Raw genomic sequence first — 97,565 nt, forward strand, 5'->3', positions numbered from 1 at the left:
GCGGACTTCGTCGCCCGGGAGGCTGCCGAGGCGATCGCGCGCCGAGGACGGTTTTCCATCGCCCTGTCCGGGGGAAACACGCCCAAGCCGATCTATGCGCGCCTCGCGGCGGCGCCGGGCCTCGACTGGGGCCGCATCCTCGTCGCCTTCGGCGACGAGCGCTGCGTTCCGCCCGACGACCCGCGCTCGAACTACGGCATGGCGCGCGCCGCGCTCCTCGACCATGTCCCGATCCCGCCGGAGAACGTGCTCAGGATGCGCGGAGAGGACCCGCCGCGGGCGGCGGCCGCCGCCTATGCCGAGGAACTGGCCAGGGCCCTCGGCCCGGACGGCCGGCTCGACCTTGCGCTCCTCGGTCTCGGCGACAACGGCCACACCGCCTCGCTCTTTCCCGGCCTCGCGGCGCTCGAGGAGACCGAGCGCACCGTCGTCGCCGCCTATGTCGAGGTGGTCGGCATGTGGCGGCTGACGCTGACGCCGCCGGCGATCAACGCCGCGCGGCGGGTCGCCTTCATCGTCGCCGGCGCGGACAAGGCCGAGGTGCTGGCGCGCGTGCTGCAGGGGCCTCGCGATCCCGAGGTCCTGCCGGCGCAGGCGATCCGGCCGGTCGATTCGCGCGCGCTGTGGCTTCTCGACGCGGCGGCGGCGGCGAAGCTGACGGCGGCGTAGGCGGCGCGCGCAGCCGGCGCGCCGCGCTCACGGTCCGGCCTCCCAGAATCGTTCGATCTGTTCCAGCGACCGGCCCCGCGTCTCCGGCACCCGGAAATAGACCCAGACGAAGCCGAGTGCGCAGAACAGCGCGAACAGCCAGAAGGTCAGCGCGTCGCCGATGCGCGTGACGAGCGTGAGAAAGAACTCGCTGACCAGGAAGGCGGCGCCCCAGTTGACCGCGGTCGCGACCGCCACCGCGCGTCCGCGCACGACGCCGGGATAGATCTCGTTGATCACCGTCCAGGTGACCGGGCCGAGCGAGAAGGCGAACGAGATGATGAACACGACCAGCGCCGCCAGCGTCACGAGCCCCGTGGCCCCGCGCTCGCCCGGACCCATGGCGCGCAATTGCAGGAAGGCGAAGCCGACCGCCGTGAGGCTGACGCCCATGCCGACGAGGCCGGCGAGCAGCAACGGCCGGCGGCCGATCCGGTCGATGAAGGCGATGGCGATGAAGGTCGCCAGAACGTTGACGGCGCCGATCGCCCAGGTGGTGGCGTCGGTCTGCGCGGCCGGCGTGGTGAAGCCGGCCTCGGCGAAAATGCGGTCGGAATAATAGATGATCGCGTTGATGCCGGTGATCTGTTGCAGGATCGCGAGGCCGAGGCCGACCTGGAGCGGCTTGCGCCAACGGCGGGCGAACACGTCGCCCCAGGACGCCGTCTGATCCTCCGTCCGGAGCGCGGCTTCCATCGCCTTCAGCCGCGCCTCGACGTCGACGCCCGGCCTGAGTTTCGTCAGGGTGCGGCGCGCGTCGTCGACCCGCCCCGTCTTGAGCAGCCAGCGCGGCGATTCGGCGGCCGGAAGGACCGCGAGCAGCAGCATGACGCCGGGCGCCGCCGACAACCCCAGCATCCATCGCCATCCCTGCGCGCCGGCGAGCGCCTCGTCGACGAAATAGGCGAGGAAGATGCCGACGGTGATGGCGAGCTGGTAGGAGGAGATGAACCGGCCGCGCTGCTCGGCCGGCGCGAGTTCGGCCGCGTAGAGCGGCGCGGCGACCGCCGCCACGCCGACGCCGAACCCGACCAGCAATCGTCCGGCGAGGAGAACGGGAACGTTCGGCGCAAAGGCCTCGACCGCAGCGCCGGCGACGAACAGGACCGCAGCGGCGATCAGCGCCGACTTCCGGCCGAAATGGTCGGCGGTCCAGCCGCCCGCGAGCGAGCCGAACAACGCCCCGAGCGTCACCCAGCTGGTCACGATCTCGAGCGCGAGCGAGCGAAGGGTGAACTCCTTCTGGATGCCGAGCAGGGCGCCCGAGATCACGCCCTGATCGTAGCCGAACAGGCCGCCGGCGAGAATGACGACCAGGATGACGCTGATCGTCCAGATCAGCGGCAGCCGGCCGGCGACGGGATCGCCCGGCTCGCCGATCGCGCCGGAGCTCGAGGCGAGGGGTGGCCGCCTGTCCGCCATTCCTGTTCCTCCCGGCTAGCCCGCGTCCGCCGATCCGAACACGGCGCTGTCTGCGCTCGGGCTCCGCCCGCCGCCGCTCTTACCTTTACGCCCGGTCTCGGCGGCGATCCAGCCGCCGGCGCGGGGCTGCGGCTCCTGGCGCCGGAGCGGAAGTCCGTCAGCAAACCGACTGGATCGTCCGCGGTCAGACCGGGTCGCGTACGTCGCGCGGCAGCGGGAAGGCCATCGACTCGCTCGTCGTCGTGATCGTCTCGAGGGTCACCTCGTAGCGCTCCTTGAGCGCCTCGACGATGCGCTCGACGAGCGTCTCGGGCGCAGAAGCGCCCGCGGTGACGGCGACCGAGCGGACGTTGGCGAGCGCCGCCCAGTCGACGGCGCGCTCGTCGGCGACGAGCTGGGCCACGCAGCCTTCCCGCTCGGCGACCTCGCGCAGTCGCTGCGAATTGGACGAATTGGCGGCGCCGACCACGATCGCCGCCTCGACGAGACGGGCCGCAGCCTTCACCGCCTCCTGACGATTGGTGGTCGCGTAGCAGATGTCCTCGTTGGGAGGGACGTGGATGTCGGGAAAGCGCGCCCTCAGCGCCGCCACGATCTCGCGCGTGTCGTCGACCGAGAGCGTCGTCTGGGTCACGTAGGCGATCGGCTGGCCGTCCTCGCGCTGGAGGCGCTCGACCTCCTCGATCGAGCTCACCAGCGTCACCGCGCCCTGCGGCAGCTGACCCATCGTGCCGACCACTTCGGGGTGGCCGGCGTGGCCGATCAGAACGATCCGGCGCCCGCGCTTGAAATGCGCCAGCGCCTCGCGATGGACTTTGGTCACCAGCGGGCAGGTGGCGTCGATGGTGCGCAAGTTGCGCCGCCCGGCTTCCTCCGGCACCGACCTCGCCACCCCGTGGGCGGAGAACACGACCGGATGCGGGCCGGGCGGGGCCTCGGCGAGCTCGTTGATGAAGACGACGCCCTTGGCCTTCAGCGAATCGACGACGAACTTGTTGTGGACGATCTCGTGCCGAACGTACACTGGTGTGCCGTAAATTCTAAGCGCGCGCTCGACGGTCTCGATCGCCCGCACCACGCCGGCGCAGAAGCCGCGCGGGGCGCAAAGGACGACACGGAGGGGCGGTTTGCTGGTCGCGGGCTCGGACATGTCCGACCCATGAAAGGGAGACGCCGGCCTGTCAAGCCGGTGCGACAACGTCGCCCAGTGGGCGCCGGGCTCGGCGGCTGTCACCGCCCCGCCGCGGCGACCGGACGCAACGCCAGCCGTTCAGCGCCCCGCGGCCGGTTCGCAGGAGGTCCATGAGCAGGCGGCCCGGGAGTCCCCGCCGGCGTTGTGCGCCGCCGCCAGCGCCGCGCCGCTCGGCGCCGGGTCGAAGAGGCTGACGAGGTAGAGCGACAGCGACGCCGCGATCGCCGCGACGACGGCTCGGGCCAAGGGCGCCAGGCTGCGGTCGTCGGCCAGATAGACGCGGTAAAATTCCGCGTGCTCCTCGATCCAGCTCATGGCGGGCGCTCCAGGCAGGGCCTAGTGCGCCATCGCCATTCCGCCGCCGAGCTTGACGCTGCGCAGCGACAGCGCGAGCGGGACCAGGGCCAGCGAAACGATCATCAGCACCCAGAAGACGTCGATGTAGGCGAGATAGGCGGCCTGGGTCTCGACCTGTCCGGCGATCCAGGCGAAAGCCTGCTCATGAGCGTGGCCCGGCGCGCTGCCCTGCGCGACGAAGGCGTCGGTCGCGCGCCGCATCGCCTCCTGGAGTTGCGGGCTCGACGGCGCGACGTGCTCGACGAGCCGGCTCTGGTGCATCTGGCTCCGGTGCGCGAGGATGTTGGCGGCGAACGACACGCCGATCGAGCCGCCGGTGTTGCGCGACGCGTTGATCAGGGCGGAGGCCATGTCGGTCCTCGCCGCGGGAATCCCGTCGTAGGACGCGGTCATGATCGGCAGGAAGATCAGCGGCAGCCCGGCGCCGAGCAGGTTGCGGGAATTGGCGAAGAACCAGAAGCCCGCGTCGGCGTAGGTCGAGGTCAGCCGCAGCATCGACAGCGCGGTGAGCAGCGCCCCGGCCACGATGAGATATTTCGGCTGGATGCGGTTCGACAGGGCGCCGACGACCACCATCATCGCCATGGTCACGACGCCGCCCGGCGACAAGACGAGGCCGGCCCAGGTCGCCGTGTAGCCATAAAGCTGCTGAACCATCTGCGGCATGAACTGGGTGGTCGCGTACATGACCGCTCCGGTCGCCCCCATCACGAGGAAACACGCGCCGAAGTGCCGGCTCGCCACCATGCGGACATCGATCATCGGGTCGCGGCGGGTCATCTCCCATGGGATCATCAGCGCGAAGGCGGTCGCGCAGATCGCGACCACGGTGATGATGAAGGTCGAGCCGAACCAGTCGTCTTCGAGGCCGCGGTCGAGCGCGATCTCGAGCGAGCCGAGAAAGGTCGCGACCAGGACGAAGCCGACGCCGTCGAACCGGCTTTCCCGGCGTGCGCGCTTGCGCTCGGCGACCGCGCCCGCGGGCTCGCGCAGCACGGCCGCGATCAGGGCCATCGTGACGAGCCCGACCGGGCCGTTGATCTGAAAGCACCACCGCCAGGAGATGGTGTCGGCGAGCCAGCCGCCGAGCGTCGGCCCGACGATCGGGGCGACGACCACGGCCACGCCGAACAGTGCGAACGCCTGCCCGCGCTTCTCGGGCGGGAAGGAGTCGGCCAGGATCGACTGCGACACCGGCACCATGCCGCCGCCGGCGAGGCCCTGCATCAGCCGGAACACGAGCAGCGACTGCAGGCTCCAGGCCTCGGCGCACAGCGCCGAACTGATCGTGAACAGCGCCAGGCACGCGAGGAAGAAGGTTCTGCGGCCGAGCGCGCGGGCGAGATAGGGGCTCGCGGTCAGGCTGACGGCGTTGGCGACGAGGTAGGTCGTCACCACCCAGGTCGCCTCGTCCGCGCCCACCCCCATGTCGCCGGCGATATAGGGCAGCACGACGTTGGCGACCGTCGTGTCGAGAACCTCCATGAACACCGCGAGCGACACCAGGATGGCGATCAGCCACGGGTTGACGTGGCCGGCGCCCGCCCGGCCGTCGTCGACGACCGCCGCCGCGGCGCTCAACGCAGGCCCCCGAACCGGACCGCCGCGGCTGTCAGGCGTTCGATCAGCGACGGCGCCGGGTCGGTCCGCACGGTCGGCGTGACCGACATGCCGAGGCCGAGCGTCAGGTCGGCGGGCAGATCGTCGACCGTCACCTTGACCGGAACGCGCTGCACGATCTTGACGTAGTTGCCGGTGGCGTTCTCCGCCGGCAGCAGCGAAAAGGCCGTGCCGGAGCCGGGCTGGACGCTGTCGACATGGCCGTGCAGGGACCTGCCCGGGTAGGCGTCGATCGCGATCTCGACCGGCTGCCCGGGGCGCATGGCGGCGAGCTGCGTCTCCTTGAAATTCGCCGCGACCCAGATCCCGTCGGGCACGATCATCGCCAGCGCCGCGCCCGGCTGGGCGAGCTGCCCGACCGCCGCGCTCAAGGCGACGACGCGCCCGGGCTGCGCCGCCGTGACGGTGGTGTAGGAGAGGTTCAGCCGGGCCTGGTCGAGCTGGGCCCGTCCTTGCGCGAGGCTCGCCTCGGCCGTGGCGCGCTGGGCGTTCAGCGTGTCGACCTGGCGCTGCGCGAGTTTCAGCGTCGCCTCGGCCGCCTCGACGCCGGCCTGCTGCTGGCCGAACTGCGACGACGACTGCTGCGCGTTCATGACCGCGCCGGATCCGGATTTCGCGAGTTGCTGGTATCGGTCCGCCTGCTGCCCGGCGAACACCAGGGCGGCCTGCGCCTGAGCGACCTGCGCCTGAGCCGCGTCGATCTGCGCCCGCTGCGCCGAAAGCTGCGCGTCGACGGTCCTGACGCCGGCTTCCGCCGCCGCGACCTGCGCCTCGGCGAGGGCGACCGCGTTGCGATAGTCGCGCTCGTCGAGGCGGGCGATCGGGTCGCCGGCCATCACGTGCTGGTTGTCGGAGACCGGGACCTCGACGACGTAGCCCGCGACCTTGGGCGCGATCGCGAACTGCCGGGCGGCGAAGAAGGCGTCGTCGGTCGACTGGAACCGTCCGGAATGGTCGAGATAGAGGACGCCGGCTGACCCGGCGAACGCCGCCGCGAACAGCCCGCCGACAACCAGCGTCCACCTCCGCCCGCGCCGGCCGGTCGCGGCGGCGGGGGGCTCCTGCGGCGCAGCCGGAACGGCGAGAGGCTCGGTTCGACGCCCGGGCCGGTCGTCGCCCGGCGACTCTTCGCGCCGCGGCGCCTCGAGCGCGGCGTCCGCCGCCGGACCGTCCAGGGCCCGTCCGGTCGCGCCCCCGGCCGCGGGGGCTTCCGTCCGCTGCGCCGGCCGGAGGGTATTGAGCGCCATCCCGACGCTCCGGTCGCGGTCGCCATCGTTCCTCATCGCCGTCGTCCCTCGCGAAAGGCTTCCGCTCGTGAAGCTAGAATGAAACGAAACCGTTTCGTTTCGCTTTACTTGGGCCAGCGAAGGCGCTATGTCAAGGGCATTGGGACGCTGCGGAGGCGCCCTTGGCGGGGTGGAGAGGGTTGCGGCGGTGGCTCATGAGCGAGGCGGGGTCCGGTCCGGCCGGCCGCGCCGCGAACTGGCCGGCGAGGTCGAGGAGCGGATTCTGGAGGCGGCCGCGAAAGTGTTTCTCGGCCGCGGCTACGACGGCGCGAGCATCGACGAGATCGCCGTGGAGGCGCGCGCCGGGAAGCCGACCATCTATGCCCGCTATCCCGGCAAGGAGGCGCTGTTCGGCGCGGTCGTGGCGCAGAAGATCCGCCAGAATGCGAGCTTCGACTCGGCGGCGGCGGGCGGGTCTTCCTCCGAGGATCGCCTGAAGTCCCTGGCGACCGCGCTGCTGGAGCGCGCGCTCGGGTCCGAGGCGATCGCGCTCGTGCGGGTGGCCGTCGCGGAGTCGCGCCGCTTCCCCGACCTCGCGAGCGGCGTCGGACGGATGGCGCTCGAGCGCGGCCACGAAACGATCGCCAAACTGCTCGGCGATTTCGCGCGCTCGGACGAAATGGCCGCCCTCGAGGCGTTCGCGCCGGATCATCTGGCCGCAACGGCGCGCCGGTTCACCGAAATGGTCGTTCTGCCGATTGTCATGCGCGCCCTGTTCGGCGAGAACCCGGAGCGGTTGCGCGCCGAGGTCGACCCGCACATCGCGGAAACGGTGGCGTTCTTCCTCGCCGCCTGCCGCGCGAGCGGGCGCGCCGCGGGCGCGCCGTCCGTCGTTCCCGCCGGTTCGTGAGCGGAAGGCGAAGCCGCCGTCGGGCGGGCAGGGACACGAGCAACCGAGGCGTTGATCGGCCAATGAAGCGGTCGTGATCGCCGACTGGCATTTAGGGCAGATGCGCCGCGGGCGCCCTGGGGCCTGCCTTGCGCCTCGTCAGCATCGGGGCGAACCCTCGGCGATCGTCACCGGGACGCCGGGTCGCCATTCCGCCCGGCGGCGTGGGCCTGTTCCCGGTCGAGCGGGCCGAGCGGCGGCGCCAGCGAAAGCCGCTCGCTCCGATGTTCACGCCATCCAGCGTCAACGTTCCGGCGCCGCATTTCCACCCCGCGGCAGGAGCACCAGATCGGCCGCCTCCTCGGCGTCTCTGAGGAGCGTCTTGCGCGGCGCGCCCATCTGCGCACGCATGGTCAGACCGCGGGCGAGGTCGGTGACCTGGCTCGCGCGCACGGCGACGGGAAAGTCAGACGGGATTTCTCCCGCGCTGATCCCGTCGCAGAAACGGCGTTCCACGAGCGCTACGCCGGCGGCTACGGCGTCCGTCAGGAACTGCCTCACCTCAGCGTCGTCTACGAGGGGGGCGACGCACACCATGAGACATCCTGGGGCGGATCCTTCCTCGGTCGCAGCTTCTACGGCGTGCCTCAGGAAGCTGGCCAGCGAGTCGCGAAGAGTCGGCGGCGAGAAGAGCGCCTTCGCAGCGCGAGCGCCCTTTGCCTCTGCATACGCCTTGAGGACGCGCACGAATATCGTCCGCTTGTCCCCGAAGACGGAATACAGGCTTGGCCGTCCCACACCCATGCCTGCGACGAGATCGTCGATCGTCACGCCGTCGTAGCCTTTCGCCCGGAACACCCGGGTCGCCTTTCCCAGCGCATCCCTCTCGTCGAAGCTCCGTGGGCGTCCACGGGGCCTCTCAGATTTTTGAAACATTTGGTTGCAAACTCCTTGACCGGCAGCCTCAAGCTAATTTATAACCGAACAGTTGGAAAATGGCAAGACGGCCCTACCTCGCGGGGCTCGTTGGGCCTTGCCCTTCCGCACGGAGTTGACGCCCATGGAACATTCGATCGCACTCGTCACTGGCGCAACCTCCGGGCTCGGTTATGCGGCAGCGCGCTCTCTTGCCGAAGTGGGCTGGCGCGAGATCATCGTCACCGGACGCAGCCTGGCGCGGGCCAAGGAAGCGGCCGCTCGACTCGCAGCGGAAACCAAAAGACAAATCTTCACGCCGCTGGAGCTGGAGTTGGACACGCCAGCGAGCGTCCAGTCCGCGGCCGCCGAGCTCGTCAAGCGCGGTCAGCCGATCGATTTCCTGCTGCTCAATGCAGGGCTGGTTCCATTCAAGAAGCGCGTACTCACGGCTTCTGGCGTCGAGGCGTCTCAGGCCCCCCTGATCGGCCATCATCAACTGACTGTCGGGTTGCTCCACGCCAACCTGCTGAGCCCCAACGCGCGGATTGTTATCGCCGGCGCGGAACCTGCCCGCGGCGGCGTACCCATGTTCAAGTACACCGACCTGCCAGCCTTCGCGGCCAAATACTGCCAGGGCGACCGAACCGCGGCTGTTGAAGCGCTGATTCGCAACGGGCCGCACGTGAAGTACGCGCCCAACAATGCGTATGCCGACGCGAAGCTCGTCGTCGCTTGGTGGGTCGCGGCGCTGGCCCGCCGGCTGCCCTCCGGCATGGCCGCGTACGCCGTCTCGCCCGGTGGGGCGACCGACACCAAGGTGGTGCGAAGCGCAGGCCCGGTGCTGAAGTATCTGTTTATCCCAATCGTGAACCTCATTCCCGGCATGAATCAGACGCCGGAGACCGCGGCCCGTCGGTACCTCCAGGCGTCGGAGTTCGGAACCGACGTCTCAGGGCAATTCTTCGCCTCGGCGCAAGGGAAGGTCTCAGGCCCCATTGAGGCGCAGCGCCACCCACACCTCCACGATCGCGCCAACCAGGAAGCCGCGTGGCAGGCCGTCGTCAAGGTCTCCGGCGTCGACGTGTCCAGCCCGGCATCGACTTTGAGCGCGGCGTCCTGAAGGAGCGCCGGTCGCGGCGCCGGCCGCCTCGATTTCGGCTGCGGGCTAAATCATTGAGTTTGGAATTCATGGTCTTGATCAACATCTTCATCCAAGTCGGCGCGGTGACGCCGCAGGGACCAACGGCCCTGACTCCGCGAGTCGCGACGGCCAACAAGGCGAGGGCCAGACCATGCCTGTGATCAATCTCATCGCCGTCGGGCTTCCGATCGCACTCGGCGTCGTGATGATCGGGACTGGCGCGGTCAACTTCGCCGGTCCTTCCTTGGCGCGTGAGAACTTCGCGCTCTGGGGTTATCCCGCCGGCTTTCACCGGGTGGCGGGCAGCCTCGGAGTCGTGGTCGGTTTACTGGCAATGATCCCGGCGACGGCCCGGGTTGGAGCGATTGGGAGCCCCATTTTCATGCTGGCCGCAGTCGCGACCCTGATTCGCAGTCGCGACTGGGGGCGCCTACCCGTCGCTGCGGTCCTGACGGCGGCATGCATCGCGGCGATAGCGATCCATGGGTAGTCGGACCTCATGGGAAAAACTGGAACCCAGGTCGCGCCAGAACCCCGCTGCTCCGCCCAGGAGGCGATGACCGCCCTCTCCGCTCCGAAGCGATGGGCTCGTCCACCGCGCCCAGCGGCATTGTGAAATAATTAGTATAAAAATCCCGTGGCCGCCGGCGTCATAATGTAACCAAATAGTTCAAAAAAGTCGGCGGCGCGAGCGGCACGGAGCTCGCGACGGCGAAGATGCTCCTCGACGGCGGCGCGCGGGTCCTGGTGACGGGTCGCTCGCAGGCCGGCCTGGAATCGGCGCCGAAGGAGCTTGGGACGGGCGCCATCGTGGTTTCGAGCGACGCGGTAACTCAACCCCGTCATTGCGAGGAGCGAAGCGACGAAGCAACCCATGCCGCCGCTTGCCTCCTGCGGAAAAAATCGCTCCGTCTTCTGGTCGCAACGAAGGGCGGCGGGACGATCAGAGGGCGCAACAGCGGCCCAGCGGCCCTGGATCGCTTCCCCCGGGCTCTTCGACCCGGGGGTCGCTCGCGATGACGGCGCCGTTCGCTGCCGGCTTGGGAGTTACGCGACGCGCGGTCGTTGACGGACATCGCTGAAAGGCGCCGAAACGGCGAGGAGAGCGTTGCGCCGCCGTCTCGCTAGACACAGGGTGTCCTCGACTGTCACGCGGATTGGACAGTCATTGAGGCGGAACGCCGTCGGACGGGCAGGGACCCCGAGAAAAGCGGTCGGAAGGTCGTCTTGCCAGAGGCCGGGAATCCTCTACTGTCACGAATATTGGACAGAAATTTCGGATTGTCGGTAATTCATCGCCATGGCGGAATCGTTTGACGAGTTGGTTCGATCCGTCGCCCGTTCGGCGCGGGCGGAGGCGATGTTCGACGCAGACATGCGCTATCTCGCGGCGAGCCCGAGATGGCGCTCGGATCACCGGCTGTCGGAACCCCTGATCGGCCGGAGCTTCTACGACGTCTCGCCCGACGTCGGCGACGGCTGGAGGGCGGTCCATCGCCGCTGTCTGGCGGGCGCCGTCGAGCGCTGCGAGGGCGAACGCGTCCGAGGACCCGATGGCGGTCTGCGGCGGGTGGCGTGGGAGGTTCGCCCCTGGCGACGGGGCGCGGGCGCGATCGGCGGGATCGTCATCGCCAGCGAGGACGTCGAGGCGCGGGCGAGGCCGGCCGAGCCGCGGGAGGCCGGCCTCGACGCGGACGCGCGAAGGGCGGTCGGGGCGCGGATCGCCAGCGTCCGCTTTCGTCTCGACCGGACCGAGCGGGACTTCGCCAGACTGCTCGGCGTTTCCCGGGCGGCGGTGAGCGCGTGGGAGAGCGGCAGGGGCGTCGGTCTGGACGACCTGCGCCGGATCGCCGAGCGAACCGACACGTCGTTCGAGTGGCTGGCGGAGGGCCTGTCGCGGCGGCCGGGCGCGGCGCGACCGGAAGCGGACGCTGCGGCGCCCGGCGCGACCGGGCAGGCGGACGCGAACGGCGACGGACGAATCGGGCCGCAGCGGCTCATCATCGGCGGGGATCTGCCGAAGGCGATTACATCGGCGTGGAAAGTGCGTCGCGAAGGCGCCCTCGACGCGGCCGTGGGCGTCCCGCAAGCCGATCAGGATCGCCCCTCGGCCCTGTTCCTCGGTCTTCCGGGCGCCACGATCGTATCGGGGGCGAGAGCGCCGGGTTACGGCGTGGAAAAGAGCCCCGATCGCAGCGCCCGGGCGGAGTTGATGTTGAACCTCGCGCTCGACGGCCGGTGCCGGGTCGAGCAGTGCGGGAGGGAATTCGAGGGCGGCGACGACAGCGCGGTGTTCACGTCGAGCTTCGATGGGGGGCGCTATTGTTACCGGGAAGGCGGGCGATATCTCTCCCTCGCTGTTCCGGCGACGCCGTTGCTGGCGCGCGTTCCGGACGCCGAGCAGCGTCTGATGCGGCCGATCGCGGCGTGCAGTGCGCCGCTGCGGCTTCTGTCGAGCTACGTTTCCGGCGTGATGAAACGGGAAGGCGGACTCGATCGCCAGACCGCCGGTTCGGTCGCGGACCATATCGCCGACCTCTGCGCGCTCATGCTCGGCGCGCGGGGAGACGAGCGGGCGTTGGCGGAAGCGCGCGGCTTGCGGGCGGCGCAGCGGTCGGCGATCCAGGAGGCGATCGACGACGGGGCGGCGTCGTGCGGCTTCTCGGCGCAGACGGTCGCCGGGCGGCTCGGCGTGACCCCGCGCTACGTGCACTTCCTCCTCGAGGAGGCCGGGGCGGGGTTCGGCAGCCTCGTCACCGCGCGCCGGCTCGCCCTTGTTCGGGCGCGGCTCGCCGACCCGCAATTCGCGGGCCTGTCGGTCCCCGAGATCGCGGTCGCCTGCGGATTCGGCGATTTGCAGAAGTTCCAGCTGCAGTTCGTCGCGCGATTCGGCGAGCAACCCGGGGCTTTTCGCGCGCGACGGACGGCGTGAGGCGGCCGCGTCTTGCGGTCGGTGCGGCGTCAGTCCGGGAGACGCTCTTGCGCCGAAGGTCTCGGAGCAGGGGCCCTGGAGTCGATGGCGGTCGCCCGCGACGACGGAGCGACGCCGCCGACCCGGTTGCGCCGCCGAAGCGGCGACCTCGTCGCAAACCTTGCGGAAGTCCATGAAAACCTTCGTTCTATCGTTTGGGAAGGGCTGCGAACGGACGTTGAGCCGTTGACAGCGAGCAGGTCGCGCAGCCGAAATTGCGGTCGCCGCGCCAGGCGCCCCTAGCCCCGGCGCGCCCGACCCGATATGGCTTCCGGCCCTCCAGCGCCGGGACCGCGCCCCCTGACCCTTACCATCGCCCGCGACAAGGCCCGGCCGGTGTTCACCGAAGGGTCGCTGATGCGCCACGTCGCGGTGATGACCGCGACCGGGGCGATCGGGCTCATGGCGATCTTCGCCGTCGATCTTCTGTCGCTGTTCTGGGTGTCCCGCCTCGGCGACCAGGCCTTCAAGGCGGCGGTCGGCTACGCCGGGCTCGCGGGCTTCTTCGCCATGTCGGTCAACATCGGCCTGACCATCGCCGCGTCCGCCACCGTCTCGCGGGCGATCGGGGCCGGCGACCGGGCGCGCGGCCGCCGCCTCGCCGCCTCGTCGCTGGTGGTCACCGCGCTGGTCGCCGCCCTGGTCTCGGCGACGATGCTCGCGTACCGCGACTGGGCCCTGATCCACGTCGTGCACGCGCGCGGCGAGCCGCTCGCGGTGGCGTCGAAATTCCTCGCCATCACCCTTCCCGCCAACGTGCCGATGGCGCTCGGCATGACGCTGGGCGGGCTTCTGCGCGCGGTCGGCGACGCGCGCCGGGCGATGTACGTCACGCTGTCCGGGGCGATCGTCACCGCCATCCTCGATCCGGCGCTGATCTTCGGGCTCGACCTCGGCGTCTACGGCGCCGCCTGGGCGACCGTCGCCTCGCGGCTGAGCTTCCTCGTCGTGGGCTTCCACGGCGCGGTCGTGGTGCACGACGTCGTCGCCCGGCCGAGCCTGCGCGCCGCTCGGCGCGACTTCGGCCCGATCATGGCGATCGGCTTCCCCGCCATCATGGCCAATCTCGCCACCCCCGTCGGCTCCGCCTACACGGTGCGGGTGTTTTCCGAGTTCGGCGCGGCGGCGGTCGCGGCGGCGGCGATCATCGACCGGGTGACGCCGGTCGCCTTCGGCGTCATCTTCGCGCTCACCGGCTCGGTCGGGCCGATCATCGGCCAGAACTACGGCGCGAGGCTGATGGGCCGGGTGCAGCGGACGCTCAGCGATGCGTTCGTGCTGTCGGTCGGCTACGTGTTCCTCGCCTGGGCCGTGCTGGCGCTGGCCGCGCCGCTGATCGTCGCCGCCTTCGACGCCAAGGGCGAGAGCGCCGATTACGTGACCTTCTACTGCCGCTGGGGCGTCTCCGCCTGGGTGTTCCTGGCCTGTCTCTTCGTCGCCAACACGGCGTTCAACAACCTCGGCTTTCCGCTCATGACGATGGGGTTCAACTGGGCGAGGGCGACGCTCGGCACGATTCCGTTCGTGACGCTCGGCGTCCGATATGGTGGAGTGAAGGGGGGGCTGGTCGGCGTCGCGCTCGGCTGCGCGCTGTTCGGCGCCCTCGCGGTGGCGACGGCCTACTGGACGACGGCGCGGCTCGCGGCGCGCCTCGGCGACGGAGGAACGAGACGATGACGCTCAACGACATTCTGCGGCGCGCGCAGGGCGGCCAGGCCGTCGTGAACCTGGCGGGTCGGCACGGCCTGACGCCCGAGCAGGCCGAGGCGGCGACCTCGGCCATGCTCCCGGCCTTCGCCGTGGCGTTCGACCGCCTCAGGAGCCGTCCCGAGGCGTTCGGCGCGCTGCTCACCGAGGTGGCCGGCGGCGGCCACGAAGCGTCGTTCGCTCGAGGCCTCGGCGACGCGCCTGCGGACAGCGCGGCTGCGCGGGTGTTCGGGCCGCCCGAGGACGTGGCCAAGGTGGTCGACCAGGTCGCCGCGGCCTCGGGCGTGGCGCCGGCGACGATCGCCGCGATGCTGCCCGAGGTCGCCTCGATCCTGCTCGGCGGGCTCTCCCAGGCGATGGCGGACCAGGGACTTTCGGGCGCGCTCGGCGATCTCGCCGCCGCGGCCTCCGCGCCCGGCGGCCTCGCCGCGGCGCTCGGCCACGCCGACGACTCGGGCGGCCTGTTGAAGACGCTCGGCTCGATCTTCGGCGGCTCGCACCGGCCCGCCAGTCCCGAGCAGGCTGCGCTCGTGGCGAGCGTCGCGGCGCTCGGGGCCATGTTCGTGGCCGGCGTCCAGGCCTCGCAGGCCAGCCAAGCGAGCCTCGCCGCGATCGCCCAGACCCTCAACCCGCCGCCGTCGATCTGAGGGCGCCTCGGAACGGGAATCGCGCCTCAATTGCATTATGGCCCCCGCACGACTATCTAGCGGCGGCACGCCGGCGCGCCGGTCGAAGGGGCGAATTCCTGCATGGCTCGCGATGTCGTCGATGGAGAAATAGTCGAATCGCGCGACGCGCTCGCGGCCTGGTTCGAAGCCGGGTGCAAGCGCGACGCGACGCTCAGGGTCGGCACCGAGCACGAGAAGATCCTGTTCTACCGGGCCGGTCACGCGCCCGTGCCCTACGCCGGCGAGCGGGGGGTGGCGGCGCTGCTCGAGGGCATGAACGCCCGTCTCGGCTGGGAGCGGATCGAGGACGGCGGCCACCTCATCGGCCTGTTCGACCAGGCGGCGGCGGCGGCGATTTCGCTCGAGCCAGGCGGGCAGTTCGAACTGTCGGGAGCGCCAATGGAGACGGCGCACGAGACGGCCGCGGAGCTTGCGCGCCACGTCGAGGTCTGGCGTTCGGTCGCCGATCCGCTCGGGCTCTCGGCGCTGTCGCTCGGCATGAGTCCGAAATGGACGATCGCAGAGACGCCGGTGATGCCGAAGAGCCGTTACGGCATCATGCAGCGCTACATGCCCAAGGTCGGGACGCGCGGCCTCGACATGATGTTCCGCACCGCGACCGTCCAGACCAATTTCGACTTCCGCGACGAGAAGGACATGGTGATCAAGCTGAGAGTCGCGCTCGCGCTCCAGCCGGCGATCACCGCGCTGTTCGCCAATTCGCCGTTCACCGACGGCCGGCTCAACGGCTTCCTCTCGGCGCGGTCCGAGATCTGGCGCGACACCGACCCGGACCGCACCGGCACGATGCCGTTCGCCTTCGAGCCCGGCATGGGCTTCGAGCGCTATGTCGACTACGCCCTCGACGTGCCGCTCTATTTCCTCAAGCGCGGCTCGACCTACCATGACGTCGCCGGCGCGAGCTTCCGCGATCTCCTGAACGGCAGGCTCGCCGCCGCGCCCGGCGAGCGGGCGACGATCGCCGACTGGGCGAACCACTTGTCGACGATCTTTCCGGAAGTGCGGCTCAAGCGCTATCTCGAGATGCGCGGCGCCGACGTCGGACCGCCGGCCCGTGTGGTCGCGATGACAGCGCTGACCAGCGGGCTCTTCTACGATTCCGGCGCGCTCGCCGCCGCGGCCGCGCTCGTCGAGGGCTGGACGGCCGAGGACCGGCAGACGCTTCGCGACGAGGTTCCGCGGCTCGGCTTCGCCGCGACGATCCGCGGACGGCGGCTGCGCGACGTCGCGGTCGACATGGTGGCGATCGCGCGCGGCGGCCTGGCGGCGCGGGCGAACCGGAACGCCGAGGGCGAGGATGAGCGCGTGTGGCTGCAGCCGCTCGAGGCCATCGCCGACAGCGGGCGGTCGGCAGCGGAAGCCTGGATCGACCGCTTCAACGGGCCCTGGGGCGGCTCGGTCGAGCCGGCCTTCGAGGAAGCGCTGTTCGAATAGACGCCCTGGCCGGCGTCAGCGGGCGGCGTTTTCGCCGCTGGTCTTGAGAAAGCCGATGCCGCGGTTCAGAGCGTCGGAGGCGGCGCGGCCGATGTCGCCGACGCCCGCCAGCAGCGGCGGCTGAATGTAACGGACAGGCTTCTGCACGCTGCGTTCGGGGAACTCGGAGCCCGCCTTGATGTAGCCTCGGATTCGGGCGCAACTCTGTCCGGGCGCCCCGCATTCCGCAGCGCCGACGCCGGCGTCCGGATCCGGGGCGAGGCCGCCGGCCTGCGCCGGGTTGGCGGCCAGAAGCCCCAGAAGCGCAGCGATCGAAGCGATTGCGCCTATCGACGACGGTTCGACCCTCTGCCGCATTCCGACTCGCTTCCCGTTCACGGCCGTCGAGATGAGCCGACATCGTGGCGGCAAAATGGCGCCACCGCAAAACCCCTCTCGCCATAACCGCGCGCGGACTTCGCCGGCGGCGCTCCCGGAGCCGCGCTCGGCGACTGGCCGGGCGCGCGTTCAGCGGAACGGCGGCGAGTAGAGCAGCCCGCCCTGGGTCCAGAGCCGGTTCAGGCCGCGGTCGAAGCCGATTTTGGTCGACTTGCCGAGGTTGCGTTCGAAGATCTCGCCGTAGTTTCCGACCTTTTTTACGATGTTGTAGGCGAATTTCGGGTCGAGGCCGATCGCCTCGCCCAAGCTCGGATCGACGCCGAGGAAGCGCCGGATCGCCGGGTCGTCGCTGGTCAGGAAGCTGTCGACGTTCTGGCTGTCCATGCCCCATTCCTCCGCCTGGATCGTGGCGTAGACGGTCCAGGTGACGATCTGCAGCCACTGGTCGTCGCCCCAGCGGATGGCGGGGGCGAGCGGCTCCTTCGACAGCCGCTCGGGCAGGACCACCCAGTCGTCCGGGTTGGGCAGCGCCGCGCGGCGGAGGCCGAGGTCGGAGCCGTCCTGAGTCAGCGCGTCGACGCGGCCGGAGACCAGCGCCTGAGTGAAGGTGTTGGTGTCCTCGATCACCACGGGCTTGTAGGTCTTGCCCGCCTTCTTGAAGAAGTCGGCGATGTTGGCTTCGCTCGTCGTGCCGCTCTGCACGCCGATCGTCGCGCCGTCGAGGTCGGCGGCCTTGGTCACCCCGAGCGACTTCTTCACCAGGATGGCCTGCCCGTCGTAGAACACGACCGGGCCGAAATTGAAATTCAGCTTGAACGCGCGAAGAATCGTCTCGGTCACGCCGGAGAGCAGGATGTCGAACTGTCCCGCCTGAAGGGCGGGCAGGCGTTGCTGCGGCGAGGCGTTGGTGAACTCGATCTTGTCGGGATCGTTGAACAGGGTGACGGCGAGGGCGCGGCCGAAATCGACGAAGAACCCCCGCCACCTGCCGCTGGCGTCGGGGGCGAAGAAGCCTTGCTGGCTGCCGACGCCGGCGCGAATGACGCCGCGCTGCCGGATCTGGTCGACCGTCGGCCCGGCCTCGGCCGGGGCCGCGGCGCCGAAGCCGACGCCGAGCGCGAGAATCGCCAGCGCGACGCCGGCGGCCCGGCCGATGGAAGTTCTCGTCGCCATAATTGTCCTCTCGTCCGGTCGGGCGTCGCGGCGCCTCCGCCAACGACCCTAGACCGAGCCCGACGGGCAGGAAAGCCTGCCACACATCCCGTTCGGCCGAGGAAACCCCGCGAGCCTGCGACGGCGCCTCGACCGCCGCGCTCGGCTCGCGCCGCGCGCGCGGGCCGGAGACGTCTGGACTTCCCCGCCATTCCCGCCCAATCTTCGGCGCAAGGATCCACACGAAAAGCCCAAGGCCCATGATTCCCAACGCGGCAAAACCGTTCGACTTCGACCTCGGCGAGACCGCCGACATGATTCGCGACAGCGCGCGGGATTTCTCCGACAACGAGATCGTGCCGCGCGCCGCCGCGATCGACCGCGACAACCTGTTCCCGCGCGACCTGTGGCCGAAGATGGGGGCGCTCGGCCTGCACGGCGTCACGGCGCCGGAGGAATACGGCGGCCTCGGCCTCGGCTACCTGCATCACTGCGTGGCGATGGAGGAAGTGTCGCGCGCATCGGGGTCGGTCGGCCTCTCCTACGGCGCCCATTCGAACCTGTGCGTCAACCAGATCGTGCGCAACGGCACGCCCGCGCAGAAGACCCGCTACCTGCCGAAGCTCATCTCCGGCGAGCATGTCGGGGCGCTGGCGATGTCCGAGCCCAACGCCGGCTCGGACGTGGTGTCGATGACCGCAAGGGCCGAGAAGAATGGCGACCGCTGGGTTATAAACGGTACTAAAATGTGGATTACCAACGGCCCTGTCGCCGAGACGCTGGTCGTCTACGCCAAGACCGATCCGGCCGCCGGACCGCGCGGCATCACCGCCTTCCTGGTCGAGCGCGGGTTCGCCGGCTTCTCCAGCGGCCAGAAGCTCGACAAGCTCGGCATGCGCGGCTCGGACACCTCGGAACTGGTGTTCACCGACTGCGAGGTCCCGGAGGAGAATGTGCTGGGCGAGGTCGGCAAGGGCGTGCGGGTGCTGATGAGCGGGCTCGACTACGAGCGCGTCGTGCTGTCGGCCGGTCCGCTCGGGCTGATGGCCGCAGCCCTCGACGTGGTTCTCCCCTATATCCACGAGCGAAAGCAGTTCGGCCAGCCGATCGGCTCGTTCCAGCTCGTCCAGGGCAAGCTCGCCGACATGCACGTCGCCCTGATGGCCTCGCGCGCCTATGTCTACGCCGTGGCGAAGGCGTGCGACCGCGGCCAGACCACGCGCGAGGACGCCGCCGGCGCGATTCTCTACGCGGCCGAGCGCGCCACGGCGGTCGCCCTCGACGCGATTCAGATTCTCGGCGGCAACGGCTACACCAACGACTATCCCGTGGCCCGCCTGTTGCGCGACGCAAAACTCTACGAGATCGGCGCCGGCACGAGCGAGATCCGCCGCATGCTGATCGGACGCGAGCTGTTCGAGAAGACGGCGTAAGACGGGGCCTGCGCCCCCGCTCGCCTTCGCCTGCTAAAAGGTTCGCCACACGGCCAGCGCCGCGCCGCGCTCGGTGTTGGTCTTCACCGCGAGCGACGTCCAGAAATAGCCGACCTGCAGCGACCATCGGTCCCAGAGCGGCATGACCAGGCTCGCCTGCAAGACGTTCTGCCGCCACGCCGGAAACGACCGGTCGGTCGCGGCCGTCGAGACCACGAGAAAGTCCTGCAGCATCAGGATGAAGCCCGGCGCGGGCTTGAGGCCGATCGTCACGTCGGTATGCCATTCGTCGGGCGGCCCGGCGCTGCGGAAGCGGAAGCCGGACTCGAGATTGAAGAATCCCGGCGCGGGGCCGAGCGAAAAGCCGTAACCGGCGAGCATCCGCGGCTCCACGGCCCCGCCGGTGTTCCCCGCCTGCGCCGGCGAAGCCGGATTGTACGCGCCCGGCAGGAACAGGGTGGCCTGTCCCGAAAACACCCAGTCGCCGAGCGAGGCGAACTTGGCGCGCAGGCCGAGTTCCGAATAGTCGGGCCCCACGTAGAGGCTCGATTGCGGGCGGCTCAGCGCATAGCGCTCGATGGCCATCTGGCCGAAGACCGTCCATGTGTCGTTGAGCCCGTATTCGGCGTAGGTCTGAAGGTCGGCCCGGTTCTGCTTGACGGCCGGATTGCCGCCCCAGGGGGCGCCGTCTCCGGTCCAGCCCCAGAGCGCGTCGATCATCAGCCCCTGGCCCTGCGGCTGGGTCCAGGCGCCCGCCAGCGCCGGGGAGCAGGCGAACACGCTCGGCGCCAGGGCGCAGATCATCCGTCCGAAGCGTCCCGCCCGCCGGGCGAAACTGTCCACGAGGCGCCTCTGCCGCCGAGGCCGTCATGCGTGAGAAGCGGAGCATCCGCCTGCGGCCGCAATCGACGCCGGCCGCATACACCATGAAAGCGCGGCGGTTTACGCTGCGTCAAGCAAAAAGATGACGCCGTCAACGAAACCGGCGCCGTCGGGCGCCGAGATGACCGCGCAACGGCCGGGCGCGGACTTCGGAACGGGCGGAGGGACGGCCGTCGCGGCGGCCGTGCGGTCAGACCCGATGCGGGTCGGCGGCCGCGAGCGTGCCGAGACGCAGATCGCCGACCGGGGCGAGACGGGTCGGATCGAACACGGCGCCGCCGTGGCTGGCCAGCGCCGAGGCCAGATCCGAGGCGACCGATCCGGCTCCGCTTCCTCGCGGCGCAATCGAGATCGAGGCCGCCTCGTCGACCGGAGCGATCGCCGCGAGCGTTTTCGCCAGCCCGACGGCGCCCGGTGTGGAGGCGGGCGGCGGATTGTTGACGACCAGGGTCTTGGCCGCCGACGTGTAGGAGACGCCGCCGATCGTGTCGGTCGCGGTGATCGTCAGGGTCGCGGAGGGCGTTCCGCCGCCCCGATAGTGCGACGTCAGCGTGAGTCCGCTGTCGACTTCGGCCGCGGTCAGGGTGAGGGAACTCCCGCTGAACCGGGCGCCGTCGAGGCTGTCGGTGATGGTCTCGTAGCGGGGAAGTCCGGCGATGGTCACCGTCGTCGCGGTCGCCGAAGCGGGCGCCGTCACGTGGACGCCGAGCGCGACCTTGCCGCCGCCGCCGGAGACCGTCAGCGGGGATTTGGCGATCGAGAGCGTCGGCGCGGCCGGCGTCGTGGCGGACTGGAGGGTGAAGGTGACCGCGTTGGAGGTTCCCTTGCCCGCGCTGTTGGCGTCGGTCGCGGTCAGGACGTTGGCGCCCGCATTGGCGAGCGTGACGGCGGCCGACCAGGCGCCGTTGGCGGCGACCGTGGCCGAGCCGATCGACTTGGTCCCGTCGAGGATGGTCACCGTCGATCCGGCGTCGGCGACGTCGACCGTGCCTGCGATGGTCTGCGCCGCCGACGTCGTGGTGACGCCCTTGGTGACGATGGCGACCGTCGGAACCGTTCCCGCCGGCGGCGAGGAGGAGAAGCCCTGGGTGTCGATGCCGTCGAAGGCCTGGTCGGGATTGGCGATATAGTAGCCGAAGCCGGCGGCCTTGTCCTTGGCCACGACGTCGGCGACCTGGGCGGCGCCCGAGACGAACTCGATGTCGATCACCGGCTTGCCGGCCGCCGTCACGTTCTTGAGGTATCCCGCCACCTCGCTGGTGCCGTCCGCCGGCTGCGCCGTCGTCGGGCTCTGGTAGTACAGGGATTCTTCGATCGCGCCGCTGATCGTGTTGACCAGCGTGCTGTTGGCGAGCATGTCGTATGCGCCCGAGGAATTGATCCAGATCTGAAAATTCGGATCCTTGGAATGCGCGTAATTCGCCACCTCCTGGATCAGGGTGATCATTGCGCCTTCCGCGGACGCCAGAGTTCCCCCCGGCGCGTTCTGGATCGACCAGGCCGTTTCGGCCTGGTTGACGACGTCGAAGAAAGCCCCCTGATAGCCGCCGTCGATCATGGTCTGGACGTAGGTTTCGGCGACACTCAGCCACGCCGGGGTCCAGTAGGCCGCCTGATAGACCCCGGACGTCACCTGCGGCCCGAGCGCGGAACTCGGCAGGCTAGAAAAATACGGCCGGTAGCTCTCCGCCATCCCGATGCTGAAATAGCCGAGCAGCGATCCGCCGCCCGATTCCATCTGCGCGACCTGGGCGTTGGTGAAGAGACCGCCGTTGGCGCCGCCGTAAATATCGATGAGCTTCACGCCGACAGGCGCGGAGGCGACCTGAGCCGGGTCGATGTCGTTATAAACCACAACTCCGTTGACTGGCGTAGACATTCACTCTGTTCCTCTTCGACGTGCGCGCTGTGCGCCTGTGTGAGGGCGTCCGGGGGGCGCGGTGGACACGCGTCGAGAAGTCCGGAATTGCGCCCGGCGCGGTCTCTTGAACCGCCTCCGGCTGAAGTCAGGAACGCGGAGGCGTGCGTTCTGCTTTCACCTCGCAAATATTATTTCAGATTAAATCAATTGAAACGATTGTTTACCGCGTCATCTCGTCACAGGGAACACGTGTGTAGTCCGGATTTGCAGTGAATTGGGAATGTTATGGAAGGATTGCCGACGTTAGACTGAATTCAAGCCTTGCTTGAATTCAATTTTGAACGAATCTAATGGCTTGTGATGTGAACAAACCTGTCATCCGGAGCGTTGGTTTTCGCAGCCGGGAGCGCGAGCCCGGACCTCCGCCGCGCCTTGGGAATGACGGGCGGTCGTCAAAACCCGAGGTGGGGCGATGACGCTTCCCGCCGTCCTCGCGAGGAGCCCGAAGGGCGACGCGGCGATCCAGGGGCCGCCTGCGCCGACGTTGCAGCGCGGCGACGCCCGGCATACGGCAGGCCATGGCCGCGCGCCCCTGGATCGCCACGTCCCCCCGGATCCAAGTCCAGGGGTCGTTCCTCGCGATGACGAGCCACGTCGCTTCGCTCCTCGCGAGGACCGCGGCTCGGGTGTTACTGAGGAATGTGAGGATGTCTCCGAAGCCGCCGGGAAAGCAGCAAAAACGAACTTGGCCGCAGGCTCGACGCCGCCGATGATTCCATCAGCGATCTGGCGGAACGTCTTATCAAGAAGGCCGGCAATCGATCCCCTCGGCGGGCCAACGCGGCGGCCACGCCTTCATGGACCCGAGGCCCCTGCGCGCGGTCGCGCCGATCTCCAACGAGAACACGAGCATTCCGGCGGGCGGGCGCGATGGTTTCAGCGCCCTCTCCCCGAGATCGACCAACGCGGCCTCGATCCGGCCTCGGAGGCGCGCGTGCGTCCAGCCCCAGATCAAATTCCGCCGGCTCGCAGAGGCCCTCGAGCCGGGCGGCGATATTGACCCCCTGGCGGAGACCGGCGTCGCCGTCAACCGTGGGCGGCGGACGGGGAAACGTCGCCGCCCGCCGGCGCGCTACGCCGCCTTCTTCGCGGCGGCGTTGCCGTAGAACGTCTCGCCCTTTTCCGCCATCTCGACCAGCCGTTCCGGCGGGGCGAAGCGGGGGCCGTAGACCGCGGCGAGCGCGCGGGCGCGCTCGACGAAGGCCTTTGGCCCCATGCCGTCGATGAACGACAGCGTGCCGCCGGTGAAGGGCGCGTAGCCGAAGCCGAGGATCGAGCCGACGTCGGCCTCGCGCGGGTCGGTGACGACGCCTTCGAACAGGCAGCGGGCGGCCTCGAGCGCGGGCGGGAACAGGAAGCGGTCCTTGAGGTCCTGGACGCTGATCGTATCGGGATCGAGCGTCTTGCCGGCGATCGCCGCAAGCCCCGGCCACAGGCTCTTCTGTTGCCCCTGGGCGGGATAGTCGTAAAAACCCTTGCCGTTCTTGCGCCCGAACCTCTGCTCCTTCACCACCATCGTCTCGATCAGCCGCTTCTGCGAAGCGTCGATCGCGCCGGCGCCGAGGTCGGCTTCGGTCGCCGAAAGAATCTTCCAGGCGAGATCGACGCCGGTCTCGTCGGTCAGCGCCAGCGGCCCGACCGGCAGGCCGGCCATCTTGGCGACGTTCTCGATCATCGCCGGCGGCACGCCCTCCATCAGCATCAAATGGGCTTCGAGCATGTAGTTGATGACGCAGCGGTTGACGTAGAAGCCGCGGCAGTCGTTGACCACGATCGGCGTCTTCTTGATCGCGCGGACGAAGTCCATCGCGACGCCGAGCGCCTTGTCGCCGGTTTTCTCGCCCATGATGATCTCGACCAGCATCATCTTCTCGACCGGCGAGAAGAAATGCACGCCGATGAACTGGTCGGGCCGGAGCGACGTCTCGGCGAGCGAGGTGATCGGCAGGGTCGAGGTGTTGCTGGCGAACACGACGTCGGGGCCGAGCACCGCCTGCGCCTTCTTCGTCGCCTCGGCCTTGACGCCGCGCTCCTCGAACACCGCCTCGACCACGAAGTCGCAGCCTTTCAGCGCCTCGTAGTCGGGGGTCGCGTGGATGCGGGCGAGCAGGGCCTCCTTGTCGGCCGCCTTGGCGCGCCCCTTGGCGATCTGGCCGCTGATCACCTTGTCGGAATAGGCCTTGCCCTTGTCGGCCGCGGCCTGGTCGCGGTCGATCAGCACCACCTCGAGCCCGGCGTTGGCGGAGACGTAGGCGATGCCCGCGCCCATCAGGCCCGCGCCGAGGATGCCGATCTTCTTGAGATGGCTCGCCGGCGTGTTGGCCGGACGGCGCACGCCCTTGTTGAGTTCGCCCATCGACAGGAACAGCGAGCGAATCATCGCCGCCGCCTCTTTCGACAGGAGAATATTGGTGAAATATTTGCTTTCCACCGCGAGCGCGAGGTCCATCGGCAGTTGCAGGCCCTCGAACACGCTCGACAGGATCGCCTTGGCGGCCGGGTAGTTGTCGTAGGTCTCGCGGCGGTAGATCGCGTTGGCCGGAGGCCAGGTCATCATGCCTACGGGCGAGAACACCTTTCCGGACGGCGGCTTGAACTTCGGATCGTCCCACGGCGCCTTGGCGTTGGGATTGGCCTTGACCCAATCCTTCGCGCGCTGGACGATCTCGCCGGCCGGCGCGACCTCGTGGATAAGCCCCATTTTCTTCGCCGCGGCCGGCTTGATCTGGTCGCCCTTGAACAGCATCTGCAGCGCGTCCGGCGTCGGCAGGAGCCGCGCCACGCGCTGCGTGCCGCCGCCGCCTGGAAACAGGCCGACCTTGATCTCCGGCAGGCCGACCCGGGTCTTCTCGCTGTCGGAGGCGATGCGATGGTGGCAGGCGAGCGCCAGTTCGAAGCCGCCGCCCATGCAGACCCCGTCAATCGCCATCGCGACCGGCTTGCCGCAGGTCTCGAGCCGCCGGTAGACGAGGTTCAATTGCTTGGTCACCTCGACCAGGGCGCGCATCGCCGCTTCCTTGCCCTCGGTCTTTGCGCGGCGGGCGTATTCGGCGCCAGCGGTCTGGAGGAAGGCGAGGTCGGCGCCGCCGACCCCCTTGGCGAGGGCGATGACGGCGCCCTTGACCGCGGCGTCGCTGGAAATCCTGTCGACGATCTGGCCGATCTCGGCCATGACGTCGGGATTGATGACGTTCATCGAGCGGCCGGGCATGTCCCAGGTGACGAGCGCAATGCCGTCGGCGTCGGTCTCGAAACGAAAATTCTCGAGTTTCATGGGGTCAGTCTCCGTCTCGCGCTCAGACGCGTTCGATGATGGTGGCGGTGCCCATGCCGCCGCCGATGCACAGGGTGACGAGGGCGGTGCTCCGTCCGGTGCGCTCGAGCTCGTCGAGCGCCGTGCCGAGGATCATCGCGCCGGTCGCGCCGAGCGGATGGCCGAGCGCGATGGCGCCGCCGTTGACGTTGACCTTGTTTGGGTCGACGTCGAAGGCCTGGATGAAGCGCAGCACCACCGCCGCGAACGCCTCGTTCACCTCGAACAGGTCGATGTCGTTGATCGACATGCCGGAGCGCGCCAGCACCTTCTTCGTCACGTCGACCGGGCCGGTCAGCATCATCGCCGGCTCCGAGCCGATGTTGGCGAAGGCGCGAATTCTGGCCCGCGGCTTCAGGCCTGCGCGCTCGCCCGCCTCGCGCGAGCCGAGCAGCACCGCCGCCGCGCCGTCGACGATGCCGGACGAATTGCCGGCGTGGTGGACGTGGATGATCCGCTCGACCTCCGGATGCGCCTGAATGGCGACGGCGTTGAAGCCGCCCTGCTCGCCGGGAATGACGAACGAGGGCTTGAGCGAAGCCAGCGACTGCATGTCGGTCTGCGGGCGCATGTGCTCGTCGTGGTCGAGCAGCGGCAGGCCGTTGACGTCCTTGACCGGAGCGATCGAGCCCTTGAACCGGCCGGCGATCCAGGCCGCCGCCGCGCGCTTCTGCGACTGGACGGCGTAGGCGTCGACGTCGTCGCGCGAGAAGCCGTATTTCGTCGCGATCAGGTCGGCGGAGACGCCCTGCGGCATGAAATAGGCCGGGATGGCGATCGACGGATCGGCCGGCCAGGCGCCGCCGGAGGCGCCGAGGCCGACGCGGCTCATCGATTCGACGCCGCCGCCGATGGTCAGGTCGTGCTGGCCGCTCATCACCTGGGCCGCGGCGAAATTCACCGAATCGAGCCCCGAGGCGCAGAAGCGGTTGATCTGCACCCCCGGCACGGTGTCGCCGAAGCCCGCGGCCAGCGCGCCCATGCGGGCGATGTCGCCGCCGGCCTCGCCCACCGGATCGACGCAGCCCATGACGACGTCGTCGACCTGGGTCGGTTCGAGCTGGTTGCGGTCCTTGATCGCCTTGAGGGCGGTCGCGGCCAGCCGCAGGGTCGAGGCGGTGTGAAGCGCCCCGTCCGGCTTGCCGCGGCCGCGCGGCGTGCGCACGTGATCGAAAATGAAGGCGTCCGTCATCCTGTTTCTCCCTGCGGCGCTTTCGGCCGCTCTTGAATGGTTAGGTTTCGTGATCGGGATGCTGTCGCGACCCGACGCAGGCGTCGGGTCCGAAAAGGCCGGCGATGTCGCGGGCGGGCAGGGCGGCGACGGCGTCGACCCAGGCGAGTTTCGACTCGACGCCGTACTGCATCCGCGGCGGCACGTCCGAAGGCTGGTCGAGGCTGCCGAGCGTGATCGAGATGCGGTCGCGCCCGACGACGCGGTAGGTGAGCGGCGTGCCGCAGTCGGCGCAGAAGCCGCGCTCGGCGACCGCGGAACTGGCGAAGGCCTTCGGCGTCCCGCGCGTCCAGACGAGGTCGCCGGCGGCGACGCCGGCGAAAGCCATGAACGGGCCTCCGCCGGCCTTCTGGCACATGCGGCAGTGGCAGACGTTCTCGCCCGTTGGCTTCGCCGTCAGGCGGTAGCGCACCGCGCCGCACTGGCAGCCGCCGGTCGGGCCGGCCTGCGCCTCTCCGCTCATGCCTCCTCCTCGTCCGTCCGTGTTCGCCTTAAAAAGCGTCCTCGGGCAAAGCCATCACGGTCGCGGCGCCGGCCGAGAGGCGCGCCAGATGCGCCCCGGTTTCCGGCAACATACGCTCGCAGAAGAACCTGGCGAGCGTCAATTTCGCGTCCAGCGCCGGGCTGCTCTCGCCCTTCGCCTGGCGCGCCAGCACCGCCTTGACCACCCGCGCCCACATATAGCCGAGCGCGGTCAGGCCGAAGAGATGCATGGTGTCGGTCGAGGCGGCGCCGGCGTTGTTGGGATCGGCGGCGCCGTTCTTCATCAGCCACATCGCCGCCTGCTGAAGATGGCCGAGCGCCGTCTGGACGGGGGCGAGATAGGGGGCGAGGGCGGCGTCGTCCTTGTTGGCGGCGAGGAACTGGCCGATCTCGGCGAAAAACGCCATCACGGCGCGGCCGCCGTCCTTGGGCATCTTGCGGCCGACCAGATCGAGCGCCTGCACGCCGTTGGCGCCCTCGTAGATCATGGCGATGCGGGCGTCGCGGACGAACTGCTCCATGCCGGCCTGGGCGATGTAGCCGTGGCCGCCGAACACCTGTTGCGCCTTGACGGCGTTGGCGAAGCCCATGTCGGTGAACACGCCCTTGATGACCGGGGTCAACAGGCTCAGCCGGTCGTCGGCGGCCTGGCGGACCTTCGGGTCGGGCGCGGTCAGCGCCTCCTCCTGGGTCAGCGCCACCGAGACGAGCAGGGCGCGCGCCGCCTCGTTGAACGCCCGGATCTCGAGCAGCATGCGGCGCACGTCGGGGTGGACCAGCAGCAGGTCGGCGGGCTTGCCCGGCTCCTCCGGCCCTTTCAGGGAGCGCCCCTGACGGCGCTCCTTCGCGTAAGCGGCGGCGTTCTGATAGGCGACCTCGGAAATCGCGAGGCCCTGGATGGCGACGCCGAGGCGGGCGCCGTTCATCATCACGAACATCGCCGGCAGGCCGCGATGTTCCTCGCCGATCAGCCATCCCCTGGCGCCGTCGTAGTTGAGCACGGCGGTCGCATTGCCGTGGATCCCCATCTTGTGCTCGAGCGAGCCGCACACGACGCCGTTGCGCTCGCCCGGCGCGCCGTTGGCGTCAGGCAGGAACTTCGGCACGACGAACAGCGAGATGCCCTTGACGCCCGCCGGCGCGCCTTCGATCCGGGCGAGGACGAGATGGACGATGTTGTCGGCGAGGTCGTGCTCGCCGGCGGAAATGAAGATCTTCTGTCCGGTGATGGCGTAGGAGCCGTCGGGCTGCGGAACCGCCTTGGTCTTGATCAGCCCGAGGTCCGTGCCGCAATGCGGCTCGGTCAGATTCATCGTGCCGGTCCACTCGCCGGTGGTCATCTTCGGCAGATAGAGGTCCTTCAAGGCGTCGCTGGCGTGCGCCGCCATCGCCGCGACCGCCCCGTTGGTGAGGCCGGGGTACATGGCGAAGGCGAGGTTGGCCGACATCTCGTACTCGCTGAACAGCGCGGCGAGAAAATGCGGCATGCCGTGGCCGCCGTACTTCGGATCGCCGGAGAGACCGACCCAGCCGCCCGCGACCAGCGCCTTGTAGGCCTCCTTGAACCCTTTGGGCGTGGTGACGCTGCCGTCCGCGTGGCGCACGCAGCCTTCGACGTCGCCGACCCGGTTCAGGGGCTGCACGACCTCCTCGACGAATTTCGCGCCCTCGACCAGGACGTGTTCGACCACGTCGATCGGCGCTTCCGCGAAGCCGGGCGCGTTGGCGTAGCGGGCGTAGTCGAAGACGTCGTTCAGAAGGAAAACGGTGTCGCTCACCGGCGCTTTGTAAGTCGGCATAAGCTCCTCGGGACATGTCGTGACCGGGCGGTCGATGCGCCGCCGCTCGACCGTTCATATATGAACTATTTCGGCGAAAAGCAAGCCGTTTCCGCAACCCGACGTCCACGCCGGCCGGGCAGCGGTCAGTTATCGTTGAAAACGTTACGAATCAGACGCGAGGTCAGCGCCGTTCCTGCTCGCGCCGCATCGAGGCGGCCGGGCCGGAATAGGCCTCCTGGCGATCGACGCTCCAGTAGCGCAGCTCGTCCAGCGGGATCGGCTCTCCCGTCACCGCACAGCGCACGTAGGCGCCCGGGCGGAGGATGCGGAAATCGCCGTCCAGATATTCGATCCTGGCCTCGCCCGCCTCGGCGGGCCGTCGCTCGAACTTGTTCATGGTCGCAGGTCTTTCGATCGGACGGGCTTATGACACGGCTCGACCGGCCAGGGAAAGCGCAAAAGGGTCTCGATACCCCGCCGGCGCGCTGGACAGGGCGGCGCGGCTCTGATAATGGGCTCGCCACTGGACGGACCTCCGCAAGGGCAGGCCTCCTGCGAGCTTTTTTCGCCAATTCACAGGGTGTTCGGGGCTCAGCCTCAAAATACAGGATAGGCCGTGCAAGTACTCGTCCGCGACAACAACGTCGATCAGGCCCTCAAAGCGCTCAAGAAAAAAATGCAGCGCGAGGGGATCTTCCGGGAGATGAAGCTTCGCGGCCATTACGAGAAGCCGTCCGAGAAACGGGCGCGCGAAAAGGCGGAAGCGGTGCGCCGGGCGCGCAAGCTCGCACGCAAGAAGCTTCAGCGCGAAGGCCTGCTGCCGGTCAAGGCGAAGCCGGCCCCGGGCGCCGCCCGGCCGGCGAATTGATGGCCGATTCGCCGCGGCGGTCGCGCCGAGGATTGCACGAGGGTTCGACCCCGCCCGGACGCGGCGGGGTTTTTGTTTTTTTCAGCTTTGCGATGCAAGAGAAACATCCGCGTCGGCGTTCGGGACGCGGCGGAGTGGCATGATGACAATGGGTCTCGGAACCGCCGCCAGGGCGGCTTTGATCGCAGCGACCGCGCTCGCGCTCGCCGCCTGCAGCGAGTCCATGGGCGGCGTGAACGCGTCCAGCAAGGTGGCGGAAGTCGAGGCCGGGCCGAAAGCGCAGGAGTCCAACGCCGGCAACATCGACTCGCTGACCGAGGTCATCCAGCGCAATCCGCGCGACCCCGTAGCCTACAACACCCGCGGCGTGGTCTACGCCAAGCTCGGCCGCTATTCGAACGCGGTCGACGATTTCTCCCACGCCATCGAGCTCGACCCGCATTTCTCCGGGGCCTACACCAACCGCGCGCTCGCCTATCGCCAGCAGAAGCAGGACGATCTGGCGATGCAGGACTTCAGCCAGGCGATCGCCGCCAATCCCAACGCCGCCGCGGCCTATCTCGGGCGCGGCAACCTCGAGCGGGCGCACGACAATTACGACGCCGCGCTCGCCGACCTCAATCAGGCGATCCGGCTGAACCCGGAAGGCGCGCAGGCCTATCACGCGCGCGGCCTGATCTATCAGCGCCAGGGCAATCAGGCGCTGGCGATCACCGATTTCAACAACGCCATCGACCGCGACCCGTTCGCCGGCGCGCCCTACATGGCGCGCGGACAGAGCTTCCTCTCGACCGGGCAGTGGCAGAAGGCGGTGGACGACTTCGACGCCGCGCTCAACGTCGACGACCACAATTCCGACGCCTGGGCCGGCCTCGGGACGGCCTACGAGAAGCTCGGCAACCGGGCCAAGGCCGCGGAAGCCTACCGCAGCGCCGCCTCGCTCAATCCGGGGAACGCCGAAGCCAGGGCCGGGCTCGCGCGCGTCGGCGCGGGGTGACGAAGCCGGCCGGTCGCCTCGCGGCGCTTCCGATCGGTTCGGACGGTTCGTCGCAGACCCGGCCGCGCGCGATTTCGAGCAGGCAAAAGACGCCGTGACTGCGCACGCCGAGGCTTGAAGGAACGAGCGCCCGGGGCGGCCAGCCCTGCGGGTCCGTGTGCGGACGCCCGCATTCCGCCGGACACCGCGCCTTGGCGGTAAGCGACGCGGGCAACGTCATGCGTGACCTGATTGGGCCGGAGATACTCGCTCCGCTGCGTACCGAACAAATGGCCATATTCAAAGCGCCGCCGCCGCGGCGACCAAGGTGACCTTGGCGTCAGGAATCTGCGCTTCCAGCTCCTTTTCCAGGGATCGGTTGATCGCGTCGATCTCGCCGATGCGCCGGTCCGCGGAAAAGCCGACCCCGATCTCGATATACTTGATCACACCGGAGCGCCGGGTGCGCACGTGATGGATCGCGTCGATACGGTCGAAGTAGGAGAGGAGCACGCGGTTGACCAGCGCGAGCTGCGAGGGATCGAGCATTCGGTCCATGAGGTCGGGCAAGGCGCCGGCAATCAGCTGGTAGGCTGTCCAGAGCATCATCTGGACCACGACCGCCGAACCCACGAGGTCCGCGACCCGCCCGCTGATCTGGCCGGCGAAGATCGCCGAGACAAGGATGGCGAGCGTCGCCGAAGCTGAAGACACCACCTTCAGCAATCTCGTCCTGACCTGCCCGTCGATGAGGATGGAGGCGCCGAAGCGGCGGGCGCGCAGATAGGTCGTCAACATCCAGGCGTTCTGTGTCGTGTTGACCGCGCCGGTGGCGGCGGCGACCGCGAACCCGAGGGGGTTGGCCTGCGCCGGCTGCAGCATCGAGAGGACGCCGAGGGCGAAAATCCAGATGCTGGAGAGCACGAGCGCCATGCCGATCAGACAATTGAGGAAGCTTTCGATCTTGCCGGATCCGTACTGGTAGCTGGGCAGCCGCCCGCGGTGGATACGTCGCATCACGAAATAGGCAAACAGTTCCAGCAGGGTGAGAAGGCAAGCGCGCATTGCGTCCGCCAGCAGCGTCAGAGACCCCGACCAGATCGCGATGACCAGGATCGGCGTCGAGAGCAGCACGTCCGTCCCGACCCCGAGCGACATTGCGCGCTCGCGACCCCGATAGGCTTCCAACATCGGCGAGGCCGTGAACCAGCGGCGAGGGTTGCTAATCCGAAAGCCGGCGCCCATGGGAGTTTGCCAATCAGGATTTCGGGTCCGGACCCCCGGCTGACGTCGAGCCCGCGCCGGCGCAGAGGATGTGAAACACGGTTTGAGCGGTCAACAGGATCGCTTAGAAGTTCAGCGGAGCGAAAAAGCAGTAGGCGGCCGATTGAGAGCCGTCGAGAAATTGGCGATAGAAGATCCAGTATTCGCCGTCCTGACTCGGCTGCGCAAATTTGACGTCGAGCGGCGCGTGATAGCCTTCGACGACATATTCGCCGCGCACGTTGAACGTGACCTGTTCTGGCCGGAGGTGATGTGCCTCCGCGACCCCGCAGCACGCCGACTTTATCCAGCCCGGGACGTCCTTGCCGTTCGCCCATTGATCATGGGCGACGGCCGGAGCGGCGCTCAACAGGAAAGCTGTGGCGATGCATAGACGCATGCGGCGACCTCCACTTGGAATGGACCTTCTCGCTAAACGCGTACTTTCCGAGCCAGTTTTGGGCGAAACAATCTCATCAGAACGTTGTCTCGTGTCAGCAGCATCAAGTCCGCCACGCTCCAGATCAGGTAGCAAACGAGCATCACCAAGGAGATGAACGCAAAGGAGCGTTCATCGCGCGCCCTCGAGGACAAAATATCGGCAGAGGTCGCGATCAGGGCGGGAGCACGACTGATCAATACGATGATGCGGCATAGCGCGCTGGCGTCAATCTTGCGCCCCGTTGACGAGCGTTTGCCCCTGGGGCTGAATGCGCTGCCGAACTTGCCAGCGGCGTGCAGCAGTCCCGAAGTGGCGGCGAGGACGGGATTGCCGAGCAGATACAAGCCGGCGCCAAGCGCGATCGCGCCGAAAGCCGAGAAAAGATCTCCGATCTGCGTCAATTTCGTATCGGGAGGGTAGCCGTTCGACCACGCCCGATGGTAAGCTTCCCCACTCCCAAAGAAGATTGCTGTCGCTATTGTGAGGGCGACAGCGGCCGGACTTCCCGCCACATATCGCATTCCGATCGACAGGACGTTCTCGACATTGTCCGTGGATTCCCACCAGCCAAGATAGGTCACCAACAACCCGGACCCGAAGCCGAGCGCGTCGCCCAGGTTATACAGTCCGCCAGGCCCACTCAATCGGCCGAGGATCGCCGCCCGCCACCGACTTCGGCGCCGCGCCACCGGCGCGCCCACCGGCTCCGGTTTGCTCATCGGGGTTCCCTCCGGAGATCCGGCCTAACGCCGCTTGAGATATCGAGCGGCTGCTTCTGCCGCCGAGTCGGACATTTGCCGCACTTGACGGGTGTATCGTGCGCTCCCGCAACCAGGACGTGCTATGTCGGTTCGCGAAATAGACGGACAAATTGCGCAACTATCAGGCCGCACTCCGCGGGCGGCGGAGAAGTTCACGGCCGCGTTCAGCGTCAGCCGGGCCTGCGGAAAGGATTGCGCCGCAGGTCGTTTGACGGAGATACTCCGAACATTCTCTTGTAGAGTCCGGCGAAACGGCCTGGATTGGTGAAGCCGTATTGATAGGCGATGTCGGTGACCGTGCGTCCACATTCGCCGAAAACTAAAATTCTTTGCACGGCCTCAAGCCTGGCTTTCCGAATCGCCGCCGCCGGCGTCATGTCGCGGAACTGGCGGAACCCGAGTTGCAAGCTGCGCACGCTGCAGCCGGCCGCATCCGCGACTTCGTGCAGCGCGATGGGTTGTCCGGCGCGAGCCTGAATGTATTCCTCTGCACGGCGAATAATCCGGGGCACGGGACATTGGCCGGGTCGGGCCAACTGCATCGAGTAGTTGTTCGGCTGGGATCTGAGCAATGTGTAAAGCAAAAGGTCCGTGAACGACCGGCAAGCCATGTCGTTGGCTGCGAAAGAATTCGGCGATGCAAGTTCTTCGGCCAAGAGCCAGATCAGACGCCGAATGCCCTGACCCGGGCCGGATTCCCAATCGATAAACGGATCGAAGACGATGTCGTCCTTCCCTGGTTCGCCCAACAGCGCGGCCAGCCGCTCCTTGAGGCTCGGCGCCGGAATCCAGATCGCCATCCGCACGTGATCGTCCGTGGCGGAGAGACGCGTCCCGGGCAGCCCTCGGTAGATCAGACCGGTTGTCCTGTCGGAGTCGCCGTCTCGTCTGGCGCCGGGGGCGACGTAGGCCAGGGCCCCCTGGCTCACGGACGTCAGGCAGTAATCCGGAAGCCCGGGATCGCCGATCGACATCGCGGTCGAATACCGGTCCTTGACGTAGGCGACGTCGAGAACGCCGAGACCGCTGGCGCCGCGCGTTGAAAGAACCTGCTCCTGCTCCCTGCCGTTCGGGACTCGGCCTGTCAGCCGGTAGGTCAGGCGTCTGAATTGAGGCTTCATGAAGTAGGGTTGAAGCTGTGGCCAATAGACGCCGCTTTCCAGCTCCGAGAGGTTACGAAAGTGGGTAAGTCTGATTCTTTCTGGCTGGTTTTCGCTGGATTGCGGGAAGACGACATCTGCCACCATGCACGGGTCCCTTCGATCTCTACAAGGCGACTTAGACGGCCGCCGATCGGGAATATGCACGCCCCGCTGATTAATAGCACGTTGATCGCTGGAAAGCTGTGATTGAGAATCACACAACTCGCACGCTTCCTCGGCCAGGTCGTAGCAGCAGGTGTCGCTATGACCTTCGTAGGCGGCCATGAGCACGCGTCTACGCCTCCCCGTGAGGCCGCTTCCTCACCAGAACGAGGCGCCCATTCCCCGATGGATGCCGCCCGCAAAACGTCGAGTCCGGCCGTTGGATCGTTCGGGGCATCCGCGCGCATCGGGCGGACTGCGCCGGCTCGGGCCTCGGTCCGGACGTCGGCATTCCGGCCCGTTCCCGCCGACCGCCTCGCGCGACAAATCCCTGCCCGCCGCCCGGGCATGTTCTACATTTGTTCCGTCAAGCCAACCGCGAGGTCGCCTTGTCCGCTCCCTTCCGTCACCCGTCGAGCCCGGAGTCCGCCCGCGCCCGGCGGCAGGCCCGGCGGGTCGGCGCGGCAACGGCGCTCGGCCGGTTTTTTTGCGCTGGGCGCCGCCCGCAAGTCCTTGAAAAGTCCAACTTCGCACGGGGAATACCGAGGAAATCCAAATGTCCTGAGTCCGCCTTTCCGCCGTCTGGGGCGGAAGCCCGCGGCGCCGCGGCGGAAGGCGGCGGCCAATCCCAATCCGCGCGATTGGGCGCTGATCAGCGGAAAGATCGCAGGTCCGAACCGGCGCTTCGAGACCCACCGCCTTCCACGCCAGCACGACGAGGCGGCGAGGGAGACGATGACCGGATCGGGCGCGACGCTCGCCCGGAAAACTTCGCGCAAGGCCTGGAAACATGGAATCCGCGCCCGGGACCGAGACGACCCTGGAGGCTCCGGGCCCCTGTCTCGGAACCGTCGTCGAGCGCCGCAGCCGGCGCCCTTGCCTAGTCGTCCATCGGCGGTTCGGTCTTGAGGAACTCTTCGAGCCAGTGGATGTCGTACTGGCCGTTCTGGACGTCCGGGTTGCGGACCAGGGCGCGAAACAGCGGCAGCGTGGTGTTGATGCCGTCGACGATGAATTCGTCGAGGGCGCGCCTGAGCCGCATCAGCGCCTCGGTCCGGGTGCGGCCGTGGACGATCAGCTTGCCGACCAGGGAGTCGTAGTAGGGCGGGATCACGTAGCCCTGATAGGCGGACGAATCGACCCGCACTCCGAGCCCTCCCGGCGGATGGAAGTAGGTGATCCGCCCCGGCGAGGGCAGGAAGGTCCGGGCGTGCTCCGCATTGACGCGGCACTCGATCGCGGCGCCGAGCACGCGCACCTCGTCCTGGGTGATCGACAGCGGCGAGCCGGCCGCGATCTTGATCTGCTCGTTGACGATGTCGATGCCGGTGATCATCTCGGTGACCGGATGCTCGACCTGCACCCGGGTGTTCATCTCGATGAAGTAGAACTGGCCGCTCTCGTAGAGGAACTCGATCGTGCCGGCGCCGACATAGCCGAGCTCCGCGACGGCGCGCGCGCAGATCCCGCCGATCTCGTCGCGCTGCTCGGCGTTCAGCGCCGGCGAGGGGCCTTCTTCCCAGACCTTCTGGTGGCGGCGCTGCAGCGAGCAGTCGCGCTCGCCGAGATGGACGGCGCCGCCCTTGCCGTCGCCGAGCACCTGGATCTCGATGTGGCGCGGCTTGGCGAGATATTTTTCCAGGTAGACTTGATCGTTGCCGAAGGCCGTCTTGGCTTCGATGCGGGCGTTCTCGAGGGCGTTGGCCAGTTCGTCCGAATTGTTGGCGACCTTCATGCCGCGGCCGCCGCCGCCCGCCGCCGCCTTGACGATCACCGGATAGCCGATCTCGTCGGCGATCCTGAGCGCCTCGGCCGGGTCGTCGATGGCGCCTTCGGAGCCGGGGACGCAAGGAATGCCGAGCCGCGCCGCGGTGCGCTTGGCCTCGATCTTGTCGCCCATCAGGCGGATGTGGTCCGCCTTGGGGCCGATGAACGCGATCTCGTGTTCTTCCAGGATGTCGGCGAAGCGGGCGTTTTCGGACAGGAAGCCGTAGCCGGGGTGAACCGCGTCCGCGCCGGTGATCTCGCAGGCGGCGACGATGGCGGGGATGTTGAGATAGCTGTCCTTGGCCGGAGGCGGCCCGATGCAGACGCTCTCGTCGGCGAGCTTGACGTGCATCGCCTCCTTGTCGGCGGTCGAGTAGACGGCGACCGTCGAGATGCCGAGCTCCTTGGCGGCGCGCATCACGCGAAGCGCGATCTCGCCCCGGTTGGCGATGAGAATCTTGTCGAACATCGAACCCTATCCGATCACTCGATGACGACCAGCGGCTGGCCGTATTCGACCGGGGAGCCGTCCGATACGAGGATGCTGACGATCTTGCCGCCGCGGTGGGCGACGATGTCGTTGAATGTCTTCATCGCCTCGACGAGCAGAAGCTTGTCGCCGGCCTTCACGATCTCGCCCACCTCGACGAAGGGCTTCGCCTCGGGGCTCGGCCGCAGGTAGGCGGTGCCGACCATCGGCGATTTGACGGCGGCGTCGCCATGGTCGGCTTCGGCCGGTTCGGCGGCGCCTGCCGTCTGGGAAGGGAAGGTGAAGGACGCGGCCGCGACCGGGGCGGCGGCGGCCGGAACCGCGACCGCCGGCACGACCGGGACGCGCTCGCGCGCAAGGCGAACCCGAACCTCGCCGAGGTCGATCTCGACCTCGCTCAGATCGTATTTCGAAGCGATTTTCGCCAGTTGGTCGATTGTTGAGATATCCACAAGGCTCTGCTCAGGCTCGTCGGATCGCGTGCCGGACGGCTTCTTCATGATTGCGCTGCTCGTTGGGGAAAGTGCGACATCGTCGAGGTTCGCCGTCCCTATATCGCGCCGTTTCCGGCAAAGGAAGAGCGGCGGCGACGCTCACGCGCGCCGCGCCCAGATCGCGACGTCGTGGAACGCCACCCCGCCGAACGGCGCCACGCTGTCGTCGCCGACGAGGGCGTTGATCCCCCAGCCGTCGAGGAAGGCCGACGGCGGCCAGATCCCCTCGCTGACCATCACGCCGGGGCTGGCGCCGGCGAACAGCCGCGCGTGCAGGCGGGTGCGGCCGCGGTCGTTGCCGATCTCGATCAGGTCGCCGTCGCCGACCCCCAGTCCGGCCGCATCCTCCGGATTGACGAGCAGTTCCGGCCGCCGCTCGCGCAGGCGCGAGGTCGCGGTCTCGGTGAAGGAGGAATTGAGGAAATTGCGCGCCGGCGAGGTCGCGAGCTTGAACGGGCGGCGGTCGTCGGGCGCTTCGTTGACCGCCCAGTGGTCCGGCAGGCGCGGCATGTCGCGCCACGCGCCGCGCAGGCCGTCGTTGGCGAGCGGCGTGCGCGTCCAGTCCGGCTTGAACCGGAATTTCCCGTCCGGAAAGCCGAAGCCGTTGAGGAAATGCGCGTCTTCGAACGGCGGCTGGCAGTCGAGCCAGCGCTCCGTTTCCAGCCGCGCGAGATCGCCGTAGCCGGATTGGCGCAGCGTCCAGTCGATGATCTCGCGCGGGCTCATGGCGAAGGCGGGATGCCTGGCGCCGAGGCGGTCGGCGAGCGCGCACACGACCTCGTGGTTCGAACGGCAGCCGGGCGGGGGCTCGATCGCCTTCGGCGCGAATTGCAGATGCTGATTGCCCCCGGCGGTGTAGAGGTCGTCGTGCTCCAGAAACATCGTCGCCGGCAGCACCACGTCGGCGTAGCGCGCGGTGTCGGTCATGAACTGCTCGTGGACGCACACGAACAGGTCGTCGCGGGAAAAACCCCGCCGGACCTTGCCCTGATTCGGCGCGACGGCGAGCGGATTGGTGTTCTGGATCAGCATCGCTTCGACCGGGGGCCCGTGCTTGAGCGCCTCCGGTTCGCCGGTGAGGACGGCGCCGACGAGCGACTGGTCGAGGCGGCGCACGCGCGAATCGCGCACGTCGAGCCCTTCGATCATCGTCTTCTTCAGCGTGAAGATTCCGCTGTTGCTGTGGAACGCGCCGCCGCCCTCGTGCGCCCAGGCGCCGGTGACCGCGGGGATGCACAACGCCGCGTGCATGTTGGCCGCGCCGTTGCGCTGGCGCGAAAACCCGTAGCCGAGGCGGAAGAAAGTGCGCTTCGTGCGGCCGACCAGCGCCGCGAAGGCCTCGATCTCGGCGACGTCGAGGCCGGTGATCGCCGCCGCCCAGGCGGGGTCGCGGGTCGAAAGATGCGCCTCGAGTTCGCCGGGCGCGTCGGTGAAGCGGGCGAGGTAGTCGCGGTCGGCGTAACCGTCGCGAAAGCAGACGTGCATGACGGCGCAGGCGAGCGCGCCGTCCGTCCCGGGCCGGACTTTCAGCGCGAGGTCGGCCTGGCGCATGGTCTCGGTCTCGTAGACGTCGACGGCGACGATCTTCGCGCCGCGTTCCTTGCGGGCGCGGACGGCGTGGGTCATGACGTTGACCTGCGTCGCCACCGCGTTCGTGCCCCAGATCACGACGCAGTCCGACTTCGCCATCTCGCGCGGATCGGCGCCGGCCAGTTTGCCGGCGCCCGCCACCCAGCCGGGCCAGGCGACGCCGACGCAGATCGTGCCGTAGAAGCGCGAGTAGCGCTTGGCGTGGGTCAGGCGCTCGATCCCGTCGCGCATCACGAGACCCATGGTGCCGGCGTAGAAGTATGGCCAGACGCTTTCCGGCCCGCGCCGCCGCTCCGTGGCGAGAAACGCCTCCGCCACGCGGTCGAGCGCCTCGTCCCAGCCGATCGCAGCGAACTGCCCCGAGCCCTTCGGCCCGACCCGCAGCAGCGGCTGCGTCAGGCGGTCGGGATGGTGGATGCGCTCGGCGTAGCGGGCGACCTTTGCGCAGATCACGCCGGACGTGTAGGTCTGCTCCGGCGCGCCGCGAATCCGCCCGATCCGCGCGCCTCCCACGACCTCGACATCGAGCGCGCACACCGATGGGCAGTCGTGCGGGCAGACAGAAGGTTTCTGGACGATTTCCGTCGACCTGTTCACGCGCGCCTCGCGATGCGCCCGCCGCGCCGTTTGCGCCGCGGCTCCACCGCATTCACTGGATTGCAACCGGAAGTCGAGTTAGGTTGCATCGTGGCGGGACTGATTCGACGAGAAATGCGGGTTCTCCTCGCTGGGACGGCGCTGGCGGCGGCGCTTCCGTTTCCCGCCGGGGCGGACAGGGCGGCGGGCGCAGAAATTCATTATGCGCCGGAAGAGAATCTGGAGCTAGTGGACGCCCGGGTGATCGGCGCCGCGGCGCTCACGATCGACATGGCCGCCTATGTCCTGTCCGACCCGCGGGTGATCGAGGCGCTGATCGACGCCGCGGAACGCGACGTCGCCGTGCGCCTCTACTTCGACAAATCGCAATTCTCGCAGCACGGGCTCAGGGTCGACGCCCCGATCGAGGCGCTGCTCGCCCATCCCAACGTCGCTGCGAAGGTGAAGGGGCAGGGGGTGCTGATGCATCTCAAGGCCTATGCCGTGGACGGCAAGCTCCTGCGCACCGGCTCCGACAATTTTTCGAAGCCCGGCCTTTCCGAGCAGGACAACGATCTGGTGCTGATCTCCGACCCGGCGACGGTCAGCGCCTTCGAGCGGGATTTCGAAGAGATCTGGTCGCGCGCGCAAAACATCGACGCGCTCGACACGCCGGAACAGGGCCGCGCGCCGTAGCGGGGCTGCCACAAGGCCGGTTCGCCCCGGCCTGCGCTCAGCCGCCCGCGCCGGTCGGCTGGATCAGGTCCCATTTGCCGCCCCAGGGGTCGGAAAAGACGGCCACCGTCCCGTAAGGCTCGCGGCGCGGAGTTTCCAGAAAGCGGACGCCGCGCGCGCTCCAGGCGCGATGGTCCCGGTCGAAGTCGTCGGTGTGAACGAAGATGCCGACGCGTCCCCCCGTCTGGTCGCCCACGCGCGCCCGCTGCCGGTCGTCGCCCGGAACGGCGAGCAGGATGGCGGCGCCCGCGCCGCCGGGCGGCGCGACCACCACCCAGCGCTTGTCGCCGCCGAGCGGCGTGTCCTCGACCACCGCGAAGCCGAGCGCGTCGCGAAAGAACGCGAGGCCTTCCGCATAGCTCGGGACGAGGACGGTGACGGCGGCGATGGTCTGGGGCATGGGGTCCAGCGTGGAGGGCGGCCAGAGCATCCCGGCGCGGCGAGCGGATGTCCAGCCCCGAACGTCGCATGGCGCCCACGCTTCCGAACGGACAGAGCAAACTGTCACCGAAATAGCCGGTCGGCCGACGCCAACTAAGGCCCCTCCTCCGAGGAGCCTGCTTCCCGCAACACCTCCGCCGCCATCGCCCGCGTCACCCGCCGTCCCCGCGCCAGCGCCTCGTGGTCGAGCGCCGCGACAATGCGGCGCGCCGCCGCCAGCGAGCGTTCGATGCGCAGCGCGATGAAGGCGACGACGCGCGGCTCGACCGTGAGCTGGCGGTCGCTGAACAGCTTGAACAGGACCGCTTCGGTCAGGTCGAAGTCCGGCGCCCCGAGCCCGACCAGCGGGGCGAGGCGCAGGCGCGACAGGAGGTCGGGCGTGCGCAGCGCCCAGGCGGAGGGCTCCGTGCGGGCGGTGAGCAACGCAAAACTCTGATTCTGCAGGACGGCGTTGAGGATGTGGAACAGGCGGTCCTCGCGCGCGCCGATCCGGTCCGCGTCCTCGATCAGGATCGCCGCGGCGTCGGCGCAGGCGGCGACGTCGGCATCCGCGAGCGTCTCGCCGTGGACGACGGTCGCGCCGGCCCTTTCCGCCCATAGGTGCCCGAGATGGCTCTTCCCCGATCCCTCGGGGCCGAGCAGCAAGAGCATGCGGCTCGCCCAGTCCGGCCAGCGCGCGACGGCCGCGAGCGCCTCGCGGTTCGCCGGGGCGGCGAGAAAATCCTCGGCCGCGAAGCTCGGCCGATGCGGCCAGTCGAGCGTGAGCTGGCGGGGCAGGCCGGTCATGTCCGCTCTTCGGCCGCGCGGCCGAGGTAGAATGGGCTCGCGCGGTAGAGGCCGATCAGGTGCCGGACGATCACCCCGATCACCGCCGCCGCCGGGACGGCGACGACGAGGCCGACGAAGCCGAACAATTGCCCGAACGCCAGCAGCGCGAACATCAGCCAGACCGGGTGGAGGCCGACCGAGCCGCCGACGAGATTCGGCGAGATCACGTTGCCTTCGAGAAACTGGCCGCTGACCATGACGGCGAGCGCCAAGAAGAACAGTTTCAGGCTCGGCCAGCCCTGAACCAGAGACACCGCGATCGACAGGACGAGCGCGACCAGCGAACCGACATAGGGGATGAAACTCAGGAACCCGGCGATCACCCCGATCAGGAAGCCGAAGTCGAGGCCGATCAGCGTCAGGCCGATACCGTACCACAGGGCGTCGAACAGGCAGACCAGCGACTGGCCGCGAATGAAGCCGGCGAGCGCATGGTCGATCTCGCGCGCGATCTTGCGCAGGTGATCGCGATGGTCGAGCGGCAGCCAGCCGTCGATCGCGGCGAGCATCCGCTCCCAGTCGATCAAAATGTAGAACGCGACGACCGGCGTGATGACCAGGAGCGAGAAGAAGCCGAACACCGCGGCGCCGCCGGACACCAGCCCCTGCAACGCGTTGATGAGCCAGGTCGCGCCCTGGGAGACGAAATCGCCGAGCGACTTCTGGATCTGGTCGGGCGAAAACTGCGCCCGCAGGCCGAGCGTGTCGATCCAGCCGCCGAGATATTTCTTGGAGAGCGTCGCGCCTTCTTCGAGCGCCAGCGCCTGAAGCTTCACGGCGTAGCCGGGAAATTTCTGCACGAACGCGATCAGTTCGTTGATAAGGATCGGCGCGACGACGATCAGGGCGAGGGCGAACGCGGTCGCGAACGCCACGAGGATGATCAGCGCCGCGCCGAGCCGGTTGAGGCCCAGTCTCTCGAGCCGGCCGACCAGCGGATCGAGGAGATAGCCGAGCGCGATCCCGGCGGCGAAGGGCGTGACCGTCGAGCCCAGGAGATGCAGGGCGAAACCGAACGCGCCGAGCACGAGGGCCCAGAAGACGACCTGCCGCTCGACGCTCATGGCGCGCGCCTCGCGCGGTAAGACATCCGATCGGCTGAACCAGGTCCCACTTGCTCGCCCCCCGCGTCGGATCCGGCGATCGGCGCCCGCGCGCGTCCCGCCCAACCGGGCGGATCTGCCGGCGTCGGCGCTTCGATAGCCGCGCTCGGCGTGAGCGCGGCCGCGCAGTCAGCGACCGCGCCGACAACGACGCCCGCAAATCCGGCCCGGCCACCATCCTACCACGGAAGGCGGATGTCGACCCGGGCCTCGTCGTTGCGGAATCGCGGAGCGCAGGCGCGGGGTCGCCGGGCGCTCGATCACGCTCGAAGCAAAAAAAAGCGCCGCCCGACAGGGCGGCGCCGGATTGAACCCACTCGGGGCGGGGGGTTAGGCTGCGACGGCGATGGCCTTGCGCGACGCGCGCCGGCCCGCGAGCGTCAGGCCGCCGAAGCCCGCCAGCATCATGGCCCAGGTCGAGAATTCGGGCGCCGGGGCGGAGACGTCCACCGTGATTTCGTCCGACGCCCAGCTCGACACATAGGTCCCGGGGGTGAGGCCGAGGTCGGCCAGCGTTTCCCCGCTCCAGGTGGCGCTTCCCGACAAGCTGCCGCCAGAAGCGAAGGAAGACGGCACGTAGATTTCGCCCGCCGCGATGCCGAAGCCATCGCCGGAGCCGGCATTGGCGAGGTGAGATCCGCCATTGCCGAAACTGGCCAAGACGGTTGCGCCGCTATAGCCGCGTTCGCTCGTCGCGGTGGTCGGGCCGACCGTCAGGACGGAGAGGAGAGACGAGGAATAGACCGCGGCTTTCCCTTGCGTGGTTGCGCCTTTTGTCAGTCCCGCGAGGTCGAGCGTGCCGCTGCCCGTGGCCACGACGTTGGAACCGGACTGGGTGACGACGATCGTCACCGCGGCGTGCGCGGAAACGGCCAGCGCTGCGCTCGCAGCCAGGACAAAGGCGCAATATCTCAATCGTTTGGCAAGCATCGAGCAGACTCCCCTGCGCCCCCCCAAGGGGATCGCAGCGAGATCTTGGCAGGTGTTGATATCGTCTGCGTGAAGGCCGCCGGCCGCGATGACATCGCCTGCCGGGCCGCCGGGGCTCGCGCCTGCCGCGTCCTACGGGGTCCGGCCGCCGGGCGATGGAGACGCGCCGCCCGAAGGACCTCCCGCTTCGCCGTCGCCAGTTCCGCGCGATCCCTCGACGCACAAAAAAACGCCGCCCGGCGGGGCGGCGCTGGATCGACCCGCTCGGGGCGGGCGGGGCTTCAGGGCGGCCTGCGCCGGCTCGCCCGCAGAAGGGCGACCAGCAGGAGCGCAGCGACGGGCCAGTGGAACCAGATGTGGCCGAGGCCGCTGAACACGTTGGTCAGAAACAGGAAGAGCGCGACGGCGATCAGCACGGCGCTGGCGCGCGGCAGCGACCTCCACCAGTCCAATGCCGAAGCGAGCCCGTCCTGAACCTGTCGTCCGGGATCACGAGGCGCTGCGAGTTCCACCCTCACGTCGGGCCCCGCCGCGCGTGGCGGGGCGCCCGCGCCGCGCTGAAGAATGCGATAGCCCGTCACCGGGTTGGACACGTTTTTCAGATGCTGCTGGCCGAGGCAGTCGAAGCCGATGGCCAGCTTGTTGTGCACCTGATCGTAGACCGGGCCGGAGATCAGGATTCCCCCCGGTTCCGCCCGTTCCTGCAACCGCGCCGCGATATTGACGCCGTCGCCATAGACGTCGTCGCCCTCCACCATCACGTCGCCCAAGTGAATTCCGATGCGAAACCGCATCCGCTGCGGCTCGGGCAGGCCGCCGTTGAAGGCGAAGAGTTCCTGCTGCGTCTCGACCGCGCATTGCACGGCCTCCACGACGCTGGGAAATTCGGCGATGACGGCGTCGCCCCAGGTGTTGACGATGCGCCCGTCGTGGCGCTCGACCAGCGTCGCCATGGCGGCGCGGCAGCGGCGCAACGTCTCCAGCGTGCCCGTTTCGTCGGCCTCCATGAGGCGGGCATATCCTTCGACATCTGCGCAAAACAGCGTCGTGAGCCGCCTTCGGACCTTCGTCGTCATGACGGCGTCTTAACACGAGAGCGCGCGGACAAACAGCCGCCTCTTACCGCGTCATGTGGTCCAGCCACTGGGCGATGTAGACCCCGCCCGAGGCCACGACCGTGGCTGCGACCAGCCATTCGAGGACGCTCTGCAACGGGAAAGGGTCGAGGCCGTAGGCGCGCGCGCCGAGCGCGAAGCCCGCGAGCGAGATCTGGGCGGCAGTGTTGAGCTTCGAGACCCAGACCGGCCGGATCTCGACCGGCTTGTCGAGCAGCCAGGACACGATCACCGCGACCACGATCATGACGTCGCGCGAGACCACCGCGATCGCCACCCATGCCGGCAGGGCGCCGTAGATTGCGAGCGAGACGTAGATCGAGATCAGCAGCGCCTTGTCGGCGAGCGGGTCGAGGTAGGCGCCGAGCTCCGTACGCAGGCCGAAACGACGGGCGATGAACCCGTCCACCCCATCGGAAACGCCGGCCAGCAGAAAGATCAGGAAAGCTGCGAGGTAGCGATCCGACACGATCATCTGGACGGCGATCGGCGTCATCACCATCCGGGCGAGGGTAATCAGATTGGGAACATTTCTGATTAATTGCGTGAATTGCATGAAATCCCTGCCGACTTGTCCGCGTCGGGGTCCGTCGAGGCGACGCGCTCTCTCCGGCAGGAGCGGGCTCCTTTCGCGAAGACGCTCGAGTCGACAGGCCGGAAACGCTAACATGACAATACGAGCATTTGTAGCCGGGCTCGGCCCGGCCGCCGCCTCCGCAGCCGCGCTCGGCGACCGCGTCTACAGGGCAGGGCGCCAGCGACCGGGCGTACGGAGCGCGGCGCCCGGCCAGCGGCCGCGCAGACGCCTTGCGCGCGGGCGCCCGACGGACTACGCCCTCGCGAACCCCGTGGCCCCGAGGAGCCGAAAAGTGTCCGACAGCCGGAGACCACTGACCTATGCGGAATCCGGCGTCGACATCGACGCCGGCAATCGCCTGGTGGACAGGATCAAGCCGCTCGCCCGGGCGACCCGCCGGCCGGGGGCGGACGCCGAACTCGGCGGTTTCGGCGGCCTGTTCGACCTGAAGGCGGCCGGGTTCACGGATCCCATTCTCGTCGCCGCCAACGACGGCGTCGGCACCAAGGTGAAGATCGCGATCGAGAGCGGGATCCACCACACGATCGGGATCGACCTCGTGGCGATGTGCGTCAACGACATCGTCGTCCAGGGCGCGGAGCCGCTGCTGTTCCTCGACTATTTCGCCGCCGGAAAACTCGACGAGCGGGTCGCGGCCGCGGTCGTCGAGGGGATTGCGGCCGCTTGCGCGGAATCGGGTTGCGCGCTGATCGGCGGCGAGACCGCCGAGATGCCGGGCCTCTACGCCGACGGCGACTTCGACCTCGCGGGCTTTGCGGTCGGCGCGGCCGAGCGGGGAACGCTGCTGCCCAGCCCCGGCCTGAAGGCCGGCGACGCCGTATTCGGGCTGCCGTCGAGCGGCGTGCATTCCAACGGCTTTTCCCTCGTGCGCAAGATCGTCGCGGCGTCGGGCCTGCGCTGGGAGGCGCCCGCGCCGTTCGAGCCGGGGCGGTCGCTGGCCGAAGCGTTCTTGACTCCGACCCGCCTCTACGTCCGGCCGCTGCTCGAGGTACTGAAGGCGACGACCGGCGTGCTGGCGCTCGCGCACATCACCGGCGGCGGCTGGCCGGACAATCTGCCGCGCGTGCTCCCCGACGGGCTCTCCGTCGCGCTCGACCTCGCCGCCTTCGCGCCGCAGCCGGTGTTCTCCTGGCTCGCTTCGGTCGGGGGCGTGTCGGAAGCGGAGATGCTGCGCACGTTCAACTGCGGCTTCGGCATGGCGGCGTTCGTCGCGGCGGATCGGGAAGAGGAGGCGCGCGAGGCGCTCGCCCGCGCCGGATTGCAGCCGGCGCTGATCGGCCGGCTGGAAGCGTCCGGCGGCGCGCGCGTCGAGACGCGGGGACGGCTGTCGCTATGACACGGGTGAAGACCGGCGTCCTGATCTCCGGGCGCGGCTCCAACATGAGCGCGCTGATCGAGGCCGCGCGTCACGAGGCGTTCCCGGCCGAGGTCGCGCTCGTGCTGTCGGACAAGCCCGCGGCGGCCGGGCTCGCGGCCGCGCGCGCAGCGGGGATCGACGCCGCCGGGCTCGACGCCAGGGGGTTCGCGGGCAAGCCGGCGTTCGAGGCGGCGATGACCGCCGCGCTCGCCGCAGCCGAGGTGGAGCTCGTCTGCCTCGCGGGCTTCATGCGGATCTTGAGCCCGGCCTTCGTCACGCGCTGGCGCGGGCGGATTCTCAACATCCACCCCTCGCTGCTGCCCGATCTCAGAGGCCTCGACACCCACGAGCGGGCGCTCATGGAGGGGCGCGCGGAGCACGGCTGCACGGTGCATTTCGTCACCGCGGACCTCGACGCCGGCCCGATCGTGGCGCAGGCGCGCGTGCCGGTCCTGCCCGGCGACGACGCCGCCCGGCTCGCCGCCCGGGTGCTGGCCGAGGAGCACCGGATCTATCCGCAGGCGCTGGCGGCCGTCGCCGAGGCGGTGCGCGCCGCCCGGCCGTGACGTCGACGCTTGGCGCAGCGCTCGATTTGTTTCACAATCGCCGCCGTTCGAACTTTGGAGAATTCGGTGGCGCAAGGCGTGGCGACGACGTCGCTCGAACTGGACGCGGCGGAAACGCTGGCGGAGCGGGATAGCCCGTCGCCCCTCCTGGCGTCGCCGGAGCGCTTCATCAATCGCGAGCTGTCGTGGCTCGAGTTCAACCGCCGCGTACTGGAAGAAGCGGCGAACCGCAACCATCCGCTGCTCGAGCGTCTGAGGTTCCTGTCGATCTCGGCCAACAACCTCGACGAGTTCTTCATGGTCCGCGTGGCGGGCCTCGTCGGCCAGGTGCTGTCCGACGTCGTCGAGATCTCGCAGGACGGCCTGACGCCGGCCGAGCAGCTCGAGCGGATCGGCGAGCGCGTCGCGACGCTCGTCGCCTCGCAGCAGGAGCGGTGGGGCGCGCTGCGCAAGGAACTCGTCGGCGCGGGCATCGTCCTTCTCGACGTCGCCGACCTCACCCGGCGGGAGCGCGACTGGCTGCAGGAATATTTTCTCAACCTCGTCTTCCCGATCCTGACGCCGCTCGCCATCGATCCGGCCCATCCGTTCCCGTTCATCCCCAATCTCGGCTTCACCCTGGCGCTGGAGCTGCTCAATCCGCAGGACGGGCGGACCATGAGCGCGCTCGTGCGCATCCCCTCGAGCGTCGAGCGTTTCGTGCGCCTGCCCGACGGCGCGCTCAACGCGACCGCCCGCTTCGTTTCGCTCGACCGCTTGATCGTCGCCTTCATCGGGCTCCTGTTTCCCGGATACGAAGTGCTCGGGGAGGGCGCGTTCCGCGTCATCCGCGACAGCGACATCGAGATCGAGGAAGAGGCCGAGGACCTGGTCCGGTTCTACGAGCGCGCGCTCAAGCGCCGGCGGCGCGGCTCGGTGATCCGGCTCGAGATCGAGGCCAGCATGCCGGAGTCGCTGCGCGCCTTCGTCACCGGCGACGTCGACGTCGTGCCCTCGGGCATCGTGCTGATCGAGGGCATGCTCGCGCTCAACGAACTGTCGCAGCTCGTCGCGATCGACCGGCCGGAGCTGAAGTTCCCGCCCTACGCGCCGCGCTTTCCCGAACGGGTGAAGGAGCACGGCGGCGACTGCTTCGCAGCCATCCGGCAGAAGGACCTCGTCGTCCACCACCCTTATGAATCGTTCGACGTCGTGGTCCAGTTCCTCAATCAGGCGGCGCACGATCCCAATGTGGTGGCGATCAAGCAGACGCTCTATCGCACCTCGGCCGACAGTCCGATCGTCCGGGCGCTGGTGGAGGCGGCGGAGGCGGGCAAGTCGGTGACGGCGCTGGTCGAGCTCAAGGCGCGCTTCGACGAGGAAGCCAACATCCGCTGGGCGCGCGACCTCGAGCGCGCCGGCGCGCAGGTGGTGTACGGCTTCATCGAGCTCAAGACCCACGCCAAGCTGTCGATGGTGGTGCGGCGCGAGGGCGGCGCGCTGGTCAATTACTGCCACCTCGGCACCGGCAATTATCACCCCGTGACCGCGAAGATCTATACCGACATCTCGCTGTTCACGGCGGAGCCGGCGATCGGCCGCGACGTCGCGCGCATCTTCAACTTCATCACCGGCTACGCCGAGCCGGACGGGCTCGAGCAGATGGCGATCTCGCCGATCTCGCTGAAGACCACCCTCCTGCTCTGCATAGCCGACGAAGCCGACCACGCGGCGAAGGGCAAGCCCGCGCGCATCTGGATGAAGTGCAACGCGCTGGTCGATCCCGAGATCATCGACGCGCTCTACGCGGCGAGCCGGGCGGGGGTTCAGATCGACATCGTGGCGCGCGGCATCTGCTGCCTGAGGCCGGGCGTGGCGGGCCTGTCGGAGAACATCCGGGTCAAGTCGATCGTCGGCCGCTTCCTCGAACATGCCCGCATCTACGCCTTCGGCGCCGGCCATGGTCTGCCCCATCCGAAAGCGCGGGTGTTCATCTCCTCGGCCGATCTCATGCAGCGCAATCTCGATCGTCGGGTCGAGGCCCTGGTTCCGCTGCTCAATCCGACCGTGCACGAGCAGGTTCTCGGGCAGATCATGGACGCGAACCTTCGCGACACCGAGCAGAGTTTCCGCATCCTGCCGGACGGATCGAGCGTCCGCGTCGTGGCGGGCGAAGGCGAGGAGCCGTTCAACGCCCACAGGTTCTTCCAGACCAATCCGAGCCTGTCGGGGCGCGGGCAGGCGCTCGCCGACCCGTTCCCGGTGGCGCCGCGGGTTCGTCTCTGATAGACGACCGCGGCGCTCGAGGGGGCGGTTGACGCCAGGGTTTCCAATGCCGGACAGTGTAGGGCAGGACCGATCGCCCGGCCCGCCCGTCGCCATCATTGACATCGGCTCGAACTCCGTCCGGCTGGTGGCCTACGAAGCACATGCGCGCGCGCCGACGCCGACCTTCAACGAGAAGGCCTTGTGCGGCCTCGGCAAGGGCGTCGCCACCACCGGGCTGCTTCCGGAGGACGCCGTCGCCAAGGCGCTCGCCGCCCTGCAACGCTTCCGCGTGCTGTGCGACACGATGGGGATCAGCGACGTGCGCGGCATCGCCACGGCGGCGGTGCGCGACGCGGCGAACGGGCCGCAGTTCCTCGCGCTCGCCGAGCAGGCGATCGGCTGCCGGATCGAACTCCTGGCCGGTTCGCAGGAGGCGCATTTGTCCGCCCTCGGGGTCGTCAGCTCGATCCACCGCGCCGACGGCCTGGTCGGCGACCTCGGCGGCGGCTCGCTCGAACTGATCGACGTCAGGAGCGGTCGCGTCGGCGCCGGCCTGACCCTGCCGCTCGGCGGACTGTCGCTGATGGACCTCAGCGAACGGTCGCCGAAGAAGGCGGCTCGAATCGTGCGCGAGCAGCTCGCGGGCGTGAAAATGCTTCAGGGCCTGGCCGGGCGCACGTTCTATGCGGTGGGCGGAACGTGGCGGGCGCTGGCGCGCCTGCACATGCGCCAGCGCCAGTATCCGATGAACGTGATGCACAATTACGTCGTCCCGACCGCCGACGCGGTCGAATTCGCCCGTCTGGTCGAGCGAATCGAAGTCGACGCGCTGATGGAGATCGAGTCGGTCTCGGCGGCGCGGCGGCCGCTGCTCGCCTATGGCGCGGCGGTGCTGGAGGAGATCATCCGGGCGGCCCCGCCGAAGGAGATCGTCGTCTCGGCGCTCGGCGTCCGCGAGGGCCTGCTCTATTCCCAGTTGCCGCCGGAGACGCAGGCGGAGGATCCGCTGATCGTTTCGGCGCGCGAGCTCAACCGCTTCCGCTCGCGTGCGCCCGCGCACGCCGAGGAGCTGTTCGACTGGACGTCCCGCCTGATCGCCTCGTCGCATCTGGAAGAGACCGACGAGGACCGCCGCCTGCGCCACGCCGTGTGCCTCCTGTCCGATATTTCCTGGCGGGCGCACCCGGATTATCGCGGGACCCAGGCCTACGACCTCGTCGTCAACTCGGCCTTCATCGGCGTCGATCATCCGGCGCGGGCGTTTCTCGCGCTCGCCGCCGCCTATCGCCACCTCTCGAACGAGGATTTCGTCACGCCGCAGTCGCGCTCGCTGGTGAGCGCCCGCCAGCTCGACCGGGCGCGCATCCTCGGCGCGGCGATGCGGGTCGCCTACAACATTTCCGCCGCCATGCCCGGCGTGCTGCCGCGCGCGCCGATGGTGTGCGAAAAAGGGCGCGTGGTGCTGACGCTTCCGGCCGAACTCGCCCCGCTCAGCGGCGACCGGCTGCAGTCGCGCATTCGACAGTTCGCCCGGCTGATCGGCGGCGACCCGGAAATCCGCGCGTCGCTAATGTGACAGCATATTCACTATGTAGAATACGGGCGGACGTCCAGTTGTCGGAATGACCAAAGGCGCAATTGCAAAACCCGCTCGATACGACCATATTCCGGGGGAACTTGTCCCAGGCGCCATCCGGGGCATGAGTCTTGCGTGACCCCCACCGGCGGTCCTTGAAACCGCCAAGGCGAGGAGAAGTCGGTTATGGCGGCTGTCCAGGAGACGGTCGATCGGGTACGCGCGATCGACGTCGACGCTTACAAATACGGATTCGTCAGCGCGATCGAGTCCGACGTTGCGCCCAAGGGGCTCAACGAGGGCATCGTGCGGTTCATTTCGGCGAAAAAGGAAGAGCCCGAGTGGCTGCTGGCCTGGCGGCTCGACGCCTATCGGCGCTGGCTGACGATGGAAGAGCCGAAGTGGGCGCGCGTCGACTATCCGCCGATCGACTTCCAGGACCTCCACTATTTCGCCGCCCCCAAGAACGCCGCCGGGCCGAGGTCGCTCGACGACGTCGACCCCGAACTGCTGCGGGTCTACGAGAAGCTCGGCATTCCGCTGGTCGAGCAGGAAATCCTGGCCGGCGTCGAAAAGCCGCGGGTCGCGGTCGACGCGGTGTTCGATTCGGTCTCGGTCGCGACGACCTTCAAGGCGGAGCTCGCCAAGGCCGGCGTCATCTTCTGCTCGTTCTCCGAGGCGGTCCACAATCACCCCGAGCTGGTGAAGCGCTATCTCGGCACCGTGGTGCCGAGCACGGACAATTACTACGCCACGCTCAATTCGGCGGTGTTCTCCGACGGATCGTTCGTCTACGTGCCCGAGGGCGTTCGCTGCCCGATGGAGCTGTCGACTTACTTCCGCATCAACGAGAAGAACACCGGCCAGTTCGAACGGACGCTGATCATCGCCGAGAAGGGCGCCTACGTCAGCTATCTGGAGGGCTGCACGGCCCCCAAACGCGACGAGAACCAGCTGCACGCCGCGGTCGTTGAACTGGTCGCGCTCGACGACGCCGAGATCAAGTACTCGACGGTGCAGAACTGGTATCCCGGCGACGCCGAGGGGCGCGGCGGCATCTACAACTTCGTCACCAAGCGCGGCGACTGCCGCGGCGCGCGCTCGAAGATCTCGTGGACCCAGGTCGAGACCGGTTCGGCGATCACCTGGAAATATCCGTCGTGCATCCTGCGCGGCGAGTCCTCGCGCGGCGAGTTCTACTCGATCGCGATTTCCAACGGCCGCCAGCAGGTCGACAGCGGCACCAAGATGATTCACCTCGGCCGCAACACGACGAGCCGGATCATCTCCAAGGGCGTGTCGGCGGGACGGTCGCAGAACACCTATCGCGGCCAGGTGTCGGCGCATCGGCTCGCGACGGGAGCGCGCAACTTCACCAATTGCGACTCGCTGCTGATCGGTTCCGAATGCGGCGCGCACACGGTCCCCTACATCGAGGCGAAGAACGCCTCGGCGGTGATCGAGCACGAGGCGACGACTTCGAAGGTTTCGGAAGAGCAGCTCTTCTACTGTCAGCAGAGAGGGCTGTCGGCCGAGGAGGCGACCGCGCTGATCGTCAACGGCTTCGTCCGCGACGTTCTGCAGCAACTGCCGATGGAATTCGCGGTCGAGGCGCAGAAGCTGATTGCGATCAGCCTCGAGGGCAGCGTCGGGTGACGTTCGCCGCCCTTTCGCCGACCGCCAACGCAAATCAGGACGCTCCTTCGATGCTGGAAGTCAAAGACCTTCACGTTTCCATTCACGGCAAGACGATTCTCGACGGCCTGAGCCTCGCGGTGAAGCCGGGCGAGGTCGCGGCGATCATGGGGCCGAACGGCTCCGGAAAGTCGACGCTCTCCTACGTCATCGCCGGCAAACCGGGCTACGAGGTGACCTCGGGCGAGGTGTTGCTGGACGGCGAGAATCTGCTCGACCTGCCGGCCGACGAGCGCGCCCGCAAGGGCGTCTTCCTCGCCTTCCAGTATCCGATCGAGATCCCGGGCGTCGCGACGATGACGTTCCTGAAGGCGTCGCTGAACGCCCAGCGCCGCGGCCGCGGCGAGGCCGACCTGACCACCCCCGAGTTCATGCGCCGGGTGCGCGAAGCCTCGCAGCGCCTGAAGGTCGATCAGGAGATGCTGCGCCGACCGCTCAACGTCGGCTTCTCCGGCGGCGAGAAGAAGCGCATCGAGATCCTGCAGATGACGCTCCTGAACCCGCGCTTCGCCGTGCTCGACGAAACCGACTCCGGCCTCGACATCGACGCCTTGCGGATCGTCTCGGAGGGCGTCAACGCCTTGCGCGATCCGACCCGCGGCTTCCTCGTCATCACCCACTATCAGCGCCTTCTCGACCACATCAAGCCGGACGTCGTTCACGTCATGGCCAAGGGACGCATCGTCGCGAGCGGCGGCCCGGAGCTGGCGCTCGAACTCGAAAAGAACGGCTACCGCGATTACGCGGTCGAGGCGGCGTGATGGCCGCCCCCGCCCCCTCCCGCTCGACGGCGGAAGCCACCCTCGCCAGGCAGTTCGCGGCGCTGAAGGCGCTGGCGGCGACGCCGGGCCGCGCGGCGGCCTTCGCGCGCTTCGCCGCCTCGGGGCTGCCGACGCGCCGCATCGAGGCGTGGCATTACACCGACTTGCGCGCCGCGATGACCGACGCCGCGCCGCTCGCGCCGGCGCCCGACGGCGCGGCGATCGAGGCGGCGCGCGCGCTGCTCGCGGCCCATGACAAGATCGGCGTCGCCCGGCTGGTCACGGTGAATGGCCGGTTCGCGCCCGAACTCGGCGACGCCCCGCCGGACGGCGCCGCGGTCGCCGGCCGCGAGGCGCGCGCGACGGAGGCGAGGGACGCGATGGCGTCGCTGGTCGAGGCGATGTCGCCCGACAGCCTCACCGTCGAGATCGCGGCCGGGGCGGAGATCGCCGGGCCGATCGAGATCGTGCATCTGGCGGTCGGCGAGGGCGCCTTTTCGCTCTATTCGTGGACCGAGATCGCGCTCGGCGCCGGCGCGCGGGCGACCGTGGTCGAGACCTTCCTCGGCGCGACGCCCGCGGTGCAGCGGCACGCGGCGACGACGGTCAGGCTCGCCAGGGGCGGGTGGCTGAAGCACGTCGCGGCGATCGGCGACGAGGCGGAGCTTCATCTCGAGAGCCAGCTCATCGACCTCGAGGCCGAGGCGGAGCTGAACGCCTTCGGCTTCGTGTCGGGCGGCGCGCTGAACCGTCGGCAGATCTTCGCCAGACTCGCCGGCGCCGACGCGAAGATCGCGCTCGGCGGGCTGGCGCTGATCGAGGGAACCCGCCGGGCCGACACGACCCTCGAGGTCGTTCACGTCGCGCCGCGCGGCTTCAGCCGGGAGTTCTACCGCGCCATCGTCGCCGACGAGGCGGTCGGCGTGTTCCAGGGCAAGATCATGGTCGCCCCCGGCGCGCAGAAGACCGACGGCGCGATGAAGTCGCAAGCCGTGCTGCTGTCGCCGCAGGCTCAGATGAACGCCAAGCCCGAGCTCGAGATTTTCGCCGACGACGTGATCTGCGGCCACGGGGCGACCGTAGCCTCGATCGACCCCGAGATGATCTTCTATCTGCAGTCGCGGGGCATTCCGAAGGAGGAAGCCGAAGCGATGCTGCTCGACGCCTTCGGCGCCGAGGCGATCGCCAAGGTCGACGACGACGCGCTCGCGGAAGGGCTGCGGGCGCGGCTCGCCGCGTGGCTCGCGGGCCGGAATCTCAGGACGGAGGCGAACGCGTGAACGACATGGTCCGCCCCGCCGAGCCCTACGACGTCGCCAAGGTCCGCGAGGATTTTCCGATTCTCCGGGAGCGCCCCTACGGCAAGCCGCTCGTCTATCTCGACAACGCCGCCTCGGCGCAGAAGCCGAAGGCTGTGCTCGACCGGCTGACCCACGCCTACGAGCACGAATACGCCAACGTCCACCGCGGGCTTCACTTTCTCGCCAACGCCGCGACCGAGGCCTACGAGGCGGCGCGCGAAACGGTGCGGCGGTTCCTCAACGCCGAGTCGATCGACGAGATCGTCTTCACCCGCTCGGCGACGGAAGCGATCAATTGCGCGGCGGCGAGCTTCGGCCTGCAGCACATCGGCGCCGGCGACGAGATCGTGCTCAGCGTCATGGAGCATCACTCGAACATCGTGCCGTGGCACTTCCACCGCGAGCGCAAGGGCGCGGTCCTGAAATGGATCGAGATCGGCGACGACGGATCGTTTTCGCTCGACGCTTTCGAGCGGGCGCTCAGCCCGCGGACCAGGATCGTCGCCATCACGCAGATGTCGAACGTCCTCGGCACCGCGCCGCCGATCAAGGACATCATCAGGATCGCGCACGAGCGCGGCGTCAAGGTGCTGGTCGACGGCTCGCAGGGCGCGGTCCATCTCGACGTCGACGTCCGCGACCTCGACGCCGACTTCTACGTCGTGACCGGCCACAAGCTGTATGGGCCGACCGGCATCGGCGTGCTCTACGGCAAGCGCGCGCTGCTCGAATCGCTGCCGCCGTTCATGGGCGGCGGGGAGATGATCGAGGAGGTGACGCGCGACATGGTCACCTACAACCAGCCGCCGCATCGGTTCGAGGCCGGCACGCCGCCGATCGTTCAGGCGATCGGGCTCGGCGCCGCGCTCGACTACATGGAGGGGATCGGCCGCGCGCGCATTCGCGCGCACGAGGAGGCCCTGAGCGCGTATGCGCACGAGCGGCTGTCCAGGATCAATTCGCTGAACGTCATCGGGACGGCGCCCGGCAAGGGACCGATCCTGTCGTTCACCATGGAGGGGGCGCACGCGCACGACATCGCCACCCTGATCGACCGCTCGGGGGTGGCGGTGAGGGCCGGCACCCATTGCGCGATGCCGCTGATGCAGCGGTTCGGCGTGACCTCGACTTGCCGCGCGTCCTTCGCCCTCTACAATACCTTTGAAGAAGTCGACGCGCTGGCGGACGCGCTGGAGCGGGCGCAGAAGCTGTTCATGTAGGGAGAGAAGCGGCATGACCGATTCGACAACCGTCACCGCTGAGCAGCCGGCCTCCCTGAAGGCGCCGTCGCAGATGTCGGCTGACGAACTGCAGGCGTTGACGCAAGCCATCGTGGCCGCGCTGAAGTCGGTTTACGACCCGGAGATCCCGGCGGACATCTACGAACTTGGCCTGATCTACAATGTCGATATCGACGACGGCCGGTTCGTCACCATCGACATGACGCTGACGGCGCCCGGCTGTCCGGTGGCCGGCGAGATGCCGGGCTGGGTGGAGAACGCCGTCGGGGTCGTGCCGGGCGTGGCCGGGGTGCGGGTCAACATGGTGTTCGATCCGCCGTGGGATCAGAGTCGCATGTCCGACGAGGCGCGCGTCGCCCTGGACATGTGGTGAGCCGGCCCCAAGCGTTGGCCGTCACGAGCGATGGCGGACATTGTAACGTTCTTGTAATGTAAATTTATGGCAAATAAAAAGGACGCGCCCCGGGCCTGGCGGGACTCGGGCGCCGGGTCGGCATGGCTGTTGCGGGCCGGATCGGGCGACAGGGAACCGCGACTGACGGCCCGCCGCTCCGCTGCTCGCCAACGCACGCTCGACGGGGGGCGCAGGTCATGACGGACGCCCGGACAGGCAGCGACGATCCCGCGGTGCAGTTCATCGCGGTCCACAAGTGGTACGGCGCGTTCCACGCCCTGCGCGACATCAACCTGACCGTGCGGCGCGGCGAGCGCATCGTCGTGTGCGGCCCCTCGGGGTCGGGGAAGTCGACGCTGATCCGCTGCGTCAACCGGCTCGAGGAGCATCAGCGCGGGTCCATTGTCGTCGACGGGGTCGAACTGACGCCGGACGTCAAGCGCATCGACGAGGTGCGGCGCGAGGTCGGCATGGTGTTCCAGACCTTCAACCTGTTCCCGCACCTCACGGTTCTCGACAATTGCACGCTGGCGCCGATCTGGGTTCGCCGCATGGCCAGGCGCGACGCAGAGGACCTCGCGATGCAACTGCTGGCGCGGGTAAAAATCCCCGAGCAGGCGACAAAATATCCGGGCCAGCTGTCGGGCGGCCAGCAGCAGCGGGTCGCGATCGCCCGCGCGCTCTGCATGACGCCGAAAATCATGCTGTTCGACGAACCGACCTCCGCCCTCGATCCCGAGATGGTCAAGGAAGTGCTCGACACGATGACGGCGCTCGCCCAGGACGGCATGACCATGATCGTCGTCACCCACGAGATGGGCTTCGCGCGGCAGGTCGCCGACCGGGTCGTGTTCATGGACGAGGGCGAGATCGTCGAGATCGATGCGCCCGAGCCGTTCTTCGACCATCCGCAGCACGAGCGGGCGCGACTGTTCCTCCGTCAGGTTTTGCGCTGAGCCCGGACGCATGCGAAACAGGGGCTTCAGGGCGCGCCTGTCACGGGGGCGCGTTTTCGATTCGGGGCCGGCTCCGCCATGACGTCACGAACCATCGGGCAGCCGATCGCGGCCGGCCTCGTCACCGCCTTTGTCGGCTTCGCCTCGTCCTTCGCCGTCGTGCTCAAGGGGCTGTCCGCGGTCGGGGCCACCGATTCGCAGGCGGCGTCCGGCTTGATGGCGCTTTCGATCGCGATGGGAATCGCCGGAATCGTGTTGAGCGTGGGCTTGCGGATGCCGGTGTCGGTGGCGTGGTCGACGCCCGGCGCTGCGCTCCTCGCGGCGACCGGGGCGACGCCCGGCGGTTTCCCGGCCGCCGTCGGCGCCTTCCTCGTCGTCGGGGCGCTGCTGGTGGTCGCGGGGCTGTTCCGGCCGTTCGCCCGGCTCGTGGCCGCGATTCCCGGTTCGCTCGCCAACGCCATGCTCGCCGGCGTCCTGTTCGGCCTGTGTCTCAAGCCGATCGGCGCGCTGATCGCAGCGCCCGTCGGCGCGTCGCTCATTGTCCTTGCGTGGCTCGTCGTCTCGCGGTGGAAGCGGATCTACGCGACGCCGGTCGCGGCGCTGGTCGCAGCGCTGGTGATCGCCGGAAGCGGTCGGGTCGCGGGGCTGGATCTGATGGTCGTCAGCCCCCGCCCGGAACTGGTCTGGCCGACGTTCTCCCTCGGCGCCCTCGTCGGAATCGCGGCGCCTCTGTTCATCGTCACGATGGCCTCGCAGAACATACCGGGACTGGCGGTGATGGGCGCCTATGGCTATCGCCCCGATCCAGGCCGGCTCGTGTGGACGACGGGCGCGTTCAGTCTGGCGTCGGCCCCGTTCGGAGGCCATGCCGTGAATCTGAGCTCGATCGTGGCGGCGCTGTGCGCTTCGCCCGACGCGTCGCCGGATCCGGCGAAGCGCTGGATCGCCGCGGTGACGGCGGGAGCGACCTATATCGTGTTCGGACTGCTCGCCGGTCTGGTGACGGCTTTCGCCGCAGGCGCGCCGATCCTGGTCGAGGCGGTCGCCGGCCTCGCGCTGCTCGGGCCGTTCGGCTCGGCGCTCCACAATGCGCTCGCCGACAGTCAGGAGCGCGAGGCGGCGCTGGTGACGTTTCTGGTCACGTCGTCCGGCGTCACCATCTTCAACGTCGGCGGCGCCTTCTGGGGATTGGTCGCGGGGGGCGCCGTGCTCGTCCTGACGCGCGCGGGCGCCTCGCTCAGCCCCCGTCAGGCGCCGTAGAGCCAGTCGTAGCGCGCGCTCAGGCGCCGGCCGCCGAGGAGGCGCATCGTCGCGTCCCGCGCCGCCGCCATCGCGCCGTTCAGGTGATAGATGCGACCCTGCCGCAGCGCTTCGCGCTGCACGCGGGTGGCGCGCGCCACGCGGGCGCTGGAATAGGCGGCGAGGGCGTCCGGGATCGTCGCGGCGCCCGCGAGCGCGCTGCCCAGGGCGCCGGCGTCCTCGATCGCCTGCGCCGCGCCCTGCGCCAGGAACGGGACCATCGGATGGGCGGCGTCGCCGACCAGCGCCACGCGTCCGGCGAGCGCGAAGGCGCCGAGCGCGGGCCGGCCGAAGAGCGGCCAGGCGCGCCAGCTCCTGGCGGCGTCGAGCAGCCTCCGCGTCGAGGCCGACCATCCGGCGAAGGCGCGCTCCAGCGCCGGGCGGTCGGCCACGCCGTCCCAGGGGTGTTCGGGCTCGCCGTCGCGCCACGTATCTTCGATCACCGCCACGACGTTGACGATCGATCCGTTGCGCAGAGGGTAGTGCACCAGATGCGCGTTGGGGCCGAGCCGCAGGATGACTTGCGGCTCGGTCCAGCGAGAGTCGACGAGATGGGCGGGAATGGTCGCCCTGAAGGCGACGCGCCCCGTGAAGGCGGGGGCGTCGGAGGGACCGGCGCCGAATTTGCGCCGCACGCGCGACCGCAACCCGTCGGCGCCGATCACGAGATCGGCGGCGTCTTCGATGGTCGTGAGCGGTTGCGTCAGTTCGACGTGGACGCGGCCTTCGCCGGGCGCGACGCTCGCGACCGCCGAGCCCAGCCTCAGCTCCACCCTGTCGTCCCGCTCGGCGAGCTGCGCCAGCGCCTGCTGCAGGTCGGCGCGGTGCAGCGCCAGATAGGGGGCGCCCCAGCGGCGCTCGGCGTCGGCGAGCGGAAGCCGCATCAGGACGGCGTCGTCCGATCCGCGCAACGCGTAGACCGCGTCCGGGATCATGGCCGATTCGCGCACCGCCTCCAGCGCGCCGAGTCTGGCGAGGATGCGCGTCGCATTCGGGGTGAGCTGCAGCCCCGCGCCGAATTCCTCGAGCGCCACCGCCTGCTCGTAGATCGTGACGTCGAAGCGGGTTCGCGACAGCGCCAGCGCGGTCGAAAGACCGCCGACGCCGGCGCCGGCGATGATCGCACGCCTGGACACGGGGACCTACGCGGCGGCCTCGAGCTCGCATTCCGGCGGAGCGCAGACGCCGGGGAGGGCGGCGTCATAGACGTATCGCGTCGAACAGTAGGAACAGATCGCCTCGTTGTCCGAGCCCATGTCGATGAAGATGTGCGGATGATCGAAGGGAGGCTTCGCGCCGGTGCACATGAATTCCTTGACCCGGAGCCGGATGGTGGAAACTCCGAGGTCGTTGTGGAAATGAGGAATGGAATGTCCGGCCATGGTTCAGGATCCCTCTTGGGCGCATCGGCCTTTAAGCACGTCCGCACCCGGGCCGCCAGCCGACGATGGTCATACCGGAACGACGTCGACCTCGACCTTGAGCTCGTGACTTCCGGAGGAGAGGACCATGCTCTCGATCGGTGACGCGTCGGTGTAGTCGCGCCCCCGCGCCACCTCCACGTGGTCGTTCTGAATGGCGAGGGCGTTGGTCGGATCGAAGTCCAGCCAGCCGAGCGAGGCGCCGCACCACACCGACGCCCAGGCGTGCGACGCGTCGGCGCCGGCCAGCCTCGGCTTGCCCGGCGGGGGCGTGGTGCGAATGTAGCCGCTGACGTAGAGCGCCGGAAGACCGAGGCCGCGCAGGGCCGCGATCATGATGTTGGCGAAGTCCTGGCACACTCCGTGGCGATGCTCGAAGGCGACGTGGGCCGGCGTCGACACTTCCGTGGCTTCGGGGTCGTACACGAAGTCGGCGCGGATCCGGCTCGTCAGCTCCATCGCGGCTTCGTAGACGGGACGTCCTGCGGTGAAGCTCTCGCGTGCGTAAGCCGTCGCCTTGTCGAACAGGGAGAGCGCGCGCGACGGAAACAGGCCGAGCGCGGGGGAGTCGAAGGCGAGCGAGGGGAAGGTGAGCGCTTCGGCCGCGATCTCCTCCCACGGAGGCGATAGACCCAGCACCGGCGGGCGGTCGATCCGCACCCGCGACGACGCTTCGATAGCCAGTTCGCGGTGCGGTTTCTCGATCCGCAGGCTGAGCACGGCGTTGCCGAACGGATCGATGCGTTCCTCGGGAGGCAGGCAGGGCGGGTCGGTCCGGAGCGTGAACCGCTCGAGGACCTGTCCGTCGCGCGACACCGGCTTGAGCCGGAGCACCCCGGTCGTCAGTTCGACGGTCGCGCGGTAGCTGTAACGGGTGACGTGGGTGATGGTGTAGTTCACGCGAGACCCGTGATCTTTTCGGCGCGGCCCTGACCGGCCCCGTGCAGGAAATATCGCGCGGCGATCGCGTTCGCCAGCAGCAGCAACCGCTGCTCGATCGCGAGAATCCGAGCGTCGTCCAACATCTCGGCGCGTTCGGTGTCGAGGTCTGCGCGAAGCGCCGTCGTCAGCCTCCGCGGCTCCTCGAGGATTCCGTCGCGCCGGAGCACGGGAAGCGTCGCGATTCCTTCGTCGATCCGGTTGACCTGAAAGACCACCGAGCGCGGATTGAACGGGTCGAGGAGCGCCATGTCGCGCACCGGCGCGAGGGCGACGCCGACGAGATAGCGGGAGCTGTAGGTGATCTGCGAATCGATCAAGTCGAGCATGACGCCGAGCGTCTGATCGGTCGCGTCGGCGCCGGCGAACTGGCGAAGCAGCCGGCAGGTGTTCGCGCCGCGCTCGACGCATCGCCCCATGACGTAGAAGACCCATCCCGCGCCACGGTTGAAATTCTCGTCGAACAGCCCCGAGAGCGCGGCGATCACCGTCAGGCCTTCTTCCGTCAGGTCGACGACTTCGCCCGCCGACAGCCGACGACCCGGGGACGGATTGATCACCGTTTCCAGCCGGCCGATGAGCTCCCAGGTCTTGTTGGTCAACCGTTCGCGAATGACGGACGCTGCGGCGCGGGCCGAGCGCGCCAGCGACAGCGCCGAACCATAGTGAACGGAATCGCGCAGGCCCTGTGCGCTGGCTTCGGCGGCGCCGTCCTTGAGCGCGGCCGCGTCGACCGCCCCCCAGCCGACCAGAACGCCCATCAGCCGGTCGAGGGCCTGACGCCCGACCCGCACGGGCGCGTCGGGATCGACCGAGCGGGCGGCCAGACACCTCACCACCCGCAGCGTCGCTTCCGTTCGCTCGAGGTAGCGGCCGAACCAGAACAGATTGTCCGCCGCCCGGCTGGGCAGATTGCCCAACAGCCGGGTGATCCGGACGCTGTCGGCGCTCGGGAGCAGGCTCGACGCCTCGACCGGGTTCTCGGCGAGCACCCAGACGTCGGCGGATTCGACGCCCTGGCCCATCGAGACGGCGCGGGCGTCGAGCTGGTCGGAGATGCGGCAGAAGCCGCCGGGCATCACCCGCCAGCCGTCCGGGGTCGCAGCGCAGTACACCCGCAGCACGAACGGACGAGGCTCGATGCCGTCCTCGACCCACCGCGGGGTGGTCGACAGGCGCACGACCTCCTGTCCGACGTAGTCCATGCCGCGGGCGGCGATCGCATCGCGCAACCGCGCCCGCTCCCGCGGCGACAATTCCTCGCCGATGACGCTCGAACGCCCCTTCATCCCGGGCAAGGCGTTGCCGAACGCCGGCGCGATCGAAATGGAATCGAACTCGTCGAGCACCCGCTCGCGTTCCTGAGGCTGGCCGCACCACCAGGTGGCGGTGTTCGGCATCATGAGGTCCTCTCCGAGCAGACCTCGGGCGAGCGCGGGCAGGAAGGCGAGCATTGCGCGCGATTCGATAAACCCTGTTCCCGGCATGTTTTCGACCGAGACCCCGCCCTGCCGGATCGCCTCGAGCATCCCGGGGACGCCGATGCGCGACGAGGCGTTCAGTTCCAGCGGGTCGCACCAGTCGGCGTCGACGTGCCGCCAGATCACGTCGCACCGCTTGAGGCCGGCGATCGTTCGGACGAACACCCGCCCCTCGCGCATGACGAGGTCGTCGCCCTCGACCAGCAGGAAACCGAGATAGCGGGCGAGGTAAGCCTGCTCCGAGTAGGTCAGGCTCATCGGCCCGGGGCTGAGGATCGCGATCCGAGGCTCGGAGCGTTGGCCGCCCGATTTGAGACCGGCGCCCAGCGACCGGAAGAACGGCGCGAGCCGCTGAACATTCAGTTGCGAATAAAGGTCGGAAAACACCTGGGAGACGACCAGGCGGTTCTCGAGCGCGTAGCCGCAGCCGGACGGCGCCTGGGTCCGGTCGCCCAGCGCCCACCAATCTCCGTCGGGTCCGCGTCCGATGTCGACCGCGTAGAGTCGCAGCCCCCGGCCGCCCGGAGGCGTCACGCCGTGCATCGAAGGGAGGTAGTCCACCGAGCCCGTGACCGCCGCCGCCGGAAGGGCGCCGCTGGCGATCAGGCTGCCGCCGCCGTAAACGTCGGCGAGCACGCGTTCCAGCAATTCGGCGCGCTGAGCGACCCCTTGCGCGATCCGCCGCCACTCGGCCTCGGTAATCAGCAGAGGAAGCCGGCCCATCGGCCAGACCCGCTCGTCCTTCTCGCCGACGACGCGGTAGGACAAGCCGCGATTGCGGATCCGTCGGTCCGCCGCGGCGAAGCGTTGCCGCAGTTCGCTCTGATCGAACGCCGCGAAAGCCGCCAGCATCCGGCGCCAGTGTGGACGACTGCGGCCGTCGGCGTCGACGAATTCGTCGGGAATGCCGGGAAGCGGCGCGTAAGCCTTGGTCCAGGCTTCGAGCCGCATCAGGGCGCGATCGTCGGAGACGACTGCGGTGTTCGATCGTCCTGGCACGCGAGCCCCGTCATCCTCAGCGAGTGAGCGGCGCCGCATCCCCGTAGCCGCTCGAAGCGGGACTATGCCCCCCAAAGCGATCCGACGCCAGCGCAGGGCGCCGCCCGGAGCGCCGGCGGACGTGGGGCGGCTTGGCGAAGCTGCCCGTCGCGCCTATGTTGAAGTCGAACCAACCCAGGAACCAGCGCCTTGATCACGTTCATTCAGCGATTGGGTCTCGCCGCGGCCGTCATGCTCGCTTGCTCGGCGGTCAAGGCGGATTCCCTCGACCCGGACCTGATTTTTCGCAAGTCGACGACCTTCAATGTCCTGACCCCGAACGACAAGCTCGCGGTCTATGGGGTCGACGACCCCATCGTGGAGGGAGTCGCGTGCCACTATACGGCGCCGGAAAAGGGCGGCGTGTCCGGTGCGCTCGGATTGGCGGAGCAGACCTCGGACATCTCGCTGGCGTGCCGGCAGTACGGTCCGATCAAGTTCAAGGAAAAATTCTCGCAGGGCGACGTCGTCTTCAGCGAGCGCCGGTCGATCTTTTTCAAGAAAATGCAGATCGTGCGAGGCTGCGATGCGAAGCGGAACATCCTGGTCTACATGACCTATAGCGACAAGCTCGTCGAAGGGTCGCCGAAAAACTCCACCTCGTCGGTCCCCGTCGCGCCGTGGGGGAATTCCGGGGACGTGCCGAGATGCTCGGATTACCTGCGCTGACCGTCACTCGCCGCAGGTGATGAAATAGGGGCGGTCTCCGGCGCCGTCGACGCCTGCAGACCGGCCGAAGCTCACCGCTTCGCCTCGGCCCTTGGCCTGGCACCAGGCCTCGGCGACATCGCGCCCGCACTCGCCGCCTTCCGCGAGACAGTCTTCGACGCCGTATCCTTGCGCCGCCGCGATGACGAACGTGCTGGTTTCCCGCGCCATCGAGTCGACCGAGACGGCGACGAGGAGGGCGATCGCCAGCGGGACGGCGAACGCAGAACGAAGGAGCGCCAAAATCGCCATAACCTATCCTTGGGGAAGTCCAGCGAGGCGCAAGTTTGGGGCGCATGGCTAAACGCGGGGTTAACGACCGTCGCCGGACTGCGCGATCCGACGGCCAGCCGTTCTCGGCGCGCGGCGTTGGCGGCTGAAAATCAGGCCGCCGGAGGCGGCGTTCCCCTGAAGCGTTGCGCCAGTCCGCCCGTCACGCTGCCGGTCGTCGGCAACGTGGGAATGAGACAGGCCTGCAACGAGTGATAGATGTCGTTTTTCCCAAAGAACGGGTTGGCGTTCGGGCGAAGCGACTCGTCAAGCTGGGCCCGCCAGCCGCCGTTCTCGCGATCGATGAAGCGAGTCGCCACGAAACTCCAGACCCGCCGATACCAGTCCTCGTAGAGCGGCTCGGCGAATATGGCGTTGAGGAACGAGGCCGCGCCGATCGCTTCGCAGCACGGCCACCAATACCGATCGCGGATACGGGGGCGACCGTCCCACTCGAGGGTGTAATAAAACCCGCCCGCCGGGTCCCAGCCGTCTTCCGTCGCTCTTTGAAAGAGCGACCGGGAAGCGCCGGGCAGCCAGTCGAGCTTTCGCCCCCCGAGTTCCCAAAGCTGGAGCAGAAGCCGCGACCATTCCAAGGAATGGCCCGGCGTCGTGCCATAGGGCCGGAACATCGGGCTGCCCGAATAGTCCCTGTCGATCGTCCAGTCCGACTTGAAATGCTCCGGCAGGCGCCAATCGTTTTCGCCCGCGTTGATCCGGACGATGCGGTCGGCCACCCGCTCGGCCATGCGAAGGTAGGTCGAATCGTTAGTGGCCTCGAAGGCGGCCATGAGCGCCTCGGTCAGATGCATGTTGGAGTTCTGGCCGCGGTAATCGTCGAAGGAACGCCAGTCGCGCGTGAACTCCTCCGCGACCGCGCCGAACCGCTCTTCCCAGAATCGGTCGCTGATGACGGTGGAAATGTCGGTGAGCAGGCGTTCGGCGTCCGGGTGGCCGGCGACTTTCGCGCTCGAGGCGGCGAGCAGGACGAACGCGTGGCCGTACGCCTGTTTGATGCTGTCCGTCGGGCCCTCGTATCCCACCCCCCAGAAATATCCGCCGCGCTCCGCGTCGCGATGGCCGTTCCAAAGGAAGTCCATGCCGTGGTCGACGATCGCGTCCGCGCCAGGGCGGCCCATCAGATGGGCGATCGAGAAGGCGTGGACGATCCGGGTGGTGGCGAACAAGTATCGCGCCGGCGGCGCGCCCGCTCCCCAGCCCGGAGGCGTCGGCCGGCCGAGATCGTCGAGGTCGTAGAACCCCCCGAGCGGATTGACGAGATTGCGCTCGTAGAAGGCGAACAGCGCCTCGACCTGCTGATCGAGCCAGCGCTGATGGCTCGGCAGGGCGACCCACCGGGCGTCCGCAGTCACGGCGAAGGTTTTCATGTCGGATCGGCTCTATCGGGGAAACGAATCCAACCGACAATGCTATGCAAGGGCGAGTCTGCGCAAGACGGTCTCGCGCCGACGACTTGATCGGGAGCCGCGACCCGGTCAATGGGTGCGACCGCGGTGTCCGCTCACGCCGCCAACCAGTGGAAGGCCCGGATGAACGTTTTGATTCTCGGCTCGGGCGGTCGCGAGCACGCGCTGGCGCGCGCCTGCGCCCGGTCTCCCGCGATCGGCAAGCTCATGGTGGCGCCGGGAAACCCGGGATGCGCTCAGGTGGCCGAGACTCATCCCGTCGATCTCGGCGACCATGGCCAGATCCTCGCGCTCTGCCGGCGGCACGCGATCGATCTCGTTGTCGTCGGGCCGGAGGCGCCCCTGGTGGCCGGCCTCGCCGACGATCTCGCGAGGCAAGGCGTCGCCTGTTTCGGGCCGTCCGCGGCGGCGGCGAGGCTCGAGGGATCCAAGGGATTCGCGAAGGATTTCTGCCGGGAGTTCGGCGTCCCGACGGCCGACTATCGCCGCTTCCGCAGCGGCGTCGAGGCGAAGGCCTATCTTCGCGAGCGCGGCGCGCCGATCGTGGTGAAGGCCGATGGTCTGGCGGCTGGAAAGGGCGTGGTCGTCGCTGAAACCGTCGAGGAAGCGGAGAAGGCGGTCGACGCGCTGCTGCCGGCCGGATCCACGCCCGGCGCCGAGGTGGTGATCGAGGAGGTTCTCGAGGGTGAAGAGGTGTCGTTCTTCGCCCTCTGCGACGGGTCCGTCGCCGCGCCGTTCGCCAGCGCGCAGGATCACAAGCGCGTCGGCGAGGGGGACACCGGGCCGAACACCGGCGGAATGGGCGCCTATTCGCCGGCCTCGATCATGACGCCCGAGATGACCGAGCGGGTCATGCGGGAGATCGTGACGCCGACGGTCGAGGGCATGGCGCGACGGGGAACCCCGTTTCGCGGCGTGCTGTTCGTGGGGCTCATGATCGGAAGGGACGGGCCGAAGGTCATTGAATTCAATGTCCGGTTCGGCGATCCGGAAACCGAGGCCATTCTCGAGCGGCTGTCCGACGACTTGCCGCCGTGGCTCGCCGCCTGCGCCGCGGGGACGCTGCCGCAGGGTTCGCCGGCCTTTCGTCCCGAGGCGGCCTTGACGGTGGTCATGGCGGCACGAGGCTATCCGGGGGAGCCCATGAAGGGGTCGAGAATCCTTGGGCTCGACGAGGCCGGGCGGGTTCCCGGCGTCGTCGTCCTGCACGCCGGAACCCGACAGGCCGGCGAGGCCATCGTCGCGGACGGGGGCCGGGTGCTGGCCGTGACCGCGATCGGGCGCACGGTCGGGGAGGCGCAGGAGCGCGCCTATCGAGCCATTCAGCGCATCGAATGGCCGGAAGGATTCTGTCGCAAGGACATCGGCTGGCGCGCAGTGGCGCGGGAGACGGAGCTCGGGTCTTGACGCCGGGGGCCGATCTCGCCAGGCGCGGCGGGCGCCCATCGATAGCGGTTGCGCTCGGCAGCGGCGGCGCCCGGGGGATCGCTCATGTCGCCGTCCTCGAAACGCTCGACGAACTCGGGATTCGCCCGACCGCCATCGCCGGAACCTCGATGGGCGCGGTGATCGGCGCCGCCTACGCCGCCGGCATCGAGGCGCGCGCCATCCGCTCCCACGTGCTGAAGGTTCTGCGAAACCGCTCCAATGTGATGGGGAAATTGCTGAGGGCCAGGGTCGGACGCTTCGCCGATCTCGTGCTGCGCGGTCGAGGCAATCCGGTGTTGCTGGATCCGGAGATTTTTCTCGAGCTGTTCTGGCCGGCCGGCGTCCCCAATTCGTTCGAGGAGCTCGCGATCCAGACGATCGTGGTCGCGACCAACTATTCGCTCCGCAACGAAGCCGTGTTTCAGTCCGGATCGCTCACCGCCGCCGTCGCCGGCTCGATGGCCATTCCCGGGCTGTTCCGCCCGGTCGATTGCGATGGCGATCTCCTGATCGACGGCGGCGCTGTGAATCCGCTGCCCTACGACCACCTGTTCGATCTCGCCGATATCGTGATTGCGGTCGACGTCACCTTCGGCGGCCGGTCGCGCCGGCGCCGCGCGCCCACGCCCCTCGAATCGATGTTCGGCGCGGCGCAAATCATGCAAGGGGCCATCACCGCGCAGAAGGTCAAGCGGCGACCGCCCGACATCCTGATCCGACCGCGGGTCGAGCAATTCGGTCTTCTCGATTTTTTCCGCGCGAGCCACATCCTGCGCGCTGCGGAAGCCAGCAAGGACGAGATGCGCGAGGCGATCAGTTCGCGTCTGGCGGCGACGGCGCGGGCATGAACGCGGCGCCGACGGGAATGGATTCCCTGCGCATCAGGATTTCGCCCGAGACCGCCGTGCGGCCGGCGCGTTGTCCTTCGACGATTCGCAGCGCGCCCGTCCCGCACGCGACCGTCATCGCCCGGTCGAGAATCGTTCCCGGCGCGCCGGTCGCGTCGGTGGTTTCCGCGCGCAGGATCTTCACGCGCTCGGGCGAGCCCCGGAAGACGAGACTCGCGTAGGCGCCGGGGGCAGGCGAGAGGCCGTGGATATGGTTCCGGATCGACTCGGCGTCGCCGCGCCAGTCGATCTCGCACTCGCGCTTGTCGATCTTGTGCGCATAGCAGGCTCCGGCGCCCGGCTGGTCCCGGAATTCGAGCCGTCCCTCCTCCAGCGCGGTCAGGCCGCGCACGGCGAGCTCGGCTGCGAGTTGCGCGAGACGCGCCGTCAGATCGCCCGCGGTGTCCTCGGGCCGAATCGGGACGACCTCGCGCATCGCGACCGGGCCGGTGTCCAGTCCCGCCTCCATCCGCATCAGGTCGACGCCGGTCTCCCGGTCGCCCGCCATGATGGCGCGCTGGATCGGAGCGGCGCCGCGCCAGCGCGGCAGAAGCGAGCCGTGCAGATTGAGACAGCCGAATCGCGGCGCGGCGAGAATCTCGGGCGGCAACAGCAGGCCGTAGGCGATCACGAGGCCGATGTCCGCCGCATGGCTTCGGAACGTCTCGCGGGCTTCGGCCGACCGCAGGGTCGGCGGCGTGTGGACAGGAATGCCGAAGGATTCCGCTGCTTCGTGCACCGGCGTTTTGCGGATCTCGAGGCCGCGACGGCCGCCCGGCTTCGGGGCGCGCGTATAGACCGCGACCACGTCGCGCCCGGCGTCGACGACCCGGCGCAGGGTCGGAACGGAAAATTCCGGCGCTCCCATGAAGACAACCCGCATGCCGGCCGGATAGCATCCTTCGGAAAAGCCGTCAAAGCCGCTGGCGGCGCCGATCCTTCCGGGTCATAAGGCGCTCTGCTGGAGTTTGCGGGCGAGGTCGAGCCGGCGACGAGGGGCGCGCGAAGTGAGCGATCGACTGACCGGACGTCTGGGCGTCAGGGTTTACTACGAAGACACAGATTTTTCCGGCAGGGTCTACCACGCGTCCTATCTCCGCTTTCTCGAGCGCGGACGGACCGAGTGGCTGCGCGGCTTCGGCTTCGGACACCGCGAGATCGCCGGCGCGACGGGGGTCGTGTTCGCGGTCCGGCGCCTGCAGATCGAGTACCTGGCGCCCGCGCTCATGGACGACCTGCTCGACGTCGAGACGCGCGTCTCGGACGTTCGCGGCGCCTCGCTCGCGTTTCGTCAGCGGATCGTGCGCGACAGCCGCGAGCTCGTGACGGCCGCGGTTCTGGTCGCGGCCATTCGCGACGACCGGCCGGCGCGAATTCCCGATTCCTTGCGGCGCGCAATCGTTCAGGGCGCGGCGTGACGTCGACCGGGCTTCACGCCCGCCGGGGATCGAAGGCGCGATCGAAACGCGAAACCAGCGAATCGAGGCGCTCGCCCAGCCGAAGCTCCAGATCATGGATATCGGAGCGATTGGGCAGGGCGCCGATCGTTTCGCGAAGGCGATAGTGTTCCTCGTGGAGCGCCGCCAGGCGCTCGGCCAGGCGAAGCACGGCCGACTCGGCGTTCGACTGGGCCGCGTCGAGATCGCGCCGATGTTGCCGGACGGCGATCTCCATCGTGTGCAGGCGCATCGTGAGCCGCCACACGAAGGCGGCGGCGCTGGCCCCGATCGAGGCGAGGCCCGCGACGGCCCACTCGAGAAATCCCCATGGCGCGTTGTCAGGCGGCGTCATCTGCGACCTCCAGATTCTCTCGGAGCGGCTGCTCGCGTGTCGAGCGCGCCGCCGAGCTGACGGATATTTGCGCGGGCGCTCCCGCCCGTCGCGGCGGAGCCGCGGGCGACGTCACGACCGGAATCGTTTCGAGGCGAGGGCGCGGCCTCGACGGTGAGGGCGCCGGCGCTCTCCTATCGCAGCCAGCGGCCGCGGGTTTCGTCCGACGCGCGAGTCTGCGCGTCCGCGATCGGATTCCGGTCGGGACGGATGCGACCGGCCGCGACGCCCTCGGCGATCAGAGCGACGACGGCGGGGGCGTACGCGGCGAACACAGCCGCGCCGGGCAGGGCGGAGAGGCCCGCGGCGAGGGCTGCGTCGGCGATCGTCTCGACATCGCCGGCCGAGGCGCGGTCCTCGACGACGTCGAGCACGGCCCGGCCCACGCCGAGCGCCGCCTCGCCGAAGGCGCGCCAGTCGTGCGCGCCGGGCGGACGGACGTCCGGCGCGGCCGGCGTCGCCGGACGAGCGGATCCGGCGCGGGCCAGCAGCGCGCGCAGAACCGCTCCGAGGGCCGGGGCGATCGTCACCGTCCCGCCGCCGCCGTTGCGAGGCCGGCGCAGGTGTCGTCCGTCGCCGTGTTCACGGTGGCCGCGGTCGCAGCGGCGCCGCCCCTGGCGACGTCTTTCGCGACCTTCGTTCCGGCCTCTGCCAGCGCGCAGGCGGTCGAGAGCCTTTGCGGCAGGGTGCTGCAGCCGGCGAGCGGGAGGGCGGCGAGCCCGAGAAGGGTCGCGCCGCCGATGACGGCCAGACGGCTCATTTCGTCGCTCCCACGCCCTTCAGACCGCCGGCGATGATGGCGGCGAGGCCGCCCGCGACCTGCAGCACGGTGGCCGCGGTGTTCGGGTCGGCGAGGAAGGCTTGCAACGCGGGCTTGCCGAACACGCCGGCCAGCACGGCCGAGAAGCCGAGGACGCCGGCGACGGTGCCGGATGTGAGGTACTGGTTCATGGAAGGTCCTCCAGGACGCCGCCCCGCCGTTCGCGTTCGAGCAAAGCCGCGCCCGGCGGGGCGACCGCCTCCGGGCGAAGACCCGGGGCCGCGCGGCGAATGGCTGGGGTCACGCGTCGTGCGGGCGGGTGGTCGGCGAGAGTCCGACCTGCGCCTCGAGCGCCGCGATTGCGCGCGCCTGCTCGTCGATGCGGCGACGCTGCGCGCGGAGCGCGCCGACGGTCGCCTCGGCGAAGGCGACGAGCGCGTTCAGGGCGGCCTGCGTCGCGGTGTCGAGGCGGCGGCTGTGCGAGGCGGCGCGCGCGACTCGGGCCGCCTCCTCGAGCGCGCCGTTGGGGTCGGGCGGAGCCGGAGGCTGCCGGGCGAGGCCGCTCATGGCGCGAATCCCCCGGCCTCGAGCGCATCGCGGAAACGACGGGCGTAGAGCGCGACGCGCGCCGCGCAATCGAGGCCGTTGACGATCCGGCGGGCGTTCACCCAGTCCGCCCAATGCGGATTGTGCAGCGGGAAATAATTGTCCAGCTTCAGGCCCGTGAACCAGCCCTCCGTCATGCCGCGCACCATGACGGCGGCGGCGATCTCGGGTTTCAGCGCGTTGTCGGGCTCGGCGACGAGATCGAAGCCCGGCATCTCCGCGTCGGCCCGCGCGTAATTGCGCCGCCAGGTGAGCTGCACGTAGCCGCGGCCGTAGTAGACCTGGCCCTGCGGCCCGGCCGGGACGCCGTAGGGCCGGCCCCGGCCGTGGCCGTATTCGGCGATCGGCTCCATGGAGAAGTCGGTTTCGTGGCAGGCGGTCGCGAGCGCGTAGGCGACCCAGCGTGGGTCGAAGCGTTCCCAGGCGGCCAGAAGCGCATTCGTCCCGTCGACCTGGGCCTGGGTCATCGAGCCGGCGAAAAGCTGATTGCGGACGAGGCGGAAGAATTCCACAGGATTGGCGAGCGTCGGCATGGCCGCTCTCCTTTCAACGATTTGGGGGGTGGACGCGCGCGTCGAGGCGCGCCGGCGGGTCGTCCGCCGGGCGGTTCGCGATGATCGGGGCGATTGGGAGGAAAGCGGACGGCAGGCAGCCGCGAGCGCGCTCGGCGGCGGGCCGCCGACTGTCGCTATGTCAGCGTGTTGACGTCCTCTTCCCGCGCGCGCAGGTAGCGGTCGAACGCGCGCTCGAGGTCAGGCTTCGAGCCGCTGAACTCGATCACGCGCTGCGTGTTGCGCTTGAGGTCGGTCGCCGGGTCGAAGCCGTGCTCGAGGAACATGGCCCAGCGACTCTGGTAGCCGCGGTCGCCTTTGCGGCCGTGAAAGGGGTGCTCGATCGTGCCGTGCACGAAGCCGAGCTTGCCGTTGATTTCGGCGGCGGCGCGCGCCCCCCACGCGCAGACGGCGTTGCGGTAGCCCGTGGCGACGCCGGAGGGCAGGGAAGCCTCGCACCGCCCGACGAGCCCGAGCGCCATGTGATGGTCGCCCGAGCCCATGCCGCCGTCCTCGAACAGGCCGCCGATATGGTCGAGCGTGCGCCGCGTCCAGGCCCAGGCGTAGCCGGGATGGGGATAGGCGTAAGGTCCGCCGCTGAACGACCAGAATGTGTCCGCCATCGGCACGACCGGTCCGCCGGCGTGCCAGACGGAGGCAAAGCTCCTGTGCGTCTGAATATGCTCGTCGTGCGGCCCGAGATCGTAGGCGGCGTCCCACGGCTGCACGACCGGATAGAGGTCGAGCGCGGCCAGCGTCTCGGTCGCCCAGCCCTTTCGCCGGAAGGTCACGTCGGCGTCGAGGGTCGCGATCTTCTGCGCGCGCGGCGGCAGCGCGGCGACCGCGAGGTTGAGCAGGTTTTCCTTGCTCCACGCCATCGTCGTCGCGCGCAGGGGGATGTGGCTCACCCGGTCGGAGGCGAGGTCGGCCAGATCATGAGCCCGGCTCCCATAGGCGCATTCGGCGAGGGTGACGTGGACGTTCGGCTCGGCGAGCCAGGCGGCGATCGCCGCCCGCGCCAGCGCAATGCGGCTTTGCCAACGCAGAGGATTGCTGACGCAGGCGACGACGTGCAGGATTTCGGTCACGGTTGGACTTCCTCATCTGCGAAATGGATCGACATGCTGTCGTTCAACGGCGCCGACCGGGCGGGCGCCGAGACGGGCGGCGGCGGACGCGATGGCGAGCGCGGCCTCGGGCGTCTCGTCCCGGGTCTCGGTTCATCGCCGCCGCGAGCCGGATTTCGGACGCCCCGGCGCGGCCGGCTGCGGAAGTCGACCGAGACGCGGACGCAAGAGCGGACCCGGCGGCGGCGCAGGGGCGGTCAGGCCCGTCCGTTCGCTTCGAGCGCCAGGCAGGGAATCGGCGGGGACTATGAGGAGGAGGTTTCGCGCCGCGCTCCGATCAGTCGACGTCGCCCATCGGCCCGGGCCCCCTCGCGGGGCTACTGGAAATATTCGACGTCGAGGACGCCCGACGGCGATACGACGCGGAAGTTTGCGAGCACCGCGCCCCCGGACAACGAGACGCACGAACCCGCCGGGAGCGGCTGGCCGATCGCGCTCGTCGGCGTCGTGACGCCGTCGGTGGTGTACATCGCGCCGGCCGAGGACGCGCAGATCGTCGCAAAGCGAGCGCCCCGCGGGATCGTGAGCGCCGTCACAGTCGCGGGCGTGAGATTGTACTGGCCCGGCGCAAGCGGCGTGTAGGCGTAGGGCAGGGGCATGACGCCGGCCACGATCGAGCCGTTTACGTCGCGATAGGTCTGGGCGCTCGCGCCGCAACCGCACGCAGACGCGCAAGCGATCGCGACGAAGGTCTTGCCGAGGATACTGCGGAACAGGTTTCGCCTTACCATGTTGACGGCCCCATCGAGAGATAGTGGATGGACAGGCGGACAGCGCCGCCGGTGAATGCGCCCGACGTGGCGGTCACGATGAGCGGGGTTGCGGAATAGTAGGGGTTCGGGCCGATCAATCCGAAATTGATCGAACCGGCTGCGACATTCAGGCCTGATCCGAACAGCCCCGCATTTCCCGAGACGCCGACCTGAAACGACGGGGCGCCGGTGACCGCCGTGACGGTCCTCGCGCCGACCGCCGTCACGATGCAATTGGCGGGGATCGGCGTCGGCGCGGTCGTCGACGCGCCGGACAGCGTGACGAGCGTCTCCAGGACGCCGCACTGAAAGCTGGCGCCAAAGGGGCCCTGTGCGATCGTCGTGAGCGAACCCGGCGCGAACTGGTCGACGATCGTCCACGCGTTCGCGCCGTTGCTCTCGATCGCGGCGCAACCGTACGGGCTCGCGATGACGAAGGACGCCGCGCCGTTGATCCTGTCCGATCCGTTTGCGTTCAGCGTCAGGGTGGCGCTGGACGAGCAGGCGCCGCTCTCGTCGACGACGAGGAGACGCGTCCCCGTCGGATAGGCGCTCGCCGCCGGCAGCGCGACGGCTCGGGCAGCCGTCAGCGCGACATAGGCGATCGTGCGGTCTGTCGCCGTCGCCGCGTAGGACGCGTCGGCGATCGACGTCCTCGTGTTGGCGACGACCTCGGAAAGCTTCGCGGCGGCGTAGCCGCCGGCGGTCGCTCCGTCCTGAAGAACCAGACGATTGTTGGTCGTGTCGACGACGACCTCCCCTTGCGCGCCGGTGAAGGCTGCGATCTGGGCCGCTGTTCCTCGTCGCAACTGCAATTGTTCGCTCATGGCGCGGTTCCCAGGTTGACGGATCCGGACGGCGCTCCGGTCAGCGCGCCGAAGTCGTCGCAGACGGCGGCCGCATCGGGGACTTGCCCGAGATCGGTTGCGATCCCGCTCGAAAGCTGGGCGGTGATCGGGTTGTCGGTTCCGGCGCCGGTCGGGGTGAAGGAATAGGCCACGCAGGTCGACAGGTCCTGCAGTCCGCCGCCGAAGGCGTTGAAGCTCTGAAACTTGAGATAGAGGGTCCGGCCGATCAGGTTCGCCGGCAGGTCGTATTTGACCACTGCCGCGTCGATGCGCGCGAACGAGGCGCCGGTCGTGTGCGCCGCGGCAATTGTCCCGCCCAGTCCGCGGGCGAGGCCAGTCAGATTGTAGGCGCTCGCGACCGTCAGCGTCGCGGACTCGTAGGCGAGGAGTTCGTTGTCGACGAGCGCCAGCGTCGCGCCCTGCTGCGCGGCGCTCTCGGAGGTGCCGGCGAGGGCTGCGCCGCTTTCGGCGAGGCTCACCGACAGCGTGCTGGCCGCATCCCAGCCGGAAACGGCGGGCAGCGCCGCCGTCAGCACGCCCTGCCGCACAGGGGCGGCGATCACCGCGACCTGCGAATAGGTGGCATTGTCGATGGACGCGTACACGTTCGCGCCGCCCCATTGCGGACTGGTCGGAGCGACCCCCGAGCCGGACGCGCCGATCCAGACTTGGGCTGCTCCTCCGGTCGCCTGAGGCGGCGGCTCGTAGATGAGCGGCGCATTCACCGCGACCGCCGGCATCGCCCAGTTGGGGACGGCGCCGCCCGCAGACGCGCTCGGGGTGAAGGCCGGCGTCGAGACGCCGCTCACGAATTCCTCGGCCGTGATCGCCAGACAGCCCTTGTCGTCCTCCTCTATCGAGACGATCCGGACGGGCGTATTCGACAGGCCGAGGTTCGTGTCGGTGATCGTGACGACGTCCATCGGATCGAGAAGGCAATATTCCCACGACAACTTGAAGGAGAATTTCGCCCGTACGTACAGTTCGCGTTGCAGGATGGTCTGCGCCACCAGCGGACCGATCCGCAATTCGTCGCAGATTTCATGGGCCTGGATGACTGACCCGACTCTCGCGCCGAACAGGTCGATCTGGCTTTGATCGCGCGCCTCGACCGGCGTCGCCGAATACTGGTTTCCTCGCGACAGGCATTCGATCCGCTGGACCGTCGGTAGGGAAAAGACGTCGGCGCGCTCGACCTGAACCGGGTCTTTGTTGCCCCTTTCGTCGATGAAATCGAGGTCGGTCAGCGCGTAGACGGGGGTGAGATTCGGCGTGTAGCCGGTAGGGGTTGTGTACGTGTACGTGATGACGACGGCCTTGCCCTCGTCGGCGGGCGCGAAGGCGTAGGTTCCCGGCGTCGGCATTCCGTACGTCCCGCCCGCCGCCGGCAAGGTCGCGCCGACGAAAACCAGCGGCGCGTTCGAGAACGCGTAGGCGACGCCGCCGTCGGAAACGAAGTCGGCGGCCGGGCAGACCGTGACTGTGGCGGGCAGCGTGACGCCGGACGATTGCGGAACCGGCGTCGGCACGGAGAACTGGTTCGAAAACGTCGTCTGGGTTCCGGCCGCGATCGCGGTGTCGCCGTAGGGAACGAACTTCAGCTCCCCGCCGCTCCAGACGGCGGCGCAGCTCAGAATCTGCAGCCAGCGCGACAGGATGCTCGATCCCTGCTCCTGGCTGGTGAGGGCCGGCGAGAAGGCGAAGCCCATGGCCTTGCAGTAGGTTTGCAGGGACGCGTCGCCGCCCGAGCCGAACAGCGTGGTCGCATTGATGCTGGCCGGGTTGAAACCGGCGCCGTATTGCGGGTTGGTGAGAAAGTCGTTGATGACCAGCGCGGGATCGGCGTCGGCGCCATTGATTCCGGTCCCGGCGAGAATGCCGACGATCTCGAAATTGTGGTTCGAGATCGCTGCCGCGGCGCCGAGGTCGTACGAGGCCGCGCAGACATAGGCCGTGCCCTGGTAGCCGAGCGCCTGGCCCGGATAGATCGCTGAAAGGTATGGCCACGTCGCCTGTGGCGTGGCGCCGTTGTAGAGACTGAGGCCGAGCATCGGCAGCGTGTAGATCGACTCGTCCTTCCAGATGATCCCGATGCCGTTGATCGGCCCTTCGCACAAGGCGAGGATGAGATCGGCGCTGTAGGTGTAGGACGTCGTGCCGCCGCCGCCGAACATGCCGCCCTTGCCGCCGCCGCCCTTGCCGCCGCCGCTCCCCGCGTGCGCCTGGAAGTTCTGGTACCAGACGAGGTTGGCGGCGATCTTGGTCTGGCCCCAGACGATCGGGATCGGCAGCGTCGAGACCGAGGTCTGAAGCTGAAGCCCGGTGTAGTCGGGCTTGGCGTTCTTCGAGCGAAGCCAACTCATCGGTCATGATCCCCAGTAGCTTGCGAACTTCGCCCGGCCCAGCCGCTCGGCGAGTTCGGCGTTGCGCGCGACCTCTTCCTCGACGACGAAGCGCGCCGGCGCGAAGGCGTGCACGATCGTCAGCGGATTGCGCGCCGTGACGATGCCGCCGTGGGCGAAGCAGCGTCCGAAGCGGAACAGGATGACGTCGCCGGCGTCGGGCGCCTGAACCTCATGGGCGCGCGCCAGCAGAAAGCCGAGATAGCGTTCGTCGTCCCGGTGCAGCATCCAGTCGCGGGTGTAGGGCCGCGGGTCGAACGGCTCGACGAGCCGCAAGTCGCAGAACACGCGAACGAGGATCATGGCGCAGTCAACGCCCGCGCCCTTGACGTCGGCGGCGTGGTGGTAGGGCGTGCCGATCCACGCTCGCGCCGCCGCGACGACGGCGGCGCGCTGGACTGGCTCGGCAGTCGGCAGTCGGCGGTCGGCAGTCGTGAGGGCAGGATTCGTCATGAGCCTTGTTTCCCGATTGCCGAAGCCCGACTGCCGACTGCCGCCTCAGTACGCCAGCTGCGGCGGCGGCACGTACGGGAAGCCGCGGAAGCGCGCGAGGTTCGAGAACCGCGCGCCGCAGGTGTTCTGGGTATGGTCGCAGCCTGCGTAGACGGTGAACGCGTCGCCCGCGGCCGGCGCGAAGGGAAGCGGATAGATCAGGGTCAGGGCCGATCCGACGGCGACGCTCTTCACCGTGGCGCGCACGTTGGCGTTGGCGCCCGACGAGAACACGATCGCCCCTTGCGCGTGGCCCGCGGCCGCGCCCGGGAAGGCGATTGCGCTCGCTGTCGATCCGGCGCCGGCCGTCCCGTTGGCCGCATAGGCGCCGCGCGGCACGCCGCAGCCCGCGTCGTAGAGCGTGTGCACGCAGGTCGGCGAGAAGAGGTTGCGCGGCATGTCGTAGTCGAGGACGACGAGGTCGCTGGCGATCGTCAGCGTCGCCTGGGTGCGGCCGACCTGATCGACCGTCGAGACGCGCCCCTTGAACAGGGTTACAGCCCCGACGACCGAACCGCCGGGCGCGGTCAGGAACGCCCGGTCGCGCTGAACCGAGGCGCCGTCGAAGGCGCCGTCGCGCAGCGCGACGAGCAGCGGCGCGCCGTTGACGAGGTCGGTCGGTCGCGCCGCGACCGTGATCTGCTGCTTGTCGACCTCGAGGCCGACGGAGGCCTTGTACTTCAGCCCCTGCACCAGCGGTCCGCTCGCGAGGAACGTCGCGCCGTTGTAGACGATCGCGACGTCGACGTCGGTCCACCTGTAGGCCGTCCCGGTCGACAGCGTGAAGGTGAAGCAGTCGGCGAAGGCGAGCGTCGAGTCGGGCGCCGCCCGAGCGGCGTTGATGAGCGCGAGGAGCGCAGTCGAAGCGGTTTTCATGACGTGCGCACCGAACGGAATTTGAGGGAGTCGACCCGCCACAGGTTCTGCATGAACTGCTCGAACTCGACCGAGTCGTCCTCGAACCGGCACGAAAAGGCGTAGGAGAACGACGCGCCGATGAGCGCCCCGCTGGCCGGGGCGGCCGAGAAGACGAGGCCGTTCGGCGCGGTCAGCGACCAGCCGGCGCTCTGCGCCACGCCCGCCACCGTCACCTGCGCGACGCTCGTCACCCAGCCGACCGGCTCGAGGAACCCGCCGAGGCTGCGCGCGAAGGTGAAGGCCGTCGTCGCGCCGTCGCCGGTCGCGAAGGTCTGGTTGGCGACCGTGTTGTCGGACGGGTCGGAATAGAGGAAAGTCCCGTACTGGCCCTGGCATTGCAGGTAGAGACCCATCAGCGCCTGCAACGATTGCGCCCCGACGCCGGGATAGCTCGTCGCATCCGAGCCGAGCCCGTCGAAGGTCAGCTCGAACTGCCAGATCGGATCTTGGTAAAGGGCGTCGCGCACCTCGCGGCCCGAAACGTGCGCGGCGACGATGGTCGAGAAGACGGGCTTCTTGCGGACGCTCCAGCCCTGGCCGGGAAGCGTCGGGAAAAGCGGCGGCGCGCTCACGGCCGCACCGCGGTCAGGCGCACCGCGCCGAGCTTGAACAGCATCGTCATGAACTCCTCGAAATCGAGCCCGTCGTCGGCGAAGCGGCAGAGCCACAGCGCGGTGAAATCCGCGGCGATCGTCGCGCCCGCCGGCGGCGCCGAGGCCATGACGATCGACGCCGGATACAGATTGGACAGCGTCCAGCCGCTCGACGGCAGCGCCGCTCCGTCGACGTACACGGCGCCGACGCTGGCGGCGCCTGCGACCGACGCGATCGTCGGCCCGATCGTCAGCACGAGCGGGAACGCCGTCGTCGCGCCGTCGCCCGCCCCGAGGATCTGGCCGGCGACGACGGACAGTCCCGGCGGCGCGAACCAGAAGGGCGTCGCCGCGCCGTTCATCGCCGCGAAGAACCCGGCGATCCGCTGCATCTCCTGTGTCGCTGCGTCCGAGCGGAGGAGATCGAAGTTCAGCTCGAAGCCGATCAGCGGCGCGGCGTAGCGCGGCCTGCGGCTCGACCGGCCAGCGACCCGATCGGCGATGTCGGTATCGAACCGCGGCCTCGCGCTCAGCGTCGCGCGCAGGGCGTCGAGCGACGGAAAGGTCGCGAAACTTCCGATCCCCGGCGGCGGGGAGGGCGGCGGCGGCGGCAGCGTCACGCGGCCGGTGATCCAGTCGCCCGTCTGCCAGTTGCCGGCGTCGGCCCACTGGCCGGACAGGATCGGAAACACCGGGAACGGCCGCGCGTCCCAGTTCCACACGCAGCAGAGCGCGAACTGGACGAGCGGAACGCCGCCCGGCGACGTCTCGTTATGGCCGTCGCTGGTCCAGTACTCGTACATCGCCTGGAGCGCGAGGCTGGCGATGGTGTCGTCGCGCAGCGGGGCGTAGCCGCCGCCCGGAACCGGCCGCCAGATCGACCAGTACGGCGTCGCGCTCTCGCTCGACTTGGCGTCGAAGAACACGTTCGGCTGGTTGGTTCCCTTGTCCGTCGCCGGATAGCCGTATTCGATGAAGGCGAGCGGCTTCGATTGCGGCGCCCATTGCGTCGCGGCGCCGCGCGGGATCCAGCCCTGGCCGTCGCCGGCGTCGTAGATCGCCCGGTGCGGGGACTTCCACCACCAGCGGAACTGCTTGTTGGCGAGCAGCTCCTGGTTGGGCGCGTAGGCCGAGCGAACCTGCGCCAGACGGTCGCCCTGGGCCAGGGACACGGTGAGGTCGGAGCCGTTGGGGTCGAGGCCCGGTCCGGCGTTGACGCTGTCGCCGTACCACCAGTGGTATTTCTCGCCGCCTTCGATGTTGCCCTTGAGATAGGGGAGCGCGTACGGCGTCGGCGGACCGGACAGTCCGAGGCCGCTCATGATCGTGGGCGACGGCGGCCAGGCGCCCGAGGGGCGAGGAGCCAGCCAGCTCCTGGCGTCGAGGCCGCCGTCGCCGGTCGTCCAGTCCGACAGCGGGAGGTAATTGTCGAGACCGACGACATCGATGTTCGTGTCCGCCCAGAGCGCGTCGAGATGGGGCCATTGCCCGTTCGCGCCGGGGTGCTGAATCCCCATCCAGTCCGACCAGTCGGCCGAATAGGAGACGAGGTTGGCAAGAGCCGCCGCGTTCTTCGTCAGCCCCTGGCCGTCGAAGATCGTGCGCACGTCGGCCGCCAGCGCCTGAAGCCCGGCGACGAAGGGGTAGTCCCAGACGGCGCAGCCGTTCGCGTCCGTGGTTCCGGCCGGGGTCCAGGCGGGGCCGCGGATCGTCTCGAGCCCGCGCAGTTCCGAGCCGATCAGGAACAGATTCACGCCGCCGGCGATCACGCACAGGTTGGCGTAGTGCAGGATCATCCGGCGATAGGTCCAGTCGCTGAGGCCGCCGGCATAGGCGACGGTCAGGTTGACGGGGTCGCGGACGAAGTCCGACGGGGCCGCCGATCCGAGGAAGGCGGCGACGGCCGCGGTGGCGGCGCTGGACAGGTCGGGCGAACAGCTGATCCGGCCGCGCCACGGATAGCCGGCCGCGGTTCCGAGCAGAAACGGATAGAACACGACCTTGAAGCCGCGCGCCTTCAGGTCGCGGATGCAACGGACGATCGACGGGTCGGACGGCGTGCCGCCGTAGACATAGGAACCGTCGGCCGTCGTCGGAATCGGGATGAGGCCGGGAAAATTCTGCTCGGTGAGGCCCGAAACCATCCAGTGCGACGCGACGGGCGACCCGCCGACGATTTCCCACGCCTCGCCGAGCAAATAGGTCGTCGAGGGATAGACGTTGCAGGTCGCCGCGTTTTCCGAGTTGAAGAACCAGGCGCAGACGACTGAAACCGTCTGACACTCCGGATGCGCGGCCTGCAACTGGTCGATTGCGTAGGAATAGTCGGTCTTCGAGCCGCCCGGCGCATAGTAGGTGTTGACCGAGGCTGCGTTGTCGAGCTGGCCGTTCGTGAAGTTATGCCGCGCCGCGGTGTACGGGACCGTGTCGTAGGTCCATTCGCCGGTCGCCGGCAGGAGATGCACGCCGCCGATGAAGCCCATCGCCTCAGCCTCCCAGACGCTTGAGGCCGAGGCGGGCGCCGTGGCGGACCGCCTCGTCCACCGCCTTCAGCATGGTCGAGCTGTTGGCCCGCATCCATTGCGAGACGGAGCCCGAGTCGAGCGCCGACACGTGGAGGTTGGTCGTCGGGTGGATGTGCACGGCCCCGCCGCTCGCGCCTCCGGCGCCCGCGTCGCCGCCGAGCATCGAGCGGAAGGCGCCCGCCTCCGCCGCCGGCATGATCAGCTCGTTGTGGTGGACGAGGGTCAGCATGTCCTGCGGCACCTGCCACATGCCGATGTCGGCGGAAGCGACCGAGCCCGCCATGCTGGCGACGCTGGCTTGCGCGGCGGCGGCCGGCGCCGCCGCCGCCGGGCCCATCAGCGGCGCCAGGAACCCGAACACGCCGGCGAAGGATTCGGCGGCGGACGACAGGATCGAGCGGACCATCGCCGCGCCTTGCGCGGCCATCGACGCGGCCGCGCCCGCTTGCTCGGCGCCCGTCCGCGCCGCGACCCCGGTGGTCGTCGCGGCCGTCTTCATCGTCTCGCCGATCAGGTGATGCGCGACGGTCTGCTCGGTGTATTCGATGAACTTGATCAGCAGGTCCTCGAGGACGGACTTGAAGGCGGTATGCCAGGACTCGGTTCCCGAGAGGAGGCCGTGGAGCTGCCCGTTGAACGCGCCTTCGATGGTATTGGCGAACGTCTGGTATTCCTGCTGTTGCGCCTGCAGAGCGGACCGGGTCAGCGTGGTCGTCTCGTCGTCGCGCCGGCGCGTCGCCTCGATGACCATGTCGTCGAGGCGTTGCCGGGCGGCGAGCGACTGGTCGCCGAGCGCCTCGCGCTGCTTCAGCGCGTCGAGCTCGAGCGCGTAAGCTTCCTGGACCGCCTGCGTCGACAGCGCGAGTTTCTGGCTCTGGGTGATGGCGTAGGCGCGCGCTTCCTCTGCGTAGAGCGCGAGCTTCTGCTTCAGCCCGTCCTCGATCAGCCGCAGTTCCTCGGTCGCGGCGAGCTGCGCGGCGCGGGTCGCGTCGGCATAGGCCGCGTCGTCGCCGGACTTCAGGGCCGCCGCGGCGCGCGCCCGATCGGCGGCGAGCGACTGTTCGAGCGACTGGGTCGCGGCGAGCGCGTCGCGATAGGGCTGGAATCGTCCGGCGCTGAAGGCCTGCGCGGAAGCGTTGGCGAGCGATGCGAGCTGTCCGTTGATCTCGCCGAACGGCGCCGAAAAACTCTGCAGCGCATCCTTCGCCTGGCCGACCCCGGCGACGAAGTCGGCGATCGACGCGCTGAAGCTGACGGAGACGTTGGCGTCGGGCATGGCGAATCTCCCAGCCTGCTGACTTGCGGCATGTATCCTTCTCCCCTTGCGGGAGAAGGCGGCGCCGTAGGGCGTCGGAAGACGCCGGTCTTTCGACGGTCTACGGCGCCGGATGAGGGGTCCGCGCCGCATCGTGCGCCGAGCGCGAGGCGCCTTGTCGGCGCCCGACCCTCACCCAACCCCTCTGTCGCAAGAGGAGAGGGGCGCCTCACAGCGCCCCGGCGGGAAAGGCCGCCTTCAGCTCGGCGACCGTCGGCTGGCTCGCCGCCGGCGTCTCGCCCGGAGGGCGATACTTGAGCGCCGCCGCGACCAGCCAGTGGGTCGGCGGATGGCGGCGCCATTCGGCCTGGAGGGCGAGGAAGCGGGGAACGGTGAGTTCGTCGAGCGCGCGCTCCCAGCTCCAGCCGAGATTGGCGACGACGCCCGCGATCAGGGCGTCGTAATCGACTTTCCCATCTCGGGCGACGCCTCCGCCGTCGCGTTCGTCGCCGCGCGCAGGCCGGCGGCCCTGGCGACCGAGGGGAAGGCCTGGATCAGGTCGCCGACCGAGAACGGCAGGTCGAGGAAGTCGGCGAACGTCACGGCCGGATCGACCTGCGCGACCGCGCGCCAGGTCGCCTCGGCGAGGCGCTCGAGGTCGGCCTCGGCGAGCCGCGCCACGGCGTCGCTCGCCATCGCCGGGCCGCCGGCCGCGACATAGACGTCGTAGAGCGCCGGCTGGATCGCCTTGATCGCCCGGAACGGCAGGTGCGGCAGCGCCCAGCTCTTGCCGCCGAGCGCGATGGGGAAGGTCTCGTCGCTCACGCCGCGTCTCCGAAGTTGAACTGGCAGACCTGGCCGGCCGCATTGGCGAAGCACTGAAAGTCGAGCTCGGGGACGAGGAAGTCCTCGACCTTGGTGCCGAACGACAGCTTTTCGGCGACGCAATTGTAGAGCAGCACCGAGAACTGCTTGCCGGTGCCGGGGTCGGAGGCGAACAGGTTGGCCGAGAAGGCGATCGACGGGCCGACCAGGGAATTGGCGACCGAGAACGACTCGCCGGTCGCCGAACTCGTGTAGGTGTAGGAAATCAGCACGACGTTTGCCGAATCCGCGGCCGCGAAGGTGTAGGTTCCGGTGGCGGCGTTGACGGCGTACTGCCCGAGGCTCGGCGCGGAGGCCACCAGTTTCAGCGGCAGTGCGGTCGCGGCGTAGGTGACGCCGAGATCCGCGACGAAATGCGCGGCGTTGGCGGTGACGTAGGAGGTCGGGGTGGTCGCGCCCGCCGCCTCGCCGAACTGCGTCAGGGTCTGGCCCGCGGCCGGCGTGACGCCGAAGAACAGCGAGCCGAGCGCCTGGCCGGAGATCCGCGCCATCTTGGCCTTGCCGGTCATCTTCTTGGTTCCGGCGCCGATCGCGACCGGAAAATTGTACTGCCCGTACAACGCCTTGGTGGTGGTCTGGACGTTGAGGGTCACTTCCTGGGCGAGGCCGAAATTGATCGGCGCTCCGCCCGCCGGCGTGCCGATCAGCACGCCCGAGCCGAATACGAACATGGGGGATCTCCATTTGGGGAAGGGCGCCAGGAGCGGCGAGGTCGTCGGGATGACGGCGGCTTCCCGGGAGCCGGTACGCCCGGATTCTAAAACGCTTCAATGCGGTTGATCCGCGTGACTTGTATCTTTACGCGTGTTAGCCTGCTTCCGGGAAACCCATGGAAGGGCCTGATATGAAGTCTTTACGGTTAATCGCTTTGATTGGGGCTATCGCCGCGGGGCCTTTCTCCTGCTACGCGGCCGAGTATACGGTAAGCGGATGGCCTTCCGGAATTTCGGACATTCCCTGCGATGCGTGGAAACATGAGGCAAACGGAAGCTGGTCACTCATTGAAACGGTTCATGTTGGCAACGCAACTATGTCAGATTTGAACTTTAACGGTGGCGCAGAAGTAAAAATGGTAGAAAAAAAATGCGGAACTAAGTAGCCGGCATAATCAGGATTGCTGATGCGCGGTTCGAATTTCGGAAGTTGCAGTTTGAAATGGTTACCTTGCCGTCATAAGCCAATCTTATGGAGCAGTGATTCTTGGCGTGGGTTGGGGCCGCCTGAACGGAAAACGGCAGAGTTGCGAACGCGGCTACAATCAGAGTCTTGATCTGCATTTCATTCTCCTAGAAGAAGTGTAATTTGCAAACGGTCTTTTTTTGACGGCGACGCGTCGAATCAAGTTTGGTTTCGATCATCGCGGCGGCGACTTGATCTCGAGCGCGGGCCGGCCAACCGAAGCTCCCGCTTCAGCGCGCCAGGATCGCCGCGCCGGCCGCCGTGACGAACTGATGTGAACCGGGGCGAAATATGGCTCGTGTCGCTCGATCCGGTTTCAGGACGCGAACAGAGCGGCGGCCGGCCCGAGCAGGCGCGCGCCGCCTCGGCTTCGCGCGGCCGATCGCCGGCATACGCACGATCGGCGTCAGCCGCTGGATCAACCGCGAACGCTGGATCTCGCCGCCCGCGGCGGACGCAAGATCGACACGCTGCCGGAAGACACCATGGACGAGGTTCTGACGAGGCTGGCGCCGCTTGCGTGAACCGTAAGATGCGGAAGCTGCGGGCTACGAAATTGTCTGGCGGATCGCCTGTGTCGCCAGCTGACGATCGTGGTTTTGAAGGGGAGTAAGCATGATGCATTCTTACCCTTCAGCAAGTCGTCGCGGAAAAGCAATTGGTAACACCCGTTGCGACTCATATCCCGACGTGCTAGGTGTGTAGTGTTGGAGGGTAGGACATGTACGACCGCAGATCATTCATCGCGACAGCAGCTGCCTCGGTGCTGCTCCCTTCATTTCCTGCAAGGTCGTATGCCGACAACTCAGCGGTCACAAAACTTCCGCCGAAGTTAACGATTAGCCAGCAACTATTGTATACGACTGTTCGCCTATACAATGGAGCAAACAACTCAGAGCAGTTTGGAACCGGATTTTTTTTCGAATTCCTGAAAGGAAGCGAAGGAGGGGTTCCGGCAATTGTAACTAACCGCCATGTTGCTGAGCAACTGGCCGTTTGTCAATTTGATCTTCACCAAAGCGCAGGAGATAATGAGCCGGCTTTGATTTCAACTATTCATATAGCTCTTGACGACTTTGCACGAAAGTGGGTTCCTCATCCCACTGAGGACTTAGCGATAATCCCGTTGGGGCCAACGCTTAATGAATTGAGAGAAAATGGCCGCTCTCCATTTTTTGTATTACTTGATCATAATATTATTCCTACCGAGGCTCAACTGAATCAGCTAAATCCGCTGGAGGCCGTTACAACGGTCGGCTTTCCTGGAAATTTTTACGATAAGAAGCATAATATTCCCCTATTTCACAGTGGAAACACTGCAAGTGCGCCGTACTTGTATTTCGAGGCCCAGTCGAAGGACCACGACGGTTCTTCACGCAAGAATAGTAAGGTGTTCCTAGTCGATTTCACAACATGGCCTGGCTCAAGTGGTTCGCCGGTATTCATTTACGATCGAAACGGATATGGGGACAGAAATGGAAATTCCTACCTTGGAAGTTCGCGCCTTCTCTTCGTGGGCGTGGTTTTCGGTGTAGCGTATCAGCAGTTGGAAGGCGATATCGAAATTCAAAATGCCCCCACTACAATAACCGGGAAAGAGCAGCTAAATGTGCCTACCAACGTGGGTGCATGTCTGCTTGCTTCCCAAATACTAGACTTTGATCAAGTTTTGATTGATCAAGGGCTGGTTCCGCCTGAGGGCTATAAACCGGCGGACCGCTAGTGGTCCAAAGTTCCGTCTGGCCGTTCGTCATCGGAAGAACCTCTAAGCCCGACGACCTGGAGTTTGCTAGAGGAACAGAAAAAAGTCCGCTGTTCTCCGCAATGGCCAAAGAGTTCATGCTAACAGAGAACAGGACCGCAGCACCTATGCTTAGTCGAAAACTCGTCGAACCGAAACGAATTTCACGATTCTCTCTTGGGGGCATGTGAGCCTCCGCCAATGCCTGAGCGACGGGTAAAGGGTCTATCGCGCTGAAACCGGGAAAGTACTTGCTGAATGGGATGCTAGAGACAATTGGCATCTTGCAGCCTCTTTAACAGAGACCCCTTGAGCATTTCTGGATAGCGGACCGACGGGGATGAACGGATCTCATCTCCTTCTGCTATGCCCCCTCAAGGCGCATTTTGAAAGCTATCAAATGATCTCACGGCGCGACCAGCCGCACGCTAACCACCGCCAGTCCGTTGCCGTTGATGTGGCCCGGGTCATGCACCAAGCCGCTGTCCTTCAGACGAAGTTGTACGCGGTTATCCTGTCAACGAGACGATCGCGCCGTCGAGCTTGGTGATCGACATGGCGATGCCCCCGGCGCCGACAACGCTCCAGAGATTGCGGCCGTCCTCGACCCGGATCGGTTCCTGCGCCGCCAGGACGTCGGCGCCGCGACGCTCGGCGACCACCGCCCGGAAAAGGACGAGCGCCGTCTGTGCGGAAACGAGCGCATCGTTGGCCAGCATGGTGGCGACCACCGACTCGTCGCGGGGAGGGCGGCGCATCGGCCACGGCGTGTCCTCGTCGAGCGCCCTGAGCACGGCCTCCATCCCCAGTTCGACGGCCTCGTCGCCCTCGAACACGCAGACGTCGATCGTGTCGTCCTCGTCGACGCGGATTTCGACCCTACGCCCGACCAGCGTGACAAGCAGCGTCACGTCACTCGGGGACAGCCGCCTGACGTCGAAATAGGCCCCGCGCGACTCGAGGAGCTTCATCACCGCGAAAAGATTGGACGTCACTGCGCTCACCCTCGTGATCGAAGACACGGGATCATACGCGGCCGACGCGCGCTCAGCCGAAGAAGGAAACGATCGCGCCGTCGAGCTTCGCAATCGACATCTGGATCGGGGCCGGATCGCCAGGGACGGCGTTCGGCCGCATCTCGATAGCGCCCCGAACGACCCAGACTTCCGATCCGTCTTCCACCGTCAGCGGTTCCTGTGCGCGAGCGCGTTCTTCGCCCAGAACATCGGTGATCACCATTCGGCATAGGGCGAGCGCCGTTGCGCGCGACACCAAATGCTGTCCGATTGCTGCTCGAATGTGCATCGAGCCGTCGCGTTTGACTGAGCTCATCAGCTCACCGAATTAAAACTATTCTCTTGACTTGGCGGGCATCGCAGCGTCACTTGCGCATGAAAAGGAGCATGGCCAAAATAGTAACGAATCGTCTCTCCATGCCTCAGCTCCCGAGTACGCTTCCGCCCCATCCTCAATCGAAGTAAGACACGATGGCGCCGTCGAACTTGGCGATCGCCATTTCGATCGGGCTCGGGTCGCCGGGAACGGCGTCGGGCTTCATCACGACGGATCCTCGAATTTTCCAGACGTCGGACCCGTCCTCGACGACGAGCGGCTCCTGCGCCGTGCACTCGGCCGGCCCGCGAATATCCGCGACGACCATGCGACAGATCGCCAGCGCCGTATCGCGTGAGATCAACTGCTGCCCCAGCCCCTGTCGCACGACCATCGACCCGTCGCGCTTGTACGCGTCTATGGCCATTTTCTCCTCCATGGCTGCAGTCGCCACGGGGCGCGATTCAAAACGTCAGAGAGACAATCGCAGCGTCGAGCTTCGAAACAGAGACTTCGATCGGCCCACGCGCGTATTGCTGGGAAGCCCGGCTGCCGGTGACTTTCCAGACGCTGCCGCCGTCTTCGACTTTCAACGGCGACTGGGCGACGAGCTCGTCGGAGCCGTAGTAATCTTCGATCACCATCTTGACGAGAGCGAGCGCGGTAGTCGAGGACACGAGCTGCGTCCCGGCGGCTGTGAATACGATCATCGAAACATCGCGTTCCGGCTTTTCCATCGAGGACCTCACGCTGCTTGTCGGCCTCCTGTCCCAAGCACAATTTACACCGTGCCGCTGGAATGAGAGGAAATCAAGTGGCGCGCTTGGCTCACGAGTCCGTCGTCCGCTCATAACGCGGGGGGCGAGCGCACCAGAAGGCCCTGGACGACCGAGTCCACTCCCGACACGAGCACAAAGCTTTCGATGCCGCCGATCTTGCAAACGATCGCATATCCGTCGCTTGCGCGCGAAGGCGAAATCCGTTGATCAGTTCCGAATCGAAGCGCCTTCACGTTTGCATCCCGGACGGCGTCGTCCGGAAACATCAAGGCGATCTCCCGAATCGGCTGCTCGAAGAGCGCTCCGCCAACCACAATATTTTGGGCAGGGAGACGGGCGCCGGTCATCGCACAGGCGAGTTTGCCGGCGCCCACGACACTTGCCTCACCGATGTCGATCCCTAGAGTCGGCGCGAGCCACGACCAGTCCAATGGGCGGGGTTGCTGTATAGATCGGGCCATTGCGGTCAGTAAGACGCCCAAGTCGATCATTGCAGCACTCACCTGTTCAGTAATTTAGAAGAGGATAGGGATTATCCGGCCGACAACTCTTCCATTCGACGCATAATTACTTATAGACAAAGTCCATGATAGTGAATGTTTTCGATTATCAGTACGGACCGGCAGATCGCAAGACCTGAGTCTGCTAGATCCTCGCACGAAATGTTGACCGTTGGCGTACTTAGTCAAAGTAAGACAAAATCGTCCCGTCGAATTTTGTGATCAACATCTTAGCCGGACTGGGATCGCCGGGGACAGCGTCTGGCTTCAGCACGACGGATCCCTGGATCCGCCAAGCGTCGCCGGCATCGTCGACGACAAAAGGCTCCTGAGCCTTCGCTTCGGCAGCGCCGCGAATGTCCGTCACGACCATGCGACAGATCGCGAGCGCCGTGTCGCGCGAGATCAGTTGCTGGCCCAGCGCCTTGCGCACAAACATCGAACCGTCGTTCTTGGAAAGCCCGGTCATTATGCTCGACCCCTCCCATTTGCCTCTGGCAGGACGCCTGTCACTTTCGCATATACTGCCACAACGGGTAGGTTGTCATCGGTTCTCCGGGCCCCTGCGTATAGAGTACGACGACAGGAATTGCCGGCAAGGCGACATTGCGAGTGAACGCCAGCGCTGAGATTCTCGCGTCATTCGACGCGACAAGCTCGCCGAGTTCGATGTGAGGATAGACGATTTGTTGCGCGGGCGTAAATTTCGGGTCCGTCCCGGTCTTGACTTCAATAGCATAGACGCTCCCCGTAGGAGTTCGAACCATCAGCTCGACGGTGGCAGTGACCGCGACCGGTCCTTGTAACGTTAGCGGGACTTCTTTAAGAACAGAATTCCCGGCCTTCGCGAGCACTTCGGCGAACTGATCCCTCACAATGTCGTGGAATCTGCCCTGATAGGCCGCATCGACGATCGGCAGCTCCCGGGACGTCGCGTCCGTTCTGACCTCATGCCCGCGTGTGTCTGACGCGTCCGCAACCTGAACGCCGATTGGCTTTTTCGTCGTCGCGCCGGTCGCCTCTCCAGAATCCTCGCGCGCCCATGGCCGCCGTCGGGATTCCCGGGGAGAATACGCGGCTGGTCGGGTTGTAGCTTCTCAGCGCATCCGGAGTCGGCTCGAGGCCGAGCGCCTCGACGACGACCATCGGCGCCACGCCCGCCTCGATCAGCGCGTCGGCGACGAACAGTCGCCGGGCGTCCTCCTGCGGCCGCGCGAGCTTGGCCAGGCCGCTCAGCGCGAGATGGGTCAGCGCCAGCTGCGTCTCGCCGGCGCGCCACGTTTCGACCGCGCGCCGAACATGCCTCAGCGCGGACGCCGGGGCGGGGCGCCCGTGCGCGGCAGCGATCAGCGCGCCGAGCCGCGCCTCGTCGACCGCGCCCCGACCTTCGCCAGCCGCGTCCGGGCGCCGAAGACGAGCGAATCTCCGTCGAACGTCAGTTCGCGCGCGATCGGCCGAGCCGCCGCCGCCCGCCAGGCCTTGTTCACGTCATCCAGCCGCATCGCCCATCCCTCCGTCACGGCGCGACCAGCCGCACGCTCACCACCGCCAGCCCGTCGCCGTCGAGGTCGCCGGGATCGCGCACCGGGACGGCGACGATCTTGCAGTCGTGCACCGCGCCGCCGAGCGTCTGGCGGCCGAGGGCGGCGTCGACGCCGGCGGGCGCGAGCGCCGCGTCGAGGGCGTCGAGGGCGGCGTTGAGGGCGGTCGCGCCCGGCGTCCCGGGATCGCGCGCGTCGAAGTAGAGGAAGAACTTGGCTTCGAATGTGCGCTTCGGCGTCGCGGGCGAAGGCCATTGATAGCTCTCGGGCCCGCTCTCGAGCTGGAACAGCGCGGGCCGCAGGGACGCGGGGACTTCGCTCCAGAGTTTCATCCGCCGCGAGGCGAGCCCCCAGGGGTAGGCGGCCGAGACGGCGGCGAAGAGAGCGGAGAAGGCGGCTTCGCGGCTCATGCGCGCTCCAAGAGTTCGGCGGCGGCGTCGGCGAGCGCGGCGACGATGTCGCCGCTCATCTCGTCGAGCGTCGCGCGCAAGTAGGACCGTTCCGGAATGACCGAGCCCGGATGCTCGACCTTGCGTGCGAACCGCAGCGCGCCGCCGACGACGAAGGCGAGCGCCTGCGCCTTCGCCGGCAGGATCTCGTGGGCGGCGGTCTTGCCGCCGTATTCCTGGATCGCCGCATATTTGACGTCGCCGGTCGAGGCGACGCTCGCCGCGACGCCGTCGCCGTCGGTCGAGACCTCGGCCGCGATCGAGTCGCGCAGCGCCCCGGAGCGCACGTTCAGCACGCCGCCCGAGAGCTTGTCCGTCCGGACGCGGTCGGCGAGCGCCGCGGCGAGTTCGACGGCTTTCGCCGCGAGCGCCGCGCGCAGCGCCGCGGGGCAGCCGTCGAGCCGCGCCGCGGCCTCGTCGAGGCCGTCGAGTTCGAGGGCGAACATCAGACCGCGACCCGCTTGTAGGGCTGCAGCATCGCGAGCACGGCGGCGGACACGGCGCTGGTGTCGTAGGCGATGGTCTCCTGTCCGCCGAGCGCCTTCGATCTCAAGCCGATGCGCTCGGCGGCGCGAAACCGCTCCGCCGCGAGCTCGGTCGCCGCCTGGGCGAGGTCCTGCGGCACGTAGCCGTAGCCGATCGTCACCGCCTGGCCGGCGTCGACGGCGGAGAAGCCGTAGACGCCGCCACTGACCGTGTATTGCCCGGCGCCGGGCGCCGCCGCGACGGGGCTCAAGGGGGCGCCGGTCGCGGCATAGCTGACGCCGAGATCGCTCGCCCACGGCCCGTAGGGCGCGAGCGCCGCGAGCGTGACCGGCGCTGCGGCCGGAATCGTCTGCGTTTCGCCCTGCACGGCGTAGCCGGCGCGATAGCTGACGACGAGGCTCTGCCGCCCGGGGCGGAACGACCCGAACAGGTCGAGCGCCTGCGGCCGTCCGGGCGGCGCGCCGTCGCCGGGCTGCAGCACGTAGCCCATCGACCCCTCCGGGTCGGGATTGGCGTCGGGCGGGATGACGACGCCGCGCCACAGCGCCGAGCTGACCTGCAGCACCGGCCATTGCCTGAGATAGACGCGGCGCGTCTCGAGATCGATCGCCTCGGTATAGCCCTGCGGCAGGAGTCCCGGGCGGCCGAGCGCGGCGTGGATGGCGCGGCTCGCGGCGGTGACGAGCGCCGCCAGCGTCGCGTCGTTCGGCCCCGCCGTCGCCGGCAGCCCGAGCCAGGCTTTTGCGGCGGCGAGTGTGGTCAGGTCGGTGGGCGACATGGGGGGCCTCGTTGTGCAGGCGGTGGCCCTCATCCGGCGCTTCGCGCCGCCTTCCCCCTCAGGGGGAAGGGATCAGCGGACGCTGAAGGCGGCAGGGTGAGGGAAGCGCGCCGGACGAGACGCCCGGCGCCGGCGATCGGCTCAGCCGTTGCCGATGTTGGTGAGGATGCCGACGCCGAACGGCGCGTAGACGGCGAGCGTCTCCTCGGCGTAGACGCCGAACTCGCGCCGCCGGGTGCGCAGCGGCCAGTCGACCCGGTAGTAGTCGCGCCGGGTCAGCACCTCGGCCACGTTCGGCGTCTGGTTCGACTGGTACCAGACCGGCAGGCGCTCGCAGACCGCGAGAATCGTGCCCGGCGGCAGGTCGGGATGGACCTTGACCGGAATGTCGAAGCCGCCGTCGACGCTGAACGGGTTGTAGTACCAGCGCACCACGCCCGAGGCCGACACGCCGTAGGGTCCGCCGTCGCCGCCGTCGGCGCTGACGTTGTAGCGGATCAGCGGCCCGGAGGCGCTGGTCAGACACTTGTTGGTGATGTTGCGCTGCTCCTGCGCGTTGACGTAGAGCACCGTCGGCGACAGCCGGTAGGCGTTCCACATCGCCACCAGCATCGCGTCGATCTCGACCACCGAGCCGCGGCCCGAGGCGGTGAGGAACGAGCCGGTCCCCGCGGTTCCGGCCGGAAGCGACTGGACATAGGCGCCGTTCACGGGATTGAAGCCGACCGTCAGCAGGCCGTCGAAGGCGAGCGTCGCGTTGCGCGAGTTGTCGGCCGCGATCACGGTCGCGGCCTGCTGTCCCGACGCCAGCGGCGCGGCGAAGGTGGCGCTGTTGATGGTGCTGATCGCCTGCAGCGTCTCGGCGCCGGCGGCGCCGACGTACCAGGCGTAGGCGACGGCGCCGGGAACGACCGCGACCGTGGCGTTCAGCGCCTGGCCGAGCGTCACCGCCTGGGTGGCGTTGGCGCTGCGCATCGAGGAGCCGCCGTTCAGGGTATAGGTATTGCCGTCGTTGCCGGTGATCGCCTTCTGGGTGGCGACGCCGCCGGCGAGGGTCGAGTTCTTCCAGCCCTCGAAGCTCAGCGCGACGACGATCACCGACCAGGTGGCGGCGGGCAGGGTCGCGCTCGTGCCCGATACGCTGAGCGCCGGGGCCGACGGCGTTCCGAGCGCGAGCGAGGCGTTGCCGCCGAGCAGCGCCGTCTCCTCCTTGCGCATCGTCTTCTGCAACAGGCGCAACGTCGCGGTGGCGTTGAGGTCCTCGAACCCTTCCGCGGCGGCCTCGGCTTCGAAGGTCACCGTGTCTTCCTCGCCGAGCGTCAGGTAGGGGGCGACCTGCGACTGCGCTGAATAGGACATGCTCGCGGTGCGCTGCCCTTCCGGAACCCAGCCCATCGCGTCGTAGCCCGAGCCCAGGATCGAGGTGATGGTGCGCCAGCGCGCGGCGTCGCCCGGGTTGATGCGGCCGACGCGCGGCAGCGCGTTCCTGAGCGGGGTGACGATCGGGTAGAGGTTCTTGGCCGGCGCCTGGAGGTCGTAGGCGGTGAGGCCGGTGGCGAGGGTGACGGTCTTGGCGAGCGTGTTGTCCGCCAGCGCCGCCTTGGTGAGGCGCAGGGTTTCTTCGGTCGTTTGCAGGAGACTCATCTGGGTTTTCCTCGGGGTGAGAGGGGCGGGCGCGCGCCGGCGCCCGCGGTCGCCGACGGTCGATCAGGGCGCGCAGTCGGGTGGGGCCGAAGCCGTCCTGCGAGCGCGGCCGGCAAAGGCAATTCTTTCGTCAGGGATGACGGCGGCGACGCGCGATCGGGGCGCTCGCCTCCCGGCGCGCCCACTCGGCGTCGGCCCGGAGGGTCAGCGCCTGCTCACGAGGCGGGTTCACTGCGGGCGTTCAAGGGCGTCAGGGCGATTATGGCGTCCGGTTGCGAATCCCGAGGCGGTTGTTCGCGAGGAGCCGGACAGCGCGCGCTCCGGGAAGGGCGGCGTCCCGCCGCCCGGGCGCCCGACAGGCGCCCTCCCGTTCAGCGGCGCGACCGCTCTTGCGGCCGGCTCGGCAGTGACTTTCCGGTGTGACAGCCCGGGCGCGCGCCGAAGAACGCCGTCAGTTCGCTCACAATGAGCGAGGGACCGAAGGGGGGCAGGTCACGTGAGAAAGTTGGGTTTCGATCGTTCGGTCACCGTCAGGGCTTGTCGATATCCGGCCATTCGCTCTTGGCAGCGCGGTTGGCGAGCGCGCGGCGGGGGTCAAGGATGCACCGGCAAAGCCGGCGCGCGCGAAGCGTGCGTCCTTGACGTCCGCCTCGTCGTCTCGCCGATCATGAACAGCAAGAGCGATGAGCGCGTCGGACACTGTCCGACAGAGCCAGTCCAAGTTTCTACACTTTCCTCCCGAAGCAGCGCGCTCTGGCAGTTCTCCTCATCCGCCGGTTTCGAAGGACGCTTCATTGCTTCGCCGCGCCGTCAGACAATTCTGTCGCCGCGGGCGGATGCTCCTTGTCAGGGGAATCGCTCATTGCTCCTCGCTCCCGGCAACATCGCGAATCGACAATCGATATTCGCCCCTCCGATGCCTGCAGGCGCGCCGCGGCTCACTGTCCGGGCTGTTTGGAGTTCGCCTGCACCGCGGCTTCGGCGTCGCCGAGCAGCTCCTCGATGAACGTGTCGAGCGTCAGCCGGGTCTGGTCGATCATGTCGACGATTCTTGCGCCGTACTTCACCAGCACGCGCCTCGTCTCGGACGGATCGCGACCGAGCTTGGCGGCGAGGTATGCGATATAGGCCGCACGGGCGTAGCCGCCGATGCGAAACCAGCGCATCGGCTCCTCGTCGCGTTCGAGAAACTCCAGCAGCTTGGCGGTGGTGGTGATGTCGCCGACATAGGGCGCGAGTTTGCCCTGGACGGCCTCTTGCACCTTTCGGGCGAGTTCGTCGGGCGAAAACAGCGTCGTATCGACCGAACTTTGAATCCCCCACTCGGCGATGGCGCCGAGCGAAAAATGCATGGCGCAAAACCAGGGCGGAAAGCGATAACCAGTCGAGCGCAGCGTCCGCGTGACGAGTGCGGGCTGGTATTGTTCCCGACGCGAGCTGACGAATTGCTCGGTCTCCCGGTTACGTAGCCCCGCATCGCCGCGCAGGTAGACGTTCGGCGTTCCATACGTGTCGAACGACAGAACGTGTTCGACGTCGTCGGTGCTCCGCTCCGCCCGGTACGCCAACTTGGCCACGCGGCGATAGCCGACCTTCGCCAAGGCGTCGGCCAGGAGCGGGTCGAGTTTGACCCGCTTTTCTTTCCCCTCGCCGACATCGATATTCGAATCCTCAGGCGCCGCTTCCTTGGGCTCGGCGGGCCCCGCGGCCCCGAATGTGGCTTCGAATATCCGTCTCGCCCGCGCCCGCTCGGCGTCCGAGACGGTCCCCGGAACGACCATCAAGGGCCCGACGATTTGATGGCGCGTCTGATCGGGCGACGCCTCCGCGGCTCGGTCGGCCTGCGGACTGCGGCCACCATCGCCAGATTGTGACGGAGCCTTCATGCATCGATCTCCTGCCGCAAGCGCTTGATCAAGGGCGTGGGTGAGGCGTGATGAGAGCTGCGAGACAAATACATCCGGCTGGTTCGCGTTCGGGAGTCGGGTCAATTCCGTTCTCGCCGCCTTGCTCGTCAGACTAGCCCTGAGGCCGGATCCGTGTCCGGATATTGTGAGGGCGGGCTTCATGGCGGTCGTTCACCCGGTCGCAAGCGCCACGTCCGCATCCCTGAGAACGCGGTCGACAAATTCCTCCGCGGAAGGCTCGCTGGTGTCGGGCGGCGACTTGAATTTCGCCACATACGGAATGAGGGTCGAGCGCAACTCGTCAGCGTCGCGACCGAGCTTGCGCCCCAGGTAGGCGACCATCGCGACGCGGGGGGTGTCGCCCCATTTGGGCCAGCGAAAGGGTTCCTCGTCGCGAACGCCAAGCTCGAACATGGAGCCGACGTCCTTGACTGACGATAATTTCTCCACGGCGAAAGTGCGTATGGAGTCCTCAATCTGACGAGCGAGGCTCGATGCTGAGAATTCAGTGATATCAAGGCTAAAGCGGAGGCCCCACGACGCGATCCGGCCCAATTCGAACGACATGTGTTTCTGCCAGATCGGCTGGCGCGCATAGATGTCACGGTAGGCGGCCGGCAGGAAGTTCAACCTCGCTTGATCAGCAAACAAGTCGGCAGGCGTGTGACCCAGGCTGATGCTTGCGCTCAGGTACTGATTCGGTCTTCCCCACGCGTTGAAGCTCACGAAATGCTCCACGGCAGGCGAACTCCATGCGGCGCGAAATCCAATTTCGTTGTGATCTTCATCGGCGTTGCGGCCAGCGGGAACATAGCCGAGGTGTTGGAGGGTTTCCGTCAAGAAGTGAACGAGATCAATCGATTGCTTGCTGTCGGCGGTCCAAACCGGAATGGTCTTGCTCGGCTTGGTCGGCGGCGCCTCTTTCGGTAGCGATTTGCGGAACCGCTCGTAGTCGCCGAACTCGCTTTCCAGGAGGGCTTTCGCTTGCGCTTTGTCGGCGTCCGAAACGACCCCGGGCGCACGAACGATGTGAACCATGAAATGGCGGCCAGCGGTCGACGCCGAAGAGCTGGAAGCGCGGTTCGCCGCGCCGTCAGACAATTCTGTCACCGCGGGTCGATGCTCCTTGTCCTCAGGACCGCTCATTGTTCCTCGCGCCCGAGAATATCACGAATCTACAATGCATATATGCCCCTCCGATGCCCGCTTGTGGCCGCGGCTCATTGTCCGGGCTGTTTGGAGTTCGCCTGCACCGCGGCTTCGGCGTCGCCGAGCAGCTCGTCGATGAACGTGTCGAGCGTCAGCCGGGTCTGGTCGATCATGCCGACGATTCTTGCGCCGTACTTCACCAGCACGCGCCTCGTCTCGGAAGGATCACGACCGAGCTTGGCGGCGAGGTATGCGATATAGGCCGCACGGGCGTATCCGCCGATGCGAAACCAGCGCATCGGCTCCTCGTCGCGTTCGAGAAACTCCAGCAGCTTGGCGGTGGTGGTGATGTCGCCGACATAGGGCGCGAGTTTGCCCTGGACGGCCTCTTGCACCTTTCGGGCGAGTTCGTCGC

95 protein-coding genes and 1 pseudogene (1 of these 96 cut by a window edge) are annotated in these 97,565 nt (G+C 68.2%); 29 read left to right on the forward strand and 67 right to left on the reverse strand.

Annotated elements, in window-relative coordinates; all coding sequences use genetic code 11:
- Window positions 1-669, forward strand: partial view of a 6-phosphogluconolactonase gene (gene pgl / locus DFR50_RS07655; protein ID WP_113888613.1) — the 3' portion only. Its footprint begins 90 nt before the window's first position; the window shows 669 of its 759 coding nt (coding positions 91-759); its start codon lies off the left edge, out of view; its stop codon occupies window positions 667-669.
- Window positions 670-696: 27 nt separating this feature from the next.
- Here pgl and DFR50_RS07660 read toward each other — a convergent pair whose 3' ends face one another.
- From DFR50_RS07660 to DFR50_RS07680, 5 genes are all read right to left on the reverse strand, one after another.
- A complete protein-coding gene (locus DFR50_RS07660) occupies window positions 697-2,130 on the reverse strand; it encodes a sugar porter family MFS transporter (RefSeq protein ID WP_113888614.1) in 1,434 nt (477 codons plus the stop codon).
- A 184-nt stretch (window positions 2,131-2,314) separates the two neighbouring features.
- Window positions 2,315-3,280 carry a 4-hydroxy-3-methylbut-2-enyl diphosphate reductase gene (gene ispH / locus DFR50_RS07665; RefSeq protein ID WP_113888615.1) on the reverse strand — a complete coding sequence of 322 codons (966 nt, stop codon included), beginning with the start codon at window positions 3,278-3,280 and terminating at the stop codon, window positions 2,315-2,317.
- Window positions 3,281-3,400: 120 nt separating this feature from the next.
- Window positions 3,401-3,637 carry a hypothetical protein gene (locus tag DFR50_RS07670; RefSeq protein ID WP_113888616.1) on the reverse strand — a complete coding sequence of 79 codons (237 nt, stop codon included), beginning with the start codon at window positions 3,635-3,637 and terminating at the stop codon, window positions 3,401-3,403.
- A gap of 21 nt (window positions 3,638-3,658) precedes the next feature.
- On the reverse strand, window positions 3,659-5,260 hold the full coding sequence (locus DFR50_RS07675; protein WP_245427442.1) for a DHA2 family efflux MFS transporter permease subunit: 1,602 nt from the start codon (window positions 5,258-5,260) through the stop codon (window positions 3,659-3,661).
- Entirely contained in the window at window positions 5,257-6,546 is a 1,290-nt protein-coding gene (locus tag DFR50_RS07680) for an HlyD family secretion protein (RefSeq protein ID WP_113888745.1), read from the reverse strand. Before DFR50_RS07680 ends, DFR50_RS07675 begins: the two co-directional genes overlap by 4 nt.
- A 187-nt stretch (window positions 6,547-6,733) precedes the next feature.
- On the opposite strand from DFR50_RS07680, the gene DFR50_RS07685 reads away from it, so the two are divergent.
- Window positions 6,734-7,435, forward strand: coding sequence for a TetR/AcrR family transcriptional regulator (locus tag DFR50_RS07685; RefSeq protein WP_170153096.1), 702 nt, complete (start codon window positions 6,734-6,736; stop codon window positions 7,433-7,435).
- Window positions 7,436-7,717: 282 nt separating this feature from the next.
- Here the strand turns inward: DFR50_RS07685 and DFR50_RS07690 are convergent, their stop codons facing one another.
- A complete protein-coding gene (locus DFR50_RS07690; RefSeq protein WP_113888618.1) occupies window positions 7,718-8,350 on the reverse strand; it encodes a TetR/AcrR family transcriptional regulator in 633 nt (210 codons plus the stop codon).
- A 124-nt stretch (window positions 8,351-8,474) separates the two neighbouring features.
- Between DFR50_RS07690 and DFR50_RS07695 the strand changes: the two genes are divergently transcribed.
- The 6 genes from DFR50_RS07695 (at window position 8,475) to DFR50_RS07725 (ending at window position 16,274) form a co-directional block, all read left to right on the forward strand.
- The gene (locus tag DFR50_RS07695) at window positions 8,475-9,452 is read left to right on the forward strand and encodes an SDR family NAD(P)-dependent oxidoreductase (protein WP_113888619.1); all 978 of its coding nucleotides are present in this window, start codon (window positions 8,475-8,477) and stop codon (window positions 9,450-9,452) included.
- 172 nt (window positions 9,453-9,624) lie between these two features.
- Window positions 9,625-9,963 carry a DoxX family protein gene (locus DFR50_RS07700; RefSeq protein WP_113888620.1) on the forward strand — a complete coding sequence of 113 codons (339 nt, stop codon included), beginning with the start codon at window positions 9,625-9,627 and terminating at the stop codon, window positions 9,961-9,963.
- An 870-nt stretch (window positions 9,964-10,833) separates the two neighbouring features.
- The gene (locus DFR50_RS07710; RefSeq protein WP_170153097.1) at window positions 10,834-12,405 is read left to right on the forward strand and encodes a helix-turn-helix domain-containing protein; all 1,572 of its coding nucleotides are present in this window, start codon (window positions 10,834-10,836) and stop codon (window positions 12,403-12,405) included.
- A gap of 375 nt (window positions 12,406-12,780) precedes the next feature.
- On the forward strand, window positions 12,781-14,121 hold the full coding sequence (locus DFR50_RS07715; protein ID WP_245427446.1) for an MATE family efflux transporter: 1,341 nt from the start codon (window positions 12,781-12,783) through the stop codon (window positions 14,119-14,121).
- Entirely contained in the window at window positions 14,118-14,798 is a 681-nt protein-coding gene (locus DFR50_RS07720) for a DUF937 domain-containing protein (protein ID WP_113888622.1), read from the forward strand. The genes DFR50_RS07715 and DFR50_RS07720 overlap by 4 nt, the downstream gene beginning before the upstream one ends.
- Before the next feature lie 102 nt (window positions 14,799-14,900).
- Window positions 14,901-16,274: a glutamate--cysteine ligase gene (locus DFR50_RS07725; protein ID WP_113888623.1), complete on the forward strand. Its 1,374-nt coding sequence runs from the start codon at window positions 14,901-14,903 to the stop codon at window positions 16,272-16,274.
- Window positions 16,275-16,289: 15 nt separating this feature from the next.
- Here DFR50_RS07725 and DFR50_RS07730 read toward each other — a convergent pair whose 3' ends face one another.
- Together DFR50_RS07730 and DFR50_RS07735 are read right to left on the reverse strand one after the other, a co-directional pair.
- On the reverse strand, window positions 16,290-16,631 hold the full coding sequence (locus DFR50_RS07730; RefSeq protein WP_113888624.1) for a hypothetical protein: 342 nt from the start codon (window positions 16,629-16,631) through the stop codon (window positions 16,290-16,292).
- A 150-nt stretch (window positions 16,632-16,781) separates the two neighbouring features.
- Complete coding sequence (locus tag DFR50_RS07735) at window positions 16,782-17,825, reverse strand: amino acid ABC transporter substrate-binding protein (RefSeq protein WP_113888625.1); 1,044 nt, start codon at window positions 17,823-17,825, stop codon at window positions 16,782-16,784.
- 239 nt (window positions 17,826-18,064) lie between these two features.
- Between DFR50_RS07735 and DFR50_RS07740 the strand changes: the two genes are divergently transcribed.
- Window positions 18,065-19,237: an isovaleryl-CoA dehydrogenase gene (locus DFR50_RS07740; RefSeq protein ID WP_113888626.1), complete on the forward strand. Its 1,173-nt coding sequence runs from the start codon at window positions 18,065-18,067 to the stop codon at window positions 19,235-19,237.
- A gap of 33 nt (window positions 19,238-19,270) precedes the next feature.
- Here the strand turns inward: DFR50_RS07740 and DFR50_RS07745 are convergent, their stop codons facing one another.
- From DFR50_RS07745 to DFR50_RS07780, 7 genes are all read right to left on the reverse strand, one after another.
- Entirely contained in the window at window positions 19,271-20,080 is an 810-nt protein-coding gene (locus DFR50_RS07745) for a hypothetical protein (RefSeq protein WP_147262679.1), read from the reverse strand.
- A 229-nt stretch (window positions 20,081-20,309) separates the two neighbouring features.
- The gene (locus DFR50_RS07750) at window positions 20,310-21,998 is read right to left on the reverse strand and encodes an endo alpha-1,4 polygalactosaminidase (protein ID WP_113888628.1); all 1,689 of its coding nucleotides are present in this window, start codon (window positions 21,996-21,998) and stop codon (window positions 20,310-20,312) included.
- A gap of 1,114 nt (window positions 21,999-23,112) precedes the next feature.
- Window positions 23,113-25,314, reverse strand: a complete 2,202-nt coding sequence (locus DFR50_RS07760; protein WP_113888630.1) for a 3-hydroxyacyl-CoA dehydrogenase NAD-binding domain-containing protein — start codon at window positions 25,312-25,314, stop codon at window positions 23,113-23,115.
- A gap of 22 nt (window positions 25,315-25,336) precedes the next feature.
- Window positions 25,337-26,545: an acetyl-CoA C-acetyltransferase gene (locus tag DFR50_RS07765; protein WP_113888631.1), complete on the reverse strand. Its 1,209-nt coding sequence runs from the start codon at window positions 26,543-26,545 to the stop codon at window positions 25,337-25,339.
- A gap of 40 nt (window positions 26,546-26,585) precedes the next feature.
- The gene (locus DFR50_RS07770) at window positions 26,586-27,047 is read right to left on the reverse strand and encodes a GFA family protein (protein WP_113888632.1); all 462 of its coding nucleotides are present in this window, start codon (window positions 27,045-27,047) and stop codon (window positions 26,586-26,588) included.
- Window positions 27,048-27,075: 28 nt separating this feature from the next.
- The gene (locus tag DFR50_RS07775) at window positions 27,076-28,866 is read right to left on the reverse strand and encodes an acyl-CoA dehydrogenase C-terminal domain-containing protein (RefSeq protein WP_113888633.1); all 1,791 of its coding nucleotides are present in this window, start codon (window positions 28,864-28,866) and stop codon (window positions 27,076-27,078) included.
- A gap of 163 nt (window positions 28,867-29,029) precedes the next feature.
- The gene (locus DFR50_RS07780; RefSeq protein ID WP_113888634.1) at window positions 29,030-29,245 is read right to left on the reverse strand and encodes a DUF2093 domain-containing protein; all 216 of its coding nucleotides are present in this window, start codon (window positions 29,243-29,245) and stop codon (window positions 29,030-29,032) included.
- A gap of 219 nt (window positions 29,246-29,464) precedes the next feature.
- Between DFR50_RS07780 and rpsU the strand changes: the two genes are divergently transcribed.
- Together rpsU and DFR50_RS07790 are read left to right on the forward strand one after the other, a co-directional pair.
- The gene (rpsU, locus tag DFR50_RS07785; RefSeq protein ID WP_113888635.1) at window positions 29,465-29,716 is read left to right on the forward strand and encodes a 30S ribosomal protein S21; all 252 of its coding nucleotides are present in this window, start codon (window positions 29,465-29,467) and stop codon (window positions 29,714-29,716) included.
- A gap of 142 nt (window positions 29,717-29,858) precedes the next feature.
- The gene (locus tag DFR50_RS07790) at window positions 29,859-30,713 is read left to right on the forward strand and encodes a tetratricopeptide repeat protein (protein WP_113888747.1); all 855 of its coding nucleotides are present in this window, start codon (window positions 29,859-29,861) and stop codon (window positions 30,711-30,713) included.
- Between the two features lie 279 nt (window positions 30,714-30,992).
- Here the strand turns inward: DFR50_RS07790 and DFR50_RS07795 are convergent, their stop codons facing one another.
- The 7 genes from DFR50_RS07795 to DFR50_RS07825 all read right to left on the reverse strand — a co-directional run bounded on the left by DFR50_RS07795 (window position 30,993) and on the right by DFR50_RS07825 (window position 39,400).
- The gene (locus tag DFR50_RS07795; RefSeq protein WP_170153098.1) at window positions 30,993-31,850 is read right to left on the reverse strand and encodes a cation diffusion facilitator family transporter; all 858 of its coding nucleotides are present in this window, start codon (window positions 31,848-31,850) and stop codon (window positions 30,993-30,995) included.
- A 190-nt stretch (window positions 31,851-32,040) separates the two neighbouring features.
- Window positions 32,041-32,355 (reverse strand): hypothetical protein, encoded by a 315-nt coding sequence (locus DFR50_RS07800; protein ID WP_113888637.1) that lies wholly within the window; start codon window positions 32,353-32,355, stop codon window positions 32,041-32,043.
- Window positions 32,356-32,387: 32 nt separating this feature from the next.
- On the reverse strand, window positions 32,388-33,116 hold the full coding sequence (locus DFR50_RS07805; RefSeq protein WP_113888638.1) for a hypothetical protein: 729 nt from the start codon (window positions 33,114-33,116) through the stop codon (window positions 32,388-32,390).
- A 212-nt stretch (window positions 33,117-33,328) separates the two neighbouring features.
- Entirely contained in the window at window positions 33,329-34,405 is a 1,077-nt protein-coding gene (locus DFR50_RS07810) for an AraC family transcriptional regulator (RefSeq protein ID WP_170153099.1), read from the reverse strand.
- Window positions 34,406-35,342: 937 nt separating this feature from the next.
- Window positions 35,343-36,698 carry an acetyl-CoA carboxylase biotin carboxylase subunit gene (accC, locus tag DFR50_RS07815; protein ID WP_113888640.1) on the reverse strand — a complete coding sequence of 452 codons (1,356 nt, stop codon included), beginning with the start codon at window positions 36,696-36,698 and terminating at the stop codon, window positions 35,343-35,345.
- 14 nt (window positions 36,699-36,712) lie between these two features.
- Complete coding sequence (gene accB / locus DFR50_RS07820; RefSeq protein ID WP_113888641.1) at window positions 36,713-37,219, reverse strand: acetyl-CoA carboxylase biotin carboxyl carrier protein; 507 nt, start codon at window positions 37,217-37,219, stop codon at window positions 36,713-36,715.
- Between the two features lie 93 nt (window positions 37,220-37,312).
- The gene (locus DFR50_RS07825; protein WP_113888642.1) at window positions 37,313-39,400 is read right to left on the reverse strand and encodes a molybdopterin oxidoreductase family protein; all 2,088 of its coding nucleotides are present in this window, start codon (window positions 39,398-39,400) and stop codon (window positions 37,313-37,315) included.
- Between the two features lie 114 nt (window positions 39,401-39,514).
- Between DFR50_RS07825 and DFR50_RS07830 the strand changes: the two genes are divergently transcribed.
- Window positions 39,515-40,075 (forward strand): phospholipase D-like domain-containing protein, encoded by a 561-nt coding sequence (locus DFR50_RS07830; protein ID WP_170153100.1) that lies wholly within the window; start codon window positions 39,515-39,517, stop codon window positions 40,073-40,075.
- 37 nt (window positions 40,076-40,112) lie between these two features.
- On the opposite strand, the gene DFR50_RS07835 is transcribed toward DFR50_RS07830, so the two are convergent.
- From DFR50_RS07835 to DFR50_RS07860, 6 genes are all read right to left on the reverse strand, one after another.
- Window positions 40,113-40,514: a VOC family protein gene (locus DFR50_RS07835; RefSeq protein ID WP_113888748.1), complete on the reverse strand. Its 402-nt coding sequence runs from the start codon at window positions 40,512-40,514 to the stop codon at window positions 40,113-40,115.
- A 134-nt stretch (window positions 40,515-40,648) separates the two neighbouring features.
- On the reverse strand, window positions 40,649-41,341 hold the full coding sequence (locus DFR50_RS07840; RefSeq protein WP_113888644.1) for a P-loop NTPase family protein: 693 nt from the start codon (window positions 41,339-41,341) through the stop codon (window positions 40,649-40,651).
- On the reverse strand, window positions 41,338-42,447 hold the full coding sequence (locus DFR50_RS07845) for an AI-2E family transporter (protein WP_113888645.1): 1,110 nt from the start codon (window positions 42,445-42,447) through the stop codon (window positions 41,338-41,340). Before DFR50_RS07845 ends, DFR50_RS07840 begins: the two co-directional genes overlap by 4 nt.
- 369 nt (window positions 42,448-42,816) lie before the next feature.
- Window positions 42,817-43,338 carry a hypothetical protein gene (locus DFR50_RS07850; protein ID WP_147262680.1) on the reverse strand — a complete coding sequence of 174 codons (522 nt, stop codon included), beginning with the start codon at window positions 43,336-43,338 and terminating at the stop codon, window positions 42,817-42,819.
- Window positions 43,339-43,697: 359 nt separating this feature from the next.
- Entirely contained in the window at window positions 43,698-44,492 is a 795-nt protein-coding gene (locus DFR50_RS07855; RefSeq protein ID WP_113888647.1) for an adenylate/guanylate cyclase domain-containing protein, read from the reverse strand.
- A 43-nt stretch (window positions 44,493-44,535) separates the two neighbouring features.
- Window positions 44,536-45,087 carry a CDP-alcohol phosphatidyltransferase family protein gene (locus DFR50_RS07860; RefSeq protein ID WP_113888648.1) on the reverse strand — a complete coding sequence of 184 codons (552 nt, stop codon included), beginning with the start codon at window positions 45,085-45,087 and terminating at the stop codon, window positions 44,536-44,538.
- A gap of 313 nt (window positions 45,088-45,400) precedes the next feature.
- Between DFR50_RS07860 and purM the strand changes: the two genes are divergently transcribed.
- The 11 genes and pseudogenes from purM to DFR50_RS07915 all read left to right on the forward strand — a co-directional run bounded on the left by purM (window position 45,401) and on the right by DFR50_RS07915 (window position 58,483).
- A complete protein-coding gene (purM, locus tag DFR50_RS07865; RefSeq protein ID WP_245427448.1) occupies window positions 45,401-46,465 on the forward strand; it encodes a phosphoribosylformylglycinamidine cyclo-ligase in 1,065 nt (354 codons plus the stop codon).
- Window positions 46,462-47,052, forward strand: coding sequence for a phosphoribosylglycinamide formyltransferase (gene purN / locus DFR50_RS07870; protein ID WP_113888650.1), 591 nt, complete (start codon window positions 46,462-46,464; stop codon window positions 47,050-47,052). The genes purM and purN overlap by 4 nt, the downstream gene beginning before the upstream one ends.
- A 66-nt stretch (window positions 47,053-47,118) precedes the next feature.
- Window positions 47,119-49,317: an RNA degradosome polyphosphate kinase gene (locus tag DFR50_RS07875; protein ID WP_425376071.1), complete on the forward strand. Its 2,199-nt coding sequence runs from the start codon at window positions 47,119-47,121 to the stop codon at window positions 49,315-49,317.
- Window positions 49,318-49,363: 46 nt separating this feature from the next.
- Window positions 49,364-50,875, forward strand: coding sequence for an exopolyphosphatase (ppx, locus tag DFR50_RS07880; protein WP_113888651.1), 1,512 nt, complete (start codon window positions 49,364-49,366; stop codon window positions 50,873-50,875).
- A gap of 186 nt (window positions 50,876-51,061) precedes the next feature.
- Window positions 51,062-52,531: a Fe-S cluster assembly protein SufB gene (gene sufB / locus DFR50_RS07885; RefSeq protein WP_113888652.1), complete on the forward strand. Its 1,470-nt coding sequence runs from the start codon at window positions 51,062-51,064 to the stop codon at window positions 52,529-52,531.
- 50 nt (window positions 52,532-52,581) lie between these two features.
- Window positions 52,582-53,331: a Fe-S cluster assembly ATPase SufC gene (gene sufC, locus DFR50_RS07890; RefSeq protein ID WP_113888750.1), complete on the forward strand. Its 750-nt coding sequence runs from the start codon at window positions 52,582-52,584 to the stop codon at window positions 53,329-53,331.
- Window positions 53,331-54,611 (forward strand): SufB/SufD family protein, encoded by a 1,281-nt coding sequence (locus DFR50_RS07895; RefSeq protein ID WP_113888653.1) that lies wholly within the window; start codon window positions 53,331-53,333, stop codon window positions 54,609-54,611. The genes sufC and DFR50_RS07895 overlap by 1 nt, the downstream gene beginning before the upstream one ends.
- Window positions 54,612-54,616: 5 nt before the next feature.
- Complete coding sequence (locus DFR50_RS07900; RefSeq protein WP_210208835.1) at window positions 54,617-55,852, forward strand: cysteine desulfurase; 1,236 nt, start codon at window positions 54,617-54,619, stop codon at window positions 55,850-55,852.
- A 73-nt stretch (window positions 55,853-55,925) separates the two neighbouring features.
- Entirely contained in the window at window positions 55,926-56,246 is a 321-nt protein-coding gene (locus DFR50_RS07905; protein WP_245427459.1) for an SUF system Fe-S cluster assembly protein, read from the forward strand.
- A 269-nt stretch (window positions 56,247-56,515) separates the two neighbouring features.
- A pseudogene (locus DFR50_RS07910) lies at window positions 56,516-57,223 on the forward strand (amino acid ABC transporter ATP-binding protein); the annotation flags it as partial.
- 78 nt (window positions 57,224-57,301) lie between these two features.
- A complete protein-coding gene (locus DFR50_RS07915) occupies window positions 57,302-58,483 on the forward strand; it encodes a benzoate/H(+) symporter BenE family transporter (RefSeq protein ID WP_113888657.1) in 1,182 nt (393 codons plus the stop codon).
- On the opposite strand, the gene DFR50_RS07920 is transcribed toward DFR50_RS07915, so the two are convergent.
- The 4 genes from DFR50_RS07920 to DFR50_RS07935 form a co-directional block, all read right to left on the reverse strand.
- The gene (locus tag DFR50_RS07920; protein ID WP_113888658.1) at window positions 58,471-59,658 is read right to left on the reverse strand and encodes an FAD-dependent monooxygenase; all 1,188 of its coding nucleotides are present in this window, start codon (window positions 59,656-59,658) and stop codon (window positions 58,471-58,473) included. The two genes, DFR50_RS07915 and DFR50_RS07920, sit on opposite strands and share 13 nt — an antisense overlap.
- A 6-nt stretch (window positions 59,659-59,664) precedes the next feature.
- Window positions 59,665-59,904, reverse strand: a complete 240-nt coding sequence (locus DFR50_RS07925) for a zinc-finger domain-containing protein (protein WP_113888659.1) — start codon at window positions 59,902-59,904, stop codon at window positions 59,665-59,667.
- A gap of 69 nt (window positions 59,905-59,973) precedes the next feature.
- Entirely contained in the window at window positions 59,974-60,843 is an 870-nt protein-coding gene (locus tag DFR50_RS07930) for a transglutaminase family protein (RefSeq protein ID WP_113888660.1), read from the reverse strand.
- A complete protein-coding gene (locus tag DFR50_RS07935; RefSeq protein WP_342634541.1) occupies window positions 60,840-63,362 on the reverse strand; it encodes a circularly permuted type 2 ATP-grasp protein in 2,523 nt (840 codons plus the stop codon). Before DFR50_RS07935 ends, DFR50_RS07930 begins: the two co-directional genes overlap by 4 nt.
- Window positions 63,363-63,593: 231 nt before the next feature.
- Between DFR50_RS07935 and DFR50_RS07940 the strand changes: the two genes are divergently transcribed.
- Window positions 63,594-64,070: a CreA family protein gene (locus tag DFR50_RS07940; protein WP_113888751.1), complete on the forward strand. Its 477-nt coding sequence runs from the start codon at window positions 63,594-63,596 to the stop codon at window positions 64,068-64,070.
- A 3-nt stretch (window positions 64,071-64,073) separates the two neighbouring features.
- On the opposite strand, the gene DFR50_RS07945 is transcribed toward DFR50_RS07940, so the two are convergent.
- The gene (locus tag DFR50_RS07945) at window positions 64,074-64,361 is read right to left on the reverse strand and encodes a hypothetical protein (RefSeq protein WP_113888662.1); all 288 of its coding nucleotides are present in this window, start codon (window positions 64,359-64,361) and stop codon (window positions 64,074-64,076) included.
- 131 nt (window positions 64,362-64,492) lie between these two features.
- The gene (locus tag DFR50_RS07950; RefSeq protein WP_113888663.1) at window positions 64,493-65,767 is read right to left on the reverse strand and encodes an AGE family epimerase/isomerase; all 1,275 of its coding nucleotides are present in this window, start codon (window positions 65,765-65,767) and stop codon (window positions 64,493-64,495) included.
- Window positions 65,768-65,929: 162 nt separating this feature from the next.
- On the opposite strand from DFR50_RS07950, the gene purD reads away from it, so the two are divergent.
- Both purD and DFR50_RS07960 read left to right on the forward strand, forming a co-directional pair.
- On the forward strand, window positions 65,930-67,213 hold the full coding sequence (gene purD, locus DFR50_RS07955) for a phosphoribosylamine--glycine ligase (RefSeq protein WP_113888664.1): 1,284 nt from the start codon (window positions 65,930-65,932) through the stop codon (window positions 67,211-67,213).
- Window positions 67,210-68,082 carry a patatin-like phospholipase family protein gene (locus DFR50_RS07960; RefSeq protein WP_245427449.1) on the forward strand — a complete coding sequence of 291 codons (873 nt, stop codon included), beginning with the start codon at window positions 67,210-67,212 and terminating at the stop codon, window positions 68,080-68,082. Before purD ends, DFR50_RS07960 begins: the two co-directional genes overlap by 4 nt.
- Here the strand turns inward: DFR50_RS07960 and fmt are convergent.
- The gene (gene fmt / locus DFR50_RS07965) at window positions 68,048-69,004 is read right to left on the reverse strand and encodes a methionyl-tRNA formyltransferase (RefSeq protein WP_113888666.1); all 957 of its coding nucleotides are present in this window, start codon (window positions 69,002-69,004) and stop codon (window positions 68,048-68,050) included. The two genes, DFR50_RS07960 and fmt, sit on opposite strands and share 35 nt — an antisense overlap.
- A 124-nt stretch (window positions 69,005-69,128) precedes the next feature.
- Between fmt and ybgC the strand changes: the two genes are divergently transcribed.
- A complete protein-coding gene (gene ybgC, locus DFR50_RS07970) occupies window positions 69,129-69,539 on the forward strand; it encodes a tol-pal system-associated acyl-CoA thioesterase (protein ID WP_281015947.1) in 411 nt (136 codons plus the stop codon).
- A 13-nt stretch (window positions 69,540-69,552) separates the two neighbouring features.
- Here ybgC and DFR50_RS07975 read toward each other — a convergent pair whose 3' ends face one another.
- From DFR50_RS07975 to DFR50_RS08055, 17 genes are all read right to left on the reverse strand, one after another.
- Window positions 69,553-69,912, reverse strand: coding sequence for a hypothetical protein (locus tag DFR50_RS07975; RefSeq protein WP_113888667.1), 360 nt, complete (start codon window positions 69,910-69,912; stop codon window positions 69,553-69,555).
- Window positions 69,913-70,085: 173 nt separating this feature from the next.
- Window positions 70,086-70,481, reverse strand: coding sequence for a hypothetical protein (locus DFR50_RS07980; RefSeq protein WP_113888668.1), 396 nt, complete (start codon window positions 70,479-70,481; stop codon window positions 70,086-70,088).
- Window positions 70,478-70,711, reverse strand: a complete 234-nt coding sequence (locus DFR50_RS07985) for a hypothetical protein (RefSeq protein WP_113888669.1) — start codon at window positions 70,709-70,711, stop codon at window positions 70,478-70,480. The genes DFR50_RS07980 and DFR50_RS07985 overlap by 4 nt, the downstream gene beginning before the upstream one ends.
- The gene (locus tag DFR50_RS07990; protein ID WP_113888670.1) at window positions 70,708-70,902 is read right to left on the reverse strand and encodes a hypothetical protein; all 195 of its coding nucleotides are present in this window, start codon (window positions 70,900-70,902) and stop codon (window positions 70,708-70,710) included. The genes DFR50_RS07985 and DFR50_RS07990 overlap by 4 nt, the downstream gene beginning before the upstream one ends.
- 109 nt (window positions 70,903-71,011) lie before the next feature.
- Window positions 71,012-71,278: a hypothetical protein gene (locus DFR50_RS07995; RefSeq protein ID WP_113888671.1), complete on the reverse strand. Its 267-nt coding sequence runs from the start codon at window positions 71,276-71,278 to the stop codon at window positions 71,012-71,014.
- Window positions 71,275-71,850, reverse strand: coding sequence for a lysozyme family protein (locus tag DFR50_RS08000; RefSeq protein ID WP_113888672.1), 576 nt, complete (start codon window positions 71,848-71,850; stop codon window positions 71,275-71,277). Before DFR50_RS08000 ends, DFR50_RS07995 begins: the two co-directional genes overlap by 4 nt.
- A 155-nt stretch (window positions 71,851-72,005) precedes the next feature.
- Window positions 72,006-72,956, reverse strand: coding sequence for a hypothetical protein (locus DFR50_RS08005; protein WP_113888673.1), 951 nt, complete (start codon window positions 72,954-72,956; stop codon window positions 72,006-72,008).
- 356 nt (window positions 72,957-73,312) lie between these two features.
- Window positions 73,313-73,726 carry a hypothetical protein gene (locus DFR50_RS08010; RefSeq protein WP_113888674.1) on the reverse strand — a complete coding sequence of 138 codons (414 nt, stop codon included), beginning with the start codon at window positions 73,724-73,726 and terminating at the stop codon, window positions 73,313-73,315.
- On the reverse strand, window positions 73,720-74,574 hold the full coding sequence (locus DFR50_RS08015) for a hyaluronate lyase N-terminal domain-containing protein (RefSeq protein WP_113888675.1): 855 nt from the start codon (window positions 74,572-74,574) through the stop codon (window positions 73,720-73,722). Before DFR50_RS08015 ends, DFR50_RS08010 begins: the two co-directional genes overlap by 7 nt.
- Window positions 74,571-76,958, reverse strand: a complete 2,388-nt coding sequence (locus DFR50_RS08020) for a phage tail protein (RefSeq protein ID WP_113888676.1) — start codon at window positions 76,956-76,958, stop codon at window positions 74,571-74,573. The genes DFR50_RS08015 and DFR50_RS08020 overlap by 4 nt, the downstream gene beginning before the upstream one ends.
- Before the next feature lie 3 nt (window positions 76,959-76,961).
- Entirely contained in the window at window positions 76,962-77,450 is a 489-nt protein-coding gene (locus tag DFR50_RS08025; RefSeq protein ID WP_113888677.1) for a C40 family peptidase, read from the reverse strand.
- A 45-nt stretch (window positions 77,451-77,495) separates the two neighbouring features.
- Complete coding sequence (locus tag DFR50_RS08030; RefSeq protein WP_113888678.1) at window positions 77,496-78,365, reverse strand: DUF2163 domain-containing protein; 870 nt, start codon at window positions 78,363-78,365, stop codon at window positions 77,496-77,498.
- Complete coding sequence (locus DFR50_RS08035) at window positions 78,362-78,979, reverse strand: DUF2460 domain-containing protein (protein ID WP_113888679.1); 618 nt, start codon at window positions 78,977-78,979, stop codon at window positions 78,362-78,364. The genes DFR50_RS08030 and DFR50_RS08035 overlap by 4 nt, the downstream gene beginning before the upstream one ends.
- Window positions 78,976-81,483, reverse strand: a complete 2,508-nt coding sequence (locus DFR50_RS08040; protein ID WP_113888680.1) for a baseplate megatron protein TIM-barrel domain-containing protein — start codon at window positions 81,481-81,483, stop codon at window positions 78,976-78,978. Before DFR50_RS08040 ends, DFR50_RS08035 begins: the two co-directional genes overlap by 4 nt.
- Before the next feature lie 4 nt (window positions 81,484-81,487).
- Complete coding sequence (locus DFR50_RS08045; RefSeq protein WP_113888681.1) at window positions 81,488-82,801, reverse strand: hypothetical protein; 1,314 nt, start codon at window positions 82,799-82,801, stop codon at window positions 81,488-81,490.
- 429 nt (window positions 82,802-83,230) lie between these two features.
- Window positions 83,231-83,605 carry a hypothetical protein gene (locus tag DFR50_RS08050; protein WP_113888682.1) on the reverse strand — a complete coding sequence of 125 codons (375 nt, stop codon included), beginning with the start codon at window positions 83,603-83,605 and terminating at the stop codon, window positions 83,231-83,233.
- On the reverse strand, window positions 83,602-84,336 hold the full coding sequence (locus DFR50_RS08055; RefSeq protein WP_113888683.1) for a hypothetical protein: 735 nt from the start codon (window positions 84,334-84,336) through the stop codon (window positions 83,602-83,604). Before DFR50_RS08055 ends, DFR50_RS08050 begins: the two co-directional genes overlap by 4 nt.
- A gap of 939 nt (window positions 84,337-85,275) precedes the next feature.
- Between DFR50_RS08055 and DFR50_RS33435 the strand changes: the two genes are divergently transcribed.
- Window positions 85,276-85,368, forward strand: a complete 93-nt coding sequence (locus DFR50_RS33435; protein ID WP_342634544.1) for a hypothetical protein — start codon at window positions 85,276-85,278, stop codon at window positions 85,366-85,368.
- A gap of 197 nt (window positions 85,369-85,565) precedes the next feature.
- Window positions 85,566-86,567 carry a trypsin-like peptidase domain-containing protein gene (locus DFR50_RS31250; protein WP_147262681.1) on the forward strand — a complete coding sequence of 334 codons (1,002 nt, stop codon included), beginning with the start codon at window positions 85,566-85,568 and terminating at the stop codon, window positions 86,565-86,567.
- A 527-nt stretch (window positions 86,568-87,094) separates the two neighbouring features.
- On the opposite strand, the gene DFR50_RS32480 is transcribed toward DFR50_RS31250, so the two are convergent.
- The 15 genes from DFR50_RS32480 to DFR50_RS31975 all read right to left on the reverse strand — a co-directional run.
- Window positions 87,095-87,580: a hypothetical protein gene (locus DFR50_RS32480; RefSeq protein WP_210208833.1), complete on the reverse strand. Its 486-nt coding sequence runs from the start codon at window positions 87,578-87,580 to the stop codon at window positions 87,095-87,097.
- A 52-nt stretch (window positions 87,581-87,632) separates the two neighbouring features.
- Window positions 87,633-87,917, reverse strand: a complete 285-nt coding sequence (locus DFR50_RS08070) for a hypothetical protein (RefSeq protein WP_147262682.1) — start codon at window positions 87,915-87,917, stop codon at window positions 87,633-87,635.
- Window positions 87,918-88,053: 136 nt separating this feature from the next.
- Window positions 88,054-88,344, reverse strand: coding sequence for a hypothetical protein (locus tag DFR50_RS08075; RefSeq protein ID WP_113888685.1), 291 nt, complete (start codon window positions 88,342-88,344; stop codon window positions 88,054-88,056).
- A gap of 37 nt (window positions 88,345-88,381) precedes the next feature.
- Window positions 88,382-88,654: a hypothetical protein gene (locus tag DFR50_RS08080; protein ID WP_113888686.1), complete on the reverse strand. Its 273-nt coding sequence runs from the start codon at window positions 88,652-88,654 to the stop codon at window positions 88,382-88,384.
- A 110-nt stretch (window positions 88,655-88,764) separates the two neighbouring features.
- The gene (locus tag DFR50_RS31255; protein WP_147262683.1) at window positions 88,765-89,187 is read right to left on the reverse strand and encodes a hypothetical protein; all 423 of its coding nucleotides are present in this window, start codon (window positions 89,185-89,187) and stop codon (window positions 88,765-88,767) included.
- A 190-nt stretch (window positions 89,188-89,377) separates the two neighbouring features.
- Window positions 89,378-89,665: a hypothetical protein gene (locus tag DFR50_RS08090; protein ID WP_113888688.1), complete on the reverse strand. Its 288-nt coding sequence runs from the start codon at window positions 89,663-89,665 to the stop codon at window positions 89,378-89,380.
- A 40-nt stretch (window positions 89,666-89,705) separates the two neighbouring features.
- Window positions 89,706-90,071, reverse strand: a complete 366-nt coding sequence (locus DFR50_RS31260) for a hypothetical protein (protein WP_147262684.1) — start codon at window positions 90,069-90,071, stop codon at window positions 89,706-89,708.
- A 471-nt stretch (window positions 90,072-90,542) separates the two neighbouring features.
- The gene (locus tag DFR50_RS31965; protein WP_170153101.1) at window positions 90,543-90,698 is read right to left on the reverse strand and encodes a hypothetical protein; all 156 of its coding nucleotides are present in this window, start codon (window positions 90,696-90,698) and stop codon (window positions 90,543-90,545) included.
- A 14-nt stretch (window positions 90,699-90,712) separates the two neighbouring features.
- Window positions 90,713-91,147: a hypothetical protein gene (locus DFR50_RS31970; RefSeq protein WP_170153102.1), complete on the reverse strand. Its 435-nt coding sequence runs from the start codon at window positions 91,145-91,147 to the stop codon at window positions 90,713-90,715.
- Entirely contained in the window at window positions 91,144-91,632 is a 489-nt protein-coding gene (locus tag DFR50_RS08100; protein ID WP_113888689.1) for a phage virion morphogenesis protein, read from the reverse strand. The genes DFR50_RS31970 and DFR50_RS08100 overlap by 4 nt, the downstream gene beginning before the upstream one ends.
- Entirely contained in the window at window positions 91,632-92,450 is an 819-nt protein-coding gene (locus DFR50_RS08105; protein ID WP_113888690.1) for a hypothetical protein, read from the reverse strand. Before DFR50_RS08105 ends, DFR50_RS08100 begins: the two co-directional genes overlap by 1 nt.
- A gap of 141 nt (window positions 92,451-92,591) precedes the next feature.
- Window positions 92,592-94,094 (reverse strand): hypothetical protein, encoded by a 1,503-nt coding sequence (locus DFR50_RS08110; protein WP_113888691.1) that lies wholly within the window; start codon window positions 94,092-94,094, stop codon window positions 92,592-92,594.
- Between the two features lie 938 nt (window positions 94,095-95,032).
- Window positions 95,033-96,163, reverse strand: coding sequence for a hypothetical protein (locus DFR50_RS08115; RefSeq protein ID WP_147262685.1), 1,131 nt, complete (start codon window positions 96,161-96,163; stop codon window positions 95,033-95,035).
- Window positions 96,164-96,172: 9 nt separating this feature from the next.
- Window positions 96,173-97,147, reverse strand: a complete 975-nt coding sequence (locus DFR50_RS08120; RefSeq protein WP_113888693.1) for a hypothetical protein — start codon at window positions 97,145-97,147, stop codon at window positions 96,173-96,175.
- 74 nt (window positions 97,148-97,221) lie between these two features.
- A partial coding sequence (locus tag DFR50_RS31975; protein WP_170153103.1) for a hypothetical protein occupies window positions 97,222-97,565 on the reverse strand: 344 nt, incomplete at its 5' end.

Origin of the sequence: Roseiarcus fermentans, from assembly GCF_003315135.1 — a bacterium.
GTDB classification, from domain to species: domain Bacteria; phylum Pseudomonadota; class Alphaproteobacteria; order Rhizobiales; family Beijerinckiaceae; genus Roseiarcus; species Roseiarcus fermentans.

Bases quoted from the DNA above. Each gene is read 5' to 3' on its own strand.
- DFR50_RS07835 (WP_113888748.1), bottom strand. From the start codon at position 40,514: ATGCCCCAGACCATCGCCGCCGTCACCGTCCTCGTCCCGAGCTATGCG.
- DFR50_RS07995 (WP_113888671.1), bottom strand. From the start codon at position 71,278: ATGAGCGGCCTCGCCCGGCAGCCTCCGGCTCCGCCCGACCCCAACGGC.
- DFR50_RS07670 (WP_113888616.1), bottom strand. From the start codon at position 3,637: ATGAGCTGGATCGAGGAGCACGCGGAATTTTACCGCGTCTATCTGGCC.
- DFR50_RS08120 (WP_113888693.1), bottom strand. From the start codon at position 97,147: ATGAGCGGTCCTGAGGACAAGGAGCATCGACCCGCGGTGACAGAATTG.
- DFR50_RS08115 (WP_147262685.1), bottom strand. From the start codon at position 96,163: ATGAAGCCCGCCCTCACAATATCCGGACACGGATCCGGCCTCAGGGCT.
- ispH (WP_113888615.1), bottom strand. From the start codon at position 3,280: ATGTCCGAGCCCGCGACCAGCAAACCGCCCCTCCGTGTCGTCCTTTGC.
- accB (WP_113888641.1), bottom strand. From the start codon at position 37,219: ATGAAGAAGCCGTCCGGCACGCGATCCGACGAGCCTGAGCAGAGCCTT.
- DFR50_RS07765 (WP_113888631.1), bottom strand. From the start codon at position 26,545: ATGACGGACGCCTTCATTTTCGATCACGTGCGCACGCCGCGCGGCCGC.
- DFR50_RS07735 (WP_113888625.1), bottom strand. From the start codon at position 17,825: ATGGCGACGAGAACTTCCATCGGCCGGGCCGCCGGCGTCGCGCTGGCG.
- sufB (WP_113888652.1), top strand. From the start codon at position 51,062: ATGGCGGCTGTCCAGGAGACGGTCGATCGGGTACGCGCGATCGACGTC.
- DFR50_RS07950 (WP_113888663.1), bottom strand. From the start codon at position 65,767: ATGAAAACCTTCGCCGTGACTGCGGACGCCCGGTGGGTCGCCCTGCCG.
- DFR50_RS07805 (WP_113888638.1), bottom strand. From the start codon at position 33,116: ATGAGCAAACCGGAGCCGGTGGGCGCGCCGGTGGCGCGGCGCCGAAGT.
- DFR50_RS07730 (WP_113888624.1), bottom strand. From the start codon at position 16,631: ATGCGGCAGAGGGTCGAACCGTCGTCGATAGGCGCAATCGCTTCGATC.
- DFR50_RS08000 (WP_113888672.1), bottom strand. From the start codon at position 71,850: ATGCCGACGCTCGCCAATCCTGTGGAATTCTTCCGCCTCGTCCGCAAT.
- DFR50_RS31965 (WP_170153101.1), bottom strand. From the start codon at position 90,698: ATGCGGCTGGATGACGTGAACAAGGCCTGGCGGGCGGCGGCGGCTCGG.
- DFR50_RS08070 (WP_147262682.1), bottom strand. From the start codon at position 87,917: ATGAGCTCAGTCAAACGCGACGGCTCGATGCACATTCGAGCAGCAATC.
- DFR50_RS08015 (WP_113888675.1), bottom strand. From the start codon at position 74,574: ATGAGCGAACAATTGCAGTTGCGACGAGGAACAGCGGCCCAGATCGCA.
- ppx (WP_113888651.1), top strand. From the start codon at position 49,364: ATGCCGGACAGTGTAGGGCAGGACCGATCGCCCGGCCCGCCCGTCGCC.
- DFR50_RS07720 (WP_113888622.1), top strand. From the start codon at position 14,118: ATGACGCTCAACGACATTCTGCGGCGCGCGCAGGGCGGCCAGGCCGTC.
- DFR50_RS08045 (WP_113888681.1), bottom strand. From the start codon at position 82,801: ATGCCCGACGCCAACGTCTCCGTCAGCTTCAGCGCGTCGATCGCCGAC.
- DFR50_RS08055 (WP_113888683.1), bottom strand. From the start codon at position 84,336: ATGTTCGTATTCGGCTCGGGCGTGCTGATCGGCACGCCGGCGGGCGGA.
- DFR50_RS07790 (WP_113888747.1), top strand. From the start codon at position 29,859: ATGACAATGGGTCTCGGAACCGCCGCCAGGGCGGCTTTGATCGCAGCG.
- DFR50_RS08020 (WP_113888676.1), bottom strand. From the start codon at position 76,958: ATGAGTTGGCTTCGCTCGAAGAACGCCAAGCCCGACTACACCGGGCTT.
- DFR50_RS07770 (WP_113888632.1), bottom strand. From the start codon at position 27,047: ATGAGCGGAGAGGCGCAGGCCGGCCCGACCGGCGGCTGCCAGTGCGGC.
- DFR50_RS31250 (WP_147262681.1), top strand. From the start codon at position 85,566: ATGTACGACCGCAGATCATTCATCGCGACAGCAGCTGCCTCGGTGCTG.
- DFR50_RS07660 (WP_113888614.1), bottom strand. From the start codon at position 2,130: ATGGCGGACAGGCGGCCACCCCTCGCCTCGAGCTCCGGCGCGATCGGC.
- DFR50_RS08040 (WP_113888680.1), bottom strand. From the start codon at position 81,483: ATGGGCTTCATCGGCGGCGTGCATCTCCTGCCGGCGACCGGCGAATGG.
- DFR50_RS07985 (WP_113888669.1), bottom strand. From the start codon at position 70,711: ATGAGCCGTCTGGCCGTCATCGGCGGCGCGACCCTTCTCGGGCTCGCC.
- DFR50_RS07775 (WP_113888633.1), bottom strand. From the start codon at position 28,866: ATGCCGACTTACAAAGCGCCGGTGAGCGACACCGTTTTCCTTCTGAAC.
- DFR50_RS07710 (WP_170153097.1), top strand. From the start codon at position 10,834: ATGTTCGACGCAGACATGCGCTATCTCGCGGCGAGCCCGAGATGGCGC.
- DFR50_RS08090 (WP_113888688.1), bottom strand. From the start codon at position 89,665: ATGACCGGGCTTTCCAAGAACGACGGTTCGATGTTTGTGCGCAAGGCG.
- DFR50_RS07895 (WP_113888653.1), top strand. From the start codon at position 53,331: ATGGCCGCCCCCGCCCCCTCCCGCTCGACGGCGGAAGCCACCCTCGCC.
- DFR50_RS07855 (WP_113888647.1), bottom strand. From the start codon at position 44,492: ATGACGACGAAGGTCCGAAGGCGGCTCACGACGCTGTTTTGCGCAGAT.
- DFR50_RS07845 (WP_113888645.1), bottom strand. From the start codon at position 42,447: ATGAGCGTCGAGCGGCAGGTCGTCTTCTGGGCCCTCGTGCTCGGCGCG.
- DFR50_RS07725 (WP_113888623.1), top strand. From the start codon at position 14,901: ATGGCTCGCGATGTCGTCGATGGAGAAATAGTCGAATCGCGCGACGCG.
- DFR50_RS08025 (WP_113888677.1), bottom strand. From the start codon at position 77,450: ATGACGAATCCTGCCCTCACGACTGCCGACCGCCGACTGCCGACTGCC.
- DFR50_RS07690 (WP_113888618.1), bottom strand. From the start codon at position 8,350: ATGTTTCAAAAATCTGAGAGGCCCCGTGGACGCCCACGGAGCTTCGAC.
- DFR50_RS08105 (WP_113888690.1), bottom strand. From the start codon at position 92,450: ATGTCGCCCACCGACCTGACCACACTCGCCGCCGCAAAAGCCTGGCTC.
- DFR50_RS07925 (WP_113888659.1), bottom strand. From the start codon at position 59,904: ATGGCCGGACATTCCATTCCTCATTTCCACAACGACCTCGGAGTTTCC.
- DFR50_RS08100 (WP_113888689.1), bottom strand. From the start codon at position 91,632: ATGTTCGCCCTCGAACTCGACGGCCTCGACGAGGCCGCGGCGCGGCTC.
- DFR50_RS07800 (WP_113888637.1), bottom strand. From the start codon at position 32,355: ATGCGTCTATGCATCGCCACAGCTTTCCTGTTGAGCGCCGCTCCGGCC.
- DFR50_RS07830 (WP_170153100.1), top strand. From the start codon at position 39,515: ATGCGGGTTCTCCTCGCTGGGACGGCGCTGGCGGCGGCGCTTCCGTTT.
- DFR50_RS07990 (WP_113888670.1), bottom strand. From the start codon at position 70,902: ATGAACCAGTACCTCACATCCGGCACCGTCGCCGGCGTCCTCGGCTTC.
- DFR50_RS31255 (WP_147262683.1), bottom strand. From the start codon at position 89,187: ATGATCGACTTGGGCGTCTTACTGACCGCAATGGCCCGATCTATACAG.
- DFR50_RS07695 (WP_113888619.1), top strand. From the start codon at position 8,475: ATGGAACATTCGATCGCACTCGTCACTGGCGCAACCTCCGGGCTCGGT.
- DFR50_RS08080 (WP_113888686.1), bottom strand. From the start codon at position 88,654: ATGGAAAAGCCGGAACGCGATGTTTCGATGATCGTATTCACAGCCGCC.
- DFR50_RS07740 (WP_113888626.1), top strand. From the start codon at position 18,065: ATGATTCCCAACGCGGCAAAACCGTTCGACTTCGACCTCGGCGAGACC.
- DFR50_RS07760 (WP_113888630.1), bottom strand. From the start codon at position 25,314: ATGAAACTCGAGAATTTTCGTTTCGAGACCGACGCCGACGGCATTGCG.
- DFR50_RS08010 (WP_113888674.1), bottom strand. From the start codon at position 73,726: ATGGTAAGGCGAAACCTGTTCCGCAGTATCCTCGGCAAGACCTTCGTC.
- sufC (WP_113888750.1), top strand. From the start codon at position 52,582: ATGCTGGAAGTCAAAGACCTTCACGTTTCCATTCACGGCAAGACGATT.
- DFR50_RS31970 (WP_170153102.1), bottom strand. From the start codon at position 91,147: ATGAGCCGCGAAGCCGCCTTCTCCGCTCTCTTCGCCGCCGTCTCGGCC.
- fmt (WP_113888666.1), bottom strand. From the start codon at position 69,004: ATGCGGGTTGTCTTCATGGGAGCGCCGGAATTTTCCGTTCCGACCCTG.
- DFR50_RS07680 (WP_113888745.1), bottom strand. From the start codon at position 6,546: ATGGCGCTCAATACCCTCCGGCCGGCGCAGCGGACGGAAGCCCCCGCG.
- DFR50_RS08030 (WP_113888678.1), bottom strand. From the start codon at position 78,365: ATGAAAACCGCTTCGACTGCGCTCCTCGCGCTCATCAACGCCGCTCGG.
- DFR50_RS07940 (WP_113888751.1), top strand. From the start codon at position 63,594: ATGCTCGCTTGCTCGGCGGTCAAGGCGGATTCCCTCGACCCGGACCTG.
- DFR50_RS07795 (WP_170153098.1), bottom strand. From the start codon at position 31,850: ATGTCGCTCGGGGTCGGGACGGACGTGCTGCTCTCGACGCCGATCCTG.
- DFR50_RS07945 (WP_113888662.1), bottom strand. From the start codon at position 64,361: ATGGCGATTTTGGCGCTCCTTCGTTCTGCGTTCGCCGTCCCGCTGGCG.
- DFR50_RS07750 (WP_113888628.1), bottom strand. From the start codon at position 21,998: ATGTCTACGCCAGTCAACGGAGTTGTGGTTTATAACGACATCGACCCG.
- purN (WP_113888650.1), top strand. From the start codon at position 46,462: ATGACACGGGTGAAGACCGGCGTCCTGATCTCCGGGCGCGGCTCCAAC.
- DFR50_RS07860 (WP_113888648.1), bottom strand. From the start codon at position 45,087: ATGCAATTCACGCAATTAATCAGAAATGTTCCCAATCTGATTACCCTC.
- DFR50_RS07700 (WP_113888620.1), top strand. From the start codon at position 9,625: ATGCCTGTGATCAATCTCATCGCCGTCGGGCTTCCGATCGCACTCGGC.
- DFR50_RS07810 (WP_170153099.1), bottom strand. From the start codon at position 34,405: ATGGTGGCAGATGTCGTCTTCCCGCAATCCAGCGAAAACCAGCCAGAA.
- DFR50_RS07780 (WP_113888634.1), bottom strand. From the start codon at position 29,245: ATGAACAAGTTCGAGCGACGGCCCGCCGAGGCGGGCGAGGCCAGGATC.
- DFR50_RS07905 (WP_245427459.1), top strand. From the start codon at position 55,926: ATGTCGGCTGACGAACTGCAGGCGTTGACGCAAGCCATCGTGGCCGCG.
- DFR50_RS08075 (WP_113888685.1), bottom strand. From the start codon at position 88,344: ATGGCCATAGACGCGTACAAGCGCGACGGGTCGATGGTCGTGCGACAG.
- DFR50_RS08110 (WP_113888691.1), bottom strand. From the start codon at position 94,094: ATGAGTCTCCTGCAAACGACCGAAGAAACCCTGCGCCTCACCAAGGCG.
- accC (WP_113888640.1), bottom strand. From the start codon at position 36,698: ATGTTCGACAAGATTCTCATCGCCAACCGGGGCGAGATCGCGCTTCGC.
- DFR50_RS07975 (WP_113888667.1), bottom strand. From the start codon at position 69,912: ATGACGCCGCCTGACAACGCGCCATGGGGATTTCTCGAGTGGGCCGTC.
- purD (WP_113888664.1), top strand. From the start codon at position 65,930: ATGAACGTTTTGATTCTCGGCTCGGGCGGTCGCGAGCACGCGCTGGCG.
- DFR50_RS07900 (WP_210208835.1), top strand. From the start codon at position 54,617: ATGGTCCGCCCCGCCGAGCCCTACGACGTCGCCAAGGTCCGCGAGGAT.
- DFR50_RS07915 (WP_113888657.1), top strand. From the start codon at position 57,302: ATGACGTCACGAACCATCGGGCAGCCGATCGCGGCCGGCCTCGTCACC.
- DFR50_RS07840 (WP_113888644.1), bottom strand. From the start codon at position 41,341: ATGACCGGCCTGCCCCGCCAGCTCACGCTCGACTGGCCGCATCGGCCG.